This window comes from Shewanella sp. 553 (genome assembly GCF_059338375.1).
Window position 1 is genome coordinate 2882082 of sequence record NZ_CM181701.1, and the last position, 115343, is coordinate 2997424.

At 44.6% G+C, this 115343-nt stretch carries 89 protein-coding genes, 10 tRNA genes, 3 rRNA genes and 7 pseudogenes (1 of these 109 only partly in view); 51 read left to right on the forward strand and 58 right to left on the reverse strand.

Features of this window, described 5'->3' with window-relative positions:
* Both gshB and AC5YBZ_RS12760 read left to right on the forward strand, forming a co-directional pair.
* Nucleotides 1-481: the 3' portion of a glutathione synthase gene (gene gshB / locus AC5YBZ_RS12755; RefSeq protein WP_494542986.1), read on the forward strand. The gene continues 554 nt to the left of window position 1, outside the view; only the last 481 of its 1035 coding nucleotides appear in the window; its start codon lies off the left edge, out of view; it ends in the stop codon at nucleotides 479-481.
* On the forward strand, nucleotides 468-2459 hold the full coding sequence (locus AC5YBZ_RS12760) for a flavohemoglobin expression-modulating QEGLA motif protein (RefSeq protein WP_494542987.1): 1992 nt from the start codon (nucleotides 468-470) through the stop codon (nucleotides 2457-2459). Before gshB ends, AC5YBZ_RS12760 begins: the two co-directional genes overlap by 14 nt.
* Nucleotides 2460-2568: 109 nt before the next feature.
* On the opposite strand, the gene AC5YBZ_RS12765 is transcribed toward AC5YBZ_RS12760, so the two are convergent.
* The 9 genes from AC5YBZ_RS12765 to hemA all read right to left on the reverse strand — a co-directional run bounded on the left by AC5YBZ_RS12765 (nucleotide 2569) and on the right by hemA (nucleotide 14125).
* Nucleotides 2569-4110 (reverse strand): AbgT family transporter, encoded by a 1542-nt coding sequence (locus AC5YBZ_RS12765; RefSeq protein WP_494542988.1) that lies wholly within the window; start codon nucleotides 4108-4110, stop codon nucleotides 2569-2571.
* A gap of 235 nt (nucleotides 4111-4345) precedes the next feature.
* Nucleotides 4346-5194, reverse strand: coding sequence for a 3-deoxy-8-phosphooctulonate synthase (gene kdsA, locus AC5YBZ_RS12770; RefSeq protein ID WP_475514585.1), 849 nt, complete (start codon nucleotides 5192-5194; stop codon nucleotides 4346-4348).
* 68 nt (nucleotides 5195-5262) lie between these two features.
* Entirely contained in the window at nucleotides 5263-6516 is a 1254-nt protein-coding gene (locus AC5YBZ_RS12775; RefSeq protein ID WP_494521159.1) for a DUF819 family protein, read from the reverse strand.
* 302 nt (nucleotides 6517-6818) lie between these two features.
* Nucleotides 6819-7607: a transglutaminase family protein gene (locus AC5YBZ_RS12780; protein ID WP_494521158.1), complete on the reverse strand. Its 789-nt coding sequence runs from the start codon at nucleotides 7605-7607 to the stop codon at nucleotides 6819-6821.
* Complete coding sequence (locus AC5YBZ_RS12785) at nucleotides 7607-7993, reverse strand: SirB2 family protein (RefSeq protein ID WP_494542989.1); 387 nt, start codon at nucleotides 7991-7993, stop codon at nucleotides 7607-7609. Before AC5YBZ_RS12785 ends, AC5YBZ_RS12780 begins: the two co-directional genes overlap by 1 nt.
* Nucleotides 7994-8292: 299 nt before the next feature.
* Nucleotides 8293-10344: an alkyl/aryl-sulfatase gene (locus AC5YBZ_RS12790; protein WP_494521156.1), complete on the reverse strand. Its 2052-nt coding sequence runs from the start codon at nucleotides 10342-10344 to the stop codon at nucleotides 8293-8295.
* A gap of 540 nt (nucleotides 10345-10884) precedes the next feature.
* Nucleotides 10885-11733: a peptide chain release factor N(5)-glutamine methyltransferase gene (gene prmC / locus AC5YBZ_RS12795; RefSeq protein ID WP_494521155.1), complete on the reverse strand. Its 849-nt coding sequence runs from the start codon at nucleotides 11731-11733 to the stop codon at nucleotides 10885-10887.
* A gap of 42 nt (nucleotides 11734-11775) precedes the next feature.
* Complete coding sequence (gene prfA / locus AC5YBZ_RS12800) at nucleotides 11776-12861, reverse strand: peptide chain release factor 1 (protein ID WP_494521154.1); 1086 nt, start codon at nucleotides 12859-12861, stop codon at nucleotides 11776-11778.
* 13 nt (nucleotides 12862-12874) lie between these two features.
* Nucleotides 12875-14125: a glutamyl-tRNA reductase gene (hemA, locus tag AC5YBZ_RS12805; RefSeq protein WP_494521153.1), complete on the reverse strand. Its 1251-nt coding sequence runs from the start codon at nucleotides 14123-14125 to the stop codon at nucleotides 12875-12877.
* Between the two features lie 526 nt (nucleotides 14126-14651).
* Here hemA and lolB point away from each other — a divergent pair.
* The 4 genes from lolB to AC5YBZ_RS12825 all read left to right on the forward strand — a co-directional run bounded on the left by lolB (nucleotide 14652) and on the right by AC5YBZ_RS12825 (nucleotide 17522).
* Complete coding sequence (gene lolB, locus AC5YBZ_RS12810; protein WP_494521152.1) at nucleotides 14652-15305, forward strand: lipoprotein insertase outer membrane protein LolB; 654 nt, start codon at nucleotides 14652-14654, stop codon at nucleotides 15303-15305.
* Nucleotides 15295-16149 (forward strand): 4-(cytidine 5'-diphospho)-2-C-methyl-D-erythritol kinase, encoded by an 855-nt coding sequence (gene ispE, locus AC5YBZ_RS12815; protein ID WP_494521151.1) that lies wholly within the window; start codon nucleotides 15295-15297, stop codon nucleotides 16147-16149. The genes lolB and ispE overlap by 11 nt, the downstream gene beginning before the upstream one ends.
* A gap of 66 nt (nucleotides 16150-16215) precedes the next feature.
* Nucleotides 16216-17163 (forward strand): ribose-phosphate pyrophosphokinase, encoded by a 948-nt coding sequence (locus AC5YBZ_RS12820; RefSeq protein ID WP_110457872.1) that lies wholly within the window; start codon nucleotides 16216-16218, stop codon nucleotides 17161-17163.
* A 209-nt stretch (nucleotides 17164-17372) separates the two neighbouring features.
* The gene (locus tag AC5YBZ_RS12825) at nucleotides 17373-17522 is read left to right on the forward strand and encodes a hypothetical protein (RefSeq protein WP_494542990.1); all 150 of its coding nucleotides are present in this window, start codon (nucleotides 17373-17375) and stop codon (nucleotides 17520-17522) included.
* A gap of 169 nt (nucleotides 17523-17691) precedes the next feature.
* On the opposite strand, the gene AC5YBZ_RS12830 is transcribed toward AC5YBZ_RS12825, so the two are convergent.
* From AC5YBZ_RS12830 to AC5YBZ_RS12880, 11 genes are all read right to left on the reverse strand, one after another.
* Nucleotides 17692-17776 (reverse strand) — tRNA-Leu (locus AC5YBZ_RS12830).
* 80 nt (nucleotides 17777-17856) lie between these two features.
* Nucleotides 17857-17931: transfer RNA gene (locus tag AC5YBZ_RS12835), tRNA-Gln, on the reverse strand.
* A 56-nt stretch (nucleotides 17932-17987) separates the two neighbouring features.
* A tRNA-Leu gene (locus AC5YBZ_RS12840) sits at nucleotides 17988-18072 on the reverse strand.
* A gap of 154 nt (nucleotides 18073-18226) precedes the next feature.
* Nucleotides 18227-18303: transfer RNA gene (locus AC5YBZ_RS12845), tRNA-Met, on the reverse strand.
* 20 nt (nucleotides 18304-18323) lie between these two features.
* A tRNA-Gln gene (locus tag AC5YBZ_RS12850) sits at nucleotides 18324-18398 on the reverse strand.
* 23 nt (nucleotides 18399-18421) lie between these two features.
* A tRNA-Gln gene (locus AC5YBZ_RS12855) sits at nucleotides 18422-18496 on the reverse strand.
* A gap of 51 nt (nucleotides 18497-18547) precedes the next feature.
* Nucleotides 18548-18632, reverse strand: a tRNA-Leu gene (locus AC5YBZ_RS12860).
* 255 nt (nucleotides 18633-18887) lie between these two features.
* Nucleotides 18888-18964, reverse strand: a tRNA-Met gene (locus AC5YBZ_RS12865).
* Nucleotides 18965-19262: 298 nt separating this feature from the next.
* Entirely contained in the window at nucleotides 19263-20354 is a 1092-nt protein-coding gene (gene ychF / locus AC5YBZ_RS12870) for a redox-regulated ATPase YchF (RefSeq protein ID WP_494521150.1), read from the reverse strand.
* A gap of 82 nt (nucleotides 20355-20436) precedes the next feature.
* Nucleotides 20437-21024, reverse strand: a complete 588-nt coding sequence (gene pth / locus AC5YBZ_RS12875; RefSeq protein ID WP_110457825.1) for an aminoacyl-tRNA hydrolase — start codon at nucleotides 21022-21024, stop codon at nucleotides 20437-20439.
* 244 nt (nucleotides 21025-21268) lie between these two features.
* Nucleotides 21269-22408, reverse strand: a complete 1140-nt coding sequence (locus AC5YBZ_RS12880) for an FAD-dependent monooxygenase (protein ID WP_494543724.1) — start codon at nucleotides 22406-22408, stop codon at nucleotides 21269-21271.
* Nucleotides 22409-22757: 349 nt separating this feature from the next.
* Between AC5YBZ_RS12880 and AC5YBZ_RS12885 the strand changes: the two genes are divergently transcribed.
* From AC5YBZ_RS12885 to lnt, 6 genes are all read left to right on the forward strand, one after another.
* Complete coding sequence (locus tag AC5YBZ_RS12885; protein ID WP_494521149.1) at nucleotides 22758-23066, forward strand: hypothetical protein; 309 nt, start codon at nucleotides 22758-22760, stop codon at nucleotides 23064-23066.
* Nucleotides 23067-23164: 98 nt separating this feature from the next.
* Nucleotides 23165-24589 (forward strand): tRNA (N6-isopentenyl adenosine(37)-C2)-methylthiotransferase MiaB, encoded by a 1425-nt coding sequence (gene miaB / locus AC5YBZ_RS12890; protein WP_475514596.1) that lies wholly within the window; start codon nucleotides 23165-23167, stop codon nucleotides 24587-24589.
* Nucleotides 24590-24813: 224 nt separating this feature from the next.
* Nucleotides 24814-25857: a PhoH family protein gene (locus tag AC5YBZ_RS12895; RefSeq protein WP_475514597.1), complete on the forward strand. Its 1044-nt coding sequence runs from the start codon at nucleotides 24814-24816 to the stop codon at nucleotides 25855-25857.
* Complete coding sequence (gene ybeY / locus AC5YBZ_RS12900; RefSeq protein WP_110457829.1) at nucleotides 25847-26323, forward strand: rRNA maturation RNase YbeY; 477 nt, start codon at nucleotides 25847-25849, stop codon at nucleotides 26321-26323. Before AC5YBZ_RS12895 ends, ybeY begins: the two co-directional genes overlap by 11 nt.
* 26 nt (nucleotides 26324-26349) lie before the next feature.
* On the forward strand, nucleotides 26350-27225 hold the full coding sequence (gene corC, locus AC5YBZ_RS12905; RefSeq protein ID WP_110457830.1) for a CNNM family magnesium/cobalt transport protein CorC: 876 nt from the start codon (nucleotides 26350-26352) through the stop codon (nucleotides 27223-27225).
* 26 nt (nucleotides 27226-27251) lie between these two features.
* The gene (gene lnt / locus AC5YBZ_RS12910) at nucleotides 27252-28814 is read left to right on the forward strand and encodes an apolipoprotein N-acyltransferase (RefSeq protein WP_494521148.1); all 1563 of its coding nucleotides are present in this window, start codon (nucleotides 27252-27254) and stop codon (nucleotides 28812-28814) included.
* A 167-nt stretch (nucleotides 28815-28981) separates the two neighbouring features.
* Here the strand turns inward: lnt and AC5YBZ_RS12915 are convergent, their stop codons facing one another.
* Nucleotides 28982-29482, reverse strand: coding sequence for a zinc ribbon-containing protein (locus tag AC5YBZ_RS12915; RefSeq protein ID WP_494521147.1), 501 nt, complete (start codon nucleotides 29480-29482; stop codon nucleotides 28982-28984).
* Nucleotides 29483-29602: 120 nt separating this feature from the next.
* Between AC5YBZ_RS12915 and leuS the strand changes: the two genes are divergently transcribed.
* The 15 genes from leuS to AC5YBZ_RS12990 all read left to right on the forward strand — a co-directional run bounded on the left by leuS (nucleotide 29603) and on the right by AC5YBZ_RS12990 (nucleotide 45159).
* Entirely contained in the window at nucleotides 29603-32194 is a 2592-nt protein-coding gene (gene leuS, locus AC5YBZ_RS12920; protein WP_494542991.1) for a leucine--tRNA ligase, read from the forward strand.
* A 106-nt stretch (nucleotides 32195-32300) separates the two neighbouring features.
* The gene (locus AC5YBZ_RS12925; RefSeq protein ID WP_494523802.1) at nucleotides 32301-32795 is read left to right on the forward strand and encodes an LPS-assembly lipoprotein LptE; all 495 of its coding nucleotides are present in this window, start codon (nucleotides 32301-32303) and stop codon (nucleotides 32793-32795) included.
* On the forward strand, nucleotides 32795-33826 hold the full coding sequence (gene holA / locus AC5YBZ_RS12930) for a DNA polymerase III subunit delta (protein ID WP_494521145.1): 1032 nt from the start codon (nucleotides 32795-32797) through the stop codon (nucleotides 33824-33826). Before AC5YBZ_RS12925 ends, holA begins: the two co-directional genes overlap by 1 nt.
* A 1-nt stretch (nucleotide 33827) precedes the next feature.
* On the forward strand, nucleotides 33828-34469 hold the full coding sequence (gene nadD / locus AC5YBZ_RS12935) for a nicotinate-nucleotide adenylyltransferase (protein ID WP_475514604.1): 642 nt from the start codon (nucleotides 33828-33830) through the stop codon (nucleotides 34467-34469).
* 132 nt (nucleotides 34470-34601) lie between these two features.
* Entirely contained in the window at nucleotides 34602-34931 is a 330-nt protein-coding gene (gene rsfS / locus AC5YBZ_RS12940; RefSeq protein ID WP_110457874.1) for a ribosome silencing factor, read from the forward strand.
* Nucleotides 34931-35401, forward strand: a complete 471-nt coding sequence (rlmH, locus tag AC5YBZ_RS12945) for a 23S rRNA (pseudouridine(1915)-N(3))-methyltransferase RlmH (protein ID WP_119978369.1) — start codon at nucleotides 34931-34933, stop codon at nucleotides 35399-35401. Before rsfS ends, rlmH begins: the two co-directional genes overlap by 1 nt.
* An 81-nt stretch (nucleotides 35402-35482) precedes the next feature.
* Complete coding sequence (gene mrdA, locus AC5YBZ_RS12950) at nucleotides 35483-37366, forward strand: penicillin-binding protein 2 (protein ID WP_494521144.1); 1884 nt, start codon at nucleotides 35483-35485, stop codon at nucleotides 37364-37366.
* Entirely contained in the window at nucleotides 37353-38459 is a 1107-nt protein-coding gene (rodA, locus tag AC5YBZ_RS12955) for a rod shape-determining protein RodA (RefSeq protein ID WP_494524822.1), read from the forward strand. The genes mrdA and rodA overlap by 14 nt, the downstream gene beginning before the upstream one ends.
* A 41-nt stretch (nucleotides 38460-38500) precedes the next feature.
* On the forward strand, nucleotides 38501-39481 hold the full coding sequence (gene mltB / locus AC5YBZ_RS12960; RefSeq protein ID WP_494521593.1) for a lytic murein transglycosylase B: 981 nt from the start codon (nucleotides 38501-38503) through the stop codon (nucleotides 39479-39481).
* Complete coding sequence (locus AC5YBZ_RS12965) at nucleotides 39471-40289, forward strand: septal ring lytic transglycosylase RlpA family protein (RefSeq protein WP_494521143.1); 819 nt, start codon at nucleotides 39471-39473, stop codon at nucleotides 40287-40289. The genes mltB and AC5YBZ_RS12965 overlap by 11 nt, the downstream gene beginning before the upstream one ends.
* Before the next feature lie 126 nt (nucleotides 40290-40415).
* A complete protein-coding gene (locus AC5YBZ_RS12970; RefSeq protein ID WP_494542992.1) occupies nucleotides 40416-41588 on the forward strand; it encodes a serine hydrolase in 1173 nt (390 codons plus the stop codon).
* 121 nt (nucleotides 41589-41709) lie between these two features.
* Complete coding sequence (ybeD, locus tag AC5YBZ_RS12975) at nucleotides 41710-41976, forward strand: DUF493 family protein YbeD (protein ID WP_494521141.1); 267 nt, start codon at nucleotides 41710-41712, stop codon at nucleotides 41974-41976.
* 94 nt (nucleotides 41977-42070) lie between these two features.
* Nucleotides 42071-42730: a lipoyl(octanoyl) transferase LipB gene (gene lipB / locus AC5YBZ_RS12980; RefSeq protein WP_494521140.1), complete on the forward strand. Its 660-nt coding sequence runs from the start codon at nucleotides 42071-42073 to the stop codon at nucleotides 42728-42730.
* A complete protein-coding gene (lipA, locus tag AC5YBZ_RS12985; RefSeq protein WP_110457843.1) occupies nucleotides 42723-43688 on the forward strand; it encodes a lipoyl synthase in 966 nt (321 codons plus the stop codon). The genes lipB and lipA overlap by 8 nt, the downstream gene beginning before the upstream one ends.
* A gap of 142 nt (nucleotides 43689-43830) precedes the next feature.
* The gene (locus AC5YBZ_RS12990) at nucleotides 43831-45159 is read left to right on the forward strand and encodes an IS4 family transposase (RefSeq protein ID WP_494518922.1); all 1329 of its coding nucleotides are present in this window, start codon (nucleotides 43831-43833) and stop codon (nucleotides 45157-45159) included.
* A 53-nt stretch (nucleotides 45160-45212) separates the two neighbouring features.
* Here the strand turns inward: AC5YBZ_RS12990 and rimI are convergent, their stop codons facing one another.
* Nucleotides 45213-45656: a ribosomal protein S18-alanine N-acetyltransferase gene (gene rimI / locus AC5YBZ_RS12995; RefSeq protein ID WP_494521139.1), complete on the reverse strand. Its 444-nt coding sequence runs from the start codon at nucleotides 45654-45656 to the stop codon at nucleotides 45213-45215.
* The gene (locus AC5YBZ_RS13000; protein ID WP_494521138.1) at nucleotides 45646-45987 is read right to left on the reverse strand and encodes a DNA polymerase III subunit psi; all 342 of its coding nucleotides are present in this window, start codon (nucleotides 45985-45987) and stop codon (nucleotides 45646-45648) included. The genes rimI and AC5YBZ_RS13000 overlap by 11 nt, the downstream gene beginning before the upstream one ends.
* A gap of 604 nt (nucleotides 45988-46591) precedes the next feature.
* Here AC5YBZ_RS13000 and AC5YBZ_RS13005 point away from each other — a divergent pair.
* The 3 genes and pseudogenes from AC5YBZ_RS13005 to AC5YBZ_RS13015 form a co-directional block, all read left to right on the forward strand.
* Nucleotides 46592-47035 carry a hypothetical protein gene (locus AC5YBZ_RS13005; protein ID WP_041420582.1) on the forward strand — a complete coding sequence of 148 codons (444 nt, stop codon included), beginning with the start codon at nucleotides 46592-46594 and terminating at the stop codon, nucleotides 47033-47035.
* A complete protein-coding gene (locus tag AC5YBZ_RS13010; protein ID WP_269204142.1) occupies nucleotides 47032-47166 on the forward strand; it encodes a hypothetical protein in 135 nt (44 codons plus the stop codon). Before AC5YBZ_RS13005 ends, AC5YBZ_RS13010 begins: the two co-directional genes overlap by 4 nt.
* 204 nt (nucleotides 47167-47370) lie before the next feature.
* Nucleotides 47371-47526, forward strand: a pseudogene (locus AC5YBZ_RS13015) (IS5/IS1182 family transposase); the annotation flags it as partial.
* Nucleotides 47527-47593: 67 nt separating this feature from the next.
* Here the strand turns inward: AC5YBZ_RS13015 and AC5YBZ_RS13020 are convergent.
* The 4 genes from AC5YBZ_RS13020 to AC5YBZ_RS13035 are packed head-to-tail and all read right to left on the reverse strand — an operon-like array spanning nucleotide 47594 to nucleotide 51024.
* Nucleotides 47594-48883, reverse strand: a complete 1290-nt coding sequence (locus tag AC5YBZ_RS13020; RefSeq protein WP_494521137.1) for an MBL fold metallo-hydrolase — start codon at nucleotides 48881-48883, stop codon at nucleotides 47594-47596.
* Nucleotides 48883-49815: a hypothetical protein gene (locus AC5YBZ_RS13025; protein ID WP_494542993.1), complete on the reverse strand. Its 933-nt coding sequence runs from the start codon at nucleotides 49813-49815 to the stop codon at nucleotides 48883-48885. Before AC5YBZ_RS13025 ends, AC5YBZ_RS13020 begins: the two co-directional genes overlap by 1 nt.
* 5 nt (nucleotides 49816-49820) lie before the next feature.
* A complete protein-coding gene (locus tag AC5YBZ_RS13030) occupies nucleotides 49821-50486 on the reverse strand; it encodes a metallophosphoesterase family protein (RefSeq protein WP_011919772.1) in 666 nt (221 codons plus the stop codon).
* Nucleotides 50487-50529: 43 nt separating this feature from the next.
* The gene (locus tag AC5YBZ_RS13035; RefSeq protein WP_494542994.1) at nucleotides 50530-51024 is read right to left on the reverse strand and encodes a hypothetical protein; all 495 of its coding nucleotides are present in this window, start codon (nucleotides 51022-51024) and stop codon (nucleotides 50530-50532) included.
* 461 nt (nucleotides 51025-51485) lie between these two features.
* Here AC5YBZ_RS13035 and AC5YBZ_RS13040 point away from each other — a divergent pair, with 461 nt between their 5' ends.
* From AC5YBZ_RS13040 to AC5YBZ_RS13070, 7 genes are all read left to right on the forward strand, one after another.
* Nucleotides 51486-52061: a hypothetical protein gene (locus AC5YBZ_RS13040; protein ID WP_494542995.1), complete on the forward strand. Its 576-nt coding sequence runs from the start codon at nucleotides 51486-51488 to the stop codon at nucleotides 52059-52061.
* Nucleotides 52051-54267, forward strand: coding sequence for a site-specific integrase (locus tag AC5YBZ_RS13045; RefSeq protein ID WP_494542996.1), 2217 nt, complete (start codon nucleotides 52051-52053; stop codon nucleotides 54265-54267). The genes AC5YBZ_RS13040 and AC5YBZ_RS13045 overlap by 11 nt, the downstream gene beginning before the upstream one ends.
* An 80-nt stretch (nucleotides 54268-54347) precedes the next feature.
* Nucleotides 54348-55903 (forward strand): IS3 family transposase gene (locus AC5YBZ_RS13050; protein WP_494542957.1). Its coding sequence is split into 2 segments (ribosomal slippage): nucleotides 54348-54801 and nucleotides 54801-55903, totalling 1557 coding nucleotides; the frame shifts between segments, so codons are not numbered across the junction.
* A 193-nt stretch (nucleotides 55904-56096) separates the two neighbouring features.
* A complete protein-coding gene (locus tag AC5YBZ_RS13055) occupies nucleotides 56097-57080 on the forward strand; it encodes a hypothetical protein (protein WP_494542997.1) in 984 nt (327 codons plus the stop codon).
* Nucleotides 57074-58402, forward strand: coding sequence for a tyrosine-type recombinase/integrase (locus tag AC5YBZ_RS13060; RefSeq protein WP_494542998.1), 1329 nt, complete (start codon nucleotides 57074-57076; stop codon nucleotides 58400-58402). The genes AC5YBZ_RS13055 and AC5YBZ_RS13060 overlap by 7 nt, the downstream gene beginning before the upstream one ends.
* Nucleotides 58403-58427: 25 nt before the next feature.
* Nucleotides 58428-58964 carry a hypothetical protein gene (locus tag AC5YBZ_RS13065; protein ID WP_494542999.1) on the forward strand — a complete coding sequence of 179 codons (537 nt, stop codon included), beginning with the start codon at nucleotides 58428-58430 and terminating at the stop codon, nucleotides 58962-58964.
* Between the two features lie 211 nt (nucleotides 58965-59175).
* The gene (locus AC5YBZ_RS13070; protein ID WP_263198670.1) at nucleotides 59176-60489 is read left to right on the forward strand and encodes an ATP-binding protein; all 1314 of its coding nucleotides are present in this window, start codon (nucleotides 59176-59178) and stop codon (nucleotides 60487-60489) included.
* Nucleotides 60490-60866: 377 nt separating this feature from the next.
* Here AC5YBZ_RS13070 and AC5YBZ_RS13075 read toward each other — a convergent pair whose 3' ends face one another.
* The 4 genes from AC5YBZ_RS13075 to AC5YBZ_RS13090 form a co-directional block, all read right to left on the reverse strand.
* On the reverse strand, nucleotides 60867-61412 hold the full coding sequence (locus AC5YBZ_RS13075) for a hypothetical protein (RefSeq protein ID WP_494543000.1): 546 nt from the start codon (nucleotides 61410-61412) through the stop codon (nucleotides 60867-60869).
* A gap of 101 nt (nucleotides 61413-61513) precedes the next feature.
* On the reverse strand, nucleotides 61514-61747 hold the full coding sequence (locus AC5YBZ_RS13080) for a hypothetical protein (RefSeq protein ID WP_494543001.1): 234 nt from the start codon (nucleotides 61745-61747) through the stop codon (nucleotides 61514-61516).
* A gap of 4 nt (nucleotides 61748-61751) precedes the next feature.
* Nucleotides 61752-62912, reverse strand: coding sequence for a tyrosine-type recombinase/integrase (locus tag AC5YBZ_RS13085; RefSeq protein ID WP_494543002.1), 1161 nt, complete (start codon nucleotides 62910-62912; stop codon nucleotides 61752-61754).
* Between the two features lie 8 nt (nucleotides 62913-62920).
* Nucleotides 62921-63127, reverse strand: coding sequence for a hypothetical protein (locus AC5YBZ_RS13090; protein ID WP_011919780.1), 207 nt, complete (start codon nucleotides 63125-63127; stop codon nucleotides 62921-62923).
* A gap of 128 nt (nucleotides 63128-63255) precedes the next feature.
* Here AC5YBZ_RS13090 and AC5YBZ_RS13095 point away from each other — a divergent pair, with 128 nt between their 5' ends.
* Together AC5YBZ_RS13095 and AC5YBZ_RS13100 are read left to right on the forward strand one after the other, a co-directional pair.
* Entirely contained in the window at nucleotides 63256-63456 is a 201-nt protein-coding gene (locus AC5YBZ_RS13095; RefSeq protein ID WP_494543003.1) for a helix-turn-helix domain-containing protein, read from the forward strand.
* A gap of 56 nt (nucleotides 63457-63512) precedes the next feature.
* Nucleotides 63513-65546, forward strand: a complete 2034-nt coding sequence (locus tag AC5YBZ_RS13100) for a DNA phosphorothioation-associated putative methyltransferase (RefSeq protein ID WP_494543004.1) — start codon at nucleotides 63513-63515, stop codon at nucleotides 65544-65546.
* 29 nt (nucleotides 65547-65575) lie between these two features.
* On the opposite strand, the gene AC5YBZ_RS13105 is transcribed toward AC5YBZ_RS13100, so the two are convergent.
* From AC5YBZ_RS13105 to dndA, 3 genes are read right to left on the reverse strand one after another with little or no spacing between them, the layout of a single operon-like run.
* On the reverse strand, nucleotides 65576-66085 hold the full coding sequence (locus AC5YBZ_RS13105; protein WP_494543725.1) for a restriction endonuclease: 510 nt from the start codon (nucleotides 66083-66085) through the stop codon (nucleotides 65576-65578).
* Nucleotides 66027-66380, reverse strand: a complete 354-nt coding sequence (locus AC5YBZ_RS13110) for a hypothetical protein (protein ID WP_494543005.1) — start codon at nucleotides 66378-66380, stop codon at nucleotides 66027-66029. The genes AC5YBZ_RS13105 and AC5YBZ_RS13110 overlap by 59 nt, the downstream gene beginning before the upstream one ends.
* Before the next feature lie 4 nt (nucleotides 66381-66384).
* The gene (dndA, locus tag AC5YBZ_RS13115) at nucleotides 66385-67509 is read right to left on the reverse strand and encodes a cysteine desulfurase DndA (RefSeq protein ID WP_494543006.1); all 1125 of its coding nucleotides are present in this window, start codon (nucleotides 67507-67509) and stop codon (nucleotides 66385-66387) included.
* 132 nt (nucleotides 67510-67641) lie between these two features.
* On the opposite strand from dndA, the gene dndB reads away from it, so the two are divergent.
* Genes dndB through dndE form a run of 5 tightly spaced genes read left to right on the forward strand, consistent with a single transcriptional unit; the run spans nucleotide 67642 to nucleotide 72696 of the window.
* The gene (gene dndB / locus AC5YBZ_RS13120; RefSeq protein ID WP_494543007.1) at nucleotides 67642-68739 is read left to right on the forward strand and encodes a DNA sulfur modification protein DndB; all 1098 of its coding nucleotides are present in this window, start codon (nucleotides 67642-67644) and stop codon (nucleotides 68737-68739) included.
* Nucleotides 68726-70393, forward strand: a complete 1668-nt coding sequence (dndC, locus tag AC5YBZ_RS13125; RefSeq protein WP_494543008.1) for a DNA phosphorothioation system sulfurtransferase DndC — start codon at nucleotides 68726-68728, stop codon at nucleotides 70391-70393. Before dndB ends, dndC begins: the two co-directional genes overlap by 14 nt.
* The gene (gene dndD / locus AC5YBZ_RS13130; protein WP_494543009.1) at nucleotides 70383-72341 is read left to right on the forward strand and encodes a DNA sulfur modification protein DndD; all 1959 of its coding nucleotides are present in this window, start codon (nucleotides 70383-70385) and stop codon (nucleotides 72339-72341) included. Before dndC ends, dndD begins: the two co-directional genes overlap by 11 nt.
* Nucleotides 72341-72535, forward strand: coding sequence for a DndE family protein (locus AC5YBZ_RS13135; RefSeq protein WP_494543010.1), 195 nt, complete (start codon nucleotides 72341-72343; stop codon nucleotides 72533-72535). The genes dndD and AC5YBZ_RS13135 overlap by 1 nt, the downstream gene beginning before the upstream one ends.
* A complete protein-coding gene (dndE, locus tag AC5YBZ_RS13140) occupies nucleotides 72448-72696 on the forward strand; it encodes a DNA sulfur modification protein DndE (RefSeq protein WP_494543726.1) in 249 nt (82 codons plus the stop codon). The genes AC5YBZ_RS13135 and dndE overlap by 88 nt, the downstream gene beginning before the upstream one ends.
* 13 nt (nucleotides 72697-72709) lie before the next feature.
* Here dndE and AC5YBZ_RS13145 read toward each other — a convergent pair whose 3' ends face one another.
* The 8 genes from AC5YBZ_RS13145 to AC5YBZ_RS13180 all read right to left on the reverse strand — a co-directional run bounded on the left by AC5YBZ_RS13145 (nucleotide 72710) and on the right by AC5YBZ_RS13180 (nucleotide 84346).
* On the reverse strand, nucleotides 72710-73999 hold the full coding sequence (locus tag AC5YBZ_RS13145) for a DNA sulfur modification protein DndB (protein ID WP_494543011.1): 1290 nt from the start codon (nucleotides 73997-73999) through the stop codon (nucleotides 72710-72712).
* Between the two features lie 15 nt (nucleotides 74000-74014).
* Nucleotides 74015-74608, reverse strand: a complete 594-nt coding sequence (locus AC5YBZ_RS13150; RefSeq protein WP_494543012.1) for a hypothetical protein — start codon at nucleotides 74606-74608, stop codon at nucleotides 74015-74017.
* Between the two features lies 1 nt (nucleotide 74609).
* Nucleotides 74610-75122, reverse strand: coding sequence for a hypothetical protein (locus tag AC5YBZ_RS13155; protein WP_494543013.1), 513 nt, complete (start codon nucleotides 75120-75122; stop codon nucleotides 74610-74612).
* A gap of 133 nt (nucleotides 75123-75255) precedes the next feature.
* Nucleotides 75256-80478 carry a DNA phosphorothioation-dependent restriction protein DptH gene (gene dptH, locus AC5YBZ_RS13160; RefSeq protein WP_494543014.1) on the reverse strand — a complete coding sequence of 1741 codons (5223 nt, stop codon included), beginning with the start codon at nucleotides 80476-80478 and terminating at the stop codon, nucleotides 75256-75258.
* Complete coding sequence (gene dptG / locus AC5YBZ_RS13165; protein WP_494543015.1) at nucleotides 80459-81808, reverse strand: DNA phosphorothioation-dependent restriction protein DptG; 1350 nt, start codon at nucleotides 81806-81808, stop codon at nucleotides 80459-80461. The genes dptH and dptG overlap by 20 nt, the downstream gene beginning before the upstream one ends.
* A gap of 2 nt (nucleotides 81809-81810) precedes the next feature.
* Nucleotides 81811-83406, reverse strand: a complete 1596-nt coding sequence (dptF, locus tag AC5YBZ_RS13170; protein ID WP_494543016.1) for a DNA phosphorothioation-dependent restriction protein DptF — start codon at nucleotides 83404-83406, stop codon at nucleotides 81811-81813.
* 462 nt (nucleotides 83407-83868) lie between these two features.
* Entirely contained in the window at nucleotides 83869-84057 is a 189-nt protein-coding gene (locus AC5YBZ_RS13175) for a helix-turn-helix transcriptional regulator (RefSeq protein ID WP_494543017.1), read from the reverse strand.
* A 212-nt stretch (nucleotides 84058-84269) separates the two neighbouring features.
* A tRNA-Trp gene (locus AC5YBZ_RS13180) sits at nucleotides 84270-84346 on the reverse strand.
* 268 nt (nucleotides 84347-84614) lie between these two features.
* On the opposite strand from AC5YBZ_RS13180, the pseudogene AC5YBZ_RS13185 reads away from it, so the two are divergent.
* The 3 pseudogenes from AC5YBZ_RS13185 to AC5YBZ_RS13195 all read left to right on the forward strand — a co-directional run.
* A pseudogene (locus tag AC5YBZ_RS13185) lies at nucleotides 84615-84992 on the forward strand (winged helix-turn-helix domain-containing protein); the annotation flags it as partial.
* Nucleotides 84980-85159 (forward strand): annotated as a pseudogene (gene yacG, locus AC5YBZ_RS13190) (DNA gyrase inhibitor YacG); the annotation flags it as partial. The pseudogenes AC5YBZ_RS13185 and yacG, both read left to right, overlap by 13 nt.
* Nucleotides 85122-85425 (forward strand): annotated as a pseudogene (locus AC5YBZ_RS13195) (NUDIX domain-containing protein). The pseudogenes yacG and AC5YBZ_RS13195, both read left to right, overlap by 38 nt.
* Nucleotides 85426-85851: 426 nt before the next feature.
* Here the strand turns inward: AC5YBZ_RS13195 and rrf are convergent.
* The 3 genes from rrf to AC5YBZ_RS13210 all read right to left on the reverse strand — a co-directional run bounded on the left by rrf (nucleotide 85852) and on the right by AC5YBZ_RS13210 (nucleotide 90851).
* Nucleotides 85852-85967, reverse strand: a 5S ribosomal RNA gene (gene rrf / locus AC5YBZ_RS13200).
* A 104-nt stretch (nucleotides 85968-86071) separates the two neighbouring features.
* Nucleotides 86072-88965: ribosomal RNA gene (locus tag AC5YBZ_RS13205) — 23S ribosomal RNA — on the reverse strand.
* A 339-nt stretch (nucleotides 88966-89304) separates the two neighbouring features.
* Nucleotides 89305-90851 (reverse strand): 16S ribosomal RNA (locus tag AC5YBZ_RS13210).
* Together the 16S, 23S and 5S rRNA genes form the textbook arrangement of a ribosomal RNA operon.
* Nucleotides 90852-92113: 1262 nt before the next feature.
* Here AC5YBZ_RS13210 and AC5YBZ_RS13215 point away from each other — a divergent pair.
* Entirely contained in the window at nucleotides 92114-92557 is a 444-nt protein-coding gene (locus AC5YBZ_RS13215; RefSeq protein ID WP_494521123.1) for a DUF4124 domain-containing protein, read from the forward strand.
* Nucleotides 92558-92626: 69 nt separating this feature from the next.
* Here AC5YBZ_RS13215 and AC5YBZ_RS13220 read toward each other — a convergent pair whose 3' ends face one another.
* The 4 genes and pseudogenes from AC5YBZ_RS13220 to rluD form a co-directional block, all read right to left on the reverse strand.
* Nucleotides 92627-92956, reverse strand: a complete 330-nt coding sequence (locus tag AC5YBZ_RS13220) for a hypothetical protein (protein ID WP_494523809.1) — start codon at nucleotides 92954-92956, stop codon at nucleotides 92627-92629.
* Nucleotides 92957-93320: 364 nt separating this feature from the next.
* A pseudogene (gene clpB, locus AC5YBZ_RS13225) lies at nucleotides 93321-95893 on the reverse strand (ATP-dependent chaperone ClpB).
* Between the two features lie 112 nt (nucleotides 95894-96005).
* Complete coding sequence (pgeF, locus tag AC5YBZ_RS13230; RefSeq protein WP_494521120.1) at nucleotides 96006-96725, reverse strand: peptidoglycan editing factor PgeF; 720 nt, start codon at nucleotides 96723-96725, stop codon at nucleotides 96006-96008.
* Nucleotides 96725-97696, reverse strand: a complete 972-nt coding sequence (rluD, locus tag AC5YBZ_RS13235; RefSeq protein WP_475514618.1) for a 23S rRNA pseudouridine(1911/1915/1917) synthase RluD — start codon at nucleotides 97694-97696, stop codon at nucleotides 96725-96727. The genes pgeF and rluD overlap by 1 nt, the downstream gene beginning before the upstream one ends.
* Before the next feature lie 122 nt (nucleotides 97697-97818).
* Here rluD and AC5YBZ_RS13240 point away from each other — a divergent pair, with 122 nt between their 5' ends.
* Nucleotides 97819-98577: an outer membrane protein assembly factor BamD gene (locus tag AC5YBZ_RS13240; protein ID WP_494521119.1), complete on the forward strand. Its 759-nt coding sequence runs from the start codon at nucleotides 97819-97821 to the stop codon at nucleotides 98575-98577.
* Nucleotides 98578-99191: 614 nt separating this feature from the next.
* Nucleotides 99192-99267: transfer RNA gene (locus AC5YBZ_RS13245), tRNA-Phe, on the forward strand.
* 291 nt (nucleotides 99268-99558) lie between these two features.
* Here the strand turns inward: AC5YBZ_RS13245 and AC5YBZ_RS13250 are convergent.
* Together AC5YBZ_RS13250 and AC5YBZ_RS13255 are read right to left on the reverse strand one after the other, a co-directional pair.
* A pseudogene (locus AC5YBZ_RS13250) lies at nucleotides 99559-101422 on the reverse strand (methyl-accepting chemotaxis protein).
* A 358-nt stretch (nucleotides 101423-101780) separates the two neighbouring features.
* Nucleotides 101781-102698, reverse strand: a complete 918-nt coding sequence (locus AC5YBZ_RS13255) for a LysR family transcriptional regulator (RefSeq protein ID WP_494521117.1) — start codon at nucleotides 102696-102698, stop codon at nucleotides 101781-101783.
* A 287-nt stretch (nucleotides 102699-102985) separates the two neighbouring features.
* Here AC5YBZ_RS13255 and AC5YBZ_RS13260 point away from each other — a divergent pair, with 287 nt between their 5' ends.
* Complete coding sequence (locus AC5YBZ_RS13260) at nucleotides 102986-107881, forward strand: S8 family serine peptidase (RefSeq protein ID WP_494543018.1); 4896 nt, start codon at nucleotides 102986-102988, stop codon at nucleotides 107879-107881.
* Between the two features lie 281 nt (nucleotides 107882-108162).
* On the opposite strand, the gene AC5YBZ_RS13265 is transcribed toward AC5YBZ_RS13260, so the two are convergent.
* From AC5YBZ_RS13265 to AC5YBZ_RS13295, 7 genes and pseudogenes are all read right to left on the reverse strand, one after another.
* Entirely contained in the window at nucleotides 108163-108396 is a 234-nt protein-coding gene (locus AC5YBZ_RS13265) for a cytochrome c3 family protein (protein WP_494521115.1), read from the reverse strand.
* 494 nt (nucleotides 108397-108890) lie between these two features.
* A pseudogene (locus tag AC5YBZ_RS13270) lies at nucleotides 108891-110580 on the reverse strand (NAD-dependent malic enzyme).
* A gap of 196 nt (nucleotides 110581-110776) precedes the next feature.
* The gene (locus AC5YBZ_RS13275) at nucleotides 110777-111241 is read right to left on the reverse strand and encodes a YehS family protein (protein ID WP_110457489.1); all 465 of its coding nucleotides are present in this window, start codon (nucleotides 111239-111241) and stop codon (nucleotides 110777-110779) included.
* Nucleotides 111242-111410: 169 nt separating this feature from the next.
* Nucleotides 111411-112682: an Nramp family divalent metal transporter gene (locus AC5YBZ_RS13280; RefSeq protein ID WP_494521113.1), complete on the reverse strand. Its 1272-nt coding sequence runs from the start codon at nucleotides 112680-112682 to the stop codon at nucleotides 111411-111413.
* Between the two features lie 501 nt (nucleotides 112683-113183).
* Nucleotides 113184-113684 (reverse strand): DUF4447 family protein, encoded by a 501-nt coding sequence (locus tag AC5YBZ_RS13285; protein WP_494521112.1) that lies wholly within the window; start codon nucleotides 113682-113684, stop codon nucleotides 113184-113186.
* Between the two features lie 90 nt (nucleotides 113685-113774).
* The gene (locus AC5YBZ_RS13290) at nucleotides 113775-114176 is read right to left on the reverse strand and encodes an SMI1/KNR4 family protein (protein WP_494521111.1); all 402 of its coding nucleotides are present in this window, start codon (nucleotides 114174-114176) and stop codon (nucleotides 113775-113777) included.
* Between the two features lie 168 nt (nucleotides 114177-114344).
* On the reverse strand, nucleotides 114345-115130 hold the full coding sequence (locus tag AC5YBZ_RS13295) for a RelA/SpoT domain-containing protein (protein WP_494521110.1): 786 nt from the start codon (nucleotides 115128-115130) through the stop codon (nucleotides 114345-114347).
* Nucleotides 115131-115343: the final 213 nt, after the last annotated feature.

Here is a 115343-nt window from a genome sequence, read left to right on the forward strand (position 1 = left end):
GCAGAACTTTAGCTCGCTACTCGACTTTTATATTGGTGCCGATGATCAGAGTAACTACGTGATCTTACAAGATTACATCGAGGGCGCCGAGGAAGGCGATAAACGCATCTTAATGCTCAATGGCGAACCGATTGGTGCCATGAGACGCGTCCCCGCCAGCGGTGAATTTCGCTCTAACGTGCACGCCGGGGGTACCGTCGTCAAACACACCATCACCCGCGAAGAGCGCGAACTGTGCGCCGCGATTGGCCCTAAACTGGTGCGCGATGGTCTCTACTTTACCGGCCTAGACGTGATAGGTAATAAATTGGTCGAGGTAAACGTGTTAAGCCCAGGTGGCATAACCCGTATTAACAAGCTTAACCGCGTTAAACTGCAAAAGCAGGTGATCGATTTTGCCGAAAACATCATCAATTCAAAAGACTTATTGATGCAACGTAAGAGTGCATATCGACGTGCGGTAGAAGATGCAAACCTATAGTTTAGAGCAAATGTTAGGCCTGATTAAACGCGGCGAAGCGTTCTCGGGGCAACTCGAATCGTCAGGTTGTTTTATTAAAATTGAAGAATACCTGCCTGTAGTATGTACCGCTATCCATGCGGGCCATACCCTGCGTCATGAGCTGATCAAACTCGGTCAGCTTAGCGCTGAGGAACGCTATTTTGAGGAAGATCCATACACCGACGAGGTGATTGCATCACAACCCATCACGTTAGTGGGTACTGACTCACGTTTTGAGTACGATCTGAATCGACCCAAAAGTTTAAGCACCTATTACAAATCAGCCTGGTTAAAACAGGTATGGCGTAAACCGCTTAGTGCCAAACAGCGCGCGATCAGCCAAGCCAAACACAATGATTTTTATCTTCTCTATGAAGCGCTAATCTCCAAACTAGAGTCCTTGTTTGGCATGGTGATTGTGTTTGACCTGCATTCGTACAATTACAAACGCATCGACAAATCCGTGCCAGTATTCAATATCGGCACCGCGCAAATCGACATGGAGCGTTGGGCACCTGTGGTGAAAAAGTTCGAGAGTGAACTCAATCAGATCACCCTACCCAATATTGAAGTTGACGCTAAAATTAACGCGATTTTTGAGGGTAGAGGCTACCTTATTGCCCATACCAATGCGCACTTTGACCGCACCTTAGTGTTACCCACTGAGATCAAAAAAGTGTTTATGGATGAACTTACTGGCGAAGTTTATCCTATCGTGCTCGATGACTTAAAGTTAGGGCTTAAAAACGCCTTCAGTGCCACCAGTGCCTATTTTCAGCGCAAGTTAAATCGACGCAGTAAAACCCGTAGCGCCGACATGCTCAGCAGTGCCATAGAGCCAGCAGTACTGGACATCGATGCTACCCTGTTTCGCTTAGCGCAAAAGGTCGACACCTTAAAGTATGTCAATCCGACCAACTTGGTTGCTGAGCGCAAACGCTTTTTTAGCGCGCCAAGCCGTTATAAGCCCAACTTTCGCTACCGTCAGCTGCCTATCGATGCCAACGAGTTTAAATATAAGTTGTATCGATTACCGATAGACAATATCTCGGATCCTGCGCTCAAACAGATGTACAGCGATATCGTCAATAAGCTCGGCGAACAGGTCGACTTACTGACCAGTGTTAGCCAAGAAGGCTTTGTTTATAACTCGCTACGCTATCATGGCCGCCCCGATACGCATGCAATTAACAATGCGAAGTTCTTGTTATATGCCAAAGAGATTGCTGAGGTTGCTGGTGAGCAATATGATGCCAAAACCGCCACCGAACTCATGAAGCGACAAGCTGAGCAATGGGACATGCAGTGCAAGGTAAGCCTCAGCTCATCGATTGTGGCGCGGGCCATGGTGAGCTCGATGCCACCACAGCTGACCGTTAACAGCCATGCGACATTTTCCCATGCAGAGGTACAGCGGCTGATCCAGCATGAACTGGGGGTCCACATGGCAACCACCTTAAATGCCAAACAGCAGCCCTTAAAGGTGTTACGCCTTGGATTACCAGGCGCCACCTATACCCAGGAAGGTTTGGCTATCTTGGCCGAACTAAAGGCTGGCTTTATGGCACACTCACGCCTCAATACCCTCGCCTGTCGCGTATTGGCGGTTGAATCTATGCTCAAAGAGCAAGATTTTTATCTCACCCATAATTACCTAGTAGATGAGGTGGGTATGGAGCCAGGTGACGCTTTTGTGACGACGGCGCGGGTCTATCGCGGCGGCGGTTTCACCAAAGACCACCTTTACCTCAGTGGTTTTCTGCAGATGTTGCAGCTCTCTAGCAGCCGCGGCTTAACCAATCTGTTGGTGGGAAAAACCAGCGTGCAGTATCTGGATCTGCTCGATGAGCTAGTGCAGCGCAACTGGCTCATCGCCCCTAAGTTTAACGTCACCCCGACCGCAAACTTAGAGAACAACCCCAGCCTCAATTATCTGATTGAGAGCCTGCGTAGCTAATAAAAAAACGCCATGTTGATCATGGCGTTTTCTTATCCTGTTGGCTCGCTACCCGTCACTCTTTGCTCAACGTGGTAGTTCTAATCTCAGGTGAGTGAAGCGTCTAGAACTAAAAGTAGGTATAGCTGGCTCCTAAGCCCAGTGGCAACCCAAGCGACCAATACAGCAATAACCAGGCACTCCAAATCGACATCAATGCCACACTAAAAGGCAACATCATGGCGATTAAGGTGCCGATGCCTATGCCTTGCACATATCGCTGACAATAGACCACCACCAAGGGAAAATAGGGCATCAAAGGGGTGATGATATTTGAGCTCGAGTCACCGACACGATAGGCAGCCTGCGACAGATCTGGACTAATATTGAGCTGCATTAACATGGGCACCAATACCGGCCCAATCAGTGCCCATTTGGCTGACGATGAGCCGACAAATAAGTTAACAAAGCCCACCAGTAGTATCATGCCGACGATGGTGACTTCAGCTGACAAGTTGAGTGCCTTGAGTGCACCAGCCCCCTCAACCGCGATTAATGCCCCCAAATTAGAGGCTGAAAACGCCGCGACAAACTGGGCGCAGAAAAAAGCCATCACAATATAGTGCGACATGCCACTCATCGATTTAGACATCGCCTGCACCACATCGGCAGACTGAGTAAAGGTCTTAGTGAGATAGCCATACACTAACCCAGGCAACAGGAAGAAGATAAAAATCAATGGCACGATCGACTTCATCAAAGGGGCGCTAAAACTGGTGAGTGAGCCGTTAGCGTCGCGCAAGGTCGAGGTTTCAGGCAGGGTTAACGAGAAAAAGCCAATAATCGCCACCAGCATCACCAGGCTGGCGATACGAAACGCCTTAAGCTCGCTCGGCGTTGTCAGCTCCATCTCAGGAATATCTACCGCGTCGCGATTGACCTTGTGGGTTCGATTAAGACGCGGCTCCAACACTTTGTCGGTGAGATACCAAATAATCAAGGTGATCGGAATGCACGATGAAGCGGCAAAAAACCAGTTATTCAACGGATTAATTTGAATATCGCCATCGACAATCTGCGCCGCCGATTGGGTAAAACTTTGCAGTAATGGGTCGATACCCGAGGGAATAAAGTTGGCACAAAAGCCGCCAGACACACCTGCAAAAGCTGCCGCGATCCCCGCCAGCGGATGGCGGCCTACGGTAAAAAAGATCACCCCAGCCAGCGGGATCACCACCACATAGCCCGCATCGGTCGCGGTATGGGAGATAATCCCCACCACAACCACAGCAGGGGTTAACAATTTAGCCGGCGTTATCTTAAGCATCTGCTTTAACGCGGTATTGATATAGCCAGAATGCTCCGCCACTCCCACACCCAACATCGCCACTAACACCACACCTAAAGGCGCAAAGGCGGTAAACGTCGATACCATGGAGGTTAGAAAGTGCGTTAGCGCCTCAGCACTCAAGAGGTTGGTGACTATTATGGGCGCATCGGTACGAGGGTCGATAGCCTCAAAACTGACCCCAGATAACAGCGCCGATAGGCCCCACACCGCAAACAGTAACATTAAGAATAACATGGCCGGATCGGGCAATTTATTGCCCACTCGTTCTATGGTATCCAGTGCCCGCCCCAATAAACCGGGTGCCTGCGTGTTTGTTGTCATCATCACTCCTTGTACTTAAGCGTACTTGTTATTATCGTCTGTCATTGCAGCGTTCATTATAGCCAGCCTAATACCGTTCGGCTTACCCCAACCATACTCACTGCCGCAATCTTTGGGCGTCACGGAGTATAACGCTGAATATTCAACACGATACCGAATCAGGCTGTAGCCAACCTTAAAAATAGGCAAAAAAAAGCCTCGCAATGGCGAGGCTTGGTAAAGTGACGTTAAGTCATTATTTACTGGTATCGATAGGCTCGAATGATTTAACCAGCTCATCCACCGCCTTCATCTGCTTGAGGTAGTTTTCCAGTTGGTGCAGTGGCAGTGCACATGGGCCGTCACATTTAGCGTTATCTGGATCGGGATGCGCTTCAATAAACAGACCGGCTAAGCCTAATGCCATACCACTGCGGGCAAGCTCAGTGGCTTGAGCACGACGTCCACCCGCACTGTCGCTGCGGCCACCCGGGCGCTGCAAGGCATGGGTCGCATCGAAGATCACTGGGTAACCCGATTGCTTCATCTCATCCATACCCAACATGTCGACCACCAAGTTATTGTAACCAAAGCTTGAGCCACGCTCGCACAGCATGATCTCATCGTTACCCGCTTCATTAAACTTAGTGATGATGTGGCGCATCTCGTGTGGCGCTAAAAATTGCGGTTTTTTAACGTTGATGATGGCACCGGTTTTGGCCATTGCTACCACCAGATCTGTCTGGCGAGCTAAAAACGCGGGCAACTGAATCACATCGACCACTTCGGCAACTGGCGCACACTGATGAGTTTCATGGACGTCGGTGATCAACGGCAAGTTAAAGGTCGATTTTATCTCTTGAAAAATCTTCAACCCCTCTTCCATACCTGGGCCACGGTAGGAGTTCACCGAAGAGCGGTTGGCTTTATCGAATGAAGCCTTAAACACATAAGGGATCCCTAATTTTTGAGTAACTTCGGCATAGGTTTCCGCGATCTGCATGGCTAAATCACGCGATTCAAGCACATTCATGCCGCCAAACAACACAAACGGCTTATCGTTTGCAATCTCAATGCTACCTAACTTTATGGTTTTATTACTCATCGTTACTTCTCTCTTAAGAAGCTAAGGCCACACCTTAGCATTGTTCAAATAGGTATCGCAGCAGGCGATTATAGCGCAACTGCCTGTAAAATTTGGCCACATAACCATGCCATATAAGTGCCTACAGCATAGCCCAACACCGCCAATAACACACCGACGGGCGCTAATGCGGGGTGGAATGCCGCCGCCACAACCGGCGCAGATGCTGCTCCGCCCACATTGGCTTGACTGCCCACCGCCATATAAAACAGCGGCGCCTTAATCAGTTTAGCCACCAGCAGCATAAAGCTGGCATGCACTAACATCCAGATAATACCGATGGCGAAATACCAAAGATTTGCCGGATCAAATAGTTTAAACACATCCATATGCAAGCCAATGGTGGCAACCAGAATATACAAAAAGGCCGACGCCACTTTAGAGGCGCCAGCGGCTTCTAAATGGCGCACTGGGCTAAATGACATCGCCAAACCGATAGTGGTGACAGTGACGATTAACCAGAAAAATTTAGACGTTAAACTGTAATCACGTGTCCACGGATAATTGGTTTCGAAAAAAGGCCCGAGGAAATCGGCAAACATGTGCGCCAGTCCGGTAATACCAAAACCGACCGCCACTATCATCATCAAGTCACGTAAGCTTGGAATACGCGAATGTTCGGCATGGTACTTCTCAACCTTAAGTTTTAAGGTCTCGATAGCACGGGTATCGGCGCCAGTTTTGGCATCGATCTCCTTGGCTTTGGAGGCCATATAGAGCAGCACCGCCATCCAGATATTGGCTACGATCACATCCACTGTCACCATAATGGAGAAGATGTTACCGCCCGCTTCATAGATCTCTTTCATCGCCGCTTGGTTAGCGCCACCGCCAATCCAGCTACCGGCTAAGGTGGTCATGCCACGCCAGACCGCATCGGGGCCACTCACACCTAAGATCTCAGGATTAATGCTGGAGATAATAAGCAACGCAATCGGCCCGCCAATCACGATACCAACGGTGCCGGTGAGAAACATCACAATGGCTTTAGGGCCTAAGCCTAAGATCGCTTTTAAATCGACGCTTAAGATCAATAATACTAAGCAGGCTGGCAGTAAATAACGTGAAGCCACATAATAGAGCTTAGAGGTATCGCCATCGACAATATTAAATGAATTAAGCAGTGATGGCAGGAAATAACACAGTAACAACGCCGGAATGTAACGATAAAATTTCACCCAAAATGGATGAGAACTGCTATTGGTATAAAACACCAAGCCTAAAATGGCTGCTAATAATCCCAGCCCAGTGGCATCATTGGTCACTAATGCGGTACCGCTCATATTTCCCCCTAATTCACATCTATTTTTAGTTTTATTTTTAATATCAATTTGTTGTTTTATTCGGCTTATCAAAGCACGTTTTTATTTGGCCTGTGATGCAGCCTATTGTAAATATTAATGATGGTATTGCTGATTAAATGGTGAGTCGTTTTTAGCCTGTTACTGCAGGCGGTTCAATATAAGACTGACAAGATTGCGAGCCGAGCAGCATAAAATAATTGATTGCCCTGCAAGGCGTCTATTGTCATGGCCGTCATCAAACCACATAAAAAAGCTGAAACCATAACGGCTTCAGCTTTTCTTTAATGGTATACCTCAAGATCTTCGCTTAGCTCTTTAATCTGCAGCTTAACTAATTCAGTCACAGGATCATGCGGGCTATTGTCGACAAAATGCTGTAAATCCGCGGCGGCAACACTGATACAGCCTAACTGCTGTGCAATAAAGGCTCGTTCACGATTGAGGTTGAGATCATCGCTATGCCATTGCAATAACAGGTTGCAACACTCCATCGCACTCTCAAACTGGTTCGATAAAATCGCGCCCGCTTTAAGCTCGTGGATCATGCGCGACAATAACCGCTTTAAACTTGCAGGCTTTAAGTAACGCGGTTTAAAGGCCGCCCCATTACCCAACTCGCCACGCACCAAAACATGTAACTGATGCTTGGTCAGTGACTGACCCGTTAATGGGTCAATATAACGCACCTGCTTATCGATTCGACTGCACAGCACTGTATTGCCCGGCAGTAGCAAAGGCTCAAGCACTAGGTCTAACTGTTTCGCCAGTAACATCAGTAACGTGGCCAAGGTTGTGCTATTGCCTTGGCGAGTGAGTATGCAGCTGCCTAAATCGGCAGCTTCAACACTAAAATAAGCATCTCGAGCGCAAAAACCTAAGTCGCCATAAAACCACTTAAGCAGAGCATTCAATCGATCTTCACGGTCAACCACATAGTGACTCAGCACTGAGCCTGCAAGTTCAAGCCAGGCCCAATTAGCACTCTTCTTATTGGAAAAACCTAAATGCTGAGTGATGTCAAACGCGCTCTCGGGTAACAAGAGCTCATCTTGTAGGATCATCTGTGTCATTAACTCAGTAATATCGCTTGTTTAAACATGGCGACCTTACCTGCATAGGCTACCCAAGCGATTGCACCAAGGGCTGCAAACACTTTAAACAGCTTGTTGCGATTGGCTTTTAGCGCGATAGTCGCTAAGAAAATATAAGCCAATAGTCCACCGATCTTTTCGGTCAGCCATGCATCTTGGAAAGGATATTGCTTGATGATAAAACACAGGGTTAAACCAGACAGCACCAACAAAGTGTCGATAACGTGCGGGGCTATCTTAACGAACTTCTTCTCCATAATAGGCGACTGCTTTAAGTGCAGCGCAAAACGCACAATAAAAAACAGTACACTGAGGGCAATAAACGTCAGGTGAATATGCTTTATAGCGGGGTATAAACTGTCCATTTTAAATTCTTTGGTTGCTGGCAAAGGCGCTAGTGTAACTGATCTGCTCCAGCCGCACCAATAGCATCAACCGATTATTGACGATAAATTCCCCCTCATTAGCGTCGCGACCATCAACCTAAGATAATCTAGGCAGCGTGATGAATTTACATAAGATAATGTCACTGATTCATGCCCTCTCCTATTATCAACCTCCAATGGCCCAATAAAAAACCACGCTAAGGCAGCAGCTTTAGCGTGGTGTTATATCGTACCGCCAATCAATTAAAACTGACTATCAGCGGTAAGAGTATCCAGACTTATTTGGCTGTGTCTGACAGTGTCCCAGGCAGCAGCTCAAACGCCATAGAGAACTCGACCAATGCGCCCATTAGCTCATCGATGGCACGGCGGTTGCCCTCAACCTTCACCTTGCCGGCTTTGATTTTTTCATCGAAACTCTGCGCGCCCATCATCACATCATTTAACTCGCTGCGATCTATCGTTAAGGTGAGATCCGCTTGCGGTGATTGTACCCCTTCGATATTGGTCAGCGCCGAATTACTCAACTCAACCAGATACTGCTCGCCGTTATCCGGAGTGACCAAGTTAATGACAAAGTGTTTATCTGCAGTCTTGCTGGTATCAAGGCGAACTCCGAGGTAGTCAAGCCATAACCCGGTAGACATACCACGGATAAGGTCAGGCCCTGTCGATTTAGGCGAAGCGCCTGTTGGCATGCCGTTACGTAATTCGTAAGCCGCCGCTAAAAAGCTATTACGCACACTAGGGCTCTCTTTTTGATAACCAATCTGCTCATATACATTAGCCAGTAGATCCTTACCCGCTTGATTTTGAGGCTCAGCAAACACCAGTTTATTGAGGATCTCTATGGCATGAAAATATTTTCCTTGCTCAAATAATTGCTGGCCTTTGGCGATAATGTTACTGCTGCCACCCATCATCTCAACGTATAGGGGCGCTGATTCTTCTGGTGATAGTGGCATTAAAGTGGCTGGGTTAGCATCCCAGTAACCTAGATAGCGATTCAACACCGCGCGGCTATTGTGCTCCTCAGAGCCATGGTAACTGTGGGCTGACCACTGCTGCTGCAAACTCTCGGGGAGCTTATATACATTGTGAATTTGATTAATTGTTACCCCTTGATTGGCCAGGTGCAGCACCTGATTATTGAGGTGAGCATAGGTATCACGCTGACTGCGCATCACCTCTTGAATACGCTCATTGCCCCAGCGCGGCCAAGAGTGGGAAGCAAACATCACCTCAGCCTGCTGACCAAATTTATACAGCGAAATATTAATTTGCTTAGACCATTCCAATGCATCGCGTACCAATGCGCCACGTAAGGTATAGATATTATGGATAGTGCCGGTAATATTCTCGGCGGCCCAAAAGGCTTTCAAGTCTGGGAACCAAGTGTTCATCTCTGCTGGCGCTTCAGTGCCTGGAGTATTTTGAAACACCATGTTGACACCATCTATGGTCATTTCAGTAAAGGCTTTATCGATAATCACGTTAGGCGCGATTAAGCCTAAATTACCCGCCGCGGTATTTTTACCGATAGATTGATCCACATGACCATAGGGACTTCTGGGAAGTAGTACACCGTATTGAAAAAACATCCTACGCGTCATGGCATTACCTGCCATCACATTTTCTGCGACCGCATGATGCATAAAGCCTTCTGGGGCAATGACTTTCACCTTACCACTTTGAACATCTTGCTCATCGACCACACCACGGACCCCACCAAAGTGGTCGGCATGAGAGTGTGAGTAGACCACGGCCACGACCGGACGCTCACCCAATTGCTGATTAATAAAGGCCAATGCCGCCGCCGCGGTCTCTTTGGCCGTTAAAGGATCAAATACAATCCAACCCGTCTTCCCTTTAATAAAACTGATATTAGCAAGATCATAGCCTCGTACCTGATAAATGTGGTCGGGCAACACTTCATACAAGCCATAAGCCATGTTGAGCACTGCTTGACGCTGCAACGAAGGGTTAATGGTATCGAAGGTTTGACCTTCATCGAGCAACCACTCGTAACTGCCCATATCCCAAGCAACGTTACCGGCTTCGGCCATAATTTGTTTATAGTCAGGCGCCGCAATAAAGCCTTTTTGGGCTTCTTCAAAGTCACGCTTATCATCAAACGGCAGGGTTTTACGCAAGCCATTTTGTAACGCTATGGTGTATTGCGATGGCTCTTGCCCTTTAGTATCAAAGTGCTGACCCGGTTCGCTTGTGACCACACCGCCACCACCTGCGGCGTTGGCAATCATATGAGTCGACATTGACACACTGATGATGGCTGATAGTAGCGCGACATTGGCTAACTTAACATTCATAGACCTAGCTCCTTGGTTATTAATAAACAACAAGTTACCCAACTGTTTCTGTAAGTATTGACTGACGTTACACCCATAACCTACTACGATGACTAACCTATCTAGAGGTGAATAAACATACAATAATTTACCCACCCAGAATGTTAAGGTAGTGTTGCAGATGAGTTTATACAAGCAATTGTTGCCTATATGAGCAGTCACCTTACCGAAGCTCATTTACTTTGCGCAGGTGTAAGAGGTAAGAAGGCTTGGCTTAGTACCACTGCCTTAACGATTGATCTATAAGCGGTGCTATGACCCTTGCCTAATAACTAAGCTCTTAAGAATTAAACCAGTCCAATGGGTTAACATCATTAATTAACGAGATTGCATTCATATTACGTTTGCCCACAATCTACAATAAAATCCATAGAGATAGCCCCTAGCTCAATATAGAGATAAGCAACATCCACAACGGTAAGATACACAAACAAAAACGCCATTAGCATAAGCCAATGGCGTTTAATCACGTTAGTCGCTGTCAAGCATCAGGCGTGTCAGTTAACCCTGCCTAGGCCAGCGACCTAAGGTACAACGGTCGTTACTGCCAAAGTCTCTCACGGTCGACACCGACTCATAACCTAGCTCAATCATCTTATTGCGCACCGTAATGGCTTGCTCAAAACCGTGTTCGAGTAGCAAATAGCCACCGGGCGCCAGATAATCACGCGCCGACTGCGCAATATGGAACAGATCAGCATAACCATGTTCGGCAGCGGTCAGCGCACTCTGTGGTTCAAAGCGTACATCGCCTTGAGACAAGTGCTCATCTTCTTCGTCGATATAAGGCGGGTTAGAGACAATAAGATTGAAATCGTACTGATTGACAGCATCAAACCAATCACTTTGTAGCACCTCGACTTGCGGTAACTTCAAGTTGTCACGATTCGCCTTAGCCAAAGCCACAGCTTCAATCACTTTGTCGACGGCCGTGATCTGCCATGTGCTGCGCTCAAAGGCTAACGACAGGGCTATTGCCCCCGTTCCCGTGCCTAAATCGAGCACCTTAGCATTTTGTGCTAACGGCAAGTTTAACGCGGTCTCAACCAAAATTTCGGTATCAGGACGCGGAATAAGCGTGGTGGGATTAACCATAAACGGCAATGACCAAAACTCACGTTCACCCACAATATGCGCAATCGGAGTGCCAATAGCACGCCTTGCGACCATCTGCTGAAACGCGGTGGACTGTTCACTGGTAATACGTTCATCGGGCCAAGTGTAGAGGTAGCTGCGCGGCTTATGGATGACATGCAGTAGCATCACTTCGGCATCTAGCTTGGCGGTATCAGAGATCTCAACAAGTTGAGAAGAAGCCCATTGAAGGGCTTCAGCTAACGTCTGGTACAAAAAAATATCCTTATTAACCTAGAGTCGCGATATTAGAGTATATTAATCGTCTGCTAAAGCAGCCAACATATCGGCTTGGTTTTCTTGCATTAGTGGTTCGATAATCGCATCTAAATCCCCTTCCATCACTTCATTTAAGCGATAAAGAGTCAAATTGATACGGTGCTCACTGACGCGTCCCTGAGGGAAGTTATAAGTACGGATACGCTCAGAGCGATCACCACTGGCCACTAATGTTCGGCGAGTCGATTCCTCTTCACTGCGGCGTTTTTCGTCTTCAACAGCTTGTATACGGGCCGTCAGTACACTCATCGCCTGAGCACGGTTTTTATGCTGCGAGCGCTGATCTTGACACTCTACGATGATGCCAGACGGAATGTGCGTAATACGGATAGCCGAATCGGTTTTGTTAACGTGCTGACCACCCGCGCCCGATGCACGGAAAGTATCCACTTTCAGATCGGCAGGATTAATTTGAATCGCTTCGGCTTCGGGGACTTCAGGCATAACCACCACAGTGCAAGCAGAGGTGTGCACTCGTCCTTGCGACTCGGTCTCTGGCACACGCTGTACACGGTGACCACCCGATTCAAATTTCAGTCGGCCATAAACCCCATCGCCAGACACTTTAATGATGATCTCTTTAAAGCCACCATGCTCGCCTTCGTTGGCGTTCATCACCTCGACCTGCCAACGTTTGGCTTCGCAGTAACGGCTATACATACGGTACAGATCACCGGCAAAGATGGCAGCTTCATCACCCCCTGCGCCGGCACGAATTTCTACGAAGGCATTGTTGTCGTCTTTAGGATCTTTAGGCAGCAGTAGGATCTGCAGTTCGTCTTCGAGCGTCTCAATCACTTGCTTGGCGGCTTTAATCTCTTCTTGCGCCATCTCTTTTAGCTCGGCATCGTCTTCGGCTAACATCTCTTGCGCCGACTCGAGATCGGCCTGCGCCTGTTGAAATGCCTTAAAGCTTCTTACCACGTCTTCGAGTTGTGAATACTCTTTGGACAGAGCGCGAAAACGCTCTTGGTCGGCAATCACGCTAGGATCGCTCAGTAGCGCCAATACTTCTTCATTACGCTCAAGCAAGCCTTCAAGCTTGCGAATCACACTGTCCTTCATTCCAACGCTAACCTTAGTCTTTATCTAATCCAAGCGCCGTTCTTAATTGTCCGATACTGTTAAAGTCACCGCGTCGACTCGCCTGAGTGAGGGCTTGAGTCGGCGCATGGATCAATTTATTGGTTAACTTATTGGCCAGTTCCAGTATTAGCTGTTCGCTATCACCGCCTTGGGCTAACTTATTGATCGCACGCTCCACCAGCTCATCTTTAATCGCCATACTTTGGGTACGGTATTCACGAATACTGTCGACCGACTCTAATGAGCGGATCCACTCCATGAAAAGATGAGATTCTTCTTCAACAATTAATTCGGCTTGCTCGGCAGCCTCACGTCTGGAGGCCATATTCTGTTCAATGATGCTTTGCAGGTCGTCAACCGTGTAGAGAAAGGCATCATCTAGATCCCCTACTTCGGCTTCAATATCTCTAGGAACTGCTATATCAACCAACAACATAGGTTGATGACGACGCTGTTTCAGCGCTTTTTCTACCATGCCTTTACCCAGTATAGGTAATGGGCTGGCGGTAGAGGATATCACGATATCGGCCTTAGGGAGAAAATCTGGTATCTGTTCTAGAGTAATAGCGGTCGCGCCGAACTCTTCGCACATGGCTTCGGCGCGTGAAATTGTGCGGTTAGCCACAATCATCGACTCGACGCCATTGTCTTTAAGATGCCGAGCAACCAACTCTATGGTCTCACCTGCGCCGATGAGTAACACCTTGGTGGCACTCAAAGCCGAGAAAATATGTTTAGCCATGCTCACGGCGGCAAACGCCACCGATACGGCCGCGGCGCCGATTTCAGTTTCGGTGCGCACTTTTTTAGCAACAGAGAAGGTATTTTGGAACAGTCGGTCCATGGTGACTGCCACCGTGCCAGCTTCTTTGGCCTTAACAAAAGATTGCTTAACTTGGCCTAAAATCTGTGGCTCACCTAAGATAAGCGAGTCGAGACCAGCAGAGACACGCATCAGGTGACGCACGGCCTCTTGGCCGCGATATTGGTACAGGCAAGGCAGCACGTCTTCATGGGACAGCTGATGGTAATCCTCTAACCACTTGATCACGTCCTGCACTTCACCGTTGTTACAGTAAAGTTCGGTGCGATTACAGGTCGAGATGATCACCGCTTCACCCGTCTTGGTTTGACTGGCAAGGCTTTTCATCGCGTCATGAATTTTATCGGGTGAAAACGCTACTTTTTCACGTAGGTCTACCGTCGCTGTTTTATGATTAATACCGATTGCTACAAGGCTCATCTGACTCTTTCTGGTCTCTAGGGTCTGTTTATCTTGCGAATTAGATTTGTTCTGGCTCAAAGCGGTGGTCAGAATACAAGCGAAAATGCGACTGGCTCATATTGCTCCACTAACGGCTTTGAGGCGAACGACTAGGGTTTAGCTTGCAGTTAAATTTTGCCAACAAAGTGCTGTAACCATTACACCATAAACCGACAACACTTAGGAGTAATGCAAGTCACATGACCTAATATCAACTGGCGGCAAAATCCTCATGCAAGGGCCATCGCCCTGATTAATCTCTCTTAGTGGCGGCCATTCTACTGAATTGAGCCAACTAAAAACAGAATACGCTTAACAAAACCGAATAATAATCTCGTTTGTAACGTATTTCTCACGTTAAAGCGGGACAAAAACGACCAAAAACAAGTGATTGAACCAAGAGGTTGTATCGCCTTTAAACCTAGAGTTAGCAGGAAATTTAACGATTGGCATTGGTATTTATATCCAGCGCTCGTATGATATGGGCTCGATATAACAGTAATAGATGAATAATTTGAACTACTTCACAAAAATCTTTATTAGCGCCCTATTACTGACCCCTTTATTGTTAGGGGGGTGTGCAAGCCACTCCGATATTGCTCTGCAGGCCGTCAATGTTGACCATGTAAAGCAGGCCAAAGCTTGGGAGATGCAGGGCAAGCTCGCGGCCAAAACCCGTGACGATAAATTTAGTACTAATTTATATTGGCTTCACACCCCTGACAGCGATCAATTACGCCTAACCACAATGTTAGGCACAACGATCATGCTGCTAGAGCGTGACGACAATGGCGCTCGTTTAATGATTGACGACAACACCTATGAGCATCATGATGCCGAGCAATTGCTCAAGCGGCTCACAGGCTGGTCTATCCCTGTCGAACATTTACCATTATGGATAACTGGCCAAGTGTCGCCTACAGATCAGATAGTCAGTTACGATAACAACCACAGACCTCAACGAGTGCAGTCAACCATGACTCAAGCCCCATGGCAGGTGGAGTTTAAAAGTTGGCAATCTCAAAGCGGCGCACAACTTCCTAGAACACTTGAACTAACCCGTGAAGATGTTCGATTAAAAATACAAATTAATCTATGGCAAGCACTTGCTAACAGCACAGAATTAACTGATTACGCCGGACTACCGCATGACCAATAAACGCTCTACCGCATGGCCTGCGCCAGCAAAACTTAACCTGTTTTTACACATCAATGGCCGTCGTCATGACGGTTACCATGAACTGCAAACTCTGTTTCAATTTATCGAGCAGGGTGATCTACTGGATTTTGCCATCAACCAGACTGGCGAACTCACCTTACACTCCAACATCAGTGATGTTGTCGCAAATACAGATAACTTAATTCTTAGAGCAGCAAAATCACTGCAAAAAAAAACCGCCACCACTTTAGGCGCAGAGATATGGCTCGATAAAAAATTACCCATGGGCGGTGGAATTGGCGGCGGCTCGTCAGATGCGGCTACAACATTGGTGGCGCTAAACCACTTATGGGACACCCAATTATCATTAACACAATTAGCAGAGATTGGCTTAAGTTTAGGTGCTGATGTGCCTGTTTTTATTAATGGTTTAGCCGCTTTTGCCGAAGGGGTAGGTGAAAAACTTATTGCGGTAGATTTACCAGAACCTTGGTATTTAGTAGTGACACCTGATGTTCATGTATCAACGGCAGAGGTATTTAACGACCCACAATTACCACGAGACACACCAAAGTTGTCTTTAGCCGATTTAATGACCAGCAACTGGCACAATGATTGCCAACAACTGGTCGCCAAACGTCACCCCCAAGTTGCCAAAGCATTGGCGTGGCTGATAGAATATGCGCCGTCTAGAATGACCGGAACAGGTGCATGTGTTTTCGGTACATTCACTACTCGCGAGCAAGCTGAGCAGGTATTTGCCAAAATGCCTGCCGATATGAGCGGTTTTATCGCGAAAGGGACAAATAAATCACCATTAATGCTGCGCTTAGCGCAGGATTAGAATCATGCGGGATAAGGCTACTTTATCCCGGTCATTAAAATGAAGCATACGCCTGAGGTTCATACAGTGCCTGACATTAAACTATTTGCCGGTAACGCAACACCCAGTCTCGCAAAGAAGATAGCAGATCGTCTATTTTGTAAACTCGGAGACGCAGAGGTTGGCGTTTTCAGCGACGGTGAAATCAGTGTCCAGATTAACGAAAATGTACGTGGTGCGGATGTATTTATCATTCAATCTACTTGTGCACCGACTAACGATAACTTGATGGAACTTATCGTGATGGTTGATGCGTTACGTCGCGCATCTGCTGGCCGTATTACAGCGGTTATTCCTTACTTTGGTTACGCACGTCAAGATCGTCGTGTTCGTAGCGCTCGTGTACCTATTACCGCTAAAGTGGTTGCCGATTTCTTATCAAGTGTAGGCGTTGACCGCGTACTGACTTGTGACTTACATGCCGAGCAGATCCAAGGTTTCTTCGATGTACCTGTTGATAACGTATTTGGTAGCCCAGTACTGTTAGAAGATATGTTAGCTAAGAAGTTAGATAACCCTGTCGTAGTGTCACCCGATATCGGCGGTGTAGTACGTGCTCGCGCGGTCGCCAAACTACTTGATGACTCAGATCTCGCCATTATCGATAAGCGTCGTCCACAGGCAAACGTCGCGCAGGTTATGCATATCATCGGTGACGTTCAAGGCCGTGACTGTATTATCGTTGACGATATGATTGATACCGGTGGCACACTGTGTAAAGCTGCTGAAGCATTAAAAGAACATGGTGCTAACCGAGTATTTGCTTATGCGACTCACCCAGTATTCTCTGGCAACGCTGCTAAGAACATTGCTGAATCAGTGATTGATGAAGTCATTGTGACCGATACCATTCCGCTAAGCCCTGAAATTGCAGCATTAGATAAGGTTACCCAGTTGACCATGTCGACTGTGATGGCTGAAGCGATCCGCCGTGTCAGTAACGAAGAGTCTATCTCTGCGATGTTCAAGCACTAATCAATTAGATTGTTTAAACAGAAAACGCACTCAATTGAGTGCGTTTTTTTATGCCTTTCAATGGCAGCCATCTGAGCGTCCCCTCCCACAACATGCCGCTCTACTCTTTATCTCCAGTCCTGCCTATAACATAGCCCTAAGTCCGCGCAGCTTATCATCCCGCGCTTGGCTTACATCATTTGTATGGCAACCAATAAAACGATGTACAAGTGCGATTAGAAGCGCCATCAGCCCAAACATCGCTATTCTTTACCTTCTTGCCCTCTATTCACTCAGTCGCTCTGACGACCTACTATGCCTTAGGTGGCAATATTACAGATGGCAATATCAACAACCGCGCGGATTTAGTCAGTATGTAGTGATTAAGGGTTAAGCCTCTAAAACTATAAAAATGACTGCTATGGGGTGATTAAGCCATGAGTGAGCATCGATTAGCACTAATGAACAATAAGGGGCGCAAGATAGCAGGAGCAGATTTCAGACACAAAAAAGCCCGTCAAAAAGACAGGCTTATTTGTTTTTAATAAATGGTACGGGAGGAGAGACTTGAACTCTCACACCTTACGGCACCAGAACCTAAATCTGGCGTGTCTACCAATTCCACCACTCCCGCACTGCATCAAGTTTTACATCCTGATTAAAGATGATGGGGCTAACCCATTCACTCAAGTCAATGACTTGGGTGGTTAATAATGGCTGGGGTACCAGGATTCGAACCTGGGAATGCCGAGATCAAAACCCGGTGCCTTACCGCTTGGCGATACCCCAAAAGCTTTCGCTTTTGTTACATCCTCGTAGACTACAAGGTTGCAACTTATAATAAATGGTACGGGAGGAGAGACTTGAACTCTCACACCTTACGGCACCAGAACCTAAATCTGGCGTGTCTACCAATTCCACCACTCCCGCACTGCATCTAGTTTTACATCTTGATTAAGATGGCATTATGGATCTGGCGTGTCTAACTATCAACATCCACTACTCTCACGCTGCACCTAGCTTTACATCTCGATTAAGATGGCAACTCACTCAAGTTGCGCCTTCATTTTACATCTGAATAAGATGGTAGCAATGGCGGGACTTGAACCTGCGACCCCAGCATTATGAGTGCTGTGCTCTAACCAGCTGAGCTACATTGCCACATATTATCATATAGATAATGGCTGGGGTACCAGGATTCGAACCTGGGGATGCCGAGATCAAAACCCGGTGCCTTACCGCTTGGCGATACCCCAAAACTGTGTGAAGCAAAAAGAAATGGCTGGGGTACCAGGATTCGAACCTGGGAATGCCGAGATCAAAACCCGGTGCCTTACCGCTTGGCGATACCCCAATCTTTTCTTGCTTCAAGTTAAAGACGTTACAATCTCTAACTTAAAATAAATGGTACGGGAAGAGAGACTTGAACTCTCACACCTTACGGCACCAGAACCTAAATCTGGCGTGTCTACCAATTCCACCACTCCCGCACTGCATCAGGTTTTACATCTAGATTAAGATGGCATTAAGATATGGCGAGTCTAACTATCAACATCCACCACTCTCACGCGGTACCTAGTTTTACATCTTGGTTAAGATGTTACCAACCCTATTTCTGCTGACAGATATAACATCAATCATCAACTAGTTGGCTTACCTCAAGTTTTACATCTTAGAGAAGATGGTAGCCATATTGCCGGGGCTTATACCGACTCGCTACGCATTCATTTTCCATCCGAATAAGATGGTAGCAATGGCGGGACTTGAACCTGCGACCCCAGCATTATGAGTGCTGTGCTCTAACCAGCTGAGCTACATTGCCATCGTTTTCTTACGCGTCCCTCTTGGTGAGGAACGGGGCGTATTATGCTTATTCAGCGTATTGAGGTCAACAGCTTTTTTTCGCTAATTTACACTTACCTCATCGTTCGCTTATAAACTCACCAAAGTGAGCAGCAGTTATCCAATAAAGCGGATAAAAGCGCCATATTAGGCCTTAGGCAGGGATTAAATAGCAGATCGATATAGGCCTTAAAATACAAAAACGGCTCAATAATGTATTGAGCCGTTTAGATTCTATGATGCCCCTTGCTATTTTATTAACAAGATTAGCCTCGTGCTTATACGTTAAATAGGAAGTGCATTACATCGCCATCTTTAACGATATAGGTTTTACCTTCGATACGCAGTTTACCCGCTTCTTTCGCGCCAGCTTCACCTTTATAGGTAATAAAGTCATCATAAGACATCACCTGGGCGCGAATAAAGCCGCGCTCAAAGTCCGTATGGATAACGCCAGCGGCTTGTGGTGCACTCGCCCCAACTTTAACGGTCCAAGCACGCACCTCTTTAACACCTGCGGTAAAGTAGGTGTGCAGATCGAGTAGCTCGTAACCAGCGCGGATCACACGATCCAATCCAGGTTCGGTTAAGCCAAGGTCGGCCATAAACTCTTCACGGTCTTCAGCGTCCATCTCAGCCAGCTCAGATTCAATGGCAGCACACACGGCAACCACCACGGCATTCTCTTTGGCCGCAATGTCGCGAACCGTATCCAGATGCGGATTATTTTCAAAGCCATCTTCAGCGACGTTCGCGATATACATGGTTGGCTTAAGTGTAAGGAAATTAAGGTAAGCGACTGCCGCCAACTCTTCCTTAGTTAAGTCCATTGAACGCAGCATTTGACCTTCGTCCAATACTGGGCGCATCTTTTCTAACACGCTGACTTCGAACTTAGCTTCTTGATCGCCACCTTTTGCACGCTTTTGCTGACGCGTAATAGCGCGCTCGCACGAGTCTAAGTCAGCTAAGGCTAATTCGGTATTGATCACTTCAATGTCACTGGCTGGCGACACTTTATTCGCCACATGCACGATATTGTCATCTTCAAAGCAACGCACAACATGACCAATCGCATCGGTTTCACGAATATTAGCAAGGAACTTATTTCCAAGCCCTTCACCTTTAGAAGCGCCCGCCACTAGGCCTGCGATGTCGACAAATTCCATCGTGGTCGGCAAAATACGCTCAGGCTTAACGATTTCAGCCAATGCCGCTAATCGTGGATCGGGCACAGGCACCACACCGGTGTTAGGTTCAATCGTACAAAACGGGAAGTTAGACGCTTCGATGCCCGCTTTAGTCAGTGCGTTGAACAATGTCGATTTACCTACGTTTGGTAGGCCAACGATGCCACATTTAAAACCCATATTTTTACCTTTATTCAATTAGTATTATCAGCACAACTAATAATAACGCTGCTCACACCTGATTGCTTCAGAATGTGATGGATTAACCCGCCTTGTAAGAATGCAGTCTATGCATCGCCTTACTCATATCTTCTTTAAATAACAGTTCGGTGGCCCGCACCGCTTCGTCAATCACGTCTTCGATTAACCTTTGCTCAACTTGCGGCGCCTTACCTAAAACATAATTGCTCACTAGGCTCTTATCACCTGGATGACCGATACCAATGCGCAAACGATAAAAGCCTTTATTATTGGCAAGCCTAGCAATGATATCTTTTAAACCGTTGTGACCACCATGACCGCCACCGAGTTTAAACTTGGCCACGCCGGGCGGCATATCCAGTTCATCATGGGCGACCAGGATCTCTTCGGGTTCGATGCGAAAGAAATTAGCCAAGGCACCAACCGATTTACCGCTGAGGTTCATAAACGTGGTTGGGATCAATAGGCGAACATCTTTACCGTATAGGGTCGCTCTCGCTGTAAGGCCGTAATATTTACTGTCTGCAACTAATGTTACGCCGCAAACGCGCGCCAGTTCATTAACATACCAAGCGCCCGCATTGTGGCGGGTTTGCTCGTACTTCTCACCTGGGTTTGCAAGCCCAACAATCAGCTTAATATTGCTCATTTAACCTATGTCCATCTCGCAAGGGCGCATAAAAACGCGGCATTTTAGCACTCTATCGCCCGAGCAACAAATTTGTTGTAGTGAAGACAGCGGAATTTAAGGAAGGTTAGCACTGCGCCATGCCCTAAGGCCTAAGCGATTAACCTCACCCGCTAAATCAATCGCCATGAGAGGTGAGGAGGCTGAACGGTGAGCGGCTCGATCCATTAGATGATAGGTAAAGCCAGCTCGTTTGAGTTGACGCTTAGAGGCCCATGGCGTATTTCAACACCTTATGTTTAATCGGCGAGTCAATATTGGCGATTTTAAGTGCACTATTACGCAGTAATTTCAGCGGCAAGTTATTGTTACTAAAGCCGGCATAAAAGAGATCCATGGTGCTCATCATCAACAAATTGTCGCCATAGCGGCGGCGCTGATATTGCGCCAACACATCTTGAGTCCACCAGCTGCGCTGAGCATCGATTGCCTCTTTAACCGATGCTATTAATGCAGCCACATCTTTAAAGCCAATATTCACCCCTTGACCAGCTAATGGATTGATCGTGTGGGCGGCGTCACCTAAAATCACCACATTATCCTGATAGTAGCGCTGCGCATGACGTCTGGTAAGCTTAAAGCTACCATGAGACACCACTTTAAATGCCCGATCGAGGCGCGCGGGGAAATGGGCGTTAATTTGATCGTACATCGCCTCAGAACTTAATCCGCTTAACTGCGCAATCCTATTTGCATCGTCGTACCACACTAAAGACGCGTTGCGACCCGGTAGCGGCAACAAAGAGCGTGGGCAATTCTGGGGAGTAAACTGTTGCCAAGTGACATCTTGCTCTTCCTGCTGGGTCTCAATATTAATCAACATCGCCGACTGGGCATAATCCCACCCCGTCAAACCGATCCCTGCCCACTGACGAACTTGAGAGTTAGCCCCATCGGCGCCGACTAACAAGCGAGTATCTATGCTTGTGTTATTACTTAATTGCAGCCTAACCCTCTGCTCGCTACGGTTAAGCTGGTCGACCTTCACCGGGCAGATAAGCTGCAAATTATCATATTGGTCAAATGCTTGCCATAAGGCTAGTTGCACCACACGATTTTCGACAATGTGCCCAAGATGAGTCGCCCCAACTTGATCGCTATGGAACTGTGTCTGGCACCCATCAAGCTCCCAGGTTTCCAGCCCTTTATAGGCAACTTGACGCATCGCGGCAATAGCCTCGAGCGCTCCTAGCTGTTGCAGCAACTGCTCAGAAGCGACGCTGATGGCTGAAACACGTAAATCCAATGGTTGCTCAGGGCTGTACGCTTTAGGCGCAAAAGATTCAATAACGGCAACCTTTAACCCTAGCTGAGCTAACCCAATTGCGGTCGCGGCTCCCACCATGCCACCGCCGAGGATCACGATATCTTGCTCTAGATGTTGGCTTTGATTCTGACTCACCTTGCGCTTTTCTCCCTGATGGATAACTTTCTAGTGCCCGATTATGACTAAACAAAGAGCTATTACCTATAGCGATAGCACTTTAGATCGCTGGACGGCCAATTTCTGTGTCTAAATATGTCAATTAGGCCTATTACGTATGCAAATATGACTGACACAGCACTCACTCACACTCAGTTACAAAGGCGGCTGAGCCCAAGCCCAGCTTGTCCTATAGTGGTTGTGGACGTTAGTCAGTATGGATACTCACTCATGCACCTACATTCACTATTTATTGCATTAGAGGTTCACTATGAAACGCTCAATAATTGCCAGTGTAATGATTTCCTCATCATTAATCGCCAATGTAGCGTTAGCCGAACAAACTGAGGTTATGGAAGTCATTACTGTAACCTACCGCGCACCGCTAGATTATGCCCTATATCAATATACGACAGAATGGCGCAGTCAATATAGAGTTGAAATCTATGACAGCATACAAGATCAAGCCAGAAGTAGCAGCCTTGCAATGGCCCGAGCCTTCGAAACGGCAGCCCTTGAACCTGCTTTCGACACAACGCCAACTTCAATGTTAACGGCAAAAACCTTTAGCCCGGAGTAATTTCTAATATATAACGCGCAAAAGGTAGCCAGAGTGATGCTCAAAGGGTAAAATGTCGCGCTATTTTTCCCAGTAATTGCAACCACGGCGCAAAACTGATGAGTAAGAAACTCCATATTAAAACTTGGGGCTGTCAGATGAATGAGTATGACTCATCAAAGATGGCCGACCTACTAGACGAATACCAAGGGTATACCTTAACGGATAATGCAGAAGAGGCGGATGTACTGCTGCTTAACACCTGCTCAATCCGTGAAAAAGCGCAAGAAAAGGTGTTTCACCAGCTTGGTCGCTGGAAAACCTTAAAAGATAAAAATCCAAGCCTTATCATTGGTGTTGGCGGCTGCGTTGCCTCGCAAGAAGGTAAGGCGATTAAAGACAGAGCCCAGTGTGTGGATCTGATCTTTGGGCCACAGACCTTGCACCGTTTGCCTGAAATGATTGACCAAATCCAGCAAGGCGGCAAAGCGGTTATCGATGTCAGTTTCCCTGAAATCGAGAAATTTGACCGCCTGCCAGAGCCACGTGCCGAAGGGCCAAGTGCCTTCGTATCGATTATGGAAGGCTGTAGCAAGTACTGCTCTTTCTGCGTAGTGCCATACACACGCGGTGAAGAGGTCAGCCGCCCGCTCGATGACGTCATTTTAGAGATCGCCCAATTAGCGGCTCAAGGAGTGCGTGAGGTCAATCTACTTGGCCAAAACGTGAATGCTTATCGTGGTGCTACTCACGACGATGACATTTGTACGTTTGCCGAACTGCTGCGCTATGTGGCAGCCATCGACGGTATTGACCGTATTCGTTTTACCACCAGCCATCCGATTGAATTTACTCAAGATATCATAGATGTATATGAAGATACCCCAGAATTGGTGAGCTTCCTGCACCTGCCTGTGCAGTCGGGCTCCGATCTGATTTTGACCCAGATGAAACGCGGTCATATGGCGATTGAATATAAATCTATCATTCGTCGTCTGCGCAAAGCACGTCCCGATATTCAGATAAGCTCTGACTTTATTATTGGCTTCCCCGGTGAGTCGAAACAAGATTTCGCTGACACCATGAAGTTGATAGAAGATGTGCAATTTGACCACAGCTTTAGCTTTATCTATAGCGCTCGTCCGGGCACGCCTGCGGCCGATCTGCCAGATGATGTCTCAATGGAAGAGAAAAAAGAGCGCTTAGCCATATTGCAAGACAGGATCACCCAGCAAGCGATGCGTTACAGTCGTCAAATGCTCGGGACCGTGCAGCGTATCTTAGTCGAAGGGCCATCGGTTAAAAACCCAATGGAGCTACGTGGACGCACCGAGAATAACCGCGTGGTGAACTTCGAGGGCGATCCTAAGCACATTGGCAGCTTTGTCGATGTTGAAATTGTCGACGTTTACACTAATTCATTACGCGGTATCTTTATCCGTGGTGAAGATGAGATGGATTTACGTCGCGATCTTCGTCCATCAGACATCTTAGCTAAGCACAAGAAAGATGATGAGCTAGGCGTCACCCAGTACATCCCTTAAACACTTGGGCGAGTGACAACCTAAGTTGAATCAAAGCGACTGTCATCACAGTCGCTTTTTTATTGCTCGCTCGACTTGCCAGTACACCTAGGCCACTACACCTGTGGTCCCCTTTGAATGGAATCGATCACTAAAATTAGCGTTAGCATTTCAACTTAATGCCTCGTAAACTGTCTGAATTAACCCTATTTGTGGATACAGACAAACATCATTTGGAGTTATTTTTGTCAAATAAATTAACCACCCTCAATTTGTATCTCGAACCCGCTGACAGCCGTAGGCTTGCATCGCTATGCGGCCCTTTTGATGACAACATCAAACAGTTAGAACGCCGCATCGGTGTTGAGATCAATTACCGCAACAACCATTTTCAAATTGTTGGCCTGCCACGCAACTGCTTAACCGCCAACAACTTACTCAAAGAGCTGTATGTTGAAACCCAGCCTGTACGAGGCAGTACTCCTGACTTAGAGCCAGATGCTGTTCATATGGCTATTCAAGCTGCCATCGCGCTAGAGGCCGACGCCCCCCGCGATGACAAAGAGCTGTATATAAAAACCAAACGCGGTGTCATTAAGCCAAGAAACCCCAACCAAAGTGATTATGTGGCCAATATCGTCCGCCATGACATCAGCTTTGGCGTTGGCCCTGCTGGTACGGGTAAAACCTACCTTGCGGTCGCCGCCGCAGTCGATGCCCTCGAGCGCCAAGAGGTAAGACGCATCTTACTGACGCGCCCTGCGGTTGAAGCCGGTGAGAAACTGGGCTTTCTGCCAGGTGATTTAAGCCAAAAGGTCGATCCGTATCTGCGCCCGCTATACGATGCACTATTTGAGATGATGGGCTTTGAAAAAGTCGAACGATTAATTGAACGCAGCGTTATCGAAGTGGCGCCACTTGCCTATATGCGCGGACGAACCCTAAACGATGCCTTTATCATCTTAGACGAAAGCCAAAATACCACCGTCGAGCAGATGAAGATGTTTTTAACCCGCATCGGTTTTAATTCGCGCGCCGTGATCACCGGCGATATTACTCAGATCGATCTGCCCAAGCACCAAAAATCAGGCTTGCGTCACGCCATTGAAGTCCTTAGTGATGTCGATGAGGTGAGCTTTAACTTTTTCCAAGCCAAAGATGTGGTGCGCCACCCCGTTGTGGCCCGAATTGTCGAAGCTTATGAAGCCCATGAGCAAAAAATGGCTAGCGAAAAAGCCAAGCGCGCAAGCCAATACCAAACCCAGGAACAAGCCCAACATGATGTCTGATCACCCTACTCTTGCATTGAGTCTCGACCTGCAAATTGCAACCGACAGCCAAGCGCTTCCGACTCAGGCACAATTTGAAACCTGGGTGCGCTTAGCACTGGGCAACACTATGGCCGAAGCTGAAATGACGATTCGACTGGTTGACATAGAAGAGAGCCAACGCTTAAATCATAGCTATCGCGGTAAAGACAAGCCGACAAATGTGCTATCATTCCCGTTTGAAGCGCCTCCAGAAGTGGAATTACCACTACTTGGCGATTTAGTGATCTGCGTACCCGTTGTCGAAGCTGAAGCAAAACAACAAGATAAAGCCTTAGAAGCCCACTGGGCTCATATGGTTGTACATGGTTGTCTGCATCTGCTAGGGTATGATCACATCGATGATAGCGAAGCAGAAGAGATGGAGTCCTTAGAGACTCAACTGATTGAAAGCCTAGGCTTTCCTAATCCTTACAAGGAGCAATAATTGGCTGTAATAGCCAGGAAATTACTATGAGCGATGACATCCCACCGAGTACCAACGCCCACAAGAAGGGCTGGTTTGAAAAAGTAAGTCAGTTATTCCAGGGCGAACCACAGAGTCGCGACGAGTTAGTGGAAGTGATCCACGATGCTGAGCTAAGAGAAGTGATTAGCGAAGACACTCGCGAGATGATAAAAGGTGTTTTAGAAGTTTCCGATCTGCGCGTGCGTGACATCATGATCCCACGAGCACAAATTGTGGCGCTAAAGATTGATAGTACAGTTGAAGAACTACTGTCGACAGTCATTGGTTCTGCACACTCTCGCTTTCCTGTCGTCAACGAAGATAAAGATCATATCGAAGGCATTTTACTTGCCAAAGATCTGCTTAAATACGGCTTTAAAAACAACGACGAACCTTTTTCTTTAGGGCAAGTGATCCGCCCTGCTGTTGTTGTGCCAGAGAGCAAGCGTGTTGATGTCTTATTAAAAGAGTTCCGTTCACAACGCTACCACATGGCGATTGTCGTCGATGAATATGGTGGCGTATCGGGCTTGGTGACGATTGAAGATATTCTCGAAGAGATTGTCGGTGAAATTGAAGATGAATTTGACCACGATTCGGCCGAAGAAACGGAAATCCGTCAAGTGGGCAAACAGCTTTATATGGTTAAAGCCTTAACGCCCATTGAAGACTTTAATGAAAAATTTGGTACTCACTTTAGTGACGAAGAATTTGATACTGTCGGTGGTTTGGTCTCCCATGCTTTTGGGCACCTGCCTGAACGTAATGAAAAGGTGATGATCGACGATATAGAATTTAAAGTCATTAGCGCCGATACCCGCAGACTGGTCCAACTCAGGGTTAAATTACCCGATAACCAAACTGACAACGATAACGACTAGTTTCGTATCCCCTTGATGAGGCTTAAATGCTGCTACCACTTAGGGCTATAGCCCATCAACCTTGGTTAAAACTGGTGCTCGCCTATCTGGCGGGTGCCAGCACTACCCTTGCGTTTGCTCCCTATGGCCTATGGCCTATCTATCTGGTTTCAATGGCCTTTGCCCTTAGTCAAAGCCAGCCACTCTCACCGAAGCTGACATTTTACTATTGGCTTAGCTTTGGCTTTGGCTGCTTCTCAGTAGGCATTAGCTGGGTGCACGTGAGCATGGACACCTTCGGCGGCCTGCCGCTGGCGGCCTCTATTGGATTAATGGCGTTATTGGCCCTGTATTTGGCACTGTATCCTGCGCTGGCAGGCTATTTACTGGCCAAGCTGACGCCGCAATCGCATTATCTGCGCAACCTATTACTCTTCCCTGCCCTTTGGATGCTCACCGAATGGTCTCGTGGCTGGGTATTGACGGGGTTTCCTTGGTTATGGGCCGGGTACAGCCAAACCAGCGGCCCGTTGAGTCCATTAGCCAGTGTGATCGGCGCACTCGGCCTCAGTTACCTAGTAGCACTGTTGGCTGGCGCGCTTGCGTTGCTGTTTAGCGCTCATAAAACATCATTGGCAAAGCGCGGCGCGCCTTTATTCATCATCGTATTAGTGGCCTGCTCAGCGAGCTACATGACTAAAGTACTGTCACCCATCACGCCTACCGGTAAACAGGTTAATGTCACCTTGGTGCAAGGCAATATTGCCCAAAGCATGAAATGGCAGCCCGAAGCCCTATGGCCCACCATGCTTAAATATATGGACTTGTCGCGACCTGAATTTGCTAATACCGATATTTTTATCTGGCCAGAGGCTGCAATTCCCGCTCCTGAAGATATGGTGAGTGATTTTCTCGACAATGCCAATCAGGTGGCCAATCTTAATAATAGCGCCATCATTACCGGCATTATCAGCCGTCAACAACAGCAGTTTTATAACTCGCTTATTGTCTTAGGCAATCACCAGGCGCCGATGCAAAGTAGCCCGGATTATCAAGCCAATGGAATTAATGAGTTTAGAAAGCATCACCTTCTCCCTATTGGTGAATTTGTGCCCTTTGAGTCCTTGCTACGCCCGCTAGCACCTTTTTTCAACTTACCCATGTCTTCATTTGCTCGCGGCGATTATCAGCAACCTAATCTCAATGCCCTAGGCCATCAAGTCGCGCCCGCTATCTGCTACGAAATAGCCTTTCCTGAGCAACTGCGCGCTAATGTGACCAACAACACCGAATTACTGCTGACGGTGTCTAACGACGCGTGGTTTGGCCGCTCAAATGGTCCTTTGCAGCATATGGAGATTGCCCAGATGCGCGCCATTGAGCTGGGTCGCCCCTTAGTCAGGGGCACCAATAATGGCGTCACCGCAGTGGTAAATGTTGATGGCGAGATCACCGCCAGCTTACCGCAATTTGAAACTGGGGTATTACACGCCAGTATCCCACTAATGACAGGGCAAACGCTGTTTAGCCGCTGGGGACAATGGCCAATATTGCTATTTAGTTGGGGCGTATTGGGGTATGTGATTGTGCGCCGATGGCTTGTGCGCTGAGCGATTATCAATTGCTCAGCGTACAGGTATGAAAATCAACTAAACACTAAGCTAAACATTAAGCTAACCACTTAGCCGTTTCGATAGTGATGGTAGCGCTAAGAACAAAGACTCATTAGCGCTACCGTGCCGCCGTTAAAGAGATTGATGACACTCATAAGCTAACCCTAAGGCGTTAGCGCCTCACGAGTAAACTGCCCGCAATCACACTCAGGGCAGTCGGGGATCACCCCTGGAAACTCAATGCGCATCTCATGGCCACAGGCGGTGCACACTAACGTCCCTTGCCCGATAATTTCACCACTCTGATACAGGCCATTATGTTTAAAGTCTTGCGTGACCTCATGCCACTCCACTTGGCTACGGTCAGTAATTTCACTTAACCAATGCCATAACGTATTTTCTACCGCGATAACTGTAGGGCTATGGCTTAAGTCGGTAGCATTTTTCTCTTGCAAGTAATCAGCGATATCACGTTTTAAAAATTGTTCGACTAAAGCTAACTCTTCCGCTTTAGCTTGTTGTTTGAGAGCCAAAAAGTCCTTACTGTTAGTGACAAGCTTATATAACTCCTTTACTGTCATAGAGTTATCGTCGGCAAAATCCAACTTAACCTGCGTGATCAGGGCCTGATAAAGCGATAGTAATTCGGCACTTCTTTGACTCATGTTCAATACTCCTTCATGCGAACCTTTTTAATGACTCACTTCTAGTTTATTCTATGCAGATCTCACTCGCGCACAACGTGCGCAAGATCAAATAATAGGCGACATGGCCGGGAATCATCAATGCAAGAGCAATATCTACCTTCAGAGATTGAAGCTAAGGTGCAGCAGCACTGGCAAGACACAAAAACATTTGAAGTAACCGAGGATGAAAGCAAGGAGAAGTTTTACTGCCTCTCGATGTTTCCATACCCTTCTGGCCGACTCCATATGGGCCATGTTCGCAACTACACCATAGGCGATGTAGTTGCACGTTACCAGCGTCTTCAGGGTAAAAATGTCCTACAACCTATCGGTTGGGACTCATTTGGCCTGCCAGCTGAAAATGCGGCAATCAATAACAAGACGGCGCCAGCTCCTTGGACTTACGAAAATATCGACTACATGAAAAACCAGCTGAAAATGCTGGGATTTGGCTACGACTGGAGCCGTGAAATCGCCACCTGTACCCCAGAGTACTACCGCTGGGAACAATGGTTCTTCACTAAGCTGTACGAAAAAGGCCTAGTCTATAAAAAGACCTCGGCGGTTAACTGGTGCCCCAACGATGAAACCGTACTCGCCAATGAGCAAGTACAAGACGGCTGCTGCTGGCGCTGTGACACCGAAGTGGTGCAAAAAGAGATCCCTCAGTGGTTTATTAAAATCACCGATTACGCCGAAGAGCTACTCAACGACATCGACCAACTCGATGAATGGCCTGAGCAAGTCAAGACCATGCAGCGCAACTGGATTGGTCGCAGTGAAGGCATAGAGATGACCTTCCAAGTAGCTGATAGCGAGCAGAGTTTCGATATCTATACCACGCGTCCCGATACAGTTATGGGTGTGACTTATGTGGCGATTGCCGCCGGTCACCCACTCGCTGAGCAAGCCGCGGCCAACAACCCTACACTTAAAGACTTTATCGAAGAGTGTAAAAATGCCGACACCACCGAGGCCGCTATGGCTGCGATGGAGAAAAAAGGCGTCGATACTGGTCTTAAAGCGACTCATCCACTCACGGGTAAGTTAGTGCCTATTTGGGCAGCTAACTTTGTGTTGATGAACTACGGTACTGGCGCGGTGATGTCGGTTCCAGGTCATGACCAACGCGACTATGAATTTGCCACTAAATATGGCCTGCCAATCGAGGGCGTGATTAAGCCAGTCGATGGTGAGCTTGATATTAGTAAAGAAGCTTATACCGAAAAAGGCATTGTGTTTAACTCTGGCGACGCATTCCCAGAGCTAGATGGTCTGGACTTCCAAGCGGCATTCGATGCCATCGATGCCAAGCTATCGAGCGAAGGAAAAGGTAAGCGCCAAGTTAACTTCCGTTTGCGCGACTGGGGAGTTTCTCGTCAGCGTTACTGGGGGGCTCCTATTCCTATGGTCACACTCGCCGATGGCACTGTAATGCCAACGCCAGAAGATCAACTGCCGGTCATCTTGCCAGAAGATGTGGTGATGGATGGTATTCAAAGCCCAATCAAGGCGGACAAAGAGTGGGCCAAGACTCAAGTTAATGGCCAAGAAGCATTCAGAGAGACCGACACCTTTGACACCTTTATGGAGTCATCTTGGTACTATGCTCGTTACTGCAGCCCACACGCAGACCAGATGTTAGATCCTGCGAAAGCCAACTACTGGTTGCCTGTGGATCAATATATCGGCGGTATTGAGCACGCATGTATGCACCTGCTTTACTTCCGTTTTTTCCACAAGTTGCTGCGTGATATGGACTTGGTCAACAGTAATGAACCAGCCAAACGCCTACTGACTCAAGGAATGGTGTTGGCCGATGCTTTCTACTACAACGACGAGAAAGGCGCCCGCGTTTGGGTTTCACCAAATGATGCCACCGTCACCGAAACGGACGACAAAGGCCGTATCGTTAAAGCGGTAGACAGCCAAGGCCATGAACTGGTTTATACCGGCATGAGCAAGATGTCTAAATCTAAAAATAACGGTATTGACCCACAAGAGATGGTCGATAAATACGGCGCCGATACCGTACGTTTGTTTATGATGTTCGCTGCGCCACCAGAGCTAACTCTGGAATGGCAAGAGTCGAGTGTTGAAGGCGCGCATCGCTTTATCAAGCGTTTATGGAAACTGGCACACGACCATGTGTCTCAAGGGCCGACCACGAGCTTAGATCTCACTGCGCTCAATCCAGCACAGAAAGAGCTGCGCCGCGAGCTGCACAAGACCATTGCTAAAGTGGGTGATGATATTGAGCGTCGTCAGATGTTTAATACCGCCATCGCCTCGGTAATGGAGTTGATGAACCGTCTGCAAAAAGCCCCAGCAGAGAGCGAGCAAGACCGCGCCTTAATGCAAGAAGCGCTTTGCGCTGTGGTACGTCTACTGTACCCAATCATTCCGCACACGTGTTTCAGCCTATGGCAAGCTTTAGGACACGAACAAGCGATTGAAGAGGTGTTGTGGCCTGAAGTCGATCAGGCGGCGCTAGTGGAAGACAGTAAACTTATCATAGTGCAAGTTAACGGCAAGCTACGTGCTAAAATCACGGTCGCGGCCGATGCCGATAAAGACGCAGTTGAAGCTTTGGGTATGGCGCAAGAAGGCGTGATTAAACACACCGAAGGCAAGACCATACGTAAAGTGATTTATGTCCCTGGTAAGCTACTCAATATCGTCGCAAGCTAACTGTCGCAAGCCCGGCACCTGAATAACCTTTGTGATTCAGGTGCTGCAATGCTCAGCCTATATTGTTAGGCTGAGCATCATTACTCTAGGAAGAACAGACTCACTTATGTTTATTAAACGCCTGTGTTTCGCCCTGTTAACCCTGACCCTTTTGGCCACCAGCGGTTGCGGCTTTAAACTGCAGCGCAGTTACTCTATTCCCGATGCGCTCAAATCACTGCATCTTAACAGTGAAGACCAATACAGCGAGCTCACCCGCTTGGTGCGTGAACGCTTACGTCTTAACAGCATCAATGTGGTTAACGCGAACGCGGCCTTACCCACGCTGAGTATCCTTAATGATTCGCTCGACAGAACGACACTCTCCTTGTACCCGACTGGAAATGTCGCCGAGTATGAGCTCAATTATCAAGTCTCATTTGCGGTGCAACTGCCTGAGCGTGATGCACAGCGTTTTGAAGTGGCAATTCATCGCGATTACCTCGATGACCCGCGCACTGCACTGGCCAAAAGCCGTGAAATGGAACTGCTGGTTAAAGAGATGCGCATCCAAGCGGCTGACCAAATCATTCAAATTTTGGCTTCAATCGAGACCAATTAATGCGGGTTTATCCAGATCAATTAGCCAAACAGCTCACGCCATTAGCCCAATGCTATTTAGTCTTTGGCGATGATCCTTGGCTGTGCGAAACCAGTAAATCCTTAATTTACGCCCAAGCCAAACGCGACGGTTTCGAAGAGCGAATTCAACTCACCCAAGAAACAGGGTTTAATTGGCAAGACTTGCTCGAAGAGTGGAACACCATGAGCCTGTTCGCGAGCCGCCGCATTATTGAGTTGTTTTTACCCCAAGCCAAACCTGGCAGTGACGGCAGCGCACAGTTGCAAGCGTTAATGCAACACGATAACCCCGATATCTTATTGCTGCTTACCGGGCCCAAATTAGCCAGCGAACAGACTAAATCTAAGTGGTTTAAAAGTCTCGACGCTAAAGGCGTTTATATTCCGTGTACCACGCCTGAAGGCGCGCAATTTCAGCGCTGGCTGCAAGGCAGAATCAGTCACTTTAAGTTACGGCTGACCCAAGATGCACAGCAGATGCTGTTTAACCTATATGAAGGTAACTTGCTCGCCGCCGATCAAGCGTTGCAACTGCTGCAGTTGCTCAACCCTAACGATCTGATCGACAGCCAACAACTTGAACAGTACTTTGAAGATCAATCTCGCTTCACCGTTTTCCAGCTAGCCGATGTACTGCTTAATAATCAGCAAGATAAGGCGCAACATATGTTGTCGCAACTGCAGGCCGAAGGCGTAGCTATGCCGATTTTATTATGGAGCCAATTTAAAGAGCTGACCACGCTATTACAGCTAAAGCAGGCACAAGAGCTGGGCGGCAATGTCAGTAGCTTATGGAGCAAACTGCGTATTTGGGATAAACGTAAAACGTTATACCAAGCGGCGCTGTCGCGTTTAAGCCTAACGCAAATCGAAGCCATGCTGGCGTTTGCATCCAAAACAGAGCTAAGACTCAAACAACAAGGCGTCGAAGATTGGACCGCTTTGAGCCACCTATGCCTGTTGTACGATCCCAGCGCTCACGAGCACTTGAGCCATATCGAATTAGCATAAAATGAATATCGGCTTGCTCGGCGGCACTTTTGACCCGATCCACTATGGTCACATCACACCGTTACTTGAGGTGCAGCAAGCACTTGGATTAGACCAAGTGTGGCTAATGCCAAATAATATTCCGCCGCACAAGCCTCAGCCTATGTGCAGCACTGCACACCGGCTGCAAATGGCGCGCTTAGTCTGCCAGCAATACCCACAAATGCAGGTATGTGATATTGAAATTAAACGTAGCAGCCCGTCATATTCAGTGGCCACGCTTAAACGTTTACGTACGGCGCACCCTAATGATCAACTGCTATTTATTATGGGCATGGACTCATTTATCAACCTCCCTAGCTGGCATCAATGGCAGCAATTACTCGAGCTGTGCCATTTGGTGGTATGCCAACGACCGGGCTGGCAACTAGCAAGCGACTCTCCCATGCAGCAGTTACTTGAACAGCGCCGCGGCGATAAAACCAGCCTCGCCATCGCCACAGAGCGGGGGCAATATGGCGGGCTTATTCTGCCAGTGGCCATTACAGAGCAACCTTACTCGTCGACGCAAATAAGAAAGCAACTGGCTAACAACACCTTGCCCGCTGACGCCATGCCCAAAGTCGTTAGCGACTATATCGCCGAGCACCAGCTGTACCGTTGATCGCGATACAGGCGTTGCTATTGGCGTTCTAATTTGCTAAAAAATCCCCTGCTGATGCCGCCTATAGGCGATTACTTTGGCAAGATAACCTGTTATACTGCCCCGCTGTCAAAAATGAATGAGGAAAACCGCGTGCAAAGCGCCGAGCTAAAACAATTTGTCATCGACAAAGTCGAAGATTTAAAAGCAAGAGATATCACAGTATTAGATGTGAGTGAGCAATCAAATATCACCGATTTTATGGTGGTGTGCTCAGGAACATCTAAGACTCACGTAAAAGCAATTGCTGAAAACGTGGTACTAGAAGCTAAACGTGCCAACCTACACATCAATGGTGTTGAAGGTCGTGATAGCAGCGAATGGGTTCTCGTCGACCTAGGCGATGTTATTGTGCATGTGATGCAAGACAAGACTCGTGATTTTTACCAGCTTGAAAAGCTGTGGTCTGAAAAGCCAGAGTAATGAAGTTACAGTTAGTTGCCGTTGGCACCCGTATGCCCAGTTGGGTCACCACAGGATTTGAAGAGTATCAGCGCCGTTTTCCACGGGATATGCCTTTCGAATTAACTGAGATCCCAGCGGGTAAACGTGGAAAAAATGCCGATATAGCTCGAATTCTTCATAAAGAAGGCGAGCTGATGCTAGCGGCGATACCGAAAGGTAATCATATCGTTAGCCTCGATCTCCCCGGCAAAAACTGGACAACACCAGAACTGGCAACCCAGCTTAGCCGGTGGCAACATGATGGACGCGACGTAAGCTTACTGATTGGTGGTCCAGAAGGACTTGCCCCCGCCTGTAAGCAAGCGGCGACCCAAAGCTGGTGCCTTTCAGCACTGACATTACCTCACCCCTTGGTTAGGGTATTGGTGGCTGAGAGCCTTTATCGGGCCTGGAGCGTCAACAATAACCATCCCTATCATCGAGAATAACCCTTGCGCTCCTATGCCCGTAGGACACCACAGGATAGGCTAATGATTACGAACACCAACTTACTGCTGGAGAGAGTATAATTGGCGCCACGTAAACGGATGGCGATGCATAACCATGCCGCCGAAGCCTCGCTGTTCAAGCGAAGAGCTATTTTTACTTTCGTATGTGTCGTGGTGTTATTGTGCATCCTGTTCACCAATCTCTATCAGTTACAGGTCCTCTCTTACACCGATTATGAAACCCGCTCCAATGACAATCGCATTCGAGTGGTTCCTGTTGCACCGAGTCGCGGCCTGATTTATGACCGCCATGGGCAACTGCTGGCAGAAAATCAGCCCTTCTTCTCACTTGAACTTATTCCTGAAAAAGTCACTGACGTAGCCTCGACCCTCGATGTGCTTAACGCGGTGATTGAGATCAGTAGCGATGAACGAGAAAATCTGCTGGAAGCCTTAAAATATCATCGCCGCTTTAAGCCTATTACGGTTAAAAACCGCCTGACAGAAGAGCAAGTCGCCGCCTTCAGTGTTAACCAACATCGCTTCCCCGGATTTTCTATCGATGCAGGCCTTAAACGTCACTACCCTTACAACGGTTTGATGACCCATGTACTTGGCTATGTCGGCCGGATCAACAACCGCGATCAAGCAGCCCTACAAAGCGCTGGCTTATGGAAAAATTATGCCGCCACCAAAGACATTGGTAAGCAGGGCATTGAAAAGTTTTATGAGAATTTGTTACACGGCACGCCAGGCCACCTAGAGGAAGAGGTCAATAATCGCGGCCGCACCATTAGGACCCTCAAGTCGGTCGCACCGATACCAGGCCAAGATATCCACCTCACCTTAGATCTGCAGCTGCAAAAAAAGGCCATGGAGCTATTAGACGGCAGACGCGGCTCTATAGTGGCTATCGATCCCCGCGATGGCGGAATATTAGCCATGGTATCTAGCCCAACTTACGATCCGAACCAATTTGTACACGGCATTAGCTCTAAAGCCTATGGCGAGCTGCTTAACTCGCGCTCACGCCCCTTAATTAACCGCGCCACCCAAGGGCAATATGCACCGGCCTCAACGGTGAAACCTCATATGGCGCTATTGGGCTTAGAAGATAAAGTCGTCACCGCCAAAACCCGCGTCTGGGACCCGGGCTTTTGGCAGATCCCCAATGTCGATCATAAGTATCGCGATTGGAAACGCTGGGGCCATGGCTGGGTTGATGTCAATGGTGCGCTCGTGCACTCCTGCGACACCTACTTCTATGATTTAGCTTATAAAACTGGCATCGATAAGATGAGCCACTTTATGCACCAATTTGGCTTTGGTGAACGTACCGGAGTGGATATTTTCGAGGAATCGGCCGGCATTATGCCCTCTCGCGAATGGAAGCGGGCTAAGTATAATCAGCCTTGGTATATAGGTGACACCATTTCAGTTGGGATAGGCCAAGGGTATTGGACCACCACCCCGCTACAGCTTGCTAATTCAACGGCTATCTTAGCCAATAATGGCCAGCGATTTGTGCCTCACCTGCTTAAATCGGTGGAAAACGACACGACCAAGGTCGATACCTTGATCGATAAAATGCCCCCACTGGAACTGAAAGATCCCCGCAATTGGGAGATCATCAACACCGCCATGAAGGACACGGCGCATAAATCGCGCTTTGTCGACGCCGGTTACACAGCCGCGATGAAAACCGGTACGGCACAGGTATTTACCGTGGCAGAAGATGAAAAATATGATGCCGACACCATTGATGAGCACCTGCGCGATAATGCGCTAATCATTGCTTATGCGCCCTATGAGTCACCCAAAATTGTATTAGCCGTGGTACTCGAAAATGCCGGCTGGGGTGGCGCTAATGCAGGCCCAGTCGCACGCGCCTTACTCGATGAATATATTCTCAGAGATGAGCCTGCCACCATCACCGCCGGAGCGCCGCACCATGACCGCCCATAGCCACCGCCCTAACATCTGGCAACGTTTACATATAGACCTGCCCCTGCTGTTGGGGATCTTGGCACTGATGTGCTTTGGCCTATTTGTTATCTATTCTGCTGGCGGTGAAGATATTGCCCTAATGGAACGTCAATTAGTGCGTATCGGCCTGTCACTGGCCATCATGCTATTTGTGGCACAAATCAACCCAGAAGTCTTCCGGCGTTGGGCATTTCCTATTTATATTACTGGGATAGTGCTGTTACTGGGGGTGCACTTTTTTGGTGAGATCAACAAGGGAGCTCAGCGCTGGTTAAACTTGGGCTTTATGGAATTTCAACCCTCAGAGCTGATTAAGCTGGCCTTCCCCATCACTATGGCCTGGTATATCAGTAAGTTTCCGCTACCACCAAAGAAGCGTTATCTAGCGGGAGCAGGGGTGTTACTGTTGATCCCGACGTTGTTGATTGCCAAACAACCAGACTTAGGCACCTCAATTTTAGTGGCCGCATCAGGGATATTTGTACTGTTTTTGTCAGGCATGAGTTGGGCGATTGTCGGCAGCTTTGTCGGCGGCGTACTCGCCATGTTACCCGTGCTGTGGTTTTTCTTAATGCACGACTATCAACGCACGCGGGTATTAACCTTACTCGATCCTGAAAAGGATCCCTTGGGCGCAGGCTACCATATTATTCAGTCGAAAATTGCTATTGGCTCAGGAGGCTTATGGGGCAAGGGCTGGCTAGAGGGGACTCAGTCACAACTAGAATTCTTACCCGAGCGCCATACCGATTTTATCTTCGCGGTCATTGGTGAAGAGTTTGGCTTAATCGGTAGCCTATTGTTATTGGCGCTCTATTTATATGTGATTGGCCGCGGCTTAGTAATTGCAGCGCGGGCACAAACCAGTTTTGCCCGTTTACTCGCTGGCAGTATTACTTTAACCTTCTTTGTGTATATTTTTGTCAACATAGGCATGGTGTCGGGTATTTTACCTGTAGTCGGTGTGCCATTACCCTTAATTAGTTACGGTGGTACCTCGATGCTGACGCTGATGACAGGCTTTGGTATCTTAATGAGCATCCATACCCATAGACGTTTTGTCGACCGATAACGGAGCACAGAGTGAAGCTAAGATTGCCCCTCATTGCCATTATGGCAGCCCTTACACTGGGCCTTGACTCGCCAACGACCCATGCTGCAACTGTGGTAGCAGCCGATGGTGATATTCGCACCGCTAAGCAAGCTTTTATTCAAACACAACTCGATGCAGGATTTACCCAGCAAGAGATTGAGCAGTTTCTTGCCAAGGCTAATTATAACCAAAAAGTGATTGATGCAATCACCACCCCATGGGAAGCCAAGCCTTGGCACCTTTATCAGCCTATCTTCCTGACCGAACAACGCCTAGCAAAGGGCCTCGAATTTTGGCAGCGTTATGCCGACACCATAACCAAGGCGGCCAATGAGTTTCAGGTTGAGCCCGAGATCATTGTGGCCATTATCGGTATCGAAACCTTTTACGGGGGCTACTTAGGTAATTACCCTGTAGTTGATGCTCTTTACACTTTAGGCTTTCACTACACTCCAAGAGCGAGCTTCTTTAGTAAAGAACTGGCTAATCTGCAAATGCTCGCCAAAGAGGAGCAGCTGGATATTGCCAACCTAAAGGGCTCGTATGCAGGCGCAATGGGGTTTGGTCAATTTATTCCCTCTAGCTATCGCCATTACGCAGTGGATTTTGATAATGATGGCCAGCGTGACTTAATTGGCAATCCCATCGACGCCATTGGCAGTGTTGCCAACTACTTTCATCAACATCATTGGCGTAAAGGTGACCCTGTGGCATTGCCATTGACCAATCATGCGCTGCCAGAACATTTAAATGTGTGGCAAGGTGAAAAGTTGCATTATCGAGTGGCCGATATACTCTCGCCACAGATAGCACTGGGGCAAAATACCGATTTAGATATCAGCCAACCGGCGATGATAGTAGAACTGGAGCAAGCCGAGCAAACCGATTATTGGTTAGGATTGCACAATTTTTATGTGATCACCCGTTATAATCGTAGCCCCTTGTACGCCATGGCTGTGTATCAATTCAGCCAACAACTTAAAGACGCTTATGCGAAATAATTACCGCTTTTATCACAATAGTCGCCAGCTGTATCATGCCAGCATAATTGCATTGATTTTACTGCTGACAGCATGTTCATCAAGCAGCGATCGGCGCTATAAAATGAACGATGATGCGGCGCCTAACAACACCCCAGATGTCACTAAGGTCGAAGATGCACATCCTAAATTTGAACCCTACAGCCGGGGTGGGAACAGTAAGAGTTATACGGTACGCGGCAAAACCTATCGCGTACTCGATACGGGGAAAGGCTACCAACAAGCAGGCATAGCGTCATGGTATGGTGCTAAGTTTCATGGCCACCTCACCTCTAATGGTGAAACCTATGATATGTATTCGATGTCGGCGGCTCACAAAACCTTGCCTATACCCAGTTACGCTAAAATCACTAACTTAGCCAACAACAAGAGCGTTGTTGTTCGGGTTAACGATCGCGGTCCGTTCCATGATGAGCGTTTGATTGATTTATCTTACGCCGCCGCTCATCGACTCGATATGCTTAAAACCGGTACGGCCAGGGTTAATGTAGAAGTGATTTATATCGAGAGCCCAGAATCAACCGCCCTTGCCGAACTAAAAAATACCGATTTACATTACGTGCAAGTGGTAGCGTCTTCAGACAAACAACGCATCACTCAGCTTGGAAACCAGTTAGCCAACCAATACCAGGTAAAGACGCGTATTTTGCAAGCGGGTAACTTGTATAAACTTCAACTAGGCCCCATTGGCCGCCAACAAATAGCCACAGAGTTACATCAAACCCTGCAGCAAAACGGTTTTCCTCAAAGCTATGTCGTTACAGAGTAGGTGAATAATCGACTCAATTGAATGAAGATTAATGAACCTTCACTGATTTACACGGTCGACTAATGTTATACTCGAGCAGATAGCAGCTTTCTTTTCGCATTCAACTAAAAGACGTGCCTTTTTAATATGAAATTGATCAATCAATACGCAAAATCACTGTTCCTTTTGACCTCACTCTCCTTTACCACAGCCAGCGCCGCACCAGTGGTGACACCTGATGCGCCTAAGGTCGCTGCTAAAGCCTATATTTTAATGGATTACCATTCTGGTCAAATCATTGCTGAAGAAAATGCCTATGAAAGCTTAAATCCAGCCAGCTTGACCAAAATGATGACCAGTTACGTCATCGGTCATGAGATCAAAGTGGGCAACATCTCACCCGACGATCAGGTCACTATTAGTAAAAAAGCGTGGTCTAAAAACTTTCCCGATTCGTCAAAGATGTTTATCGAGGTGGGTAAACAGGTGTCTGTAGACGATCTTAATCGCGGGATCATTATTCAATCGGGTAACGATGCTTGCGTTGCGATGGCTGAACATATTGCTGGTACAGAAGATGGCTTTGTCGACCTGATGAATTCATGGACCAAGCAGCTCGGCATGACCGACAGTTACTTTGAAAACTCCCACGGTCTCGACTCTGAAAATCATAAAACGACCGCTTATGATATGGCGATTCTTGGCGCAGCACTTATCCGTGATGTACCAGAAGAGTACCGCGTTTACTCAGAAAAATCATTTACCTACAATGGCATAAAACAATACAACCGTAACGGATTGTTGTGGGACAAAAGCTTAAATGTCGATGGCATCAAAACTGGCCATACTTCAGGCGCAGGCTACAATCTTGTCACTTCAGCAACTAAAGACGGTATGCGTCTTATTTCAGTTGTCATGGGCACCGCTAGCGAGTCAGCACGTAAAGCTGAAAGCAAAAAGCTACTCAATTATGGCTTCCGTTTCTTCGAAACAATTACCCCATACCAAGCTGGTGACAGTTTTGTGACCCAAAAAATTTGGTACGGTGATAGAGAAGCCGTTGATTTGGGCGTGACTACAGACACCCCAATTACCATCTACCGTGGCCAGGCACAAAACCTCCAAGCTAACTTTGAGCTCAATAAAGAACTTACCGCGCCACTCGCCAAAGGTGAAGTTGTCGGACGGCTCTATTTCCAGCTTGATGGTAAAGATGTCGCCCAATTCCCGCTGGTCACCTTACAAGAAGTTAAAGAAGGCAGCTGGTTCAGTAAGTTAATGGACTATTTCAAGCAGATGTTTGCCAGTTGGTTCAACTAACTTAATTGTACGAAACTAAGGTCACCTCTGGGTGGCCTTTTTGTTTTACCTTACTGGGGTTGAATTAGGTATAATGCGCCCCATTTATTACCTCATCTATTTCGGCAAGAGATTAAAACCAATGTTAGACACTAAGTTTCACGAGCTCATGGAGTTCCCAGCAGCATTTCCATTTAAAGTTGTCGGTGATGCAAGAGACACACTGGCCGATGATGTGGTTGCAGTAGTGCAACGCCATGTGCCTGGTGATTATATTCCGACCACTAAAGCGTCGAGCAAGGGCACTTATAACTCCATCACCATCAAAGTGACGGTTAGCAGTAAAGAGCAAATCGAGACGCTTTACGTTGAATTAGCCGCAATTGATGGTGTTAAGCGCGTACTCTAATCCAGCGCCATACAAGAAGAAGTGTGATCTATATTACATTTCTTAATTTCGCGCGTATAATAAGCGCACAAAATGCTAAGGGGAGAGGTTGCCCTTGAAGGATAAGGTTTTACACATTCGTCATCTTGGTCGTCAAGATTACGAATCGGTATGGCATGCCATGCAGCATTATACCGATACTCGCGATGAACACAGCCAAGATGAACTATGGGTAGTAGAGCACCCTGCCGTTTTTACCCAAGGTCAAGCCGGTAAGAGCGAGCACATACTTAACCCTGGTGACATCCCCGTTATTCAAGTCGACAGAGGTGGTCAAGTGACCTACCACGGGCCTGGACAACTGGTAGCGTATCCTTTACTGGATATCAAGCGTCTCAAAATTGGGGTGCGCCAACTGGTGACCGATATAGAGCAAAGCATCGTCAGTATGCTGGCGATGTATGATATCAAGGCGTATCCTAAAGCCGATGCGCCAGGTGTCTATGTCGATGAGCGTAAAATAGCCTCTCTCGGATTACGTATCCGCAAAGGATGCTCGTTTCATGGCCTTGCACTTAATGTCGATATGGATATGTCCCCATTTCAACGCATCAACCCCTGTGGGTATGCGGGTTTAGAGATGGCGCAATGCAAACCGTTAAACGGACCTCAAACTGTTATAGAAGCTGGTGAAAAACTTATCCAAACCTTTAGCCAAACACTGGGCTATCATCATTTAGAACATCATCAAGGGTTAGCAAAGTCATATGAATAGGCCTGAAAGACTACAACCGGGAGTTAAGTTACGTGACGCCGATAAGGTCTCACGCATTCCTGTTAAGATCGTGCCTTCAGAGCGCGAAACAATGTTACGTAAACCCGATTGGTTAAGGGTAAAATTACCCGCTTCTAATCAGCGTATTATCGACATCAAACAAGCACTGCGTAAAAACGGTTTGCACTCTGTCTGCGAAGAAGCATCTTGCCCTAACTTAGCAGAGTGCTTTAACCATGGGACAGCTACCTTCATGATTTTGGGTGCTATTTGTACTCGCCGCTGTCCATTTTGTGACGTAGCCCATGGCCGACCACTAAAGCCTGATGCCGAAGAGCCCGTCAAGCTTGCACAAACGATTCGCGATATGAAGCTCAAATATGTGGTGATCACTTCTGTCGATCGTGACGATCTTAGAGACGGTGGAGCACAACATTTTGCCGACTGCATTCGTGAAATTCGGATATTAAATCCAGAGATCAAAATTGAGATTCTCGTGCCTGACTTCAGAGGCCGTATTGATGCGGCGCTGGACATATTAGCCACTGAGCCACCTGATGTGTTTAACCACAACTTAGAAACGGCGCCTAAGCACTATCGTAAGGCCCGTCCTGGCGCCAACTATCAATGGTCACTGGATCTGCTGAAGAAATTTAAAGAGCGTCATCCATCAATACCAACGAAGTCTGGATTGATGATGGGACTTGGTGAAACCAACGAAGAGATCGCTGAAGTATTGCAAGATCTGCGCGCTCATAACGTCGAGATGCTCACGCTAGGGCAATATCTTCAGCCATCTAAGTTTCACCTACCTGTAGAACGTTATGTTCCGCCTGCGGAGTTTGACGAACTAAGAGAGTTTGCCGAAAAGATAGGCTTTACCCATGCAGCATGTGGCCCAATGGTTCGCTCTAGTTACCATGCCGATCTGCAAGCGCAAGGCAAAGAAGTTAAATAAGCGCTTCTTTTAACCACAACAAGTTTTAATCTAAAAATAGCGCCGCAAGGCTAATGCTGATCAGTTAAGCATATAAACGATCAGTTGACCGATCTTTAAAAGGCTTCAAAATCCAATATCAGAAATGATATTGGATTTTTTTATGTCTTTAGAACAAGCTTTCTGCACCGCTTTTGAATACCACCAAGAAGCCACAGCCTTTACCAATCTTAATCACTTATTGGATGAAAACATCATCCAGCAAGCCTTTGAAACTGCTGGGGTCGCCACAGTAAGAAAACGTCGCTTACCCCTTGATGCAGTTATGTGGTCTGTCATTGGTATGAGTTTTTACCGACAACAGTCTGTATGGGAGCTTGCGACTCATATGGAGTTGATGCTACCAGGTAAAAAGAAGCTCATTGCCCCCAGTGCTCTTGTTCAAGGGCGCCAGAGGTTAGGTGTGCAGAGTATGAAAAATGCCTTTCAAATGATGGCAAAACATTACTATAGCAACACTCAATTTGAGACGTGGTGTGGACTGAATTTATTAGCCGTTGATGGTGTAGTCTGGCGCACTCAGGACACCGCTGATAATCGTAATGCTTTTGGCTCACCATCAAATCAACATGGTGACACCTCATTTCCTCAGGTTCGTATGGTGTGTCATATGGAGCTCACTAGCCATCAACTGATAAATAGCGCGTTTGATGGTTATAAAACGAGTGAAATGAAGCTAGCAGAAGCGCTCATACAGTCAACTCCAGACCATAGTCTCACGATGTTCGATAAAGGTTTTTACTCCTTAAACTTGCTACATCAATGGCAACTAGGTGGTGAAGAGCGGCACTGGTTAATCCCTGCGAGAAAGGGGCTTCAATACGAGGTTTTACACTCAAATGGCCGGTTAGATAAACAGGTGAAATTGGCAATAACCGCCCAAGCCAGACAACAAAACCCAGCGCTACCGACGCATATAGAAGCGAGGCTGGTGACAAAATCAATAAAAGGTAAGACGCATCAGGTATTAACCTCAATGGTCGACCCATTACGCTTTCCAAGTGCTGACATCGTTGAGTTATATAATCATCGATGGGAAATAGAGCTTGGCTACAGAGAGATGAAACAAACCCTACTAAACAGCGAGTATACGCTAAGAAGTAAAAAATCAGAGATGGTAGAACAGGAACTTTGGGGCTTACTACTTGGCTACAACCTGATGCGTCAAGCAATGACTGAGGCCGCATCAAGAAAAGGAATATGGGCCAATCGCCTCAGCTTCAGTAACTGTGCGAGTACGATACTAAGTTACCTAGCAAGATTACCACTGATGAGCCCAGGAAATTTACCCAAACATTACGAGCAACTGATAGAAATGCTAGGTAACTTCGAGCTACCAACGAAACGAGAAGATAGGGTGTACCCAAGGGCTATAAAGTCAAAACCAAGCAAATATCCCCATAAAAAGAAAAATGCCAATCAGCTTAACTGACTGGCATTAGCCGCAAGGCGCTATTTTTATCACAATATTTGTTGCAAGCAAGCCTATAATAATCGCTCCATCAACACCGCATCTTCCTTGCCTAGCTCATGTTGATAATAGTTAACCCGTAAACCAGTACGAACAAAACCCGCCATTTCATACAAACGGATCACCGCAGAGCTCGATGCCCTGACCTCTAACATTATCCGCTCTGCACCACCAGAGGCCGCTAAATCGACAACAGCATCTAATAACACTCTACCAAGTCCTTTGCCTTGATTTTCTGGTGACACGCAGATATCCATCAAGGTGGCGTCCTCAAATAACAAGTGCAAAATGGCAAACCCTACGAGGTCGCCATCAACCTCAAGACCAATAACATGATAGAAACGCCCAAAGCAACTCTCAAGCGTTGCTATAGACATAGGAAATTGATGACAGCGTTGCTCAATTTCAGCAACGTTGGCCACATCTGCCAGCGATAAAGCCCTTAACTTATAATGCATGCTGTTGCTCGCATATCGATTGCCAAAGCGCTCGCTTAGCCTGAACGTCACGCTCAAGCTCATTCAAAGGGGCAGAGCTGATAACAGAGTTCACTTTAGGCAGCTTTAACTTACGCATATCCCAAAGAATATTTTGTTGTAATTTAGTGCTTAGTTGAACTTGTGCGGGTTCTACATCGACAAGCCTAAGCACAATTTGGATGATCGGATGACTGAGATCGAATTGCGCACCATGATCTAGCAGAATAATAGCCGTAGGCAATACATTATTAGCATCGGTCCAACGGGTTACCCCCATCGCGTCCAAATAATCGTCTCTATTCAAGTTCACTCCAACCAATCCAAATACGACCCAAGAATACCAGTTACACAGTTAGAATGTCACTGGAGTATAAAGCAAGTTGTTAAACACGAGGAAGATGGCAAACACTGTGACAGGTATTAACGCAGTAAACGTGTCAATCGACATCCACGTTTAATAAAAGCAGAAAAGCAAAAAGCCGTTCATTTCTGAACGGCTTCTTTAATTTGGCAGGGGTGGCAGGACTCGAACCCGCAACCATCGGTTTTGGAGACCGCCACAAGACCAAATGATGTTATTCTACGCCAGTTGAAACCTGAGGGTTTCATTGAATAATTATATTAATTACATATAGTTAAATCATTACGTTTAAAAATTCATTTTCAACGGATTTAAGTCATTTTTCAGCGATTTAGTGCCCACGGCGATTATTTTGGTCACCGATTTTGGTATAAAAATTCTATTTATTTTCACAAAGAGATACCGAAAAAGGAGCTTGGTTAGACCATATTCTAGAGTTGGATAGCACAAAATCATGCCTTTGCTAAACACATATACAACTGACCACTGTCGAACTTGGAGGTTTGCCCTTAAGCAAGCCTCCAATAGAGAATAATTATTGAGCTGTGTAGTAATGCTTTTTACCCAAGGGTCTATATTGATTAACTGTTCAAGGCTTTCGGGCCGAGTAACTGATCAAGTTGCGGGGTTGTATAGTGACTTTACCACGATGTTGGTTTACAGGTGGAATACCGGAGCAACGGCAGTAGTTGACTTTGCTAGCTCAGTGATGGGTGATCCTGAATTTATGCAAGGTGTCGCCGATAGCGTATCAATGGGGTCAACGAGTGCTTCAGCGGCTATTGGTAACATGCTGTACGCAATGAAAGAGCAAGTATACTCAACGATAAATAGCATGTTGCCTAAAGAACTTGGAAAGCTGTTGTTTAAAAAAGCGACTGAGGAAGAAGTAAAAAAAGAAGCGGCTCAAGAAGTAGGGACTGGTAAGCCCCTTGAACATCGTTATTGCTCGAAATTGAATCAAATGCTAAAATTTAAGGTAAGGACATCCTTATGAGTAACTATATAGTGTCACCTGAAACGTTTATTTTATATTCATTAGCTGTTTTTTCTGTTGCGACCTTAATGTTGGTTGCAGTAGGTTGGTTTGCCGCCGAGTTCGATAGAAGCAAGCAACCTAAGAAATAAATCAGTTAAAATATTTAACCCTAGAGGGACACTCCCTCAAGGGCTTGTGTTCCTCTAAATTGGAGAAACACATGAACAATCGAAAATCCTTATCTTCTCAAGCTGCCTACTTGCGCAGACGCAAACAGAAGATTCTAAAAAAACTTAAACAAATTCACGATACGAAACGAACTGACTCTGAAATGAGCCAGATGATGAATATGTCTATCGGAGACTGCAATGTATCGCTAAAAACAACTCATCAGCTCCAAGCTAAGCTTACGTGATCACAATGCACTGATCGGAGAAGCTTTGGCTGGTATAAAAGCGATGAACAAAGTCATAGAGCCAAGTATGCCTGTTAGACAGACAACTGCATAAACTCGGAAAACCTTAGTATAGCTGCATCTCAAGCAGTTATTTGATCAACAAGGCCGCTCAATGCATATCATTCACAGACTATCGACTCTCCATTTTCTACTATGCGAACGTTATCAAAATAGCTTGAAAACTTGTCACGGTTGAGAGTATGAATTGGTACTAAAACCTTGGGTGATATATTACCTGCGAAGCTCTGTAAGTGCTCTAGGTAAGCATGACCACTCGTATGAATGTATTGCCATGACTCCTGATATTTATTGGCTATCTCTGCAAACTTAGGCTGCTTACTTTGATAACCTAACCACATAGAGTAGATAAGTTTAGGTTTTACCCCTTTTTCTTTAAATGAGTCAAGGTAGGGGGTCATTGCATAGGGAGATAATCTGAATACGTAGTTAGTCCCCTTCAGCTTACTAAGATTCACATGGCGGTTGCTGTATCGCAGGAAATCATCACCAAATTCAGACTTAATGATAGCTAGTTGGGATTGAGGAAATATTACTTTTAGGTGATCATTTTTATGTGGTGGTAAGCTAGGGGAGTACTTCTTTAGCGCCTCAAGCAAGTAAAGTTGGTATAGATCGATAACTAGCTCTTTTCCTGTGCGTTTAGTTGCGTTATAGAGGCTTACAATTCGATCAATATTGCTACCTGAGGCTGAAACAAAAGCTGGTCCATCACCCTCATTAAGGGCCGAAACCATAGCATCTTCAACCGAAACTTCAGTAGGAAATTGTAGCGAGTGCCCTCCATTAAGGGTCGTTCCCTCAAGCAGCATTAAATCAGGCTGCTTCACATTTGCGTAGATGTAATCGCTAACCTGTGACTTTCTGCCATGCCCACGAAAATCCCCAGTGTAATATACCTGCTTACCATCAACCTCTATTAAAAGACTACATGCGCCAAAGGCTGAATGATCCATTAAAAATGCCGTTACTGTGAATGGACCAACTTGAAATGGTTTTCCAGGAGTGAACTGTCGACACTGCTCCAGTGAACTAAATCGCAATGCTTCAGGGTAAAACAAGTTGCCAATAGTCATCATAGAGTAACTACTATCTGACAGGTATATATTTGAGCTTTTAGGTAATGATCTCAGTAGACCATAATGGTCTGGATGTGCATGGGATAAGAGATAAGCCAAAGGAGGTCTAGTATCTTGCTGTTGAATATCAAGCAAAATACCATTTTCCATCGATGGGCTTGAAGCCAAGTCTGCATCAATCGATACTCCTGTGCTATCCATGAGAGGAGCACCGTAATCTAACACAATGCTATCTTCGCCATGGTTTATTTTTACGCAACTACCACCAATGGTATCTGCTCCACGCAATATAGTTACTGAGATCTGTGGCATTAAAACTGCTCCTTACTCTGAAGTTTGTAACAGCTGCCTTCAGTCATTATCTGCATGGTTACTTTATTTTCAATTAGCTTCTTTTCATAACGAGACCAGTTATTTTTCTTATCCTGTACCTCGTTATAATAAATCAGTAACCTTGGCTCACTATCGATAACTAGCCGTGGTATGTCCCCACTTTCATCTTCTTCCATATTAGCGACGTCTTCAATAATCGACGCCACAGATTTATTTGCTAGCTTGGTTATCTTGGTCAGTACTTGGCAAGCGTTAACAAATGCTACTTTTAACTGCTTTTGACGGTTGTCATCATTTAGAAAGACTCTATAACGCCCCAACTGTTCAAGTACTTTAGAAATATCACTATCAGCCCCCCAACGTGAGTCAGTCGTGAGTTTAGCCTCCCAAAAGACAAGACGAACTGAACCGTCGCGCTGCTCTAGCGCTACCAAATCAATTCGGTCAGCCCTACCAGGTAGCCCCATCTCCATATCGATAATATTGTCATTTATAGCGGTAACTTCTTCGACAAAGTTTTTTTCAATACCGTCATACTTCTTTGCACGATCCATCCACTTTTCTAACGTCTTGCTGCCTTGGTAACGTACACTGTCTTTTTCATTCTCAGGGTTAATTATTTCTGGATCGTTTCCAGTCAATTTGACATTTTTCTGCGACTTAGCATCTGGAAATACATATTTAATATGTAGCTTTGAGTACAACTCTTTTTTCCTGTTAAATCGAATATAGGCAATAGCTTGTCCTCGATGATAAAAATTGAGGTAGTTTTCACGTACAGCTAAGCGAAGACCAAAGTCACCTAACTCTTCGCCAGCTGGCATTAGTCGTTGCAGCAGATCCTGCCACCATTCTGGGTTTTCTTTAGGTAACTGATTAAGATCGAATTTTCTCGCAAAAGGTTTTGTCATACAGATTACTCACTCCCCACTAGAGTTATAGAGTTAAAGTTCGGCTTTTCAGCGCTAGGGTTACTACCTGGGTTAGAAATAATCCTGTTTTTAAATTTACTAAAGCGAGCATGGGGCTGATGAACATGGCCGCATAGAACATACTTTGCCTGCAACTCACCAAACTTGATAGCGGCTCGGATATCTTGGCAGCCCCAGTCTTCACCACCCTGCATAGCGACTTTGAGCTTAGATGGCGGGACGTGGTGTAGTAATACGTCACAATATCTAAACTTATGAAAGTTAAGACTTTCGTATGGTATACAGCCAAAGTAAAAACCACCTATCTCGACAATATTACCATCAAGGTAGAGATGATCTTTTTTCAACCTGCTAAGCCAACGTGCTGATGGCTGCTCATCATTTTCAAACTCTATTTGATCATGATTACCCGAGCAGATAAATGTAGGAATACTTAGTGTAAGCGTCCATTGCTTGATCCACTCAATTTGCTCCTCACTGCTTAAAGTCTGATTCAAGGAATCATCGAGCAGATCACCACTGATACACAACACATCATAATTGCACGATTGCTCTGTTACCCATTCAAATTGAGCTTGATTGAAATGCAGATCAGATACGTGCAGTACCTTCACCGAACAGCCAAGAGTAGGCTTAATAACATGAGTCATTTAAAGCTCCTCCGTATAAATTAATAGTCGTAGGAAAACAGGGTCAGGCAGATTTATACAATGCCGCAGCAGCTTGAACCCGTACAATCTCATTTTCGCTATCCAGTGCCTGAATTAGCGTGTTACGCACTTTATTTTGTAACTCTAATTCTGTTGTAACGGGCTCTTCGGATATATGTTCAGCAACTTTAAGGAACTCCTCCATTGCTGCCGCATGCTTGGAAAAATTACATACCGTTTTGCGTGCGCCTTTCAATGACCTCAAAACACCCGGTGGAAGGAGTGACTTCTTTACTGTCATGATATGTTCAACGGGCACACCATGAGGGTTCCCTTCTTTTGAGTTATCTCGATTCATATCATACTGTGAGGATTCGACGGTACGAAACAGATGCATACTTTCAATACTACTTTCTGATGGGCTCAAGACTATTGAACCAACCTCGATATGTAGAAACTGCTCCACTTGAGAAAGGTTATGTGCATTGATCTCTGGGTATTCTTGAGCCAGTGCTTGCTGTAAGCCATCTCTACTCAAGCCCCTTAGGTCCTGACCACACGGCCACCCAATTGAGACCCTTCCCTTGAGAAATTCAGACTCTCTATTAATTCCATGTGGTTTCGGTCTTATGTGATATACGGTCATACTGGCCCCTAAAGTCAAAATAGTCATGACAACTACTAATGACATTCAAGGTAGGACAACTAGAATATGTTGTCAACAGTCAAAATCACTTGAAATAACTTTTATGACCTTTATGACTTTTGCTTTGAGGGGGTTAGAGTATGCGGACAAACTCCGAATATATCTGACACTAATATTTTCAGAATCAAAAATTAAACCGAGGAACCAGGCCAATTGGCCAACACCCAGAGGTTTACAGTGTTAGCCTTAAAAACATCATTTAGTAACAATCAGTGCTTTTGCATCGAACTTCACAGAACGGATTTTATTTATTTTATATAAATATCATATGGATTCATGAAAACTGGTTGGCAATGGTTGTACTGTTATCGAAGAAAGAAGCGAAGCAAATTTCTGGCATCAAGGTCCATCTTGCTGCATATCCAGCATTCGAATTCGTAAAATCACTACGATTTCAATTTTCTGATGCGATAAAAAAAGGGTTGCTCAACGAAAAGTTGCTAAATGAAGCAGTCATTCTTCAATGGAAAATTATCGAAACCGAACTACATATTTTTGCAGGTTTCGAATCCATGATATTTGATTTTGCCAATCTCAACCTTCTTGATACCACAGTGCTCATACACCAAGATATCGCCGATGAGGATATAAAGCTATTTGCATGGAAAAATGTGCTGTACCAGACTTTACTAAGCTCAGTCTCAAGCGACTATCTAGACTTAATCCATTCGAATATCAATGCAAAAATTTCATCAGACGTTGCTAATAAGCTCTACTACCAATCACATCTAAGCGAAGAATTATTAGCCAAAATGACAGGCAAAGCTAAAAATACTATCGCCAAGCAAAAGTCTCGTCACAAGCCCCCTCAACAAGAAATGTCTATTTCACTTTTTGAACAAGTCGTCGGAGAGGCTGATGACCGTTGATTCTGAGCTGTCAAGATTTAATATTGAAACATTAAGAAATGCCTTAAATAATGCATTCCCTGAAGAATTAACTGATTATCACTCCTGTATTGCAGATGAAATAATTAACCTAATAGAAGTCTTAAGTCATCGCTACCAGAGAGGCTTCCCAGAGCTGACTACAATAAAATTTTTAGCTAAAAAAAAGGTAAAAAACACACAAACAGATCTTGAATCGCATAAAAATAACCTCTCATTTTTGTATCAAGTGCTAGTGAAGCAAAAGCAACTCGAGAAATATTATTTTAGCGCCTTTATAGCAAGCGTCATGCGTTCACCCTCTCAAGACCACCAACAATTTGAACAATATAAGGCGATAACGTTGTTGGTCTGTGCAAAGTTATACACTATGGGGAGACATGAATCGGCGATCAAATCTGTCTGCAATGAAATTAGGCAATGGTCTCTAGGGAAAAGAAATGAGCTATCCAATAATCTGCCTGATGTTATTGATAGTGAGATGAAAAAATTAATTGATGAACTAGATCTAAAAAGAAAGGAAAAACTAGAAGTTAACAAGGGTTCCAAAGTTGGACATCAAATATCAAACATCTATGTTCCTTATAATGACAGCTATAACCACAACAAAGGCATTTTACGAAGTATTACACTGCGAGATCCTGGAGCTCCCAGAACAAGGCTAATTATCAATCCTGTCGATAATGATGGCTCTGATACTGTGACTGAATTTATAGAGGTTCAAACGCATCAAGAAGGCTGGGCAACAGAAGAAGCCTCATCAGAGCGTAAGAAAAAAATGTTTTTGATATCGATGATGACGCCTAATAAAAATGGTTATGCAGTTCAGAAGTTACGCGCTCAAGCGATAAGTAATAAAATACTAAAAAACCACATGAGCCTTCCATGTGATATCCAGCAAGCAACAAAATTTGAAATTAGAACATTACTGTCATATTGCATGGATCCTGAAAAAGTTTGTGAGAAAACGCGCTCATTGCTGCTGGCATCTTTAACATTAGGCTCATCATTAGAACGTGTTAGCCAGCGAAAGTATGACGATGAAACCAACAGTTTAATACAAGAGCACAAGCTACCACCCCAGAACCAACGCAAGCCAATAATTAAGCTGATATCACCAACTCAGACAACATTTTTCATTAGGTTACCGTTCGATATAAAAACAATTTTGTTGAATGACTTAGACGATTTAACATTGAGGAAGACCTCTAAACTGCTGACTTATATCAATAAAAAGCACGGGATAACTTTAACCGAAAATAAAATATCATCCTACCTACGTCATACACTAAAACAGGAGTCAATTGATCCAACAATTATCGCGCTAATTGAAGGTAAAACGACTAAAACCGTACCCGAACTATCCTACACTCACTTATATGACCTAGATGTAAATCAGATATATTGTCGTTTTTTATTGTATTTAGAGAACTTATCAAGCAAGTCGCATAAATTTGAACCCAACAATCAACATGATCATCAAGAGAAACAGCCCATCGGCAGCCCGCTAGTTATGAATGATGAAATTTTGGGAAAGTTTTTCAGAACCTTAGAAAAAAATATATCTGATATTTCAGACCGATACTCTCAACAGCAACATAACTTCATCACTTACTATGTGTTATTTACTCTTGCAATATCCTCAGGCTATCGACCCGTTACAGGATGGTTTGGAAAAATCACTGACTATAATTTATTCAACTCGACATTTTGGATCTCTGACAAAGAGATGCATCAAGCACTATCGGGTCGAATGATCATTCTTCCTGAGATTACAGTGAGTATTTTGAAACACTACTTACGCTATTTAAAAGCTGGAAAAGTTGACTCTATGAGCCTCAAAATAGAAGTTTCAGAACGTTATCAGGATGCCATATCTGGCGAGAAACACCTGTTTTTCTTTATCAACGATGGCGCAATAGAAGAAGTGACGCCCAAAACCATGACCGCTCATTTTGATAGTGTACTTCCCTTACCTTTGAATTGGCATCGGCATTATGTGAGATCATTACTCGTTGAGGAAAATGTACCTCCAGAGCTAATTGCAGCTTGGATGGGGCATGCCGAACTAAATGAGCCTGCATTTACACGGTTTTGCTCATATTCAATCAATGAGTTAAAGATAATCAGTAACACGATTAACACAAAACTAGTTTCTGTTGATTGTAAGGAGATTACATTTGTCTAAGGACCCCCCTGTGTCAGGATTGTTGTCACCCCTTAAAATCATCCAATAATTAAATAAAGGGGGCGGTCAATGAGAGCTCAATGGCACGATATTCACCTGAACGTAAAGACGCTGTCTTAAAGAAATTATTACCTCCCCACAATATGACGGTCACGGAAGTGGCTCGCAGTGAGGGGATCTCCTACCAAACCCTGTATCATTGGCGAGATAAAGCCAAAAAAGAGGGTCGCCCTGTGCCAGGTAAAACATTAACCAGTAATGATTGGTCAGCTGAAGCTAAGTTTGCAGTTCTCATTGAAACAGCACCAATGTCAGAAACTGAAATCAGCCAATATTGCCGAGAAAAAGGCTTGTTTCGAGAACAAGTTCAGCAGTGGAAACAAGATTGTTTAGGTGGTTTTAAGACGAGTGAAGTTCAAGCTAAAACGATTAAGCAGCAAGCCAAATCAGACAAGGCAGAAATAAAATCCCTGCAACGAGAATTACGTTATAAGGAGAAGGCACTCGCTGAAGCTGCGGCTTTACTGGTGCTTAGAAAAAAGCTCAATGCGCTTTGGGAGGACGACAGCGAGGAGAGTTAACGCCTTTGCCTAAGCGCATAACACTGGTGGATTTAATACAAGAAGCTTATGCCCACGGTGCGCGTCTTTACAAAGCTTGCGCTGAAGCAGAGTTAAGTAAACGGACGTATCGCCGCTGGTATCGAGCAAGAAAAGTGCAGGCAGATTTAAGGCCTACGGCAGTAAGACGGGAGCCTGCTAACAAGCTTAATGATGATGAGCAAGAGCAGATATTGGCAACCTCTAATGAGGCAAGGTTTGCAAGCCTACCTCCGTCACAAATCGTGCCGACACTGCTTGATGAGGGGGTCTATATCGCTTCAGAGTCGAGTTTTTATCGAGTGTTAAAAGCCAATGAACAATTAAATCGGCGTGGGCGAAGCCAAGGCGTAACAAAAAGAAGCAAACCAGATGCTTACGTTGCAGATGGGCCAAACAAAGTATGGTCTTGGGATATTACTTATTTAGCCTCGGTCATCAAAGGACGCTTTTATTATCTGTATATGTTTGAGGATATTTATAGCCGTAAGATAGTGGGTTATGAAGTCCATGACCGAGAATGTGGTGAGCTAGCGGCCGAGTTAATGCAGCGCAATATGCTACGCGAGCAATGCTTCAAAAAACCGTTAGTACTGCACTCTGATAACGGTGCTCCGATGAAGTCATTGACGATGAAAGCCAAGCTTGAAGAGTTAGGTGTTACCGCTTCGTTAAGTAGACCAATCGTAAGCAATGACAATCCTTACTCCGAAGCATTATTCAGAACCTTAAAGTATCGGCCAGAATGGCCTAGCTCTGGCTTTAAAAACATCACCGAGGCACGGGAATGGGTAGAAGAGTTTGTGACTTGGTACAATACCAAACATAAGCACAGTAAGCTCAATTTTGTATCACCGAGTGAGCGACATGCGATGCAAGATAAAGCGATTTTATCTAAGCGTAAGGAGGTACTAGAAGAAGCAAGATCAAGAAATCCTAAACGCTGGCCAAACGGTATAAGGAACTGTGACGTTATCGGTGAGGTAGTGTTGAACCCAGAAAAAGAGTCTGAAACTGAAACAAGAAATGCAGCTTAAAATTTAAGTAAAGAGTGCCAACTACCTTGAAAAACACCGGGACTCGACGGAGATTGGTGTAGAAAAACGGCTACAACAACGAAAACGCCATCAACTTAAAGTAGTAAAAAAAGCTGAACAGCTCATAGATAAACATTTCCCGAGTGAAGCCAGTTTTCCTGCCTCACAAGATTTTAATACTCGTTGGCTTCAATTGGTAGAAGACATAGAACATGCGTATAACTCAAACTCGGATCTAAAACGAGCCTTTAATCACTGTGTCGGCGTTTTCAACAAGAGAGCAGAGTTACTCGGTATCGACTTAGACGTACCGTCTTTCATTGTTACACAAAAGGCTGAAAAAACGATATATAATCAAGCTTTGATGCAAGAAGGAGCTGCATTCCATCAGCTATATAGCAATTGGTTTGACAAGATATCGCAACATGGGCACAGCACTAATATATCAGATGCTTACCGCTCCATTATTATCTCATTTATTTGTTACTCAGGTTGCCTTAATCACCACTTAGTAAAAGCAATATCAGCGCAATTAAATGCCCAGTTAGATATTTCAACTGTCAATAATTTACCTTTTATATCACTGGAAATTGATGAACATGGCTACCATACAAATATCGTAAAATACGGCAAAAAGACAACCGAGTTCACTTGGTATTTATCCCCACTGACTATTAGCTGTATCGAGCATTTTTTAACACTCAAACGAACCCCGACAAATGCTAATTGGCAAGCGCCCATAGACAATAAAACGATTCATGCTTTAATCACTAATGACTATATCGGCAATGTGCCTTTGCCTAATAGTCTTGAGAAATTAGTAAAATCAGCTATCACGGTTATTCCATTTCTTCCAAACATGAGAATATCTCAATCAATGCTTGAGTATTCAATGGGCAGAAACATCGCGTATAGCTTACCTAAAGCGAATTTAGCTCGATTAGTTACAAGCCCCATTAAAGTACATCCTAGCCTTAATTTTTATAGCGCTCTGAGGAACGCTGCACCAACAAAAATAAAGCTTGCTAAACCGACTTTGCCATCATCAAAGTTCTTTTCAGCATTATCCAAAGAACTAAAAGAAAGCAACAACAAGAAGCTGACATCAGACTCGTTGGCAAAAAAATTACAAAAGCTTGTACGTGAAAGTCAACTGTCGACGCCCAAGAAGTGCTAATCGAATGGTTTATACATAAGCTCGACACATGTAAGCCTTCTACAATACGTACCTATCATTCTACCCTATCTAGAAAATGGCTTTATCAAACTGAATCAATAAATTTAAACGAGGGCGATGAACAAGATTTTCAAGATCTCTACACTGAATTGATTGAACTAACTAATGACGAGAAGGCAAAAACTCAACTAGCCGCTCGATTGAGTGATTTCCATGCCTTTGCCGTTCAACAATTTGGCTTCCCTTTACTACTTGAACCAATAAAAAAAGGCTCGAAATATAAAAACCATACTAGTGCTGGTTTTATTGATGAAACACTATTTAAAGCGCTATTAAAAACCACTGATAAAATAACAGATTTAGACTTTAATAATAAGCTGATTATAAAAAGTATATTGATAATTTCTTATCGATGCGGCTTACGCATTAGTGAGATCACTAAACTTAGACTAATAGATATAGAAAACTCACAAGAGGGCTGGCTAAAAATAAGAGAAAATAAATTTGAGAATAACAAAACCCCGTCTTCTCGTCGCAAAGTACCACTATACATTTTACTGCTTGAACATGAAAAAAAGATTATTACAACGTCCTTAAATCTGACAAGACAAGAAAACATCAATGCTGCAGAAACTCGTTTAGCCTTTACCATTGGACAAGATAACAGCAAGCCAATAGATAAATTTCTAATCTCAAATTTCACAACAACAACCCTAAGACAGCTGTCAGGGCTTGACCACTTGGTATTTCATCACTTAAGGCATAGTACAATATCTAGAGTACAGTTAATTTTTGAATTAGGTGATGACAGTGTTAATTATCCAGAAATTGTTCCTTATTCACTGAAGCAAATCAACAAGATAACCGACACAATAGCAGGTAAAAACCTACGTAATAAATATTATGCGATTGCCGCATTTGATGGACATTCATCCCCAGCAACATGCTTTAGTAACTACTTCCACTTTTGCGATTTAGTACTTTATTCCAACTTACTTAAAATGAAGCTAAAGGTAACGCAAAAGCAGTTACTGAATTTAGCCCTTGGTTCTCGCAGAAATCTAAGTCATTTGGCAAAATTAAATAAAACAGATGCCAGCTGGAGTATAGCGACCTTTCTTGGCTACACTGTGAAAAAATTAAAGTTCAAACCAATTAAGACGTCAAAGCTCAAAAATACAATAGCAATTCAACCGGAGTCAGATCCTAAACCCATTATAAATATCGACACTTGTTACAGAATCTTAAAGCAAATGGATCTTGGTATTGATCCGATTGAACTAGCTTTCAAATACCATATTGAATCGGGACCTTATCGATAAATGGCATATTAATGCTACCGCGCTAATGGCAATAAAGACTCATTATAACACTCCTAGATTACAATCTAAGCGCAGCTCTCAATCGCTTCTCCCCTCACAACCAAGCGCTTCATCTGAGTTAAAATGGCTTGACTCCATTATCACAAAAGTTAGACAGCAGTACCCACATACTCCCCAAGCAATCCAGTGGGCGCTAGCATATGCACTCAACAACAAAAGCAATAGCAAGTCAGGGATATACTTTTCAAAACCTGAAGATTTAGAACGCTTTATCGCGACATTTTCATTTGCAATACCTAAAAGTAAATGGCGAGTGCAAACACTATCAATTAACCACTCTATCCTGAAAGAGCATTGGAGAGACGCTTACAAAGGTATTCAGGCGCTCAGATCAAAGCCATCTTCACATAAAGGCCGCACAGGTAATGGTGCAGTGTGGTTAGAGCTAAGACATTCAGACGAAAAAGAGATCATTGGCCGCCGCAAGCAGAAAAAATACTCGTCTAACGCGCTAATGTTTCTCTTTCATATGATGGGAATAATGATGATGAACAACAAATAAGGCTTAGCTCTGCTAGTTCACCGCTGGCACATTACATGCTCAACTAGGTTCTTGAGAAAAAGAGCTATTGAGCGGTTGTTTTATACTCGACTAGAACGCGATTACACTTTTATGCGCGTAAAAATGAAAAATTCAGCACTTTTATGCGCATAAAAGTGTGAAGTAGGTTATAGTATAGGCGGTTAACAATCTTAATTGCCAGGAAACTACAATGCAGCGCAACTTACTCAACGCTCTAGTAGCATGGAAAAAACAACCTGTGCGCAAGCCACTATTGATTGATGGGGCTAGGCAAACGGGTAAAACCTATCTGCTGCAAGAGTTGTTTGGCAACACCTTTGCCAACATCCTGCGTATCGACTTTCTTGAAAATCCCGCCTACAAAGAAGCGTTCGATGGCTCACTGTCACCTGATGAGCTATTAATGAACATTGAGCTGTTGACCAATCAGGCGTTCAACCCAGAAACCGATCTACTGATATTAGATGAAATTGGCGAATGTGAACGTGCAGTTACTTCGCTTAAGTATTTTGCCGAAAAAGCACCGTCCTATTTTGTCGCAGCCAGCGGATCGAATATTGGTTTGCTCAACACCTTCCCCGTGGGTAAGGTAGAACAATACAATTTGCGACCACTGACCTTCCAAGAATTTATTTACGCATCAAACGAGCAAGCACTGATCAAAGCATTTGATAGTCAAGCAAGCACATCGGCAGTGCACGCGAAATTGATGGATAAACTAACAGACTACTTTTTTACCGGTGGTATGCCAGAAGCCGTTTCAGCTTGGTATCGGTTTAAAGATTCAAGCATTTTAGAGCGTGTTGAAAAAGTCACTAAAATTCATGCTGATTTAGTTGAAGGTTATCGCCGCGATTTTGGTAAGTACGCGGGCAAGGTCGATGCCACACTGATTGAATCTGTGTTTAATAGTATTCCAGCGCAGTTATCAATTGTCAGTGATGAATCCGTTAAGCGCTTTAAATTTAAACATGTGTATGAGCGTAAATCTCGTTATAGCGATTTTGAAACCGCGATCCATTGGCTTAACTGTTGCCGCTTAGCCTTGCCAAACTACCCTATTGAAGGATTGCCGAAATCACCTCTGGCGGCCTATAAAAAAGAAAATATGGTTAAACTGTTTATGTTTGATGTGGGCCTGCTCAATCATATGCTAGGCAGTAGTTATAAAGAGATTAAGCAACAAAACTACGAATACAAAGGCTATGTGGCTGAAAACTTTGTGCAACAAGAGCTCACAGCCATTGGCGTTGACCCAAGCTATTCATGGAATGACGCACGCGCTGAAATCGAATTTATTTTGGCAACCGATGAAGGAGATATCATCCCTGTTGAAGTTAAAAGTGGCAAACGTACACGGGCAAAATCGCTGGCATCCTACATTGAAAAATGCGCACCAAGTAAAACCTTTAAGTTAACTGGCACACAAGGCTCATCAGCGTTAGAACAAACCAATATCGTGATGCCTTTGTATTTCACACAGTATTTACCACAGAGATGGTAGAAAAACGTTAACTAGAATCCCGATGTCTACACAAAGTTACTTTATAGGTGACAATCTGTAGACCTTGATGCCTGCCATTCGACACTCAGGCTTATCAGTCGTGGATGCAATAACATCCATATTGAGCTGACCTAGTCAAATGAATTCGGTCACCCTAGTTAAGCTCGTTAAGGCACTTCTAATTAAGACAGACGATCATGGCTAGGCAATAATGCACCTAGATGCCGTCCATGATCTTTACTTTCGAACCTCATAAAATTGTACATCCGCCCAACTCAAAATAGAGACGACTAAAATACTTAGTGTCACACTCGAAGCGTCCATTGTGACACTAAGTAATAAAACTTATTAGGCAACAGTAAAAACCAGCGGTACAGTTACCTGATGATTAAACTGTCCAAAGCATTCATCACCACCTCAAACTCTTGTTCAGTGCCGTTGATAAGCACGTCTAGCGGCTTTTTACCATAAAATGGAGGGTTGCTGTTTTTCATATTCATGAAGCCATAAACATTATCAGGATTGCTAAAATAGCATTTCAGGCTTGTGTGAATATTCAGAATATAACTCAGCCTAATAACCTGAGCGTCACTCAAGCCTTTTGCCTCATAACATTGATTAGAGTCATAGTTTGACATTAACAGTAACTTGGCGACGTCTTGCGGAGCACAACCCCATTTATCTAGTATGGTTAGGACCGTTTTCAGACCAACATTGAGGCTGTGCTCATCAAATTCGTTAATATTTTTCATATACCCTCTCGATTTCAAGTATTCAATACAACGCGACGAGTCATCCATCAAGCCCCTTGGAGCCGCAACCAGCGTAAACAGTTGAATTGCTAGCGAATTGTTCTGATGATTTTCTTCACATAACAATGAGTGTGGCACTAACTCTCTGAATTTTAGCCCTACTTTATCCATTAAGTTAAATGCATTTAGCGAACATCACTAGGCAAAATACACCGCTCTGCTTTAGACGGTGTATTTTGCTTAGTGATGTTATAAAACCATAGCATTTGGGATCAATCCAGTAGAACCCCTTTCGCAGTAAGGTGCTTCCTCAGTTGACTCTCCCACCAATCAATATCAACCGTTTGATGCTTAATATAGTTCTTCCCTATCCAGTCAGCTATTGCATCAATGTTTTGTTGACCAGTTCCGTTACCAACCAACAAATTGAGTTCACGACCAGTCGGTAAACAATACAAACGCTGGCATAAATAGTAAGCTAAGTTCTTAACGATATTTGATTTCATTTGGTTATCCTCTTAGTTTTTGGTTCAAAAATGCTTCAAAGGCACTGCCATCTTTACGCGTTAAATTAGGCACATATCGAGAGTAGACAGTGAACAACATATTGGTATTGGCATGCCCCATTTGTTTCGCTATCCACTCGGGAGACTCCCCTGATGCCAACCAGAGCGTTGCCGCAGTATGTCTGGTTTGATAAGGATTTCTTCTTGAAATTCTTAAAATGTCGAGTGTCGGATACCAAACCCGATAAGACATATTCTTATTGTTCATAGGTTTTCCGCCAGAAGTCTGGAACACAAAGCCACTACGATCTGATAATTTATAGTGCTTAAATAAAGCGTCATAAACCAAGTCATTCATATCAATTTCGCGTAATGACGTTTTGGTTTTCACTGGCCCCAACTTATTGCGAACCCAAGACTGGCGCACTAGGATTTGACGACGTTCAAAATCAACGTTTTCCCACTGTAACCCATCAATCTCTCCTGTACGTAAACCCGTGAAAAAGCGCACCAAGAAATAGCAACGAAAGTCTGGTCTGACAAAGTCGATAAACTTAAGCACCTCATCTAATGTGAAGGGATGCACAGGCTTACGATTGACTGGTAGAGGCTTTATTGACTTCCAGGGACTAACAAATTCATATCGCTCCGCAGCATCATTAAGAATCACCCTAAGCGGTGACAGAATTTGATTTATCCGTGACGCAGAAAGCTCCTTTGCAAAAGCTTGTCCATCGACCAAATCCGCACGAAAAGCAAGAATATCAGTCTTAGTGATCGAATTGATTTCCCGCTCACCAAATCGAGGTAAGACGTATAAGGTTAAGATATCCTCGATAGTTCTTAACTGCGATGGGCGCCACTCCACCTTCTTTTCAAGCAACCACTGCTCTACAAAAATTGAGACTTGTACAGTACGAGAAGCATCTCTTAAAGCAGTCATTCGGTCGTAAGCTTCAAACTTCTCAACTTGCTTGCTGTTAGGGAAATGACGAGCATACTCAAATTGATTCAGCTGAATTTCCGCTTCAATTCGAGTAAGTACTGCTCTTGCTCTTTTTCGATTAGCTGTTGTATCTTCAAGCATGGTCATTTCTCTACAACGTATCCCCTTGAATCTAAAGTCGAGATACAGCTTATTATTTCGAGAGTTAATACTACCCATACAGCCTCCTACTTAGTTGGTAGAACATCTGAGTAGCCAAACAGCATCAATTGCTCGACGCTTTCCCAAATAAACAGAATTTTCCGGCCCCCAAATGGTCGAATGTAATGCACTCCCTCAAGTAGAATCGCATCCTTTAGTTGATCACGAATAGTTCGAGCATCATATTTGATGCGAAGAGACAGCTCTTCAGCTGTTAAATAGGTGTTAGACATAATATACTCCTAAAACTGACATAGTAGACTTAAATGAAACTTTATACCCACAGAAGGTACAATAACATCATTTAGGCCAAAATCAACAACAAAATACCTGCAGAAGGTAAAATATTTCGGTATGCATTATGATTAAGTGTCACTTTTCAAGGATTCTCGGAGAAAAAAAGCTTAAAGTTGCAGAGGTTGCAAGAGAAACAGGTATTAATAAAAATACTCTGCACCGCCTTTATAATGAGACGGCAACAAGAGTTGAACTAGATGTGATTGAAACACTGTGCAAGTATTTAAATGTGGAAATTGGCGAGTTGTTGGAAATCCAAGATTAGCTCGCTAACTAACTCAAACGTTAAGTATGAAGCTGCAAGCTAGTTAAGGATAAAGCGTGGACGCAACAAAATTTAACCAACTCGTTAGCTCAATCCCTTTAGGAAAGAAATTACCTGAAGCGATCTATCTACATAAAGACTGCTTTCCTGAATTAGATAACTCCCTAACTCAATTTATCCTAGCTGTTGGCAAAGCGCTGAAAATAGATCCCCGCGAATGGCATATAGTTAAGTTATCACGCAATGAGTTCAGGCTATCGCTACTCTCCTACCCGACCTTTCTCACAGAAGCTTATCCATCACTAACTCAAAGCGTAACTGTTGACCTCAATAAACTAAGCCATCGTATCGTAGACTACAAAGACGGTGACAATCCACCAATCCTGCACCGCAAAGAAACCATGCTTCCTACTCAACATGAATACTTTGATGAATTTAAAGCAATCACTGAAGAAGGAGAAAATGCCGGGCTTTTCCAAAATAGCCGCATGATTGGTTTCAAGCAAAGTTGGCTACGCACCATTGAGGCGCATGGCTACACACTGGTTGACGGCCGTTTATTTCGCAGCTCTGCAGTTATAGAACAAAGCAATACAACAGCAACTAGTATTGACCGCCATAAAACTTCGATAGTAAGACACGAACTCTCCGCACCAATGAAGCAACTCGCTAAGCAAGGCTACCTTAATGGCGAGCATACCATCTTTGATTATGGCTGCGGTCGCGGCGACGATTTAACAGAGTTAGAATCCCACGGATTAGATGCTCTAGGTTGGGACCCGAACTTTCGACCAGAAGCTGAAAAGGTAAATTCAGATCTCGTTAATATCGGTTTTGTCATTAATGTGATTGAAGATAAAGTTGAGCGAGATGAAGCACTCCTTGGCGCTTGGGAGCTTACAACAAAATTACTTGTCGTTTCTGCAATGTTAGCCAATGACAAATTCATCAGCCAGTTCACGCCCTATAAAGACGGTGTCATTACATCAATAAATACTTTTCAAAAGTATTATGCGCAATCAGAGCTCAAAGGCTATATAGAGCGCACACTTGATGAAAACGCAATCGCCATTGCCCCCGGTATTTTCTACATATTTAAAGATAAACTTGAAGAGCAACGTTTTCTTTCTGGTCGATTTAAGCGTCACCATTCATGGAATCAATTAACCACACCAACGCCAACAAGTGAAGAACAAGCAAGGCTGCTGTTTACAAAGCATCACCAGCTACTTAACCGCTTTTGGGACAAGTGTATAGAACTTGGACGCTTACCGGTTTTAGAAGAATTTACAGAAACGGCAGAGATAAACGCCGCGATAGGAAACGCCAAGAAAGCACTGAAACTGCTATTACAAGTCCAAGGTGAGCAAGCAACGAGGGTGTTCGAAGCAGCAATAGCAACTCGGCGAGAGGACTTATTGGTTTATTTTGCTTTATGCCAGTTTGAACAGCATAAAGGATATACCCACTTACCCAGTGAGTTGAAGCGAGATATAAAAGTATTCTTCGACAGTTATAAAGTTGCCCTAGCAGAAGCTAAGACCTTACTCTACCGGATCGCTAATACCGAAGAGATTGAGCAAGCGTGCATTGAAGCACATCAAACGCTACCAGCGAGTAAATTAAATGATGGCCACTCCCTTGAACTGCACAAACACTTTCTGCCGCTTCTACCTGCCTTGCTGAGAGTTTATGTTGGCGCGGCCGTTCAGCTATATGGTGAGTTAGATGAAATAGATACCGTAAAAATCCATATCACTTCCGGAAAAGTCAGCTTTATGGGCTACGATAATTTCGACACAAGCGCCTTGCCGACACTACGAGAGCGTATAAAAGTAAAGATGTGGCAACTTGATGTGGACTTTTTTGATTATGTTGATGAGCACGCAAGACCCCCTCTTATCAACAAACACTTGCTACTAGCATCTACTGACGATACTTATAAAAAGCAGTTAAGTTTTGATAAGAGGTTAGCGAAAATCATCGATTGTGATCATCACGTAGATGTACTTATCTCACAAGGCGAGCTTCAAACATTGCTCAATAAAAGCAGAAAAATAATCAAGGGTTATCAGCTACATAATACATAGCAAAAATAGGTGTATTGTTTACTCACCCATTATTCAAAAATAAGATCCGCATCAAAATCATATACTTCAACTAATTGCTTTTGTATTCCAATCCCCTTCTCTATCATGATTTCTGCTAACTGCTCCCCATCAATCAAGACGATGGGGACACAACCAGGCTTGAACGAAATGGCCATGGCTTCTTTAGTAAAACTACTTGTCGTAATGAAGATACCTTGCTCATACTCGCCAGTAACATCTCCTCTGAACTGCGATATATCAGGCCTCCCAACTTTCTTATGAGCTGCATACCTCTTACACTGAGCTGCAACTCTCATTTCTGCTATTCCGATTTTCAAAGCACCTTTAACATCTATGCCACCATCTCGGCTCAAAGATGATACTTGCATTTTATTAAAGCCATAACGAGTAAGAAAATGCTCACTGAACTCTTCAAACTCTTGAGGTGTTATTTGCCTTAGGTAAGCAAGAATTTCAGCCTTAGATTTTTTTCTTTGTATTGCTGCTAACTCTTGAATCGTTTCTAAGGCACTTATCAGCTAGAACCTCTTCTACTGTAGGTTCCTTTATTTCATGGATTAGCCCAAACTCTCGATACTCTTCTAATAGTTCATAACTGCCATCAGCGTGCTTATAGAAGTAACGAGTCGAATTCATCTTATTGAAACTTTTGTTTTTAGTATGCTTGTCCATCGTAACTCTAAGGACTTCAGCTGGTTTTTTTGCTCCGAAAATATACAAATCGGAAGCAACAATCACATCATAAATCTCATTAACTTTCGCTGGACGTTTCAAAATATTGAGTGACTTGACTGCAGCTTCAAAAATCTTCATAACTTTATAATAATTGCTTTATTCTTTCAGATACTTGCGCCAATGGTAACTCATCAGTCTGATGACACCAAGACATTCTTATAGAACCATTTATATCTTTCTCATTCATCCCCATAGCAACTAAAACATGACTTGGTGTATACGAGCTAGAGGTACAAGCTGAACCATTTGAAACCGCGATTACATCTTTAAAAGCGACCATCGCAGCCTCAGAATTTAAACCGGGAATAGAAAAGTTTATCACGTAATCCGACGTGTTCTCACCGTTCACTTTGGCCCCAAAATCTAGTAAAAACTCCGTTACCTTAGCTTTAATTGAGCAAGCATGGACCCTACGTGCTTCTGCACCTCTAAGAGCTAGTTCACTACTCAACCCTAAACCGGCAATTAAAGGCACAGCCAATGTACCGGGGCGTAATTTCCTTTCTTGGCCTCCACCGAATAAAATGGGGCTTAAAGGGGGTTTTATAAAGCCACGCTTTCTCATTACTAAAGCGCCAATACCTTTCGGTGCATATATTTTATGCCCACTAATACTGATCAAATCGATTCGCGAGTTTTGTAAAGGCGCAATATACTTCCCATACCCCTGCGCAGCGTCAACATGAAAATATGCATTGTGGTCATTCAACACTTCAGCAAAACGTTCAATAGGCTGAATGCATCCAGTTTCGTTATTCACGAACATAATTGACACTAATAAAGTATCATCACGTAACGACTCAACTAGCGCTTGAGCATCTACCAGCCCGTCTTTATTGGGTTTAAGACGAGTGACTTCAAAACCTCTTTCTTCCAACTCTAAAATGGGCTCTAAAACTGCTTTGTGCTCAATTTCAGTTGTAATGATATGCATTCTATTCGTTTCTCGGCCGTACTTCTCCAAACCGAGAATCGCAATATTATTGCTTTCTGTTGCACCACTAGTAAAAATAATTTCTGATTTATCAGCACAAACCACATCAGCAACCTGCTGTCTCGATTTTTCTACATATCGTTTTGCATCAACACCAAAGGTATGCGTTCGACTTCCCGCATTACCATATTCTTCAACCATCAACTTGTACACTAAATCGGCAACAGGCTTGATAACCTGAGTGGTAGCATTGCAGTCCAAATATAAAGCCATTTAAAAATCCTGTTTAAGTCAAAACTAGCAAGACAAGTCCGTCTTTTTCGGCTATTCTACCTCCCTGTTCGTACGAACACACGAACAATTTCTTACGAACATATAACCACCCATTAATAGTGATACAGTACAATGAACCCAATAATTTCTGGCACGTCATTTCCTGCTATTCGAGGCATCCAATCTGGTCACGAATATTATATCGTTATGTGTCCGCTCAAAAGACTTAAGAAAGTTTTTACTTTTGATGAGGGTGCGCTCCCGGTTGAAGCGAGAGCTCAACGAAGCCTAAATACAGAGCGTATACCTGAAATCACTAACTACATTCTTAACCAACGTGATAACTACGTGTTCTCTGCTATTACTGCCTGTATAGACGGTGAAAGCACATTCACCCCCATTGGGGAACAGCCTCATGAGCAAAAAATTGGTTCACTTATCATTGATGAGGATGCTGATGTTTACATAACCGATGGCCAACATCGAAATGCTGCAATATTAGAAGCCCTAAAACAAGATCCAACTTTGGCAGCAGAAACGATCTCGGTTGTTTTCTTTGCTCAAAAAACACTTGAAGACAGACAGAAAATTTTCAAAGACTTAAACTTATATCCAGTAAAAACAGATCGTTCCCTGAGTATCACCTATGACGATAAGCCCTCTTCAATCTTATCAAAAAACGTAATTTTCAAAAGCAAGAAGCTCTCAAAACTCGTACATATGGAAGAGAGCAATCTAGGTCCACGCTCAAAAAAATTGATTACTCATAGTGCGTTAAACAAAGCAACCAGTGAGCTCTTCGATGAGATAAACACAGATAACCATAAACAACTGTTATCTGTGGCATCAAAATTTTGGGATACCGTTGTTACTAATTTGCCTGTATGGATGTTTGTCTACAAAGATGAAATGTCAGCTCATGAAGTAAGAAAAGAATGCATAAATGCACACTCCGTGACTTTGCAAGCATTAGGCATGGTAGGTAACCAGTTGCTTAAAAATAATTGCGATATCAGCGCTGAGTTAAAAAAGCTAAAACAGATTAATTGGGACCGAAGTAATAAAGATGATTGGGAAGGAAGGTGCGTGATAAATGGCGCGATGCGTAATTCAAGTGTGGCAGCAAAACTCACTATGATCAGAATTAAGCATTACTTAGATTTACCTTTAACCCAAAAAGAAATGATAGAAGAAAATAAATTTTTAGAGGCCCGCAATGGGAACAAATGAAGTGCAAAACGTGAATACCCCATTCAATGGTAAAGGGTTACAAATCACAATAAATGACTCTATTAAGCATATAAAAATGCTTTATAAAAGTGACTCTATACCATGGGTTATCGGTTACAGTGGCGGCAAAGATTCGACTGCGATTTTACAGTTGATCTGGTACGCACTAAAAGAGCTAGCTCAAGAAGGTCAATGCAAGAAAAAAGTACATGTAATTAGCACTGACACTTTGGTTGAAAACCCTATTGTTGCGATGTGGGTTGGTAAGTCACTCGAAAGAATGGCTGAACAAGCCAAGGCGCAAAACCTACCTATTGTGCCACACAGATTAACTCCAGCTGTTAAAGATAGATTCTGGGTCAATTTAATTGGTAAAGGCTACCCAGCACCGCGATATAAGTTCCGTTGGTGTACAGACCGTTTAAAGATCTCACCGTCTAATACTTTTATCCAAAATATGGCAGACAAAAATGGCGAAGCGATTCTTGTCTTAGGAACACGTAAAGCAGAAAGTACAGCTCGTGCGGCAAGTATGGAGCGTTTTGAAAATTCTTCGACTAATACTCGTAAAGCACTCGGTGTAACCGAGAACGGCTCACTTGAGCGAGTATGGGTATATGCGCCAATTGCAAGTTGGAGTAATGATGACGTGTGGATTTATCTAAATAGCGTAGATAACCCGTGGAATTTTCCAAACCATGACTTAATGGGAATGTACCAAGGCGCAACAGATGGTGGAGAGTGTCCACTTGTAGTGGATAAATCGACTCAAAGCTGTGGTGACAGCCGTTTTGGTTGTTATGTTTGTACTATGGTTTCGGAAGATAAATCGATGAATGCCATGATTTCAAACGATGAAGAAAAAGAATGGATGTATCCACTTGTTTCGCTTCGTAATGAAATCGAGGTCAATGACGCTAACCGAGAAAAGAAAATTGCAAAATTAACTCGGGATAAAGCCAATAGAGACTTTAGACGCATGAATGGCACATTAACAGTGCATATTTCAAAACATGGCGCAGATTTAGTTCCCGGACCGTACATTCAATCTTTCCGTGAGCACCTACTAGGCAAAGTACTGGAGGCACAACAGGCTGTTCAGCAGCTTGGTCCCCCAGAAGTTAAAAATTTAGAATTATTATCAATAGATGATTTAGAAGAGATCCGACGCGTTTGGCTAGAAGAAAAACATGAAGCCGAAGACAGCGTACCTAAAATTTATCAAAGGGTACTCAATAAAGTCTATCCAGGAAAAAAACGCGCTCATCATCCTATTTTGAATGTTGATGTATTAGAGAAGCTCAAACAGCATTGTAAAGAGCAAGGCGATGAAGATGGACTGCTCTATCAACAAATGCGCTCAGTTATGAGTATTGCCAATAAGCATAAAAATCAACTTAGAAGAGCACACTTATCTGACGAGTTAACCAATAGTTTAGATAAAGGTGCTTTTAATACTTTATTTGAAGCTAAACAATTTGCACTGGAACGCGAACGACATCGCTTACAAATCCAACTCAATAATTCACCTAACTTAAGTGACGATGACAAAGACACCATCCAAGAAAAAATCATCATGGTAACTAAATCGATCAAAGAACAGGGTTATAGCTCATTGCTAATCGATTTCGAAGAGGTACAAGATGATAATTAAACAACTAATTTTAGAAAACTTTGGTATTTATCAAGGTCGTCATGACGTCGATTTATCAATTACTGAAGAACAACCTATCATCTTATTCGGTGGCTTAAATGGTGGTGGTAAAACAACGTTCTTAGATGCATTGCAGCTAGTGCTTTATGGCAAACATGCTAAATGTTCAAACCGCGGCCATCAAGCTTACGGTACTTATTTAGCCACGACTAAGAACCGTTATGCGGAAGCTGATGATATTGTTGAGCTATCACTCACATTTAGTCATACAACTGACACTACTACTAATGAATTCACAGTTGTGCGTTCATGGAATACTCATCTTAAAGAAGTAAAAGATAAAGTTGTTGTGTATTGCAACCTGCAAGAAGACCCGCACCTAAGTCAATATTGGGATGAATTCGTCAATGAATTTATCCCACTGAGTTTGTCTGACTTGTTTTTCTTTGATGGTGAGAAAATTGAGAATTTAGCCCATCCAGATCGTAGCTCTGAGCTCATCAGAACAGGTATTGAGAACCTACTCGGTCTAGATCTGTTAACTCAATTACAAATTGACTTATCTAATGTGGAACGTAAACGTAAAGGAGATAACTTAGATAGCACCGTTATCCATAAAGTTGCCGCGTTAGAGGTTGAGATTGCTGACCAGACAACATTAGTATCTGAACTTAAAAAAGACATTGCTGACCTTGAAAAACAAGCAAGCGATTGCAACCTAAACATCAATAAAGCAAGACAAAAAGTCCGCAATGCTGGCGCACACCTTATTGATGAGCGTGATAATATTAAGTTTGAGTTAGGTGCTATTGAAGAAAAATTAAAATCTAATCTTGCGGATCGTGTCAGACTCGATGCTGGAGCTGGTCCTCTTGGGCTTATCCCTCAGCTAATTAGTAATACTAAAAAGCAAATAATTAAAGAAGAGCAAGCTATTCAAGCTAATGTAGTTCAAAGTGCGATAAGCGAATATGAGAACATAATCAAACAAACATTAATCAAATCTAGCGTGCCTCAAAGCACGTTAAGTTCGCTTGAGAAAACGATGGCTGTTATGGCTGACGAGCGTCAAGCGTTAGCTGATACCCCTTGCTACTTAAATACAAACATTGCTGTTTTTAACGGACTTGATGAAAAAATAGCTGCAGATGCACAAACACGAGAAAACTTACTATCACTCAAAGGGAATTTATTAGAGCAACAAGCTTTGTTCGAGAAAAAACTAGAATCAATTCCTGATTATGAAACTGTAGAACACTTACTAAAAGAACTAGCGAGCTACGAAGTTGAACTAAAAAACCACTTAGTTCTAATTAAACAAAAACAGCTGTTATTGCAACAAAATCAAGCTAAAGATGAAGTGCTTAGTACTCGCTATACCAACCTTCTCACGCAGCAAAGTAAAGATACCTTTGAGCAAAAGCGCTCAATTCAAGTAGCTGAGCATATTGTTAAATTAAAAAATACAATGCAGTCATTTTCGCTGCAATTGATACAAGAAAATATTGAATCATTAGAAAAGCTGATAAAAAGCAATTTTTATGATTTAAACAGAAAACGTAATCTTGTTAGCAACATAAAAATTTGCCCGATAACGTTCTCCATCTCGCTTTTTGATTCAAATCATAATGAAATGCCAACAAACAGGCTTTCTGCTGGTGAGCGACAATTACTCGCCATTGCCATTTTGTGGGGGCTAGCAGAAGCATCGGGGAAAGAGATTCCAACGATTATTGATACTCCATTAGGGCGACTGGATGGAAAGCATCGTACAAAGTTAGTACACAATTATTTCCCTTATGCAGGGAAACAGGTCATTTTACTATCTACAGACGAAGAAATAGTCGGCAACTATTATGACCAATTAAAGCCTGCAGTATGCCGCGAATACCATATTAGTTACGATGAACAACATAAAACTTCAACATTTACAAAGGGGTATTTTTAATGTCGGATCACACTCCCCATACTATTGATTCAATTAAACTGTCAGAAAAACAAAAACAGCAATTGATCCGCTTAAAGAGGAAAACAGGCATAGAAAACTGGAATGTATTGTGCCGCTGGTCCTTTGCATGTCACTTTCTGAAGACAGCATACCTCCTGTTGAAAATATACCTTCAGATAGTAATGTCGAAATGAGTTGGAAGGTTTTCGCTGGAGAATACGCTGATGTCTATTTAGCAGTATTACGCGAAGCATACCAAAAGCAAAGTGCACACCTTGCTGGTGTGCACTTTAGTGATTTTGTTAAATTACATTTAAATAGAGGAATTTCATTTTTACTAAAAAATAATATTTAGTATCGTCTTAATATTATGAACTTTCTTGTTCAGAAGTTAGATTCGATTCCAACTCCTCTTGAGATAGTGAGTATGATGTATTCTTTACATCAGAAAATAGCTTCCTAGCTCTTTTTATTTGTTGCTTGCTGTGAGGTGCCAAATGCACAGCAAGCATATCATTTAACAGATTTGTATAATCACGGCCTGTTTGCATTTTTAGTTTCTCATCTGTGATTATACATACAGAATCCCACGGTGAAGCTTTCAATGACCAATTTAAACACTTGAGCCTAACAAGAATTTCTTCCCAAGATAACGTTTTTTGATTAAGTACTTTTCGTACAGAATCTACTACACAACGCTGAACAACACCTTTTAAAAATGCATGTTCCATACCTGGAGACTCTTTATCTTTTCTAAATTGTCTTAGATCACTATTCTTCTCAATTATTCCATACAACCCACCACAAGCTTTATACAACTCAGTGATACGCTGCTGAATTAATATATATGCTTCCTCTAAATCATCATCTGTTGGACGGTTTGATAAAGAAGCACCATCTAGAGGTGTATTAAATGAAAGACTTTTAACCATTTCATATAGTTGTCTTATAGAGGTAACTGCGACTTTATCAGTATCCCTAACGCTTGTAGCTAAGCTAAGTTCACCATTATCACCTTGCTTAGTAAATACGGATACTCGACCATCTTTACCTAGTAACTCATGCTCATTAATAATTCGCCTAGTTATAATAGCAAAACCATCATCTTCATCTAGTGCTAAGTTTTCACTTTTAGTAGTACTTTTTGCGTTTTTGTTGATATTGGTAAATAGTCTTCGAGTTTTTTCCTTTCCATCTTCTGTATCATAGTGGCTTACAAGGATCACACTAATTTCCTCTGACCCCAATTCAGGATTCTTTTTAATGGCATCCTTTATTGCTTTGAGGCGATGCTGTCCATCAAGCGCGAAATACTGCTGGCCCCCATCAAATGTTAATACGCCAAAACTATTATCCAACCCTCTCAGGTACTCCTCACTATCCTCCATTCTTACTGGCATATAGTGTGGATCACCGCCATAAGCAGCAACAATCAACGAGCCTAAAAAACGATGTTCAGAATTCAACAAATAATCTGTAATATCTTTTGTACGTTCAGAAATGCCCCTTTGTATCATCGAGTTTAGATCTTCGTTACCACCTAGTTCATAAGCAAAATTGACTTCTTTAGCTACCTGTGCATATTTCATGACACAAATATAGTATACCCAATCACCGACTTTAGCCTTTAGTGCTGGTATTAATGTTTTATTAGACACAATTCTATTCCTTAATTAAAATGCAGGTTCAAAAGCCGGTGCGGCTTTTCTAGATTCAACGGTCGCTCTTATTGGAGTCTTAAAATTACTATTACCTGGTGGGTTAAACATTTTTATTAAACGTTTTTCAATATCACAGATCTGCTCACGACTAGCATCATCCATTGCCATATACCAATATTCTAATCGACCTAAATTAAGTACCTTTTTTAACCTTGCTGTACGGTCTGATGGCATATTTGTCGTCCAGTGGATACTGGGGTCTGCATTAATAACATCTCTATATTCTGAGTTAAATCGCTTTAATATCGTACTATCTCCTGATGAAGCTGAACCAACGTATACTATGAACCTGGAAACAATTTCACAGCCATTAAGCGGTAGAGAAAAGTATGGCTTCCAAACAAAAATGTATATACCTCTGCAAGGAGGTATGGCTGATTGAGATGCAGCACAAACATTTTTAATAACTTCCCAACCAGTTCCACAACTTTTTAAGTCTTCATTAAGTGCATCACAAAAGTTCTCATCTTGCATAAATTCCATTGGAAAGTAGAGCTCCAATGGAACACTTTCACTTGTTTTATACCTAGCTAATGCTTTATCCATATTAAGCCCTTTTATCTAAAGCTATATCAGTAGAATTTATTTGGTTTGTTTTTGCACCTTTATAAGTAAACTTGCCTTCTAGTCGAGTTCCGGAAGATACGACATACATAAGCAAAGTACCAAAGGTCGACTTACTCTTTAACGAAGGAGTTAAACTTAGCATCAGCACACCATCCATTATTTGACCTCTACATTTAAATCTTCCATGAGAGTCGGTCTCCGCACACTTATGGTCTTGTGAAAACCAACCCGTAACTACATGACCAAACTGTTTTTCAATATTCAAGACATAGGTAATAGTCTCTGTTGCCTTCTCAATATCAGCAGTTACATCTCTATTCGCATCTAATAATATAACTGCGGACCATTGCCCCTGAACTTCAACGCCCCTATATATTTGCTTTCTTATCCAAGGGGTGAAAGTCGATGCCCAAGTTCTCATTGTCATCCAAACTATAAAAGCGGAAACAATACCGCTAGGTATACCTAAAAGAATAGTTTCATAATAACTCACCGCAGTATTCTCCATACCCATAATAACCGACTAAAAGCCATCAGCCTCTCCGTTAAAAATGTACAACTTAGTCTAAATTGGCTGTATCTTAAGTAAGGAAGTGCCTGAAAAATGCGTACAACCTTCTTAATATCTAATTTGTTAACTCCCAAAACGCCTTATCTTTGATCTTCTGTACTTTTTTATCGCCATCCACATATAAGCTGTAGTGCTTATCTAGCTCACGTATGCTCTTCATCAGGTTCTCTTGATCTGACTTATCATCCTTGTTGAAGATTGACTTAATGTCTTGATTTTTAATCTGCGATACCCGGTGCACAATCCAACTTAAGATGTAAGACGAATAATCATTTTCACTGGTTTTAAAATGAGTGATATCTTGCGTGGACAAAATGACCCCCACACCATATTCACGGCCCTCTTTTAGGACCTTGCGTAGGCTTGGGAAGTTTTGCGACATAAAGTTATCGGCTTCATCAACAAGTAACAGCTTAGTGACTTGTCTAAAGTCGCCCTGCACTTCTGGTTTGCCCTGCTTTTGCATCTGCGAATAGAACAAGTCCATCGTCAATGCCACAACTAGATTTTGAATTTCTGATGGGTAACCTGCTAATTCAACCACTGTTATGCCGTCCACTAGCTCATATAAGCTAGTGCACTTTTCATGGTTATCTTCGAAGATCTCTAGCTCATATAAGCTTTCTAGTGCTGCGTAGAGTGAGTCTTCAGTTGGCTCAGTCTCTTCAAACAGTGCCCAAATATCACTAATCGTTGGTGCAGGCTTGCTCCAAGTACTTTGATCGCCTTTTTTAATACCCGCAAGCTCATACGCTTCGCCAATAAGCTTTCGCAGTTTTAGTTGTTGCTTCTGCCCTAAACCAAATGCTTTGCCCATAGTCTCAGAGAAACCACGCGCCGTATGCACAGGCAACATAGGTGTGTCACCAAATAAACTGAGCGGATTGTAAGGCAGTTTATGCAGGTTAAACTTTTTACCGTTAGTGGCTGTTAAGAACTTCTCGTCGACATAATCTGATTTGTAATCGAAGATCAAAATACCAATTGGTTTACCATCCACGTTACGGTCTTGCTGACGATACAACTGAGTGACTACAGACTTGGTACACTGTGTTTTACCCGTACCCATGGTGCCAATAATACCTGAGTTGGTATTCATAAATTTGGCGGTATTAGTTGGCTCCCAATACACTTCGGCACTGTCACGCACGTCATGACCCACTAGAATCTTTATCGGCTCATTATCTAGCTCTGGTTGACTAACTAGAGTTTGTTCCACGGTACTGGAAGGTACATTCAAATCGCTAACGGCTGTGTCTGAATCCTTTTCTACAAGCTCGGCGTCTTTTATTGGATCTTTAGTCGGTAAAAAATCACTGAGCTCGATCGCGCGACTTGATGCCGCAGGAGTATCCACACTAGTGCTTTGTTGAGCAGTTGGTTGTGGCTCTGGTAAAACCTGTTCTGGTTGTTTTCTCGTTTCACTTGAATGATCAGCACTAAGCAAATATTTTTCTGGGATATGACAAAGTTGCTCGGGACGAACATCCGTCATTAACTCTTGCAGCGGTGTACTAACCAGTTGTTTCAAATAACTAATAGGCAGCTGAATTTTTAAGATGTCGTCGACTTCATTAAAATCTGCTTCAAAGAAAGTATCGTTTTCAACATGAGAAAGCATAAAACCGTCTGGATAGTTTGCGAGCTCAGCAATACTGTAGTCACCTTGCAACCACCATTCACGGTCAGCTAAGAATCCGTCAAAGTAAGTATCTGAATAGAGATTATATAGCTCATACTTGTCTATCTGCATCAGTACCTGTCTGATGAACAAGCCACGATATAACATGCCAGCAAAGCCATTACGGCCCAGTATGTCTTCACACAGATAGCGCTTAAGCTCTTTAGCTTGCTGCACACCTTTACTGTGGGTTTGTTTGATGCCGGTTTTCACTTCAAGTGGTAACACGTACATCTGTTTATCTTTAAAGCCAACAAACAGTACATCATCAGAGATGAGTCCAGACTTATAGCCTTGGACGTTACGCGAGAAGTCACTGTCAGACATCTTAAGACCGATGTTACCGGTTACACGGATCATCTCGGCAACCGAGAGCGGTACCCATGTAATGTCAGATTGCGACAATAAGCAGTTTACGAATTTATACGCGCCAATAATGCCCTTTTTCTCTTTACGCTCGTTGGCATTCGCGGTGATCATTTTAAGCAGCCACTCACCATTAAAGGCATTAAACTCTTCAGTTATCCCGCCTTCGTCCTGCTCAAGCACCTTCTTGTAAAGCTCGGTTTGGCGAGTAACGGTAATTGCGTCGTAATTCGCCGAGTTGGTGTAGTTATCCGAATAGTGGATCAACACCATGTCTTTCGCATTCTCGAAAAAGTCTAAGGTCACCTTGGGATCAATTATGGTGGTCCAGATTGAACTAACATATGAGCGCTCAAGCAGGGCTCTAAAGTTATCACTCACCACCAACGCCATTGACTTAGAGTTACCCGTCGGCTCACTTGATAGACGAGCAGGCTTGATGAGGCCGCCCAGCTTGTGGGCAATTTGTAGATGTGCTTGCCCTGTGGTGTCCACATTCTTGAGCCCAAATGCAGTAAAGTAGCTGTCTTGCTTATTGGCAGCGGCTTCACCCGCCATTAGACCATGACAAACCACTCCACTTAGCTGTTTATCAACATTGACATCTCTTGGCTCTACTTTGCTGTTATTTCTAAAGAAGCTAAGGTGTGAATAAGCTTGTTTTCCATCAACCTTGCCATTTTCAAACTTACTATAAGTGAGTCGAGTGCGTAGCAAATCGATAATCATATCCGCTTGCTCACGTACCGCGCCTTTATCTAGTTCATATAAGTTTTTAAGCTCATCGTAGCTCGCCGTCTCGGCGAAGCGATCGAATTCGCTATAGACAAGTTTATCGTCATACAGATTTACATGAACTTGGCAGACCTTGTCTTTATTGGCCTTAACAAAATCAACCAATCCCATAAAAATTTCGTGGTTTGATTTGTTATTAACTGAGTTAATAATCAATGTAGCTTTAGGGCCTGCATTAAACAGGGCCGAGAAGGCATTTTTAAATTCACCAACTTTATCTTTTACTAGCTTACGCACATAAGAAAAGCTCGTATCTTGTTGTGGTACGAGTTCTAACCAAAAGCTATTTTCTTTCTCTAACTGACTAAAGGCAAAACCATGAATAGGGTCGTAGATAAAGGGTAATAATCCACGGGCATTTAGCCTGTCAAGGGTCACTTTTGGCAGTGTCTTAAAACTATGGCTTTGATCGAGGGTTACATGCTCAGCTAATGATAAATAGTAAGCAATGACCATAGGGTGGAATGGCGTAATATATTCTTGGCCACTAAAGGTCGAAAATCCGATATTAATCAGCTGTTTTTGCTCAGCGGTAAGCAAAATATCATCACCAATTGCACCAATAGCATCATTGTATTGTTTTACAACTTGCCCGGCTAAAACACGATACTCCGGCCCCCAACTACAGAGGCTCGGTAATGTACGGTGTTCAACGTAATAGTCAAATAATGCTCGATAAGCAACAAACAACGACGGGTATGTTGCCTCAATATCGTTGAGAGATAACGGATTTTGTTGTTCATCGCGCCTTGTGAGTAGTAAGCCGTCAACAATTTCAGCTTCCCACTGCAATAGGGTTAAACGCTTGCCTTTGGGTGAAAGCTCTTTGTTGTCGAGTAAGACTTTATTTTTTGCGCGATTAAAACTACCAAGGTAGTCATCTTGGTATAGTCGCGTAAATCTGTCTTTATCTAAGATCAGTGGCAGAGTTAGTGAGTCAGTTGCGATTGCGCCCTCAACATTGAACGTTAGCCATGAGTCTTGGCCTTTAACCACAAAGTGCAGCTCGTCAGACTCGTTTGCTATCTGCTCGAAATTAATCTCGCTAGTCGTTTCATTGTCGAAAACCTGTCCAATCTCATCGAGTACCGCTTTAGCGCCCTCTTTGCCACCGTCTATGCCAATCACAAAACTGCTGTCTTCTGTTTGCAGTGTGATCCGCGCGGTCTTCTTAGATGAAGTTGGTGGTTCGATTAGGAAGTTGTTTCTAAAAGCATCGATATAGAAGTCGCCGCTTCTAATCACTAACACTTTGAACTTATAGCGTTCCGCTGTTTTCTCTCTTTTTAGATCAAGAGTGAAGAACATCGCTTTACCAGTATAGGCACCCGTAACCGTCACTCGGCTGCGTTTTCCGCCTGAGTTCACTGGATTTGCGATTTCAATTAAGTCTGTTTTATTGTGCAGAATTGAGCACTGCTTACGTTCGATTTTACCGCCAATAAACGTCAACTCGAAACCAAAATCCTGTTGGTCTTCTTCTATAACCAAAATCAAATGGCGTTCTCTGCGTCCCGCCTTTGTTTCGGCCTTGTTCTTTGCTATTAGCTCCCCTTGCAGGATCACCTCACTTTCGAGCTCTAATAGGTTTTTTCTGTTCGCTTCTTGCTCTTGCTTACATGCACTAAATTCTAAGTCGTTCTTCCAACTTTCAAGTCCTTCTCCGCCAAAATTTCGCTCAACAAACTTAGAACCGAAATCTTTTTCAGCAAGCTTTTCTTCCAATTCATTAGGGAAATGATGAGTAATACGTTCAATATCTTCATACAGCCGTTTGTTCTCATCGAGTCGTTTATTGATTTGCTCTGGCTTACCATCCCACGTCAGAATTGCAGGGTCATTTAATAGGCCCAGCTCGCTAAACTTTAGATCGCCATCGAGTAATGCATTGTAAAGTTTTTCAAAACCAAACATGGTTGCACCATCATCGACGATTTGATTAAACCTATGCTCAAGCAAACATTCTGAGACTTTGCGAGTCCCGTTAACGTCATCGATTAACTTGTACATTGCTTGTTTAATCTGCTCGGGATGCCAGATACTTGCAGGCTGCGCTACATTTTCAGCAGAGTTAATCAGGGTGTCTAGCATACTGTTGTGGATCACTAGCAATGCACAGTCTTCAAACTCACCGAATTGCCCTGCTACTTCATCGCGCAAGTGTGAGATGAAGTTCTCTGTAAAACCAGGTGCCGTATTCGAGTCTTCGCTATGTAATACCGGCAAAAGACGAGAGTGACCACATGTTACTATTGATAACTTCGTGCCTTTAACATCAATCGTGCCATCAGCTTTTGATATAATCGACTCAAACAGTTTCAAGCTATTTTCATTATCAGGAGACTGAAACTGATATCGATAACCAGGCTTAATGGAATGCTGCCCCCAGTTTAGAAATTGTTCAGCCAGAAAATCATTAAACTGTTTTAAAGACATATACTGCATCTCCACTGTCACTCATACGCTCAACATTGCCGATACGCTCGTAAAATTTTATTAAAGCCTGTTGGCTTTGTTTATCAAAAAAGACACCTCTTGCCTCGAAAGCTAAGATAAGCTCATGGAATCGCAGCTTTTCTTTTTCGCCCACAGCGATATTTGTTAATAAAATTAGGTAGTCCTGGTTAAACACCATTACACGCCCAGAGCGCCCCCGACTTTGAATAAAGTGAGAGCAAAGCTCAGCTTCTGCTGATTTGACGTATTGCAAATTGATATCGTATCGAGTTTCACCTCGACTGAATTGCGCAGCACCTAGCTTTAATAAATTATCGAGTTGATCTAGTGGGTCTTTAGAATCAGATAGGCTGGTATTAAGTTGTCTGGTTTCTTTAAACTCAGCAGCGTAGTTTTCAAGTGCATCAACACAAATAGGATTTTCAGCTAAGTTTTGTGCAAACGCCCAGATAGGCATAGTCTGATTTTTACTATCTTGTAAGTTTTCGTTCATGGCTAGGTATGGAAAGATGCTCCAAAGAGCTATAGACAATTGCTTATGCCCATAGTCCTTTACCAATGTGCGCTCATCACTTGCTTTTTCGGTATCTAAAATGAAGTAATGCAATTTAGGGCTTGGCTCACCTGAGCGCCAATCTTTTAAATTTAGTGCCAACTGCGCAGTATACAAGTGCGCGTATAGTCGAAGAAAATCTTTGAAAATAGATAGTAAATATTTGGGTCGTTTACTTAAAAAGGTGAGATCTTGTTGAAAATGGTTAGCCATGAACGGTAAATAAGGCGCCTCCTTAGTCACGACATCACCCTCTTCAGGATCCTGAGTTTTTAGGTGAAGGCTGAGTACGTCATATAGCTGCTGCTCGAGAAAGTTTAGCTTTGCATTCGGTTTTTCTGTAAAAGAAAAATCTTGTAATAAGCTAGCAAACATATTGCCTAATCGACCGTTTGGTGTATTGCCCACAGCCTTATTCGTTTTGAACAATAAAAATTCTGGCGCAATTTTAAACAGCTCATTACCTTCAAAATACATTTTATCTAGTATCGGCCAAAAATCAGCTTCATCTAACTTACGCAGAAATGTCTTTTGGCTAGCCTCTTTGAAATCTGTTAGTTCAAATTGCTTTTTCTTTTTACCGGTTAGATCTGTTGGATCTTTAAAGGAAATGAACTCTTTTCGATAAGCGTGTTTTACTACGTGGCCTAGTGCACTGTCCCAATCAAAAATGTCATACCTGTCTTTTGTTCGGATAGGAAAGTAACTGTTTAACGTATTGTTTTTTACCTGCAACTCAGATTTTAATAGCAACATAATTATAGGCCACTCACTTCAAATTCATCAAAATCGTCATTTGCAATTTTGTATCGGTCATTTCTGTAAAGTATGTGCAAAGTATTCGCTTCATTTGCCACTTCAGCTATCTCTTCAACAAGCTCATCTAAAAGCACAACGGTATTCTTATCATGCTTATTTGGGCGGTAGCCTTCGACAATACGTAACATCAGACTCATTAGGTTGATGTTTGTCGGTAATTTCACGATACGTTTACCCACTTTAAAATAGGTATTGAAGTGTGATGTTTTAATCTCTTTATCTTCGGATATTTGGGGTAGATGAACCTTAAGTTCTAAGTCTGCAGCTAACTGAAAACCGTTGTGTTCAGAGATAAAAAACTCACCTTTGCCTAACTTCGGTGCATTACGATTGTTGTATTTATGGATCGCAGCAATTGCAACATCTTTATAGTAGTGGCGTAGTGCCTGCTTATGTTCATCAGAACCATCAAAGTGGCAATGTAGGTGCCAAACCTCAGAATATTTCTTAATCAGGTCTTGTTGGAAGTCAGCACTAAATGAAAGGTGATAATTGTTAGCAAACTCTGAATTTTTTAACAGATAGAAAAGTCTTAGATAAGATTCGGGTGCTAGTGAGCGAGCAAAACCCTTTAATAACAGTGCCTCAACAAAGACCTCATAGCTATGTTCTGGTAAGCCTAAGCTTCTCGCTAAAATAAATTTATCTATATGCTGTGTTCGGGTATTTGCCGGATCAAAATCAACAATTTTACTCGCTAATTCGTTATCGGAACCGGTGAATAAGTTATCAAATAAGTAACCAGGTCCTGCTAATAAATGAAATACAAAATCAAGTAACGCACGTGCGGTAAGGAACTGGTCCTTAACTAATCTAGCTTTAAATAACAGCTCGATAATTGTTTGCTGCACCGATTCATCGCTTAAGAGCTCATAGTTGGCACACAGCTTTTTGTCCACAGCTTGTGTTAGGGCTTTCTCGTGCTCAAAATACTCTCGAATGATGTTATTAGTAGGGGCGGTAAGTTTTTGAAGTAGCTCCTGCACAAACTCGGCCGTATAGCCATTTTTCCCTAATATAAACTTGGGAAACTTCTCAAAGTCTAAAAACTGGTGATTGGCCCTAGTTGGTGAGTCATCAAGGAAGCTTTTTATTGATGATTTAATATCATCGTGCTGCTCTGCGCCCTCTTGAGCATAGTTTCCAAGCATACCGACGTTAATACCAACTACGAGCGTTTTAGTAGAAGTACGGTTTTCCTCAAATAAGGCATCAAGTGTTTGAATTGCATTAGACGTTGGTGAAAAGCTATGGGTCGCATCTAAATGAAATTTATAGCGTTCCTTAAACAGCGCCATTTCACAATAACGAGTTAAGATTTCAGACTTACCATCACCACTACTGCCACATAGGAAAATAATGTCATCTTGGCTCGCACTAATTAACGCTTCTTTAAAAGCTCGCTCAATATCGGTTGTTATAAAGAGATAATCCTTTATCCGATCCTCGATAGAGTTATCATTCTGGTTTAATGTGCGTACTGCATAAGGAGATGACTTTGACAGCACAGATAAAATGGACTTGAACCTTAACATAATGCTCCAATTGGAAATTCGATTACATCAACCCTTGCGACTATACGTAATTGAATAATAAACGCAGTGAGTTAAGTCTAGATCTTATTAGTTCGGGCAGAAGATTAGAGGAGTACCAATAATGGCTAGCTGTAGTGACATGAATACTTCCCTTTAACAAAAACTCCTTTAAGTAGATACAAGATACTAGTAACGACTAAAAAGGCAACTAATTTATGACGTTATATGCCTAAAGTTATGTTGATATGACTGTTTTGCATGAGCAATGCAAATCATAATTCACTGTCAAAATGCAGCTTATTTGATTAATCAGTTTTTCATCGAGCAGGTAAACTAAATCACCAGTGCCCCTTACGCTGCTAGGTTTAGTGACAACCGATGCGTTTGGTGCAATCTAAAAGTGAGACTGTTAATTATGACGAAAAGACGTCTTGTGAAGTTGTAGCAATTAGTAAGAGTAACCTATTTAGCCCCATCTCTCGACTTAACCCTATCTCTTATCCACTCTTGAACCTCATCCTCAACCCAAGCTACGGAGCGAGCCCCTAAAGAAACAGGCTTAGGAAATGAGCCATCCGAAACATTCTTATAAATTGTTGAGCGAGCCATACCTGTACAGTCGATAACATCTTTTAATCTAATCAGTCTCATAAATAACCTGCAAAAGTAAAATAATTCTTGATGTAGAAAAGCTAAAGCATAACTACATTATACTAACACGGTCACCGTTTGGTCACCGTTTGGTCACCGAGAGAAATTACTAGAAGTATAGAAAGCTGGATATGGCAGGTAGTTGATGACACAAAACATGAGGAAAGCCAGAAAAGACAAAGGCCTAGCATTTCTGCTAGGCCTTCTAAATTTGGCAGGGGTGGCAGGACTCGAACCCGCAACCATCGGTTTTGGAGACCGCTGTTCTACCAATTGGAACTACACCCCTGTTGACGTGGGGCATTATGCAAAAACACCTGCCAAAGGTAAAGGACTTTTTATACCAAAACCACTTAACTGCGGGTTTTTCATGCAAGAAGCTTAATATCATAAGTATTGGTGCATTTTTCAATGCAAAAAATAATATCAACAATGCGTTATTTTCAGTTTTGCGACTTTTCAAACCACACGTTACATGAGCCTTTTCTCCAAAGAATCGCTGAGTGTAATCAAAACCCTATAGTTGACGGCACAGAACGCCACAACAACTAGACATGGTCGAAGGTTTTGTAAAGGAAAGAAGTGCTTCTACTTATGGCGGACAACATTAAGCAAAAGACGTTGGTGAGTTTATACACACTCAATTTGGTGTTGAATATGAGGGCATAAATGTCTATAGACTGCTTCATCAATTAGCCTTTTCGTGGATAACAAGCCGCTCTAAACATCCTAAAAAAATGAAGAGGCTCAACGACTTTTTAAAAACCTTTCTCATGGAAACGATCCTTAACACCCCCTGGCCATTTACCGCTTATTCGGATCGATGTGTGTTCCAAGATGAGGCCAGATTTGACCAGCAAAACACGACGACTCGAGTTTGGGCACTAAAAGGCTCAAGACCAAGAGCAATTAAGCAACAACATGCAGCGAACGCTGCAAGCTAATCGATCTAGGCGACTGGGCATCAGAGAAACATGCCATTCCGGTTAAACCAGAATTCGATGCCGACTCCTTAGATGCACTCGGGTATGATGAAGCAGATCTTTTTCAAGGACAACTAACCAATGAAACGCGTACATGTCGCCGTAGGTGTTGTCATTAATGCCGCTAACCAAATACTGCTGGCCAAACGCCCAGAGCATCTACATCAGGGCGGAAAATGGGAGTTTCCCTGTGGTAAGGTTGAAAATAACGAAACCACCTCACAAGCACTAATCAGAGAGTTGCAGGGAGGGTTACAAAACCTTCTCAGGAGAGCCTCGCGGCCTTGAAGGCCAAGCAGTCACATGGGCAGAGTTCAATACATTAACAGAATATGACTTCCCCGCCGCTAATAGCCCTATCATAGAAAAACTTCTCTCTTTATAGTGCCATGTAGTCCAATATCTACAGATATTGGACTTTCTATGCCCTACGTGGATGTAGAGAATGCAGCAGCTATTCACTGCCTATCATATGAATTGCAGCATGCTTTGCACGCGCTACTTAGCGCCCATGTTCGAGTGGTCATTTCAACAGCGGTTAAACGAAAAGATCCCCAACATAAAGTGCTGGGGATTTATCGACTCTCTTTCGAGAAGTATTAGGCGCCTATTATGGTCAGCTTCGAGCTAACTCTCCGCGTTCAGCTCCAGCATCAAGCTACGCTTGATAAGCGCAGCCGCTTCACCCTACTCTACATGGGGTTGAGCCTCACTACGTTCGGACTTTTTATTTCCCCATGTTCGAGTGGTTATCTCCAGGCTAAAACGAAAAAAGCCCGTTGCATTAGCAACGGGCTTTATCGTATTAGGCGTCTGGAAATGACCTACTCTCACATGGGGAGACCCCACACTACCATCGGCGCGATTGCGTTTCACTTCTGAGTTCGGGATGGGATCAGGTGGTACCACAATGCTATGGTTTCCAGACAAAATTGGAAATTTAGAAAGCTGTTTTAAATTTGAGTACACTAAATCAAGTGTCTGTATTCTTTCGCTAAGTATTCACTTAGTTAGAAACCCTTTTGGGTTGTATGGTTAAGCCTCACGGGTCATTAGTACAAGTTAGCTCAACGCCTCACAACGCTTACACACCTTGCCTATCAACGTAGTAGTCTCCTACGGCCCTTTAGAGGACTTAAAGTCCTAGGGATGACTCATCTTAGGGCTCGCTTCCCGCTTAGATGCTTTCAGCGGTTATCGATTCCGAACGTAGCTACCGGGCAATGCCATTGGCATGACAACCCGAACACCAGCGGTTCGTCCACTCCGGTCCTCTCGTACTAGGAGCAGCTCCCTTCAATCATCCAACGCCCACGGCAGATAGGGACCGAACTGTCTCACGACGTTCTGAACCCAGCTCGCGTACCACTTTAAATGGCGAACAGCCATACCCTTGGGACCGACTTCAGCCCCAGGATGTGATGAGCCGACATCGAGGTGCCAAACACCGCCGTCGATATGAACTCTTGGGCGGTATCAGCCTGTTATCCCCGGAGTACCTTTTATCCGTTGAGCGATGGCCCTTCCATTCAGAACCACCGGATCACTATGACCTGCTTTCGCACCTGCTCGACGTGTATGTCTCGCAGTTAAGCTGGCTTATGCCATTGCACTAACCGTACGATGTCCGACCGTACTTAGCCAACCTTCGTGCTCCTCCGTTACTCTTTGGGAGGAGACCGCCCCAGTCAAACTACCCACCAGGCACTGTCCTCAACCCCGATTCAGGGGCCAGAGTTAGAACATCAACACTACAAGGGTGGTATTTCAAGGTTGACTCCACAAGAACTGGCGTTCCTGCTTCAAAGTCTCCCACCTATCCTACACATGTAGGGTCAATGTTCAGTGCCAAGCTATAGTAAAGGTTCACGGGGTCTTTCCGTCTAGCCGCGGGTATACGGCATCTTCACCGCAATTTCAACTTCACTGAGTCTCGGCTGGAGACAGCGTGGCCATCATTACGCCATTCGTGCAGGTCGGAACTTACCCGACAAGGAATTTCGCTACCTTAGGACCGTTATAGTTACGGCCGCCGTTTACCGGGGCTTCGATCATGAGCTTCTCCGAAGATAACCCAATCAATTAACCTTCCGGCACCGGGCAGGCGTCACACCGTATACTTCCTCTTGCGAGTTTGCACAGTGCTGTGTTTTTGATAAACAGTTGCAGCCACCTGGTATCTGCGACTCCCGTCAGCTTAGAGAGCAAGTCTCATCACCAACAGGAGCGTACCTTCTCCCGAAGTTACGGTACCATTTTGCCTAGTTCCTTCAGCCGAGTTCTCTCAAGCGCCTTGGTATTCTCTACCCAACCACCTGTGTCGGTTTGGGGTACGATTCCTGCTAACCTGAAGCTTAGAAGATTTTCCTGGAAGCATGGCATCAACTACTTCAGTTCCGTAGAACCTCGTCGTCAACTCTCAGTGTATGTGCACCCGGATTTGCCTAAGTGCACCACCTACAGCCTTAAACGCGGACAACCAACGCCGCGCTAGCCTAGCCTTCTCCGTCTCTCCATCGCAGTTAGCAGAAGTACAGGAATATTAACCTGTTTCCCATCGACTACGCCTTTCGGCCTCGCCTTAGGGGTCGACTCACCCTGCCCTGATTAACATTGGACAGGAACCCTTGGTCTTTCGGCGAGGGGGTTTTTCACCCCCTTTATCGTTACTCATGTCAGCATTCGCACTTCTGATACCTCCAGCGTGGGTTACCCCTTCACCTTCAACGGCTTACAGAACGCTCCTCTACCGCACTAGCGCAAGCGCTAGTACCCATAGCTTCGGTGTATTGCTTAGCCCCGTTAAATCTTCCGCGCAGGCCGACTCGACTAGTGAGCTATTACGCTTTCTTTAAATGATGGCTGCTTCTAAGCCAACATCCTAGCTGTCTAAGCCTTCCCACATCGTTTCCCACTTAGCAATAACTTTGGGACCTTAGCTGATGGTCTGGGTTGTTTCCCTTTTCACGACGGACGTTAGCACCCGCCGTGTGTCTCCCGAGTAGTACTCATTGGTATTCGGAGTTTGCAAAGGGTTGGTAAGTCGGGATGACCCCCTAGCCTTAACAGTGCTCTACCCCCAATGGTATTCGCTCGAGGCGCTACCTAAATAGCTTTCGAGGAGAACCAGATATCTCCCGGTTTGATTGGCCTTTCACCCCCAGCCACAAGTCATCACCGCATTTTTCAACATACGTGTGTTCGGTCCTCCAGTTGATGTTACTCAACCTTCAACCTGCCCATGGCTAGATCACCGGGTTTCGGGTCTACACCTTGCAACTAAACGCGCAGTTAACACTCGGTTTCCCTACGGCTCCGCTATTCGCTTAACCTCGCTACAAAATGTAAGTCGCTGACCCATTATACAAAAGGTACGCAGTCACGGTCTCAAGAACCGCTCCCACTGCTTGTACGTATACGGTTTCAGGTTCTATTTCACTCCCCTCACAGGGGTTCTTTTCGCCTTTCCCTCACGGTACTGGTTCACTATCGGTCAGTCAGGAGTATTTAGCCTTGGAGGATGGTCCCCCCATGTTCAGACAAGATGTCACGTGTCCCGTCCTACTCGTTTTCACGTAAAGTTAGTTTTCATGTACGGGGCTATCACCCTGTGCCGCTGTGCTTTCCAACACATTCCACTAACACCCTCTACGCTTAAGGGCTAATCCCCGTTCGCTCGCCGCTACTAGGGGAATCTCGGTTGATTTCTTTTCCTCCGGGTACTTAGATGTTTCAGTTCCCCGGGTTCGCCTCACAACACTATGTATTCATGTTGTGATACATGCTTATGCATGTGGGTTTCCCCATTCGGACATCGTTAGCTCAAATGCTTGTTACTAGCTCGCCAACGCTTTTCGCAAGTTACTACGTCCTTCATCGCCTCTGACTGCCAAGGCATCCACCGTATACGCTTAGTCACTTAACCATACAACCCAAATGAGTTTCACAAGGAAACAAACTTTATCAAGCGGGTAAGCTTGATGTTGTATCGCAACTAATGGTGTTTACTTTCGCCAAAAGAATACTCATGAATCATCATTACAATGATTCGGCACTTGATTTAAGTGTTTGAGAACTCAATTTTAATTTTCGCGTCAATGCTACAAATAATCACGTACAAGTACGTCACTATCCCTTTCACATTAACACTATCAGCTTTCCAAATTTTTAAAGAACAAGCATCGCCGTTAAGACGTGCCACCTGCTCTAACAAGAACAAGTTATCTGTGTGAACACTCAACAAACATTAAGTTAGTCGTATAGGTAAGGAGGTGATCCAGCCCCAGGTTCCCCTAGGGCTACCTTGTTACGACTTCACCCCAGTCATGAACCACACCGTGGTAAACGCCCTCCCCGAAAGGTTAAGCTATCTACTTCTGGTGCAGCCCACTCCCATGGTGTGACGGGCGGTGTGTACAAGGCCCGGGAACGTATTCACCGTGGCATTCTGATCCACGATTACTAGCGATTCCGACTTCATGGAGTCGAGTTGCAGACTCCAATCCGGACTACGACAAGCTTTGTGAGATTAGCTCCACCTCGCGGCTTTGCAACCCTCTGTACTTGCCATTGTAGCACGTGTGTAGCCCTACTCGTAAGGGCCATGATGACTTGACGTCGTCCCCACCTTCCTCCGGTTTATCACCGGCAGTCTCCCTAAAGTTCCCACCATTACGTGCTGGCAAATAAGGATAAGGGTTGCGCTCGTTGCGGGACTTAACCCAACATTTCACAACACGAGCTGACGACAGCCATGCAGCACCTGTCTCAGAGTTCCCGAAGGCACTAAGCTATCTCTAGCGAATTCTCTGGATGTCAAGAGTAGGTAAGGTTCTTCGCGTTGCATCGAATTAAACCACATGCTCCACCGCTTGTGCGGGCCCCCGTCAATTCATTTGAGTTTTAACCTTGCGGCCGTACTCCCCAGGCGGTCTACTTAATGCGTTAGCTTGGGAACCCAGTGTTCAAGACACCAAATTCCGAGTAGACATCGTTTACGGCGTGGACTACCAGGGTATCTAATCCTGTTTGCTCCCCACGCTTTCGTACCTGAGCGTCAGTCTTTGTCCAGGGGGCCGCCTTCGCCACCGGTATTCCTTCAGATCTCTACGCATTTCACCGCTACACCTGAAATTCTACCCCCCTCTACAAGACTCTAGTCTGCCAGTTCGAAATGCAATTCCCAGGTTGAGCCCGGGGCTTTCACATCTCGCTTAACAAACCGCCTGCGTACGCTTTACGCCCAGTAATTCCGATTAACGCTTGGACCCCTCGTATTACCGCGGCTGCTGGCACGAAGTTAGCCGGTCCTTCTTCTGCGAGTAACGTCACACCTAAACGCTATTAACGTTTAAGCTTTCCTCCTCGCTGAAAGTGCTTTACAACCCGAAGGCCTTCTTCACACACGCGGCATGGCTGCATCAGGCTTGCGCCCATTGTGCAATATTCCCCACTGCTGCCTCCCGTAGGAGTCTGGGCCGTGTCTCAGTCCCAGTGTGGCTGATCATCCTCTCAGAACAGCTAGGGATCGTCGCCTTGGTGAGCCATTACCTCACCAACTAGCTAATCCCACCTAGGTACATCCAATCGCAGAAGGCCCGAAGGTCCCCTCTTTTCCCCCGTAGGGCGTATGCGGTATTAGCAGTCGTTTCCAACTGTTATCCCCCTCGACTGGGCAGTTCCCTAGGCATTACTCACCCGTCCGCCGCTCGTCAGCAAAGAAAGCAAGCTTTCTTCCTGTTACCGCTCGACTTGCATGTGTTAGGCCTGCCGCCAGCGTTCAATCTGAGCCATGATCAAACTCTTCAATTAAAGTTTTGTTGAATCTTGCGATTCGGCTCAATGAATTCTGATTCCGTTTAAAAGACTCGGAAGAATCTTAAAAACGTTTGTACATATTGCTATGAACACTCATCGTTACATTGATTTAATTCTTTGATTGCCAACCCGAAGGTTAGGCAATTTCGATTAACTCAACACCTGTGAGTGTCCACACAGATTTCTTGTTTCATCTTGTTAAAGAGCGTTGCTAGCATGAGAGAATCAATCTTTCATTTAGCCGCCGTTGACGCTAGGTCGTTGGCTTAGGGATGCGTATTTTACACGTCCCGTTGTTGGCGTCAAGTGCTTATTTTAAGAAGCTTTCCAAGCGATGATTTCTTAAACAGAAGCCATCAGTCGAAGCCCTTAAAAGTGCTTATCACCTGAGTTATCTCCGAAGAGTTCAACTCGCTAACACCGCTGCAAGTCCCGTACTACCTAGGTAGTTGGCCTGCTGTGCCGTGTCAGTGGATGCGAATTATAGGCAGTTCTCGGATGGGCGCAAGGGCTTTTTGCGTATTAAATCACGCCCGCCCATTTTTTGAACAAAAACCGATGAAACCACTCTATAAATGCCACATCCCAACTCAAAATGCTCAATTATCATGCGATAAATAGTTCGTTATTTAACGAGGCATTGTTGAGCGGGAAAATAAGTCTGGCACAGATTGATTCATTTTGCAGAAAATATGTAAGAATTTGCCAAAGATTATTTAACGAGTCGATAGGTTAACGGGCACAGATGATCGGTGCGCCATAATTTATTATGCCTATCGTCTACATAACAAGCACTAAGAGCGATGATTGGGATATAAGTTTAACGTAATGCAGTTCTACAATGCGACTCCACATTAGTATGATTCGCCCACCGCCATCTTCATTAACATGCAAAAATAAGCCTAAGCCAAACGCCCTGTTAGCTTCCCCTCCCTCTTATTCGGCATCCCTTAGGGGCTTTTGCATACAGGCACAGAAAAAGGGAAGTGGATTTGTTCTATTGAACATGGTCCTACTAAACACTTTAAGTACTGGTTCATTTCCAGTGAATAGGTTGCGTCAACGAAGCGGTCACATTTGCTGTTTAACGTAATGTTGTTTAAGTTTTGCATATCCTTGATGGCGGCGTTATCTTGACACGATAGCAGCTAATTTTGCCTCACGTTGATAATCTGCTTAACTAGCAGGTAGCGCATATTTCGTTAGGAATATAAAATCAGGTAGCCACACTCGCTAATCTTATTATGGACAGCAAGATGATTAAAAATCGGTATTATGCACTATTACTTACACTAGCCTTGAGCCCTGCGGTATTGGCGACAACCATTTATAAGTGGGTTGATGAGAATGGGGTGACTAATTACAGTCAACAGGTCCCGCCAGAAAAGTCATCGGAAACATTGTACAGCGAAGAGATAGAACAACAGAAAGTGGGATTTATTGCGCCAAAAGTGACTGCGGCAAGTGCGCCAACTAAAAGCTCGGAGCAAACTGCAACACAAGCAATAGTGCTACAAGATAAAGCACAAGCAAAAGCGATTTGTAGCAATGCTAAACATCGACTCAACCTACTCAATACCCACACCAGACTGACACAAAAAAATGAACAAACGGGTGATATGGAAAAAATGACCGAAGAGCAGAGGCAAGCAGCGATTTCAATACAACAAGAGAGAATCAGGCTATTTTGTGTCAAATAGCCTGATTCGCATAAGCAAGTGCCTATCCTATAGCCCAAAACCGATTGTGAGTGTTGGTTAAGCATCAATCTATGATGATTTAACGCTATACATAGAGCGACTAATGCCATCCTCACAAGCGTTAACGCCCGAGCGCCAACCTTTATCAAATTCAGTTAATCCATCAAGAACGGGATCTTTCATTGATTCGACGTTCACATTATTAGTGGGGTCAACCTTCACGGCTACCGCGCTACGACAGCCTATATTGTAACCATAATGATATAAACTATCGTATTCGATATTACCGACACCTATATAGGTTGCACTTGTTAACGATTCGGGCGCGGTACTCGATGAGCTGCTACACCCAGTTAATGCAAGGGCTATTGCTGACAATATGGCTAGTTTGGCATTCATTCAGAACTCCTCCAATGCGATGACGTTCAACACGTAGTAACTGTAACTATAGCTGTGACAACACGATTAAACCTATTAACAACAAGTCGATATTGAAACTACAAGGCAAAACACTATTAGCAATAGTAGTTAATGTTTTTTATGATTACAAAGTCACTAGGTAAAGCCCCCCTCAACTCAATCATTACCTGATGGGGTCATATTTCATATCATAGCTACCTTGTTAATGATGGTAAATTATTGGACGATTAACCCAATAAAAAAGCCCGAACTCAATATAATAAGTTCGGGCTTTTCGGTTGGAGAGGCTAACAAGTCAAATTAGCGATGGTACTGACTATTGATTAACACCTCTTACGCATCGTTATTGAGTAAAGGTCAACTCACCACCGGCGCTGCCAATATGGATTGGCTTACCGGGGATTAACTCACCTCGTAATAGACGCTGCGCTAATGGGTTTTCAACCTCTTGCTGCAATGCACGTTTTAATGGGCGCGCACCATAGACAGGATCGAAACCAGCCTGAGCAATTAACGCCAATGCGTCATCACTTATCTCTAATTCAAAGTCCTTATCTGCAAGACGAGCACGAAGATTATCGATTTGAATCTTAGCAATATGTGCAATGTGTTCTGACTCTAACGGATGGAACACGACACTCTCATCAATACGGTTAAGGAACTCAGGCTAAAACTATGGGTCACGACATTCATGACTTCAGCTTTCATTTCGGCATAAGTCGCTACACCAAAACGCTCTTGAATAATGTCTGAACCTAAGTTCGATGTCATGATGACCACAGTATTACGGAAATCAACCGTACGACCTTGTCCATCGGTCAAACGACCATCATCAAGCACCTGTAACAGGATGTTGAATACATCAGGATGCGCTTTCTCAACCTCATCGAGTAAGATAACCGAGTAAGGCTTACGTCTCACCGCTTCGGTTAAGTAGCCACCCTCTTCATAACCCACATATCCTGGAGGCGCACCCACTAAACGTGATACTGAATGCTTCTCCATAAATTCCGACATGTCGATTCGCACCATCGCCGCTTCGGTATCAAACAAAAACTTCGCTAGCGATTTGCACAGCTCTGTCTTACCCACACCCGTTGGTCCAAGGAATAAGAATGAACCAATGGGGCGGTTAGGATCCGCAAGACCTGCGCGGCTACGACGGATAGCATTAGCAACGGCATTGACGGCTTCATTTTGACCAATTACCCGTTTATGCAACGCATCTTCCATCTGTAAGAGCTTCTCTTTCTCGCCTTCGAGCATCTTAGACACAGGAATACCTGTGGCCTTTGAGAGCACCTCAGCGATCTCGACATCGGTCACTTTGTTACGCAACAAGGTCATATCTTGCATTTCAGCTTGAGAAGCTAAATCAAGTTGCTTTTCAAGCTCAGGAATACGGCCATATTGTAGCTCTGACATTCGGGTTAAATCCCCCGCACGACGCGCCACTTCCATATCCATTCTAGCCTGTTCGAGTTCGGCTTTAATATGCTGAGTACCAGCCAAGGCTGCTTTCTCGGTATGCCAAATCTCAGTAAGCTCTGCAACTTTCTCTTCGACTTCTCGTAGCTCACTGCGCAGCGTACTTAGGCGACGTAAGCTCGCTTCATCGTTCTCTTTACTCAACGCTTGCTCTTCAAGCTTAAGCTGAATCGCCCGGCGCTCAAGTTTATCTAGCGGCTCAGGTTTTGAGTCGATCTGAATACGAATACTCGATGCCGCCTCGTCAATTAAGTCGATCGCCTTATCCGGTAATTTACGATCCGAGATATAACGGTGAGACATGCTCGCCGCCGCCACAATCGCCGGATCGGTGATCTCAACATGATGATGCAACTCGTAACGCTCTTTGAGTCCACGCAAAATCGCGATAGTGTCTTCCACGCTAGGCTCATCGACCAACACTTTTTGGAAACGACGCTCAAGCGCGGCATCTTTTTCAATATATTGACGATACTCATCTAACGTTGTTGCACCGACGCAGTGTAAATCACCACGGGCTAACGCAGGTTTTAACATGTTACCGGCATCCATGGCACCATCGCCTTTACCGGCGCCGACCATGGTGTGCAACTCATCGATAAACAGAATAACCTGGCCTTCTTCTTGTGCAAGCTCGTTGAGCACCGCCTTTAAGCGCTCTTCAAACTCACCACGATATTTAGCCCCCGCAATCAATGCGCCCATATCGAGCGACAATACCCGCTTATTTTTGATCCCTTCGGGCACTTCACCGTTAATGATACGTTGTGCCAAGCCTTCGACAATCGCCGTTTTACCCACACCAGGCTCACCAATCAAGACTGGGTTGTTTTTGCTACGACGCTGCAGCACTTGGATAGTACGACGGATCTCATCATCACGGCCAATAACAGGATCGAGCTTACCTTGCTCGGCGCGCTCAGTTAAATCTACAGTGAACTTTTTCAATGCCTGACGCTGATCTTCCGCATTAGGATCATCAATATTTTTACCAGAGCGAATTTGCAATATGGTTTGCTCCAACAACTCTTTGGTCGCACCAGACTTTTTAAGGCACTGTGCCAATGCATCACTGCCTTCGATGGCAGCCAACACAAAGAGTTCACTTGAAATAAATTTATCATTGCGCTTTTGCGCTAATTTATCGCATAGGTTTAACAAGCGAATTAACGCCTGCGATAACTGAATGTCTCCACCAGTACCTTCAACTTGAGGTAAACGCTCAAGCTCTTGGTTTAATGATGAGCGAAGTGTACTCACTGAGATCCCAGCTTGAGTCAGCAAAGGATGGATAGAGCCACTATCTTGATTAAGCAATGCCATCATTAAATGAATGGGTTCAATGAACTGATGGTCACGCCCCAACGCTAATGATTGAGCATCGGAGATGGCTATCTGAAATTTATTTGTCATACGATCAAGCCGCATACAACCTCCTAAACTAACGAATGAAGTCAACCTTCAGTATTTTGTTAATTTAAAGATGGGGGCATTTTTGCTTAATTCAAGTTTCAGCAGGCGTTAAAAGGCCAAAAAGCTGCTACTTTTCTAACCAAATTAAGGATGCCATTCGTCCGGTAACAGACTCGCGGCGATAGGAGAAATAACGTTGCTTCAAGGTATAAGTACAATCAGATAAGCAAAACAGGCGTGTAACACCCGCTTGCTCAATCCGATAGCGTGCGATCCCTTGTAGATCACCCATATACTTATGGCCATGAGGGCTAAAAAACAACGCTGTTTGCGGATGTTTAGCGATAAATTGCTGCCTGACGTCATCACCCACTTCAAAGGCTGTAGCACCAATACAGGGCCCTAGGTAAACCAATAGCTGATCGGCAGGCGCATCAAATTGCGCTATCGCAGCTTCAATAATGCCATCGCACAAGCCGCGCCAACCGGCATGAACAGCAGCCACTTGCGTAGCCTGTTTATCGCAAATAAGCACCGGAAGGCAATCTGCAGTCAGCACCACACAAACATGATTAGTACTTTGGCAAAAACTGCCGTCGGCAACTCGTTGTTGATCATTATCAAGATCGACCACTTTGACACCATGCACCTGCTCTAACCAAGCTGGCTCACATGGCAGTGCTAACGAGCTTCTAATAATAGCGCGATTTTGCATAACATCGGTGAACGAGTCACCCACGTGGGTACCGAGATTAAGACTATCGAAAGGCGGCTGGCTTACACCACCCTGTCTTTGGGTGAAGGCGAGCTTCACCCCTTTAGGTATAAGCCAGTCTGATGGTAGCATTAATAATCGGTCGGATGCGCTTTGGTATCTTCACGCAACGCTCGAGTCAATTGCACCATATCATCAGGCACTGGCGCCTGCCAGCTCATGATTTCACACGTGAATGGATGAGCTAGCTCAAGTCTGATCGCATGTAGCGCTTGGCGCTTAAAGCCCATGTAGATCTCGAAAAACTCAGGCGTCACCCCTTTAGGCGGACGCGGACGGCCAGCGTAAACCGGATCGCCCACTAATACGTGACCAATATGGGCCATATGCACGCGGATCTGATGCGTACGACCAGATTCAAGGCGCAATCTCAAGCGCGTATGGGCTCGAAACTTTTCTGCGACACGATAATGGGTAACCGCTGGCTTACCATTATGTACCACAGCCATATGAGTACGCTTAGTCGGATGACGATCGATAGGCTCATCCACAGTGCCACCCGAAATAAGGGTGCCCTGTACTATCGCTTCATATTCACGCACAATTTCACGTGCTTGCAATGCCGCCACTAAATGAGTTTGCGCTTCCACCGTCTTAGCCACCACCATTAATCCTGTGGTGTCTTTATCGAGACGATGCACGATACCCGCTCTTGGCACCAACTCGATTTCAGGGCAATAGTGCAATAACGCATTTAGCAAGGTACCGTCACTGTTACCTGCACCTGGATGCACCACTAAGCCAGCAGGCTTATTGATAACCAAAATATGGTCATCTTCATAGACAATGTTTAAGTCAATGGCTTGTGCTTCAGCTTTCGTTTCTTCGTGCAACGTAGCTTGCACTTCAATTTCTTGGCCTTCGAGTACTTTTTCTCGTGGCTTAGTTTGCACTACACCGTCGACATAGACAGCGCCTGCCTGTATCCACTCTTTAATGCGTGTACGCGAATAATCAGGGAACATTTCGGCCAAAGTTTGATCCAATCTTTGACCAGTTTGTGTTGCTGTTATCTCGCTTTTTAGATTAATCTCTTGTGTCATAGGAACCGTACCCGCGTTTTGGGGTCCAAAATAATGTGCTATCTGTTACAATCGGATTGTTTCTATTTTATCCTGAAATGGAAAAATTCTTAACTACAACTTAAAAAGAATCGAATTCAAGTATGCATAATTTTGCCAAAGGCGCAGCTGTCGCCTTGTTATCACTGGCCCTCGCGGCTTGCAGTAGTAGTCCAGAAGATGATATCGAACTCACTAAATCATCCCCTGAAGTGCTTTATTCACAAGCTAGAACGTCAATGGAGTTAGGAAACTACAGTAAAGCTGTGCGCTCATTGGAAGCGTTGGACTCTCGTTATCCGTTCGGTCCACACAAAACTCAAGTACAGTTAGACCTGATTTACGCATACTACAAACTTAACGATCCTGCTTCAGGTATCGCTAATATCGATCGCTTTATTCGCTTAAACCCCACCCATAAAGATATAGATTATGTCTATTATATGCGTGGACTCGTCAATATGCAGTCAGATAATTACATGTTTCATGACATGTTGAATATTGACAGGACAGATAGAGACCCAAAAGCGGCACAAGATGCCTTTAAAGATTTTGACCGTTTGATAAAGTCGTATCCTAACAGCAAATACGCTGCAGATGCGCAAAAACGTATGCAATTTTTAAAAAATCGTCTAGCAAAGTACTCAATTACCGTCGCCGAATACTATATCAAGATGAACGCTTGGAGTGCTGCGGCGGTGAGAGCGCAAACGGTAATGGAATCATATCCGGGTACGCCTCATACCGAACGAGCCTTAGAGATCATGGCCACCGCGTATGAAGAGCTTGGACAAGAGCAACTTAAAAAGCATGTATTATTGGTGATGCAGAGCAATTTTCCCAGCAATCCATTAGTAAAATAACGCATTAATTGTAATACTTAGGCTGATATTAACGACTAACAGGTTAATGTCAGCCTTAATACCCAGACTTGACTCCCTCTATTTTCATTTTTATCCCCAAAGCTTGTGCACATCACGACAGCGCGACCTCGCACAGCCTTGTCTGTGTCTCCACCAACTTACAACATAGCGTTGTGCCCGTGAACTTCACTCACTGGTACTATGGTCCCGACTGAGCACCTCGTTAAGTGCAGCCTCCTATTCAACATCTCCGCTTATCTTACGCGCCTGCTAAAACAATGTTGAATGACAATCTAAGTCGCAATACTAAGCCACTGAAATCACATCAATCCACTGAGACAACGTTGATTCTCTAACTTACATCTGCGACTAACCATACAAGCATTCACCTTGCTGTATACCGTACTCGTATTTAATAGGCCGAACACCTCTTCATCGTTTACCCCATAGGAGCATCCCGCAAAACATCACACTAACCTAAACACGGCTTTAAAATGATTATTGCTATAAAAAAGCACGTTTCGTGCAAAACTTATTCAAACGGAAGCTTTTGAAGCATATTTTTAATAAATGGGTTGACTCAAATCCCGAAAAGCTATTTAATGCACCCCGTCGCCCGAATAGCTCAGTCGGTAGAGCAGAGGATTGAAAATCCTCGTGTCCCTGGTTCGATTCCGGGTTCGGGCACCAAATTTAATTAGGTGCTGCGGCAACTAAACAAAAAAGCCTCGCAATGCGAGGCTTTTTTGTATCTGTAGATTTTAAAACTATCATTAATTGAGTGGTGAAAGAGTCGTGATGTAAACTTGTGGCGATTCACATCTCAGCCACCGCCTAAGCTACCTAAACCATCACTTAAACTATCTACACCACCAAACTATCTGCGCCCTCAACATTTAACTCATCCTTGTTAAGAGGATTAAAAACAACAGGGCCAAGGTGAAACACCCTGGCCCTGTTGTTTTGCTGCTAGGGTAAAAATTAAATCTTAAATAAGCTTACCGCCTGATGTAGCGCTTCAGTTCGCGCACGTACTTCATCAGAAGCATTAGCATTTTCTTGCGCAGCCGTTGCAGAGTCGGCTGCAATATCGCGAATGATCACCACGTTTTGATTCACCTCTGAGGCCACTGCGCTCTGCTCTTCGATAGCGGCCGCTATTTGTGTGCTCATATCCATAATATTGGTTACATCGGCATTAATTTGTTCTAGCAAAGCACCAGCGTTTGCCGCCTCTGCCGCACTTTCGCTGCCCTGCTTCTGGGTCGACTCCATTAACTCTACAATCGAGCGCGTGCGCGACTGTAAGGTTTCAATAATGCCAGAAATCTCCTCAGTCGACTCTTGGGTGCGCATAGCTAAACTTCTAACCTCATCAGCTACGACTGCAAAACCACGGCCTTGCTCACCGGCTCTAGCGGCCTCAATGGCTGCATTCAACGCCAGTAGGTTAGTTTGATCGGCAATACCTCTGATCACATCGAGCACACTGCCAATGGTTTCGCTGTCTTTTTCAAGATCAGCCACCACTTGCACCGAGCTATTAAGTTGCTCTGCCAATGCTTGAATTTTTTCGATTGTCTGCACCACACCCACTTGTCCCTGCTGCGCATTATTATGGGTATTACTGGCACGCTCTGCGGCCAACTCTGTATTATTGGCGATCTCATCAATGGTGGCGCCCATTTCGGTGATTGCGGTTGCAACCATATCGGTTTCATTCAGTTGGCGACTCACCCCTTCTGATGCACGAATGGAGTTTTCAGACAATTCTTTGCACGAACGATTAACCATATCGACAGAATCTAACACTTGCTTAATCAGCTGCTGCAGTGAATCGACCATGCTATTAAAATGAATACCTATCTGACTAATCTCATCATCTGCAGTGGTATCGCAGCGTAAGGTTAAATCTTTAGTTTCTTCGATTTTCGAAATTGCATCGCTGATCTTTTTAACGGGATCCATGATGCTGCGTATAATTGCTAAGGTGAAAGCGACTAAAATGATGGAGATCAAAATAAACACTACAAGCCTCTATGGTAGTCGCCCTGGTCTCTGCACTATCAATCGCTGTCAGTGACTGTTTTTTTAACATCACTAAATCGTCTTCAGCCTTAGCAATACTCTCTCTTAAAAGCTCCATTTGGCCATCATTTTTGGTCAAACCCAGTTCTGTTTCAGTATCGACTAACATCTTAAAACTGGCTTGATAACCATCAATAAATCCAATGAGTTGTGACTGGACACGACTCTCTAACATAGAATCGCTGACCTGTTGTTTTAATTTATCTAGGTTAGTATTGAATTTATCAACGTAACTTACGTCTCGACGCAGCATAAAATCTTTTTCATTGCGCCTTAACTGCAACATGGTCACCATCATTTCGGCTTCATTATATTGCGTAACGACTGATTCCACTTCATGTACCGACCTGCGCAGCGCGCCATACAAGCCATCTTTGGGGTGTAAGCCTATCTTTTGCTGCAAGCTTACAATATCAATAAACACGCTCTCGTAACGCTCTACGCTTTGTTTGAAACCATCTAATGTTGCGGAAGGGATACCATAGTGGTCGAACGTCTCGTTGAGCGCAGCCATGGTGCTGTCGAGTTCGCTGGCATTGATTTTATGTTGGTCTAGATAGCTCAACTCTAGACGCACAAAAAAATCTTTCTCATCTTTACGTAAACTCAGTACTTCTTTTTCCAGTTCAATCACTCTCTGCGCAGCATGAGAAAGATCATCGAGCGTATCGCCTGAATAAAGCTGTAAACCAAACATCGCAATGACCGAACAAATAGATACAGCGGCACTAACAAGCAATTTGTGGCGAATGAGCATAGAGAAGAGATCCTTAGAGTAAATTAGCTGGGCAATGTAAGCTTGATCGACTCTCAACACACTTGAATAAAAGACGATCACCCTTTAGCGATTATAGTTTATGTCGGCCGAGCCACGCTCTTTCTTAACACCAAGCCTATTAACCGCTGCAGATTTAGACAAATTACCCACAGGTAAGACCAGAAAATGGGAAAAACCCTCAAAATAGCTTGGGCATTGCCCCCATACTCATTTAACACTTCCTTAAGACATAAAGAGTAGATTGATAAAACAACTCAAAAGCGATGCCGCCTTGTAGCACAGCATTTCGCCCCATTATTGCCCTAGTCGCTAAGCCTACTGCAAGTCATCGCTACCATCACGATATTGATGACTCTGCGACACTTGAAAGCAATTGATGCACAAATCGACTCGTGACTGTGCAGTTTTGCTTTTTCAGCATCACAATACTAAAACACACATCCAAAGGGGGCATGTCTATGGGGCTCAAGGCGCACAGTGATGGCTTGGTTTGCCCCTCTATCACGCTAACTTGAGGCGCTAGCGCTACCATTTGAGAATGTTGTAGTGCAGCACTTATGGGTTGAAAGGTGTCATAACGAAGTAAGCCAGCAAAATCATCACGGTATGGCGAAAATAGATCAGCAAAAGACTCCATCACTCCAGTAGGCAAATTCCGCGGTATTGCCAAAGGATAATGACGTATGTCTGCTAAAGTCAGTTCAGGTTTCACTGCCAAAGGATGGTTTTTTCGTACACAAAATACCGCGTGGTAAGACGGTAAGTTAAATGTCTGCAGTAATGCATCATGGCCTAACGCCTCCCCTTTGATATCTGTGACCAATAACGACAACTTACCTTGAAGCAGTTGCTGTATATGCTGCTGCCATGTCGCGACCTTCAACTCTACATGCACATCGGGGTGCTGCTCAATAAAGCGCCCTATTGCTGGGCCAATAATGGTATTAGCTGGTACTGGGCTGGCGCCAATTAATAAGTGACCGCTACTTTTACCAAGTAAACAATGCAGCTCTTTACGTAAAGTATCGACACTGTCCAAGATAGTATCGCTATGACTTAACACTAATTCGCCCGATGCCGTCAGTGTCATCGATTGATGACCGCGATTGAGTAGCTCGGTGCCGAGCAAACTCTCCAGTCTTTGTATGCTTCTGGTCAATGATGGCTGAGCGAGATTAAGCCGTTTGGCAGCCTTTTGATAATTTTGCTCCTTAGCAAGGACGCTAAAATTTCGTAAATGTCTGAACTCAATCACGCCACTCTCACTCGCAACCAGATAACAAAAACACAACATACAGTTACAGCAAAAGATCAACAACCAAGTTGCTGTGACACTTTGTATCACCTTTAGTAATGCCCAACCAAAATGCAAAGAGTCAAACTACTGATAAAAAAGATTAAAAACCAAAACAGGTGAGCCTCATGGCTTTTAGCTATACCTTCATACGCATAACGCATTGGCGTCTCAACAATATAAACCGTAACAATCGAGCGGCGATGGTTAACAATGTCGCAACAATAAAAATAAACAAGGAATGAAGCATGAAACTTAAGAAGATCAGCATTATGACGCTAGCCGCGTTATATGCGACAGGATTAGGGGCGCTTGTTGCTGACCCCTTGTCCCCAGAACTGCGCCAAGCCAATAATTTGGTCGGTGTCAAAATTACGCCCGAACTGCTGGAAAAGTACAACAACAAATCTTCCCATTCAGCAGCAAGCAAAGCCACCCCCCCCGGACAAATCGGTCTCAATGTTCATCGCGCAGCAAAAGGCAGTAATCATCAAGCGCCTTTTGTGTGGGAAGACGAGATTCAAGGTCAGCATACCTATATCATTCAGTTAATGGATGCGCCAATCGCGCTATATCAAGGCGAGCGTCCAGATTATGCTGCGACCTCTCCACGCAGCCAGCAATCCAATATGCGCAGTAGTGGCCGTGGCACTTTAGATGTCAAAAGCCCTGCGGCTAAGAGCTACAAGAAGTTCTTAACACAAGCGCAAGATCGCGCGGTGAACCAAATTAGGATGGTCGCCCCCGATGTTCAAATTAAACAGCGCTTTAATGTTGCCTTAAACGGTATGACTCTAACTCTCACACAGCAGCAAGCCGCCGATGTGGCGAAAATGGCTGGTGTCAAGGCGGTCACCCGCGCTAAAGAGTACAAACTATTTACCGACGCAGGACCAAAGCACATTGGTGCAGACATGGTTTGGCAAGGCTCAAGCGCCCCCGATGGGGTTGAGCTACGTGGTGAAGGGATTATTGCCGGTATTATCGATACCGGAATTAACTCGGACCACCCCTCATTTGCCGCCGTTGCAGGTGACGGATATAAGCACACCAACCCATTGGGCGAAGGGAATTACATAGGTGATTGTCTCGAATACCCTATGATGTGTAACAGCAAACTGATAGGGGTTCGCTCGTACGAAGTCATTACAGATAGCTATAAAGACCCAGTTTATCAACCGGATGTTCCACGTTGGGATGTCGATTATAAGCGCCCACCTAACGGCGAAGATTATAGCGGTCACGGCTCACATACTGCTAGTACGGTTGCGGGTAACCTACTGTATAATGTGAACTTCCCACTTAATGGCATGACAGAATCTTCTGATGGTGTACCAACGCCATTAGTGTTCCCTGAAATATCGGGTGTTGCACCACGTGCCAACATTATCGCTTATCAAGCCTGTTATGCCGGAGATGGCTCTTACAGTGAAACCTATGGTGGTTGCCCTGGAGATGCACTTGTGGCCGCGATAGAAGATGCCATTATCGACGGCGTTGATGTCATTAACTTCTCCATTGGTGGTTTAGAGAGTTTACCTTGGTATGATGCCATCGAGATGGCATTTCTGGCCGCGCGTGAATCAGGCATTTCTGTCGCAGCTTCTGCAGGTAACTGGGGCCAATACGGCCCATCTTATATAGACCATGTATCACCTTGGTTAACCTCGGTTGCTGCTAGCACCCATGGCCGTAAAATCGACCAAATCCCTGGTAGGCTTACCGATTTTGTTGGTGCAAACGCACCAGAAGATATCACCGGTGCCGGCATTACGGGTGAGTTCAGCGGTACTCTGGTAGATGCAGCCCATTATGGCGATGCACTCTGTCTAACCCCGTTCCCAGCCAATACCTTTAACAGCAATGAGATTGTCTTGTGTAAACGTGGCGATATCGCCCGTGTCGACAAAGGCGTCAATGTTGCTGCAGGCGGTGCAGGTGCTGTCATACTCTACAATGCGATTAATTGGGACGATGGTACCGGCGGTAATAGCTTGAACTTAAATACGTTCCCCATTCCAGGGTTACATGTTGACTACAATGCGGGTAGAAAACTCACCGAATGGGTTGCCAACACACAGGATGCACAAGCCAGTATTTATCCATCTGAGATTGTGACCGCAGATCGTGAAGCCGATGTGTTAGCAAGCTTCTCATCACGCGGGCCTAGCCTGAGTAATCCTAATGTGATGGTACCTAACGTATCAGCGCCTGGGGTGGATATTTTTGCCGCTTACGCCGATGAAATGCCCTTCAGTATGTACCCAGCGCCAAGTGATTACGTGGCAATCAGTGGCACCTCTATGTCTGGCCCACACGTGGCGGGTGCATTAGCGCTATTGACTCAAGCCTACCCACAATGGACTCCAGCGATGATCCAATCGGCCTTGATGACCACGGCCCTACCAGGAAAGTCATATGGTAGAAGTTATCCACCCGAGCTCAAAGAAGCCACCTTCTATGAGATGGGTAGTGGTGTTATTAACGTAGCTCGAGCAATGAAAGCCGGCTTAGTAATGGATGAAACTGCCGATAACTACCGCGCCGCCAATCCAGAAGAAGGCGGTGATGTTACCGCACTGAACGTGCCTTACTTAGTCAATGCTGAATGTAAAAGCAGCTGTACTTGGATGCGTACCTTTACCGCTACAACGGATGGTGAATGGGAGATCAGCGCAACTGGACTCGAAGCCGAAGGCGCACCTTTCCTTGAGTTAGGTGTCTATCCAAACAGCTTTAGCCTTAAAGCGGGTGAGTCGCAAAGCATTATGGTTACCGCCAAAGTGCTGGATGTGTCATCGGTTAATGCGAACTCTTCGTCTAACGAAGTCTTTGGTAAGGTTGAAATCACCCCTAAAGATAGCAGCCTATCGAAACAGTACCTGCCTGTAATGGCACGTTATAGCGGCTCCAGCCTGCCAGAAATGGTATCGGGCATGATCCACCGTGACACGGGTACCGTGCTGACGCCTGAGTTGATGACCAAAGAGATTAGTGAGCTCAATGTAAAAGTCCATGGTTTAACCGCCGGGCAAATGACTGAGCATAAGCTCAGTGCATCAAAGCTCCCTGATTACACTCAGCCTGAAACGCTGAAGAGCAATCCAGGTATTGATATCCAATTCTTCGATGTTCCAGAAGGTACAAGTCGTATCGTATGGGAGATTACTGCTGAAGATAAAACCGCTGTAAGCAAGCTTGATATTGGTATTGATCTTAATGAAAACGGGCTAGTTGACTGGTATGACGAAGCGATTTGTTTCTCATCGACCGACATCCTCGACTTCTGCAACATTAATAATCCAGTACCAGGACGCTACTGGGCCCTGGTTAGCAATAACAAGAGCCTCTATGGCGATGTTAAAGATACCCAAGACAGTATCACGACTAGCTTAGCGGTTATTCCCAATGAAAGTAATCAACAGTTAGACGTCACAGGACCACAAAGCACTAATGGTCTTGACCCTTATCAACTGCAGATGCATTGGACATTGCCTGGCGCAGAAAAAGGCGATCGTTTCTATGGCTTAATTGAAGTGGGTAGCAGCGCTGACAATGTCGGTAACATTGGTAAAATGGCTGTCCATTTGGTTCACGGCGGTGACGATGTTGCTATTGTGACCAGTCAAGAACAAGCTAAAGAAGGCGATGTTGTCGATGTCACAGTGACACTGGCACCAAACACCCTTGGGCTAGAGCGAGATGTGAACATGCATCTTACGCTACCAGAAGGCTTGCAACTGTTGCCAGACACTGTCACAGCAATTAGCAACAACCAAAGCCTGCAAGATTCAATGAATATTGAAGGACAGCAGATCAGCCTAAGCACAGTTCAGATGGCAAGTAACGCTCAAAAACGTCAATATCACTACACCACCAGTGCTGTAGATGAGAGCTGTCGAGTCCCCATCGGCTCAAACCCATACTACTTAGATCTACTCAGCGAAGCGGGTATCACCGCAGAGCCAGCGATCCAAGGTCGTGTGAATGACACCGTGATATTACCATTAAACATCTTTGGTATTGACCGTATCCCACTGTATAACAATAACCCTGATTATATGGAGCCAGATACGCTTGCCATTTCACCCGGTGGCTTTATTCAACTCGATAGCATGCCGCTGTTCTGGCCAGCGCACTATCCTGTTGCTGCAGATTTCTTCCCTGACACGATTATTGCCCCACTATGGCGTGGCGACGGTTTTATTCTATCTGAATACAACATGGACACCGACAGCCTAGATGGTGTGAGTATGGCAAGCACGGTAAGCGGTGATTACCTGATTGTCGAATGGGATAATATGCGCCAAGAGTTTGCATGGGGTGTTAACTTCGAGCCAGACTACGACGCACGTTATAGCTTCGAAGTGATTGCCTCAAGCAAAATAGACTTCACCCCTGGTAAGCATGAATTTGTGTTCGCTTATGACAAAATTCAAGGCGCTAAATCACACTTAGGTTCAATTGGTCTGCATGGCTACTATGGTCCACGCGGCACCTACGGCCCAAGTTATGGTTATAGTGGTGATGGCTTTGCCTTTGACGATCTTGACTCAAAGATTGAAGAAGGACTTGTGGTCTGTGCTAACTATGCTGGCCCAGAGCAATCTGAAATTAAAGTGTCGTTTTCAGCTAGAGTCAGTGCCACAGCAGTTGGTCAAGCACTTAACCTAGCGGTAGACAGTGACTACACCGGCAGCGATAGCATCACAACTACCGCAGTCATTAACGTGCCATCGAATCTGTCTATTGGCGCGCTTAATGATATGTCTGTCGATGAAAATGACAGCATAAGCTTTGAGGTGCTAATACAAGATAAAGAAAATACCGCTAATGGCATTAAAGTCAGTGGCGAGCACGTTAGTGCCGTTATCGAAGGTAACTTGGTGACCTTAACACCAGAGCAAGATTGGCATGGCGAAACCACCGTTACGGTTACAGCCCATGACATCACCTTCCCTAACGATGCAGTACACACCAGCTTTACACTCGTGGTTATGTCTGACGGCGTAGAACCGACGCCACCAGCACCAGAGCCTGAAGCGCCAGCACCAGAAACTCCCGATGATGATGGTGGCAGCTTAGGTTTCTTGGCCGTTGGCTTATTAGCATTGGCAGCTGGACGTCGTAGAAAGTTTCACTAACACTGAAGCTTTAACAGAGTCGCTTAATACCTGGGCCTAAAACTGAATCATTCAGTCGAAGGCTCAATCTTAAGTTGACGCTAACAAGGTAATGCCAACAAAGGGTCCTCAACGAGGGCCCTTTTTTTAGTACTCCCCACCTAAGTGAGCTGTAACAACGATTCGGAATTTTGGTATTTGAGATAAGATTATTGGATGGCACCTTGGTGTGAAACATGCCATAAAAAAAGCCACCTTATAAATAAGATGGCTTTTATTACAACAATTTGGCTAGCCGATAATTACTTTTCTAAACCGTGGCAATCAGCGCACTCAGTAATCGTTAATTCAGGGGTATGCATTTCCATGTCGATCGCGTGAGCATCATTGATGCCATGACAATCACTACATGTAGCCAACGTTGCTTCGGCTTCTTGGTGTACCGTCAAATCGACTTTCTCATGGCATTCAGTGCAATCGAGTGCTGCAGCTGAACCAGCAAAGAGTAAGGCGGCAACAATAGCGAGATATTTCATAGTGGCTCCTAGAGTCAGCGGCTATAGCCAAACTGACAAAATAGTGAAATAAAGGTGACGCTCAATTTAGCTTTTACAGCGAACCTCAATTTTCGCTAAGGCTAAACACCTACTAAAAAAGCAAATTGCTGCGAACCGATAAACCTAGACTTACCGATCAGTATTAACTGAAACTTAAAAGTAACAACAATTGGCGTAAAATGCTAATAGCATCAAACGTTAAAGCTCAACTTTGTGATGACTGTCAATATGATTAACACAAGGTTAATCAGCCTAAGCACATCTAAATTCAGGTTAATTGTAGGCGAGTTCTAGATGAATCTACTGGCCTAGCGCATTTATCCACCATAAAGCCTAGCGATAGCAATAAGTACAGTGCAGTAAATGGATAATGAACTGATTAAGCAGCATTTATACTATCAAGTACCGCTTACAATAAACACCCAATAAAAAAGCTGCCCTTGGGCAGCTTTTTCACATTACAACAAGGTTGCTTAGAACGAGGTGCGCTTATAACGACGGTAATCGGCCGTCCAAAAGTTATCCTCAATCGCTTGTAACAACAACTCATCGCTGCAAGGCAGTGCATGGCCTTGCTCAACAGCAACCTTAGCCACCGCAAACGCAATATGCTTACTCACTTGGTGAATATTCTCCAATTTAGGCAGCAGTGAACCGTGTCCCTGTATCGCCAATGGTGAACATTCGGCTAACGCACGGCTCGAGGCCATCAACATTTCATTGCTGACGCGTTTAGCACCAGAAGCCAACACCCCAAGGCCAATACCAGGGAAGATATAACTGTTGTTGCACTGGGCAATTTCAAAGGTTTGTTCGTCAATGACCACAGGTTCAAATGGACTGCCTGTGGCAACCAATGCTTCCCCTTTGGTCCAATGCAAAATGTCTTTTGGCGTTGCCTCAACACGGCTGGTTGGATTTGACAACGGGAAAATGATAGGGCGCGCGCAATGACTGTGCATCGCTTTGATGATCTCTTCACTAAATAATCCCGGCGCCCCTGACACACCAATCAATACAGTCGGCTTGCCATTGTGCATCACGTCCAACAATGAAATGTTTTCACTCTCGGTCGTCCAGCTATCTACCAGCGCAGACTTCTGTGCCAAGGTTTGCTGGAACGGCAATAAGTTAGGCATGTTGTCTTGCAGCAAGCCCCAACGGTCAACCATAAACACCTGCTGACGAGCCAGCTCATCAGAAATACCTTCAGAGACCATTTGCGCCACAATCGCCTCGGCGATACCGCAGCCGGCGCTGCCAGCACCTAGAAACGCAATTCGCTGCTGGCTCAACTGGGTATTAGCAGCCTTACACGCAGCCAGTAATGAACCAACTGTTACTGCGGCTGTGCCTTGAATATCGTCATTAAAACAGCAGTATTGGTCTTTATAACGCTCAAGTAATGGCATGGCATTCTTTTGCGCAAAATCTTCAAACTGGATCAATGCATCTGGCCAGCGACGATGTACGGCTTGCATAAAGGCTTCAACAAATTCGGCATATTCTTCGCCACCAATACGCTGATTACGCCAGCCCATATACATAGGGTCTTCAAGCAAGTGCGGATTATCCGTGCCCACATCCAACGTAATAGGCAAGGTATATGCAGGGCTGATCCCGCCACAACTGGTATACAGAGAGAGTTTGCCGATAGGGATCCCCATACCACCAATGCCTTGGTCACCAAAGGCCTAAGATACGCTCGCCATCGGTGACCACTATGATCTTCACTTTTTGGCGAGTCGAGTTATTCAAAATATCATCGATACGGTCTTTATGAGGATAAGAGACAAACAGACCCCGGTTACGACGATAGTTTTTTGAAAAACGCTCACACGCCATCCCCACCGTAGGGGTGTAGATGATAGGCATCATCTCAGTAATGTGGTTTTGCACTAAACGATAAAATAGGGTTTCGTTGGTGTCTTGAATGTTTCTCAAATAGATATGTCTATCGAGATCATTGCTGAAGTTTTTATATTGGTCGTAGGCACGCGACGCTTGTTCTTCAATTGTTTCGATAACATGAGGCAGGAGGCCCTCAAGGTTAAAGAAAATACGCTCTTCTTCGGTAAACGCACTGCCTTTATTAATAAGAGGCGCCTCCAAAATGGCTGGGCCGGCAAAAGGAAGATATAGCGGGCGTTTATTATCGTCCATTGGTAACCTTTATTGTATGTGAAATAGTGGATTGACTGTCGTTCGAATGCGGCAAGATTACCACAAAGTGTGATCTTTGTTGTCTTTTTAGCGGTGGATTTTTGATTATTTTATCCTTGCCTTTGTTTTAAACATCCTACTTTGGCACACAAAAAAGCACAGCCTAGGCTGTGCTTTTGATATGACTTATTGAAGATCACTTACCACGATATTTAATCGATAACCCAGTAAGGAAGTTACGCAACACCTGATCGCCACACTCTTTAAAATGCTTATGGCCAGGCTTTCTAAACAAAGCACCTAACTCTGACTTGCTCATGCTGAAGTCTGCCAAGGCAAGCGTGTTGATGATATCTTCTTCACGCATCTCAAGTGCGACTCGAAGCTTCTTGAATATCAGGTTATTGTTTAACTGCGACACGGGCTCAGGGATCTCAGCGCCCTCTTTTAAACCGCGCTTCTCGATGATCAAGCCATCAAGGAACAGACAAAGGGTCTTATCGTTACACGGTTTATAGCCCTCTTCTGACTCTTTCTTAAGCATGTCGAGCAGTTCTTCTTGGGTTATCTCATGTTTTACCTTGGCAAAAATCTTAATCATTTTTGCATTTTGGTAGTCAAACACAAAACGTAAACGGCGTAATATATCGTTGTTAATCATAATCGAATGTCTTTACCTTTTGGATAGCGCGGCTGCGCGATCATCTTAGAGGCGTATTATAACTGAGTTTTACCGTTAACTAAGCGATTTTTTCACCATTTTTGGCTCATCACGCCGCCGATATTTCACCTGCGTATATACATTGGAGTCAAGCCCACAAGACAAACGATTACCCTAGCGTTTTCCAATAGATAAATAGGCCTGCAAAGCCCAGCAAATACCCCATGCCCAACCAAGATAGTAAGCGCATTTTAGTACCATAACGATCCGCCACGGCCAAGCGTTCACTGGTCATTAATCGGTAATTGAGCCACGCAAAAATAATGGTCGTCATAAACGCTAGCGTCATAACAAACTGTAATAATGGCAACAAGGCACCTTTGAAAAATAAGATGATCCCCAGCCCCAATAGACTCACCCCCACCATGATGGCCGTTAGCCAAGCACTACTTTTGTCGCTTGGCTGCTGCATCAATAATTGCCAACCTAACGCTAAGGTTCGGCTGTAACCATCAATCACAGTGACAGTGGTACTGAAAATACACAGCAGGGCCACAATGGCGATTAAATAACGACTTTCGCTGCCAAGTACTTGGCTATAAAGGGTAATGAGCTGGTCAGCAAATTGGGCTCCAGAGGCCGAGAAATGCTCACCGCTGCCATGCATCACCAAGGTTCCTAAGGATAAAAATACCACCGCCAATACCGCTGTAGTGGCATAACCTAAATTAAAATCGAACAAGGCTTGCGCTTGAGTCACTCTTTGCTGCTTTTGCTTTTCTAATAGCCATAATGAGTTCCAACAACTGACTTCAATAGGCGCGGGCATCCAGCCCATCATCGCCACCAAAAAGCCCACATGGGCCCAATCCCATGGCGAAGGTGACACAAATCCGTCAACTATAATGGGCTCGGCGTTAAACGCTAATGCTGCAGCCGTTAAGGTGGTAATGGTTAACACCAACATGACCACCTTAGTCACCTTATCAAGCAGTTGATAATGCCCCAGTATCAACATGAGTAAGCTCGACGCTAAGACGATGAACGCCAAGATATCGATAGACAAGGGAATAAACAAAGTGAGCATCGCCGCGGTTAACATCGCCACCCCCGCGGTGCTAGCGATGGCCGCAATGGTATTGAGCACGGTAAACAACAATAGGTAGCGCCTGCCCTGCTGCAAGTAACCGTGCAGCAAACTCTCGCCAGTGGCGGCGGTATAACGCGCTCCTGCCGCAAAAAACGGATACTTAAGTAAATTAACCGCCACGATCACCCAAGCGAGCTGCCAACCAAATTCGGCGCCAGCGCGGGTTGAAGCGACCAAATGCGATGCTCCAATGGCCGCTGCCGCCATTAACAACCCAGGCCCCGTGGCTTTGAGTACGCGATTGATTCGTTCAAGTGGGCCAATGGCCACCGTGGCATGCGTGCTATTCATAGTATATTTATCCGTTTATTCATATTTGGTAGGTTGCTGCCTGCAATATTGTATTAATCCCACATAATGGCACGCTAGGCTCGGGCTCTCCTCATGGAAGTTGTTAAACAACTTAATTAGAGAAAACATAGATAAAACAAATTCTATATGAAACTGTCTTTAAAATAGAGTCAATAGACATTCATTCAATGAATCACCAGATTAATGTCAGCCATTACAACACCCACTAAAAATAAAGAGTAAAAAGCAGCCATAAGGCTCATGCTCACCGGCTTCCCATCATTACCATTAACTGACCTAAGACGTTTCCAGAAAACGATGAAACCTTAATACTTAATAGAAGCACATTGCGACTTTGACGCTCAAGCATGCTGAAAATAGGCCGTCCCAAAGAGCGATGCGATCGACCTAGAGCAAGCCCGAGCAAAAACAAAAAATGCCAGTCAGCTTAACTGACTGGCATTAGTCTTCTGGCTACCTTTACGGTATTTGAGCGATCACTTAAAGCTGGGTGGCCGCCCACTTAGCACGGCTTTCACGGCTTTCTTTAAGCCCCTCTTTTTCGCGATAAGCTTTATAGGCTTCGACGTCCAGAGCGATTAGGGTCACATCGACCTCTAGCACTAACTTGCACTCTTTTTTGATACGCCATGCCGCGGTGTTGTACAGCTCAGTTAACGGCAATGCACTCAAAAACTCAGGGTTGTATTGGGTATAAATTACCTGCGTTGGGTACACCACAAAGCTTAAACGGCGCTTGGGTTCTTTTTTAAATAACTCTTCAATACCATCACAGGTATTAAGCACTTGCATCTCGATGGTTTCATCAAGCTCAAGTAATTTTTTTGCTGCAAGTCCTGATACGTCAGCCTCGCCCGCTTCCCAAGCCAGCACTTGCGCTTCGGTCGACTTTGATAGTTCAGCAACTTGCGCCGCACTTAAACCTAAAGAGTGGCGCAGGTAGGTAATTTCAATCGCATTTAACTCTGCATTTTTCGACATATTGATTTCCAAATTGAGTACGTAAACATCTATCGTTTTGCTAGGATAAATATCAGCTAAGGTAAAAAAAGCGCTGACAAGGTTAAGCGGCTAAGCTTGGATCCACACATCTTCGGCCCACTGCCAAAACGACTCCCAACCATCCTCATCGAGCTCACCATCACGCCACAACATCACCTGACCTTCTTGGTCGATACAGTAAAAGTCATCGCCCATCTGACAGATAGCGATGTACTCTCGAGGCAGGCCAATGGACCATGCATATGAGGTCACTTCGGGCAAATAGGTATGCGCATAAGGATCGCTGGCGGTCACGGGTTCTAGCGTACCGTGGATCACATCACTGGCATACAAGAGGTACTCTTTTAACTCTGCAGGCAGTGGGATCAAAATTTGCTCTTCCACCTCCACCAGCTGTTCAAAGGTGGGTAACTCTAACGGAACCGGTACGGTTTCACTTAATTCCTGTAGCTGTTCGATCAGATCATGCATGGTTTATTCGCTAGTTATGGGGCTAATGGCGGCAAGTATAATCGCTTTGGCGAGGATTTGTTAAGCCAATTTCAGTCGAAGGCTGATGGGTAAACGCAGCTCAATGGCGTAGCGGTGGATTATCTGTCGCCGCTACGCCATCGGCTGAGGACAATATGCCATTGCCACCTACGCAGCTTGGGCAATAAGGTTAGCACTGTCGATACGTTTATAGTGCAGCCATGCCTTGTGATAGCACTTATGAGACTGCTGACGTAACTGAGTGATTTTAGCCAGTTCCAATTGACTCAGTGCACGTTGCTGCTGTTTGGCGTTGGCTTCAATAGTTTGCACTGTTTGATAAATCTGATGCTCCTCACCACTTTTAATCTCAGCAATGGCTTTAAGGTGTAACTGAACCTCGGCAATCATGCCGCTTTGTGGCAGCTTGACTAACAGATTAAGATCGCGATAACCCGATGCTTTAGGCATGGCAAAGCGGTTTTTAACCTGCACAATCGTCGCCTTGTGTTGCAACGCTTCGAACGCATGCATCAGGCGATGAATATCGCTGGCAACAATACTGGCACGGGCTAAATCGGTAATTTGACTGGCATCACCATTAAACTTAACGGCGACCTTCTGCGCCGCGCGCTGATAACTTTTAATCGCCGGTACAATCAACTCGTAGTGCTCAGCCCCATCAATACTCTTGAGTATGTCTTGCAACTCTTGCTGAGCGCCATCGGCTTTGGCGTAAAGTTGCTCTAGATTACTGCTGGTTTGTCGAATGGGTTGTGACGACGTGGTGGGGATGGCGATAAGGCCAGCGAGGTTAGGATTAAATGATTGGCGGGAGATGAAGTTGCTGCGTGGGTCTTTTAGATTAACTTGGGGCTCATAACTGGCGGCTAAACCGCTACGGGTCGACAGCAATAACAGGAAAATAATAAAGGTGCGAAATAATCTATTCATAACCATCCTCGGTAACAATCCTAACCTCGAGCCTCTAATCTATCCTCCAATGGCTTAACCCTTGCTGAATGCAAAGTGAATATTGATTCATCTTAACGCACGATAAAAAACCAACAAAAAAGAGCGCGTAATGCGCTCTTTTTATTAACTAAAGTTAAATTTTAAAGCGTGAAATCTATCTGCATAGCAGCAGATAGCATAGCGCTTAATCTT

What these genes read in the sequence shown, in the direction of transcription:
- AC5YBZ_RS13005 (WP_041420582.1), top strand. Translation starts at nt 46,592, where the DNA reads ATGCTTTTTACCCAAGGGTCTATATTGATTAACTGTTCAAGGCTTTCG.
- AC5YBZ_RS13085 (WP_494543002.1), bottom strand. Translation starts at nt 62,912, where the DNA reads ATGGGTAGTATTAACTCTCGAAATAATAAGCTGTATCTCGACTTTAGA.
- AC5YBZ_RS12765 (WP_494542988.1), bottom strand. Translation starts at nt 4,110, where the DNA reads ATGACAACAAACACGCAGGCACCCGGTTTATTGGGGCGGGCACTGGAT.
- AC5YBZ_RS12970 (WP_494542992.1), top strand. Translation starts at nt 40,416, where the DNA reads ATGAAATTGATCAATCAATACGCAAAATCACTGTTCCTTTTGACCTCA.
- AC5YBZ_RS13030 (WP_011919772.1), bottom strand. Translation starts at nt 50,486, where the DNA reads ATGACTCATGTTATTAAGCCTACTCTTGGCTGTTCGGTGAAGGTACTG.
- pgeF (WP_494521120.1), bottom strand. Translation starts at nt 96,725, where the DNA reads ATGCTACCATCAGACTGGCTTATACCTAAAGGGGTGAAGCTCGCCTTC.
- AC5YBZ_RS12880 (WP_494543724.1), bottom strand. Translation starts at nt 22,408, where the DNA reads ATGGTGGGAGCCGCGACCGCAATTGGGTTAGCTCAGCTAGGGTTAAAG.
- AC5YBZ_RS13020 (WP_494521137.1), bottom strand. Translation starts at nt 48,883, where the DNA reads ATGCCACAGATCTCAGTAACTATATTGCGTGGAGCAGATACCATTGGT.
- hemA (WP_494521153.1), bottom strand. Translation starts at nt 14,125, where the DNA reads ATGAGCCTTGTAGCAATCGGTATTAATCATAAAACAGCGACGGTAGAC.
- rodA (WP_494524822.1), top strand. Translation starts at nt 37,353, where the DNA reads ATGACCGCCCATAGCCACCGCCCTAACATCTGGCAACGTTTACATATA.
- nadD (WP_475514604.1), top strand. Translation starts at nt 33,828, where the DNA reads ATGAATATCGGCTTGCTCGGCGGCACTTTTGACCCGATCCACTATGGT.
- rlmH (WP_119978369.1), top strand. Translation starts at nt 34,931, where the DNA reads ATGAAGTTACAGTTAGTTGCCGTTGGCACCCGTATGCCCAGTTGGGTC.
- dndA (WP_494543006.1), bottom strand. Translation starts at nt 67,509, where the DNA reads ATGGCTTTATATTTGGACTGCAATGCTACCACTCAGGTTATCAAGCCT.
- lnt (WP_494521148.1), top strand. Translation starts at nt 27,252, where the DNA reads ATGCTGCTACCACTTAGGGCTATAGCCCATCAACCTTGGTTAAAACTG.
- lipA (WP_110457843.1), top strand. Translation starts at nt 42,723, where the DNA reads ATGAATAGGCCTGAAAGACTACAACCGGGAGTTAAGTTACGTGACGCC.
- corC (WP_110457830.1), top strand. Translation starts at nt 26,350, where the DNA reads ATGAGCGATGACATCCCACCGAGTACCAACGCCCACAAGAAGGGCTGG.
- AC5YBZ_RS13295 (WP_494521110.1), bottom strand. Translation starts at nt 115,130, where the DNA reads ATGAATAGATTATTTCGCACCTTTATTATTTTCCTGTTATTGCTGTCG.
- ychF (WP_494521150.1), bottom strand. Translation starts at nt 20,354, where the DNA reads ATGGGTTTTAAATGTGGCATCGTTGGCCTACCAAACGTAGGTAAATCG.
- AC5YBZ_RS13095 (WP_494543003.1), top strand. Translation starts at nt 63,256, where the DNA reads ATGATTAAGTGTCACTTTTCAAGGATTCTCGGAGAAAAAAAGCTTAAA.
- AC5YBZ_RS13240 (WP_494521119.1), top strand. Translation starts at nt 97,819, where the DNA reads ATGCATAATTTTGCCAAAGGCGCAGCTGTCGCCTTGTTATCACTGGCC.
- miaB (WP_475514596.1), top strand. Translation starts at nt 23,165, where the DNA reads ATGAGTAAGAAACTCCATATTAAAACTTGGGGCTGTCAGATGAATGAG.
- AC5YBZ_RS13275 (WP_110457489.1), bottom strand. Translation starts at nt 111,241, where the DNA reads ATGATTAACAACGATATATTACGCCGTTTACGTTTTGTGTTTGACTAC.
- AC5YBZ_RS13045 (WP_494542996.1), top strand. Translation starts at nt 52,051, where the DNA reads ATGACCGTTGATTCTGAGCTGTCAAGATTTAATATTGAAACATTAAGA.
- AC5YBZ_RS13280 (WP_494521113.1), bottom strand. Translation starts at nt 112,682, where the DNA reads ATGAATAGCACGCATGCCACGGTGGCCATTGGCCCACTTGAACGAATC.
- AC5YBZ_RS13025 (WP_494542993.1), bottom strand. Translation starts at nt 49,815, where the DNA reads ATGACAAAACCTTTTGCGAGAAAATTCGATCTTAATCAGTTACCTAAA.
- ybeD (WP_494521141.1), top strand. Translation starts at nt 41,710, where the DNA reads ATGTTAGACACTAAGTTTCACGAGCTCATGGAGTTCCCAGCAGCATTT.
- AC5YBZ_RS13065 (WP_494542999.1), top strand. Translation starts at nt 58,428, where the DNA reads ATGGCAATAAAGACTCATTATAACACTCCTAGATTACAATCTAAGCGC.
- AC5YBZ_RS13010 (WP_269204142.1), top strand. Translation starts at nt 47,032, where the DNA reads ATGAGTAACTATATAGTGTCACCTGAAACGTTTATTTTATATTCATTA.
- AC5YBZ_RS12965 (WP_494521143.1), top strand. Translation starts at nt 39,471, where the DNA reads ATGCGAAATAATTACCGCTTTTATCACAATAGTCGCCAGCTGTATCAT.
- AC5YBZ_RS13040 (WP_494542995.1), top strand. Translation starts at nt 51,486, where the DNA reads ATGGTTGTACTGTTATCGAAGAAAGAAGCGAAGCAAATTTCTGGCATC.
- rimI (WP_494521139.1), bottom strand. Translation starts at nt 45,656, where the DNA reads ATGCATTATAAGTTAAGGGCTTTATCGCTGGCAGATGTGGCCAACGTT.
- AC5YBZ_RS13080 (WP_494543001.1), bottom strand. Translation starts at nt 61,747, where the DNA reads ATGAAATCAAATATCGTTAAGAACTTAGCTTACTATTTATGCCAGCGT.
- leuS (WP_494542991.1), top strand. Translation starts at nt 29,603, where the DNA reads ATGCAAGAGCAATATCTACCTTCAGAGATTGAAGCTAAGGTGCAGCAG.
- AC5YBZ_RS12990 (WP_494518922.1), top strand. Translation starts at nt 43,831, where the DNA reads ATGTCTTTAGAACAAGCTTTCTGCACCGCTTTTGAATACCACCAAGAA.
- rluD (WP_475514618.1), bottom strand. Translation starts at nt 97,696, where the DNA reads ATGACACAAGAGATTAATCTAAAAAGCGAGATAACAGCAACACAAACT.
- prfA (WP_494521154.1), bottom strand. Translation starts at nt 12,861, where the DNA reads ATGAAGGACAGTGTGATTCGCAAGCTTGAAGGCTTGCTTGAGCGTAAT.
- kdsA (WP_475514585.1), bottom strand. Translation starts at nt 5,194, where the DNA reads ATGAGTAATAAAACCATAAAGTTAGGTAGCATTGAGATTGCAAACGAT.
- pth (WP_110457825.1), bottom strand. Translation starts at nt 21,024, where the DNA reads ATGAGCAATATTAAGCTGATTGTTGGGCTTGCAAACCCAGGTGAGAAG.
- AC5YBZ_RS12760 (WP_494542987.1), top strand. Translation starts at nt 468, where the DNA reads ATGCAAACCTATAGTTTAGAGCAAATGTTAGGCCTGATTAAACGCGGC.
- holA (WP_494521145.1), top strand. Translation starts at nt 32,795, where the DNA reads ATGCGGGTTTATCCAGATCAATTAGCCAAACAGCTCACGCCATTAGCC.
- AC5YBZ_RS12885 (WP_494521149.1), top strand. Translation starts at nt 22,758, where the DNA reads ATGAAACGCTCAATAATTGCCAGTGTAATGATTTCCTCATCATTAATC.
- AC5YBZ_RS12775 (WP_494521159.1), bottom strand. Translation starts at nt 6,516, where the DNA reads ATGAGCGGTACCGCATTAGTGACCAATGATGCCACTGGGCTGGGATTA.
- AC5YBZ_RS12915 (WP_494521147.1), bottom strand. Translation starts at nt 29,482, where the DNA reads ATGAGTCAAAGAAGTGCCGAATTACTATCGCTTTATCAGGCCCTGATC.
- AC5YBZ_RS13290 (WP_494521111.1), bottom strand. Translation starts at nt 114,176, where the DNA reads ATGCATGATCTGATCGAACAGCTACAGGAATTAAGTGAAACCGTACCG.
- AC5YBZ_RS13090 (WP_011919780.1), bottom strand. Translation starts at nt 63,127, where the DNA reads ATGTCTAACACCTATTTAACAGCTGAAGAGCTGTCTCTTCGCATCAAA.
- AC5YBZ_RS13260 (WP_494543018.1), top strand. Translation starts at nt 102,986, where the DNA reads ATGAAACTTAAGAAGATCAGCATTATGACGCTAGCCGCGTTATATGCG.
- AC5YBZ_RS13135 (WP_494543010.1), top strand. Translation starts at nt 72,341, where the DNA reads ATGTCGGATCACACTCCCCATACTATTGATTCAATTAAACTGTCAGAA.
- dptF (WP_494543016.1), bottom strand. Translation starts at nt 83,406, where the DNA reads ATGTTAAGGTTCAAGTCCATTTTATCTGTGCTGTCAAAGTCATCTCCT.
- AC5YBZ_RS13110 (WP_494543005.1), bottom strand. Translation starts at nt 66,380, where the DNA reads ATGAAGATTTTTGAAGCTGCAGTCAAGTCACTCAATATTTTGAAACGT.
- AC5YBZ_RS13285 (WP_494521112.1), bottom strand. Translation starts at nt 113,684, where the DNA reads ATGTCGAAAAATGCAGAGTTAAATGCGATTGAAATTACCTACCTGCGC.
- ybeY (WP_110457829.1), top strand. Translation starts at nt 25,847, where the DNA reads ATGATGTCTGATCACCCTACTCTTGCATTGAGTCTCGACCTGCAAATT.
- AC5YBZ_RS13215 (WP_494521123.1), top strand. Translation starts at nt 92,114, where the DNA reads ATGATTAAAAATCGGTATTATGCACTATTACTTACACTAGCCTTGAGC.
- AC5YBZ_RS13220 (WP_494523809.1), bottom strand. Translation starts at nt 92,956, where the DNA reads ATGAATGCCAAACTAGCCATATTGTCAGCAATAGCCCTTGCATTAACT.
- AC5YBZ_RS12790 (WP_494521156.1), bottom strand. Translation starts at nt 10,344, where the DNA reads ATGAATGTTAAGTTAGCCAATGTCGCGCTACTATCAGCCATCATCAGT.
- dptG (WP_494543015.1), bottom strand. Translation starts at nt 81,808, where the DNA reads ATGTTGCTATTAAAATCTGAGTTGCAGGTAAAAAACAATACGTTAAAC.
- AC5YBZ_RS13150 (WP_494543012.1), bottom strand. Translation starts at nt 74,608, where the DNA reads ATGGATAAAGCATTAGCTAGGTATAAAACAAGTGAAAGTGTTCCATTG.
- AC5YBZ_RS13070 (WP_263198670.1), top strand. Translation starts at nt 59,176, where the DNA reads ATGCAGCGCAACTTACTCAACGCTCTAGTAGCATGGAAAAAACAACCT.
- AC5YBZ_RS12780 (WP_494521158.1), bottom strand. Translation starts at nt 7,607, where the DNA reads ATGACACAGATGATCCTACAAGATGAGCTCTTGTTACCCGAGAGCGCG.
- AC5YBZ_RS13075 (WP_494543000.1), bottom strand. Translation starts at nt 61,412, where the DNA reads ATGGATAAAGTAGGGCTAAAATTCAGAGAGTTAGTGCCACACTCATTG.
- AC5YBZ_RS13175 (WP_494543017.1), bottom strand. Translation starts at nt 84,057, where the DNA reads ATGAGACTGATTAGATTAAAAGATGTTATCGACTGTACAGGTATGGCT.
- lolB (WP_494521152.1), top strand. Translation starts at nt 14,652, where the DNA reads ATGAATAATTTGAACTACTTCACAAAAATCTTTATTAGCGCCCTATTA.
- mltB (WP_494521593.1), top strand. Translation starts at nt 38,501, where the DNA reads ATGGCAGCCCTTACACTGGGCCTTGACTCGCCAACGACCCATGCTGCA.
- ispE (WP_494521151.1), top strand. Translation starts at nt 15,295, where the DNA reads ATGACCAATAAACGCTCTACCGCATGGCCTGCGCCAGCAAAACTTAAC.
- dndD (WP_494543009.1), top strand. Translation starts at nt 70,383, where the DNA reads ATGATAATTAAACAACTAATTTTAGAAAACTTTGGTATTTATCAAGGT.
- AC5YBZ_RS12925 (WP_494523802.1), top strand. Translation starts at nt 32,301, where the DNA reads ATGTTTATTAAACGCCTGTGTTTCGCCCTGTTAACCCTGACCCTTTTG.
- AC5YBZ_RS13265 (WP_494521115.1), bottom strand. Translation starts at nt 108,396, where the DNA reads ATGAAATATCTCGCTATTGTTGCCGCCTTACTCTTTGCTGGTTCAGCT.
- dndC (WP_494543008.1), top strand. Translation starts at nt 68,726, where the DNA reads ATGGGAACAAATGAAGTGCAAAACGTGAATACCCCATTCAATGGTAAA.
- dptH (WP_494543014.1), bottom strand. Translation starts at nt 80,478, where the DNA reads ATGTCTTTAAAACAGTTTAATGATTTTCTGGCTGAACAATTTCTAAAC.
- dndB (WP_494543007.1), top strand. Translation starts at nt 67,642, where the DNA reads ATGAACCCAATAATTTCTGGCACGTCATTTCCTGCTATTCGAGGCATC.
- AC5YBZ_RS12785 (WP_494542989.1), bottom strand. Translation starts at nt 7,993, where the DNA reads ATGGACAGTTTATACCCCGCTATAAAGCATATTCACCTGACGTTTATT.